At 68.8% G+C, this 113,520-nt stretch carries 109 protein-coding genes, 1 tRNA gene and 1 pseudogene (1 of these 111 running past the window's edge); 36 read left to right on the forward strand and 75 right to left on the reverse strand.

Features of this window, described 5'->3' with window-relative positions:
* Positions 1 to 286 precede the first annotated feature (286 nt).
* The 5 genes and pseudogenes from holA to leuS form a co-directional block, all read right to left on the reverse strand.
* On the reverse strand, positions 287 to 1,303 hold the full coding sequence (gene holA / locus HD599_RS08805; protein WP_184236137.1) for a DNA polymerase III subunit delta: 1,017 nt from the start codon (positions 1,301 to 1,303) through the stop codon (positions 287 to 289).
* 84 nt (positions 1,304 to 1,387) lie between these two features.
* Entirely contained in the window at positions 1,388 to 2,200 is an 813-nt protein-coding gene (locus HD599_RS08810) for a ComEC/Rec2 family competence protein (RefSeq protein ID WP_221420468.1), read from the reverse strand.
* Between the two features lie 130 nt (positions 2,201 to 2,330).
* A pseudogene (locus tag HD599_RS18390) lies at positions 2,331 to 3,008 on the reverse strand (ComEC/Rec2 family competence protein); the annotation flags it as partial.
* A gap of 752 nt (positions 3,009 to 3,760) precedes the next feature.
* Positions 3,761 to 4,396, reverse strand: a complete 636-nt coding sequence (locus HD599_RS08820) for a ComEA family DNA-binding protein (protein WP_184236143.1) — start codon at positions 4,394 to 4,396, stop codon at positions 3,761 to 3,763.
* A gap of 140 nt (positions 4,397 to 4,536) precedes the next feature.
* Entirely contained in the window at positions 4,537 to 7,098 is a 2,562-nt protein-coding gene (gene leuS / locus HD599_RS08825; RefSeq protein WP_184236146.1) for a leucine--tRNA ligase, read from the reverse strand.
* Between the two features lie 172 nt (positions 7,099 to 7,270).
* On the opposite strand from leuS, the gene HD599_RS08830 reads away from it, so the two are divergent.
* Together HD599_RS08830 and HD599_RS08835 are read left to right on the forward strand one after the other, a co-directional pair.
* Positions 7,271 to 7,735, forward strand: coding sequence for an SRPBCC domain-containing protein (locus HD599_RS08830; protein WP_184236149.1), 465 nt, complete (start codon positions 7,271 to 7,273; stop codon positions 7,733 to 7,735).
* Positions 7,732 to 8,040 carry a metalloregulator ArsR/SmtB family transcription factor gene (locus tag HD599_RS08835; RefSeq protein ID WP_184236152.1) on the forward strand — a complete coding sequence of 103 codons (309 nt, stop codon included), beginning with the start codon at positions 7,732 to 7,734 and terminating at the stop codon, positions 8,038 to 8,040. The genes HD599_RS08830 and HD599_RS08835 overlap by 4 nt, the downstream gene beginning before the upstream one ends.
* 161 nt (positions 8,041 to 8,201) lie before the next feature.
* Here HD599_RS08835 and HD599_RS08840 read toward each other — a convergent pair whose 3' ends face one another.
* Positions 8,202 to 9,614 carry an anthranilate synthase component I family protein gene (locus HD599_RS08840; protein ID WP_184236154.1) on the reverse strand — a complete coding sequence of 471 codons (1,413 nt, stop codon included), beginning with the start codon at positions 9,612 to 9,614 and terminating at the stop codon, positions 8,202 to 8,204.
* 11 nt (positions 9,615 to 9,625) lie between these two features.
* On the opposite strand from HD599_RS08840, the gene HD599_RS08845 reads away from it, so the two are divergent.
* A complete protein-coding gene (locus HD599_RS08845; protein ID WP_184236158.1) occupies positions 9,626 to 10,414 on the forward strand; it encodes an aminotransferase class IV in 789 nt (262 codons plus the stop codon).
* Positions 10,415 to 10,899: 485 nt separating this feature from the next.
* Here HD599_RS08845 and cydC read toward each other — a convergent pair whose 3' ends face one another.
* Genes cydC through HD599_RS08865 form a run of 4 tightly spaced genes read right to left on the reverse strand, consistent with a single transcriptional unit; the run spans position 10,900 to position 16,678 of the window.
* Positions 10,900 to 12,585, reverse strand: a complete 1,686-nt coding sequence (gene cydC, locus HD599_RS08850; RefSeq protein ID WP_343061984.1) for a thiol reductant ABC exporter subunit CydC — start codon at positions 12,583 to 12,585, stop codon at positions 10,900 to 10,902.
* A complete protein-coding gene (cydD, locus tag HD599_RS08855) occupies positions 12,582 to 14,231 on the reverse strand; it encodes a thiol reductant ABC exporter subunit CydD (protein WP_184236161.1) in 1,650 nt (549 codons plus the stop codon). The genes cydC and cydD overlap by 4 nt, the downstream gene beginning before the upstream one ends.
* A gap of 12 nt (positions 14,232 to 14,243) precedes the next feature.
* Positions 14,244 to 15,260 carry a cytochrome d ubiquinol oxidase subunit II gene (cydB, locus tag HD599_RS08860; RefSeq protein WP_184236165.1) on the reverse strand — a complete coding sequence of 339 codons (1,017 nt, stop codon included), beginning with the start codon at positions 15,258 to 15,260 and terminating at the stop codon, positions 14,244 to 14,246.
* A gap of 11 nt (positions 15,261 to 15,271) precedes the next feature.
* Positions 15,272 to 16,678, reverse strand: coding sequence for a cytochrome ubiquinol oxidase subunit I (locus tag HD599_RS08865; RefSeq protein WP_184236169.1), 1,407 nt, complete (start codon positions 16,676 to 16,678; stop codon positions 15,272 to 15,274).
* 149 nt (positions 16,679 to 16,827) lie between these two features.
* On the opposite strand from HD599_RS08865, the gene HD599_RS08870 reads away from it, so the two are divergent.
* Positions 16,828 to 17,502 (forward strand): VTT domain-containing protein, encoded by a 675-nt coding sequence (locus HD599_RS08870; protein ID WP_184236171.1) that lies wholly within the window; start codon positions 16,828 to 16,830, stop codon positions 17,500 to 17,502.
* A 55-nt stretch (positions 17,503 to 17,557) separates the two neighbouring features.
* Here the strand turns inward: HD599_RS08870 and HD599_RS08875 are convergent, their stop codons facing one another.
* The 6 genes from HD599_RS08875 to HD599_RS08900 form a co-directional block, all read right to left on the reverse strand.
* Positions 17,558 to 18,487 carry an ABC transporter substrate-binding protein gene (locus HD599_RS08875; protein WP_184236174.1) on the reverse strand — a complete coding sequence of 310 codons (930 nt, stop codon included), beginning with the start codon at positions 18,485 to 18,487 and terminating at the stop codon, positions 17,558 to 17,560.
* A gap of 130 nt (positions 18,488 to 18,617) precedes the next feature.
* Positions 18,618 to 19,532, reverse strand: coding sequence for an ABC transporter substrate-binding protein (locus tag HD599_RS08880; RefSeq protein WP_184236177.1), 915 nt, complete (start codon positions 19,530 to 19,532; stop codon positions 18,618 to 18,620).
* Between the two features lie 25 nt (positions 19,533 to 19,557).
* The gene (locus HD599_RS08885; RefSeq protein WP_184236180.1) at positions 19,558 to 20,295 is read right to left on the reverse strand and encodes an ABC transporter permease; all 738 of its coding nucleotides are present in this window, start codon (positions 20,293 to 20,295) and stop codon (positions 19,558 to 19,560) included.
* Positions 20,292 to 20,990 (reverse strand): ABC transporter permease, encoded by a 699-nt coding sequence (locus HD599_RS08890; protein WP_184236183.1) that lies wholly within the window; start codon positions 20,988 to 20,990, stop codon positions 20,292 to 20,294. Before HD599_RS08890 ends, HD599_RS08885 begins: the two co-directional genes overlap by 4 nt.
* Positions 20,991 to 21,830, reverse strand: coding sequence for an ABC transporter ATP-binding protein (locus HD599_RS08895; protein ID WP_184236186.1), 840 nt, complete (start codon positions 21,828 to 21,830; stop codon positions 20,991 to 20,993).
* Between the two features lie 216 nt (positions 21,831 to 22,046).
* Entirely contained in the window at positions 22,047 to 22,706 is a 660-nt protein-coding gene (locus HD599_RS08900; RefSeq protein WP_343061985.1) for a TetR/AcrR family transcriptional regulator, read from the reverse strand.
* A 204-nt stretch (positions 22,707 to 22,910) separates the two neighbouring features.
* On the opposite strand from HD599_RS08900, the gene HD599_RS08905 reads away from it, so the two are divergent.
* From HD599_RS08905 to HD599_RS08930, 6 genes are read left to right on the forward strand one after another with little or no spacing between them, the layout of a single operon-like run.
* Positions 22,911 to 23,984 (forward strand): App1 family protein phosphatidate phosphatase, encoded by a 1,074-nt coding sequence (locus tag HD599_RS08905; RefSeq protein ID WP_184236189.1) that lies wholly within the window; start codon positions 22,911 to 22,913, stop codon positions 23,982 to 23,984.
* Between the two features lie 51 nt (positions 23,985 to 24,035).
* A complete protein-coding gene (locus HD599_RS08910) occupies positions 24,036 to 25,838 on the forward strand; it encodes a glycoside hydrolase family 15 protein (RefSeq protein WP_184236192.1) in 1,803 nt (600 codons plus the stop codon).
* A 39-nt stretch (positions 25,839 to 25,877) separates the two neighbouring features.
* Entirely contained in the window at positions 25,878 to 27,017 is a 1,140-nt protein-coding gene (locus HD599_RS08915) for a winged helix DNA-binding domain-containing protein (protein WP_184236195.1), read from the forward strand.
* 57 nt (positions 27,018 to 27,074) lie between these two features.
* Positions 27,075 to 27,797: an ABC transporter ATP-binding protein gene (locus HD599_RS08920; RefSeq protein WP_184236198.1), complete on the forward strand. Its 723-nt coding sequence runs from the start codon at positions 27,075 to 27,077 to the stop codon at positions 27,795 to 27,797.
* Positions 27,794 to 29,086: an ABC transporter permease gene (locus tag HD599_RS08925; RefSeq protein WP_184236202.1), complete on the forward strand. Its 1,293-nt coding sequence runs from the start codon at positions 27,794 to 27,796 to the stop codon at positions 29,084 to 29,086. Before HD599_RS08920 ends, HD599_RS08925 begins: the two co-directional genes overlap by 4 nt.
* A 20-nt stretch (positions 29,087 to 29,106) precedes the next feature.
* A complete protein-coding gene (locus tag HD599_RS08930; protein ID WP_184236205.1) occupies positions 29,107 to 30,057 on the forward strand; it encodes an alpha/beta hydrolase in 951 nt (316 codons plus the stop codon).
* Between the two features lie 33 nt (positions 30,058 to 30,090).
* On the opposite strand, the gene HD599_RS08935 is transcribed toward HD599_RS08930, so the two are convergent.
* The 3 genes from HD599_RS08935 to HD599_RS08945 are packed head-to-tail and all read right to left on the reverse strand — an operon-like array spanning position 30,091 to position 33,034.
* Complete coding sequence (locus tag HD599_RS08935; RefSeq protein WP_221420470.1) at positions 30,091 to 30,906, reverse strand: ABC transporter ATP-binding protein; 816 nt, start codon at positions 30,904 to 30,906, stop codon at positions 30,091 to 30,093.
* Positions 30,903 to 31,973, reverse strand: a complete 1,071-nt coding sequence (locus tag HD599_RS08940; RefSeq protein WP_184236208.1) for an iron chelate uptake ABC transporter family permease subunit — start codon at positions 31,971 to 31,973, stop codon at positions 30,903 to 30,905. The genes HD599_RS08935 and HD599_RS08940 overlap by 4 nt, the downstream gene beginning before the upstream one ends.
* Positions 31,970 to 33,034: a FecCD family ABC transporter permease gene (locus HD599_RS08945; RefSeq protein ID WP_343061986.1), complete on the reverse strand. Its 1,065-nt coding sequence runs from the start codon at positions 33,032 to 33,034 to the stop codon at positions 31,970 to 31,972. Before HD599_RS08945 ends, HD599_RS08940 begins: the two co-directional genes overlap by 4 nt.
* A gap of 98 nt (positions 33,035 to 33,132) precedes the next feature.
* On the opposite strand from HD599_RS08945, the gene HD599_RS08950 reads away from it, so the two are divergent.
* Positions 33,133 to 34,131 carry an iron-siderophore ABC transporter substrate-binding protein gene (locus HD599_RS08950; RefSeq protein ID WP_184236211.1) on the forward strand — a complete coding sequence of 333 codons (999 nt, stop codon included), beginning with the start codon at positions 33,133 to 33,135 and terminating at the stop codon, positions 34,129 to 34,131.
* 50 nt (positions 34,132 to 34,181) lie between these two features.
* On the opposite strand, the gene HD599_RS08955 is transcribed toward HD599_RS08950, so the two are convergent.
* The gene (locus HD599_RS08955; protein ID WP_184236214.1) at positions 34,182 to 34,664 is read right to left on the reverse strand and encodes a hypothetical protein; all 483 of its coding nucleotides are present in this window, start codon (positions 34,662 to 34,664) and stop codon (positions 34,182 to 34,184) included.
* 79 nt (positions 34,665 to 34,743) lie between these two features.
* On the opposite strand from HD599_RS08955, the gene HD599_RS08960 reads away from it, so the two are divergent.
* Entirely contained in the window at positions 34,744 to 35,568 is an 825-nt protein-coding gene (locus HD599_RS08960; protein WP_184236218.1) for a UbiA family prenyltransferase, read from the forward strand.
* Here the strand turns inward: HD599_RS08960 and HD599_RS08965 are convergent.
* Positions 35,552 to 36,916: an MFS transporter gene (locus HD599_RS08965; protein WP_184236221.1), complete on the reverse strand. Its 1,365-nt coding sequence runs from the start codon at positions 36,914 to 36,916 to the stop codon at positions 35,552 to 35,554. The genes HD599_RS08960 and HD599_RS08965 overlap by 17 nt on opposite strands.
* Positions 36,917 to 36,943: 27 nt before the next feature.
* Positions 36,944 to 37,654, reverse strand: a complete 711-nt coding sequence (locus tag HD599_RS08970; protein ID WP_184236223.1) for a PGAP1-like alpha/beta domain-containing protein — start codon at positions 37,652 to 37,654, stop codon at positions 36,944 to 36,946.
* A 46-nt stretch (positions 37,655 to 37,700) separates the two neighbouring features.
* Between HD599_RS08970 and HD599_RS08975 the strand changes: the two genes are divergently transcribed.
* Entirely contained in the window at positions 37,701 to 38,951 is a 1,251-nt protein-coding gene (locus HD599_RS08975) for an FAD-binding protein (protein WP_184236226.1), read from the forward strand.
* An 89-nt stretch (positions 38,952 to 39,040) separates the two neighbouring features.
* Here HD599_RS08975 and HD599_RS08980 read toward each other — a convergent pair whose 3' ends face one another.
* Entirely contained in the window at positions 39,041 to 41,695 is a 2,655-nt protein-coding gene (locus tag HD599_RS08980) for a DEAD/DEAH box helicase (protein ID WP_184236229.1), read from the reverse strand.
* A 125-nt stretch (positions 41,696 to 41,820) separates the two neighbouring features.
* Here HD599_RS08980 and HD599_RS08985 point away from each other — a divergent pair, with 125 nt between their 5' ends.
* The 5 genes from HD599_RS08985 to HD599_RS09005 all read left to right on the forward strand — a co-directional run bounded on the left by HD599_RS08985 (position 41,821) and on the right by HD599_RS09005 (position 46,321).
* Positions 41,821 to 42,198, forward strand: a complete 378-nt coding sequence (locus tag HD599_RS08985) for a hypothetical protein (RefSeq protein ID WP_184236232.1) — start codon at positions 41,821 to 41,823, stop codon at positions 42,196 to 42,198.
* Positions 42,199 to 42,235: 37 nt separating this feature from the next.
* Positions 42,236 to 43,720: an SDR family NAD(P)-dependent oxidoreductase gene (locus tag HD599_RS08990; RefSeq protein WP_343061988.1), complete on the forward strand. Its 1,485-nt coding sequence runs from the start codon at positions 42,236 to 42,238 to the stop codon at positions 43,718 to 43,720.
* Positions 43,714 to 43,947 carry a putative acetyltransferase gene (locus HD599_RS08995; protein WP_184236235.1) on the forward strand — a complete coding sequence of 78 codons (234 nt, stop codon included), beginning with the start codon at positions 43,714 to 43,716 and terminating at the stop codon, positions 43,945 to 43,947. The genes HD599_RS08990 and HD599_RS08995 overlap by 7 nt, the downstream gene beginning before the upstream one ends.
* 105 nt (positions 43,948 to 44,052) lie before the next feature.
* Complete coding sequence (locus tag HD599_RS09000) at positions 44,053 to 45,084, forward strand: LLM class flavin-dependent oxidoreductase (RefSeq protein ID WP_184236238.1); 1,032 nt, start codon at positions 44,053 to 44,055, stop codon at positions 45,082 to 45,084.
* Between the two features lie 136 nt (positions 45,085 to 45,220).
* Positions 45,221 to 46,321 carry an AI-2E family transporter gene (locus tag HD599_RS09005; protein WP_246376137.1) on the forward strand — a complete coding sequence of 367 codons (1,101 nt, stop codon included), beginning with the start codon at positions 45,221 to 45,223 and terminating at the stop codon, positions 46,319 to 46,321.
* Here HD599_RS09005 and HD599_RS09010 read toward each other — a convergent pair.
* The 3 genes from HD599_RS09010 to HD599_RS09020 are packed head-to-tail and all read right to left on the reverse strand — an operon-like array spanning position 46,304 to position 49,254.
* Entirely contained in the window at positions 46,304 to 47,014 is a 711-nt protein-coding gene (locus tag HD599_RS09010; protein WP_184236244.1) for a GAP family protein, read from the reverse strand. The genes HD599_RS09005 and HD599_RS09010 overlap by 18 nt on opposite strands.
* Positions 47,007 to 48,596 carry a SulP family inorganic anion transporter gene (locus tag HD599_RS09015; protein ID WP_246376139.1) on the reverse strand — a complete coding sequence of 530 codons (1,590 nt, stop codon included), beginning with the start codon at positions 48,594 to 48,596 and terminating at the stop codon, positions 47,007 to 47,009. Before HD599_RS09015 ends, HD599_RS09010 begins: the two co-directional genes overlap by 8 nt.
* The gene (locus HD599_RS09020; RefSeq protein WP_184236248.1) at positions 48,583 to 49,254 is read right to left on the reverse strand and encodes a GAP family protein; all 672 of its coding nucleotides are present in this window, start codon (positions 49,252 to 49,254) and stop codon (positions 48,583 to 48,585) included. Before HD599_RS09020 ends, HD599_RS09015 begins: the two co-directional genes overlap by 14 nt.
* Positions 49,255 to 49,357: 103 nt before the next feature.
* Here HD599_RS09020 and HD599_RS09025 point away from each other — a divergent pair, with 103 nt between their 5' ends.
* Positions 49,358 to 50,296 carry a formylglycine-generating enzyme family protein gene (locus tag HD599_RS09025; protein WP_184236251.1) on the forward strand — a complete coding sequence of 313 codons (939 nt, stop codon included), beginning with the start codon at positions 49,358 to 49,360 and terminating at the stop codon, positions 50,294 to 50,296.
* Positions 50,297 to 50,302: 6 nt separating this feature from the next.
* On the opposite strand, the gene HD599_RS09030 is transcribed toward HD599_RS09025, so the two are convergent.
* Complete coding sequence (locus HD599_RS09030; RefSeq protein WP_184236255.1) at positions 50,303 to 51,946, reverse strand: SulP family inorganic anion transporter; 1,644 nt, start codon at positions 51,944 to 51,946, stop codon at positions 50,303 to 50,305.
* An 86-nt stretch (positions 51,947 to 52,032) separates the two neighbouring features.
* On the opposite strand from HD599_RS09030, the gene HD599_RS09035 reads away from it, so the two are divergent.
* From HD599_RS09035 to HD599_RS09065, 7 genes are all read left to right on the forward strand, one after another.
* Positions 52,033 to 52,851 carry a mechanosensitive ion channel domain-containing protein gene (locus tag HD599_RS09035; protein ID WP_184236258.1) on the forward strand — a complete coding sequence of 273 codons (819 nt, stop codon included), beginning with the start codon at positions 52,033 to 52,035 and terminating at the stop codon, positions 52,849 to 52,851.
* 89 nt (positions 52,852 to 52,940) lie between these two features.
* The gene (locus HD599_RS09040; protein ID WP_184236261.1) at positions 52,941 to 53,345 is read left to right on the forward strand and encodes a DUF6325 family protein; all 405 of its coding nucleotides are present in this window, start codon (positions 52,941 to 52,943) and stop codon (positions 53,343 to 53,345) included.
* Between the two features lie 11 nt (positions 53,346 to 53,356).
* On the forward strand, positions 53,357 to 53,650 hold the full coding sequence (locus tag HD599_RS09045; RefSeq protein WP_184236264.1) for an SHOCT domain-containing protein: 294 nt from the start codon (positions 53,357 to 53,359) through the stop codon (positions 53,648 to 53,650).
* 188 nt (positions 53,651 to 53,838) lie between these two features.
* Positions 53,839 to 56,499 carry a winged helix-turn-helix domain-containing protein gene (locus tag HD599_RS09050; protein WP_184236267.1) on the forward strand — a complete coding sequence of 887 codons (2,661 nt, stop codon included), beginning with the start codon at positions 53,839 to 53,841 and terminating at the stop codon, positions 56,497 to 56,499.
* A gap of 101 nt (positions 56,500 to 56,600) precedes the next feature.
* A complete protein-coding gene (locus HD599_RS09055) occupies positions 56,601 to 57,089 on the forward strand; it encodes a DUF1269 domain-containing protein (protein ID WP_184236270.1) in 489 nt (162 codons plus the stop codon).
* 111 nt (positions 57,090 to 57,200) lie between these two features.
* Positions 57,201 to 58,280: a glycosyltransferase gene (locus HD599_RS09060; RefSeq protein ID WP_184236274.1), complete on the forward strand. Its 1,080-nt coding sequence runs from the start codon at positions 57,201 to 57,203 to the stop codon at positions 58,278 to 58,280.
* 1 nt (position 58,281) lies between these two features.
* The gene (locus tag HD599_RS09065; protein WP_184236277.1) at positions 58,282 to 59,160 is read left to right on the forward strand and encodes a hypothetical protein; all 879 of its coding nucleotides are present in this window, start codon (positions 58,282 to 58,284) and stop codon (positions 59,158 to 59,160) included.
* On the opposite strand, the gene HD599_RS09070 is transcribed toward HD599_RS09065, so the two are convergent.
* Entirely contained in the window at positions 59,157 to 59,498 is a 342-nt protein-coding gene (locus HD599_RS09070) for a winged helix-turn-helix transcriptional regulator (protein WP_184236280.1), read from the reverse strand. The two genes, HD599_RS09065 and HD599_RS09070, sit on opposite strands and share 4 nt — an antisense overlap.
* A gap of 71 nt (positions 59,499 to 59,569) precedes the next feature.
* On the opposite strand from HD599_RS09070, the gene HD599_RS09075 reads away from it, so the two are divergent.
* The gene (locus tag HD599_RS09075; protein WP_184236283.1) at positions 59,570 to 60,184 is read left to right on the forward strand and encodes a malonic semialdehyde reductase; all 615 of its coding nucleotides are present in this window, start codon (positions 59,570 to 59,572) and stop codon (positions 60,182 to 60,184) included.
* A gap of 504 nt (positions 60,185 to 60,688) precedes the next feature.
* Here the strand turns inward: HD599_RS09075 and HD599_RS09080 are convergent.
* From HD599_RS09080 to HD599_RS09140, 13 genes are all read right to left on the reverse strand, one after another.
* Positions 60,689 to 62,020, reverse strand: a complete 1,332-nt coding sequence (locus HD599_RS09080) for an HNH endonuclease signature motif containing protein (protein WP_184236286.1) — start codon at positions 62,018 to 62,020, stop codon at positions 60,689 to 60,691.
* 212 nt (positions 62,021 to 62,232) lie between these two features.
* Positions 62,233 to 62,892, reverse strand: a complete 660-nt coding sequence (locus HD599_RS09085) for an FMN-dependent NADH-azoreductase (protein ID WP_184236289.1) — start codon at positions 62,890 to 62,892, stop codon at positions 62,233 to 62,235.
* A gap of 4 nt (positions 62,893 to 62,896) precedes the next feature.
* Positions 62,897 to 64,198: an MFS transporter gene (locus tag HD599_RS09090; protein ID WP_184236293.1), complete on the reverse strand. Its 1,302-nt coding sequence runs from the start codon at positions 64,196 to 64,198 to the stop codon at positions 62,897 to 62,899.
* Positions 64,195 to 65,556: an NtaA/DmoA family FMN-dependent monooxygenase gene (locus HD599_RS09095; RefSeq protein WP_184236296.1), complete on the reverse strand. Its 1,362-nt coding sequence runs from the start codon at positions 65,554 to 65,556 to the stop codon at positions 64,195 to 64,197. The genes HD599_RS09090 and HD599_RS09095 overlap by 4 nt, the downstream gene beginning before the upstream one ends.
* A complete protein-coding gene (locus HD599_RS09100) occupies positions 65,553 to 66,248 on the reverse strand; it encodes a cysteine hydrolase family protein (RefSeq protein WP_184236299.1) in 696 nt (231 codons plus the stop codon). The genes HD599_RS09095 and HD599_RS09100 overlap by 4 nt, the downstream gene beginning before the upstream one ends.
* Positions 66,245 to 67,309: an LLM class flavin-dependent oxidoreductase gene (locus HD599_RS09105; RefSeq protein WP_184236302.1), complete on the reverse strand. Its 1,065-nt coding sequence runs from the start codon at positions 67,307 to 67,309 to the stop codon at positions 66,245 to 66,247. The genes HD599_RS09100 and HD599_RS09105 overlap by 4 nt, the downstream gene beginning before the upstream one ends.
* A 95-nt stretch (positions 67,310 to 67,404) precedes the next feature.
* A complete protein-coding gene (locus HD599_RS09110; RefSeq protein WP_184236305.1) occupies positions 67,405 to 68,502 on the reverse strand; it encodes an ABC transporter substrate-binding protein in 1,098 nt (365 codons plus the stop codon).
* 78 nt (positions 68,503 to 68,580) lie between these two features.
* Positions 68,581 to 69,441, reverse strand: coding sequence for an ABC transporter permease (locus HD599_RS09115; RefSeq protein WP_221420472.1), 861 nt, complete (start codon positions 69,439 to 69,441; stop codon positions 68,581 to 68,583).
* Between the two features lie 20 nt (positions 69,442 to 69,461).
* Positions 69,462 to 70,310 (reverse strand): ABC transporter ATP-binding protein, encoded by an 849-nt coding sequence (locus HD599_RS09120; RefSeq protein ID WP_184236308.1) that lies wholly within the window; start codon positions 70,308 to 70,310, stop codon positions 69,462 to 69,464.
* A 4-nt stretch (positions 70,311 to 70,314) separates the two neighbouring features.
* On the reverse strand, positions 70,315 to 70,839 hold the full coding sequence (locus tag HD599_RS09125) for a flavin reductase (RefSeq protein ID WP_184236311.1): 525 nt from the start codon (positions 70,837 to 70,839) through the stop codon (positions 70,315 to 70,317).
* Entirely contained in the window at positions 70,836 to 71,360 is a 525-nt protein-coding gene (locus HD599_RS09130; protein ID WP_221420473.1) for an NAD(P)H-dependent oxidoreductase, read from the reverse strand. The genes HD599_RS09125 and HD599_RS09130 overlap by 4 nt, the downstream gene beginning before the upstream one ends.
* Before the next feature lie 189 nt (positions 71,361 to 71,549).
* Positions 71,550 to 71,966, reverse strand: coding sequence for a hypothetical protein (locus tag HD599_RS09135; RefSeq protein ID WP_184236315.1), 417 nt, complete (start codon positions 71,964 to 71,966; stop codon positions 71,550 to 71,552).
* 525 nt (positions 71,967 to 72,491) lie between these two features.
* Positions 72,492 to 72,821: a putative antibiotic biosynthesis monooxygenase gene (locus tag HD599_RS09140; protein ID WP_221420959.1), complete on the reverse strand. Its 330-nt coding sequence runs from the start codon at positions 72,819 to 72,821 to the stop codon at positions 72,492 to 72,494.
* Between the two features lie 324 nt (positions 72,822 to 73,145).
* On the opposite strand from HD599_RS09140, the gene HD599_RS09145 reads away from it, so the two are divergent.
* Positions 73,146 to 73,769 carry a TetR/AcrR family transcriptional regulator gene (locus HD599_RS09145; RefSeq protein WP_184236320.1) on the forward strand — a complete coding sequence of 208 codons (624 nt, stop codon included), beginning with the start codon at positions 73,146 to 73,148 and terminating at the stop codon, positions 73,767 to 73,769.
* Positions 73,766 to 74,164 carry an ACT domain-containing protein gene (locus HD599_RS09150; RefSeq protein WP_184236323.1) on the forward strand — a complete coding sequence of 133 codons (399 nt, stop codon included), beginning with the start codon at positions 73,766 to 73,768 and terminating at the stop codon, positions 74,162 to 74,164. Before HD599_RS09145 ends, HD599_RS09150 begins: the two co-directional genes overlap by 4 nt.
* Here the strand turns inward: HD599_RS09150 and HD599_RS09155 are convergent.
* The 3 genes from HD599_RS09155 to HD599_RS09165 form a co-directional block, all read right to left on the reverse strand.
* The gene (locus tag HD599_RS09155) at positions 74,096 to 74,809 is read right to left on the reverse strand and encodes a phosphatase PAP2 family protein (protein ID WP_184236326.1); all 714 of its coding nucleotides are present in this window, start codon (positions 74,807 to 74,809) and stop codon (positions 74,096 to 74,098) included. The genes HD599_RS09150 and HD599_RS09155 overlap by 69 nt on opposite strands.
* Positions 74,806 to 75,609, reverse strand: coding sequence for a hypothetical protein (locus HD599_RS09160; RefSeq protein ID WP_184236329.1), 804 nt, complete (start codon positions 75,607 to 75,609; stop codon positions 74,806 to 74,808). The genes HD599_RS09155 and HD599_RS09160 overlap by 4 nt, the downstream gene beginning before the upstream one ends.
* A 109-nt stretch (positions 75,610 to 75,718) precedes the next feature.
* On the reverse strand, positions 75,719 to 76,396 hold the full coding sequence (locus tag HD599_RS09165) for a GNAT family N-acetyltransferase (protein ID WP_184236333.1): 678 nt from the start codon (positions 76,394 to 76,396) through the stop codon (positions 75,719 to 75,721).
* A gap of 377 nt (positions 76,397 to 76,773) precedes the next feature.
* Here HD599_RS09165 and HD599_RS09170 point away from each other — a divergent pair, with 377 nt between their 5' ends.
* Both HD599_RS09170 and HD599_RS09175 read left to right on the forward strand, forming a co-directional pair.
* Positions 76,774 to 78,348, forward strand: a complete 1,575-nt coding sequence (locus HD599_RS09170; RefSeq protein ID WP_184236336.1) for a GMC family oxidoreductase — start codon at positions 76,774 to 76,776, stop codon at positions 78,346 to 78,348.
* Positions 78,348 to 79,520: a flavin-containing monooxygenase gene (locus HD599_RS09175; protein ID WP_184236338.1), complete on the forward strand. Its 1,173-nt coding sequence runs from the start codon at positions 78,348 to 78,350 to the stop codon at positions 79,518 to 79,520. The genes HD599_RS09170 and HD599_RS09175 overlap by 1 nt, the downstream gene beginning before the upstream one ends.
* Here HD599_RS09175 and HD599_RS09180 read toward each other — a convergent pair.
* From HD599_RS09180 to HD599_RS09190, 3 genes are all read right to left on the reverse strand, one after another.
* Entirely contained in the window at positions 79,504 to 82,215 is a 2,712-nt protein-coding gene (locus HD599_RS09180; RefSeq protein WP_184236343.1) for an AAA family ATPase, read from the reverse strand. The genes HD599_RS09175 and HD599_RS09180 overlap by 17 nt on opposite strands.
* A gap of 79 nt (positions 82,216 to 82,294) precedes the next feature.
* The gene (locus tag HD599_RS09185) at positions 82,295 to 83,008 is read right to left on the reverse strand and encodes an alpha/beta fold hydrolase (protein WP_184236346.1); all 714 of its coding nucleotides are present in this window, start codon (positions 83,006 to 83,008) and stop codon (positions 82,295 to 82,297) included.
* Between the two features lie 55 nt (positions 83,009 to 83,063).
* Entirely contained in the window at positions 83,064 to 83,921 is an 858-nt protein-coding gene (locus HD599_RS09190) for an alpha/beta fold hydrolase (RefSeq protein WP_246376141.1), read from the reverse strand.
* A 259-nt stretch (positions 83,922 to 84,180) separates the two neighbouring features.
* Here HD599_RS09190 and HD599_RS09195 point away from each other — a divergent pair, with 259 nt between their 5' ends.
* Positions 84,181 to 84,567 (forward strand): hypothetical protein, encoded by a 387-nt coding sequence (locus HD599_RS09195; RefSeq protein WP_184236349.1) that lies wholly within the window; start codon positions 84,181 to 84,183, stop codon positions 84,565 to 84,567.
* Here HD599_RS09195 and HD599_RS09200 read toward each other — a convergent pair.
* From HD599_RS09200 to HD599_RS09295, 20 genes are all read right to left on the reverse strand, one after another.
* Positions 84,551 to 85,567: an SDR family NAD(P)-dependent oxidoreductase gene (locus HD599_RS09200; RefSeq protein ID WP_184236352.1), complete on the reverse strand. Its 1,017-nt coding sequence runs from the start codon at positions 85,565 to 85,567 to the stop codon at positions 84,551 to 84,553. The two genes, HD599_RS09195 and HD599_RS09200, sit on opposite strands and share 17 nt — an antisense overlap.
* Before the next feature lie 3 nt (positions 85,568 to 85,570).
* A complete protein-coding gene (locus tag HD599_RS09205; RefSeq protein ID WP_184236355.1) occupies positions 85,571 to 86,686 on the reverse strand; it encodes a Gfo/Idh/MocA family protein in 1,116 nt (371 codons plus the stop codon).
* Positions 86,683 to 86,991 (reverse strand): DUF4286 family protein, encoded by a 309-nt coding sequence (locus tag HD599_RS09210; protein WP_184236358.1) that lies wholly within the window; start codon positions 86,989 to 86,991, stop codon positions 86,683 to 86,685. Before HD599_RS09210 ends, HD599_RS09205 begins: the two co-directional genes overlap by 4 nt.
* A 190-nt stretch (positions 86,992 to 87,181) precedes the next feature.
* Positions 87,182 to 87,793 carry a TetR/AcrR family transcriptional regulator gene (locus tag HD599_RS09215; protein WP_184236360.1) on the reverse strand — a complete coding sequence of 204 codons (612 nt, stop codon included), beginning with the start codon at positions 87,791 to 87,793 and terminating at the stop codon, positions 87,182 to 87,184.
* 216 nt (positions 87,794 to 88,009) lie between these two features.
* Positions 88,010 to 88,594: a DUF6518 family protein gene (locus HD599_RS09220; RefSeq protein WP_184236363.1), complete on the reverse strand. Its 585-nt coding sequence runs from the start codon at positions 88,592 to 88,594 to the stop codon at positions 88,010 to 88,012.
* Positions 88,595 to 89,030: 436 nt separating this feature from the next.
* Positions 89,031 to 89,104: transfer RNA gene (locus HD599_RS09225), tRNA-Ala, on the reverse strand.
* Between the two features lie 343 nt (positions 89,105 to 89,447).
* Positions 89,448 to 90,284: a MetQ/NlpA family ABC transporter substrate-binding protein gene (locus HD599_RS09230; RefSeq protein ID WP_184236366.1), complete on the reverse strand. Its 837-nt coding sequence runs from the start codon at positions 90,282 to 90,284 to the stop codon at positions 89,448 to 89,450.
* A gap of 72 nt (positions 90,285 to 90,356) precedes the next feature.
* Positions 90,357 to 91,124, reverse strand: coding sequence for a methionine ABC transporter permease (locus HD599_RS09235; protein WP_184236369.1), 768 nt, complete (start codon positions 91,122 to 91,124; stop codon positions 90,357 to 90,359).
* Entirely contained in the window at positions 91,121 to 92,131 is a 1,011-nt protein-coding gene (locus HD599_RS09240) for a methionine ABC transporter ATP-binding protein (RefSeq protein ID WP_184236372.1), read from the reverse strand. The genes HD599_RS09235 and HD599_RS09240 overlap by 4 nt, the downstream gene beginning before the upstream one ends.
* 152 nt (positions 92,132 to 92,283) lie before the next feature.
* Positions 92,284 to 92,691, reverse strand: coding sequence for a ribosome silencing factor (rsfS, locus tag HD599_RS09245; protein ID WP_184236376.1), 408 nt, complete (start codon positions 92,689 to 92,691; stop codon positions 92,284 to 92,286).
* Between the two features lie 37 nt (positions 92,692 to 92,728).
* The gene (locus HD599_RS09250; protein ID WP_184236380.1) at positions 92,729 to 94,777 is read right to left on the reverse strand and encodes a hypothetical protein; all 2,049 of its coding nucleotides are present in this window, start codon (positions 94,775 to 94,777) and stop codon (positions 92,729 to 92,731) included.
* The gene (nadD, locus tag HD599_RS09255; protein WP_343061989.1) at positions 94,774 to 95,376 is read right to left on the reverse strand and encodes a nicotinate-nucleotide adenylyltransferase; all 603 of its coding nucleotides are present in this window, start codon (positions 95,374 to 95,376) and stop codon (positions 94,774 to 94,776) included. Before nadD ends, HD599_RS09250 begins: the two co-directional genes overlap by 4 nt.
* Positions 95,377 to 95,385: 9 nt before the next feature.
* Positions 95,386 to 95,595, reverse strand: a complete 210-nt coding sequence (locus HD599_RS09260) for a hypothetical protein (RefSeq protein ID WP_184236383.1) — start codon at positions 95,593 to 95,595, stop codon at positions 95,386 to 95,388.
* Between the two features lie 29 nt (positions 95,596 to 95,624).
* A complete protein-coding gene (locus HD599_RS09265; RefSeq protein ID WP_184236386.1) occupies positions 95,625 to 96,893 on the reverse strand; it encodes a glutamate-5-semialdehyde dehydrogenase in 1,269 nt (422 codons plus the stop codon).
* Between the two features lie 29 nt (positions 96,894 to 96,922).
* On the reverse strand, positions 96,923 to 97,714 hold the full coding sequence (gene proB, locus HD599_RS09270) for a glutamate 5-kinase (RefSeq protein WP_184236389.1): 792 nt from the start codon (positions 97,712 to 97,714) through the stop codon (positions 96,923 to 96,925).
* Entirely contained in the window at positions 97,707 to 99,248 is a 1,542-nt protein-coding gene (gene obgE, locus HD599_RS09275; RefSeq protein ID WP_184236392.1) for a GTPase ObgE, read from the reverse strand. The genes proB and obgE overlap by 8 nt, the downstream gene beginning before the upstream one ends.
* Positions 99,249 to 99,356: 108 nt before the next feature.
* Complete coding sequence (gene rpmA / locus HD599_RS09280; protein ID WP_184236395.1) at positions 99,357 to 99,611, reverse strand: 50S ribosomal protein L27; 255 nt, start codon at positions 99,609 to 99,611, stop codon at positions 99,357 to 99,359.
* Between the two features lie 14 nt (positions 99,612 to 99,625).
* Complete coding sequence (gene rplU / locus HD599_RS09285; RefSeq protein ID WP_184236398.1) at positions 99,626 to 99,934, reverse strand: 50S ribosomal protein L21; 309 nt, start codon at positions 99,932 to 99,934, stop codon at positions 99,626 to 99,628.
* Positions 99,935 to 100,191: 257 nt separating this feature from the next.
* Positions 100,192 to 100,707 carry a hypothetical protein gene (locus HD599_RS09290; RefSeq protein ID WP_184236401.1) on the reverse strand — a complete coding sequence of 172 codons (516 nt, stop codon included), beginning with the start codon at positions 100,705 to 100,707 and terminating at the stop codon, positions 100,192 to 100,194.
* A 9-nt stretch (positions 100,708 to 100,716) separates the two neighbouring features.
* A complete protein-coding gene (locus HD599_RS09295) occupies positions 100,717 to 101,268 on the reverse strand; it encodes an RlmE family RNA methyltransferase (RefSeq protein ID WP_184236404.1) in 552 nt (183 codons plus the stop codon).
* Positions 101,269 to 101,300: 32 nt separating this feature from the next.
* Here HD599_RS09295 and HD599_RS09300 point away from each other — a divergent pair, with 32 nt between their 5' ends.
* Both HD599_RS09300 and HD599_RS09305 read left to right on the forward strand, forming a co-directional pair.
* Positions 101,301 to 101,573, forward strand: coding sequence for a DUF4031 domain-containing protein (locus tag HD599_RS09300; RefSeq protein ID WP_184236408.1), 273 nt, complete (start codon positions 101,301 to 101,303; stop codon positions 101,571 to 101,573).
* A gap of 38 nt (positions 101,574 to 101,611) precedes the next feature.
* The gene (locus HD599_RS09305) at positions 101,612 to 102,355 is read left to right on the forward strand and encodes an SOS response-associated peptidase (protein WP_184236411.1); all 744 of its coding nucleotides are present in this window, start codon (positions 101,612 to 101,614) and stop codon (positions 102,353 to 102,355) included.
* A gap of 23 nt (positions 102,356 to 102,378) precedes the next feature.
* Here the strand turns inward: HD599_RS09305 and HD599_RS09310 are convergent, their stop codons facing one another.
* The 4 genes from HD599_RS09310 to HD599_RS09325 all read right to left on the reverse strand — a co-directional run bounded on the left by HD599_RS09310 (position 102,379) and on the right by HD599_RS09325 (position 108,413).
* A complete protein-coding gene (locus HD599_RS09310; protein ID WP_184236414.1) occupies positions 102,379 to 103,689 on the reverse strand; it encodes a hypothetical protein in 1,311 nt (436 codons plus the stop codon).
* 40 nt (positions 103,690 to 103,729) lie between these two features.
* On the reverse strand, positions 103,730 to 104,467 hold the full coding sequence (locus HD599_RS09315; RefSeq protein WP_343061991.1) for a TIGR03943 family putative permease subunit: 738 nt from the start codon (positions 104,465 to 104,467) through the stop codon (positions 103,730 to 103,732).
* A gap of 13 nt (positions 104,468 to 104,480) precedes the next feature.
* Positions 104,481 to 105,539: a permease gene (locus tag HD599_RS09320; protein WP_184236417.1), complete on the reverse strand. Its 1,059-nt coding sequence runs from the start codon at positions 105,537 to 105,539 to the stop codon at positions 104,481 to 104,483.
* A gap of 126 nt (positions 105,540 to 105,665) precedes the next feature.
* Positions 105,666 to 108,413, reverse strand: coding sequence for an Rne/Rng family ribonuclease (locus HD599_RS09325; RefSeq protein WP_343061992.1), 2,748 nt, complete (start codon positions 108,411 to 108,413; stop codon positions 105,666 to 105,668).
* A 394-nt stretch (positions 108,414 to 108,807) separates the two neighbouring features.
* Here HD599_RS09325 and HD599_RS09330 point away from each other — a divergent pair, with 394 nt between their 5' ends.
* Entirely contained in the window at positions 108,808 to 109,407 is a 600-nt protein-coding gene (locus tag HD599_RS09330) for a vitamin K epoxide reductase family protein (protein ID WP_184236420.1), read from the forward strand.
* Positions 109,408 to 109,503: 96 nt separating this feature from the next.
* Positions 109,504 to 110,361: a DsbA family protein gene (locus HD599_RS09335; protein ID WP_184236423.1), complete on the forward strand. Its 858-nt coding sequence runs from the start codon at positions 109,504 to 109,506 to the stop codon at positions 110,359 to 110,361.
* 174 nt (positions 110,362 to 110,535) lie between these two features.
* Here HD599_RS09335 and ndk read toward each other — a convergent pair whose 3' ends face one another.
* The 4 genes in view from ndk to ileS are tightly spaced (each overlapping or abutting the next) and all read right to left on the reverse strand, a layout consistent with a single transcriptional unit that may run on beyond the window.
* Positions 110,536 to 110,949 carry a nucleoside-diphosphate kinase gene (ndk, locus tag HD599_RS09340; RefSeq protein WP_184236426.1) on the reverse strand — a complete coding sequence of 138 codons (414 nt, stop codon included), beginning with the start codon at positions 110,947 to 110,949 and terminating at the stop codon, positions 110,536 to 110,538.
* Positions 110,946 to 111,338: a DUF4233 domain-containing protein gene (locus HD599_RS09345; RefSeq protein WP_184236429.1), complete on the reverse strand. Its 393-nt coding sequence runs from the start codon at positions 111,336 to 111,338 to the stop codon at positions 110,946 to 110,948. Before HD599_RS09345 ends, ndk begins: the two co-directional genes overlap by 4 nt.
* Positions 111,335 to 112,828: a bifunctional folylpolyglutamate synthase/dihydrofolate synthase gene (locus HD599_RS09350; protein ID WP_184236432.1), complete on the reverse strand. Its 1,494-nt coding sequence runs from the start codon at positions 112,826 to 112,828 to the stop codon at positions 111,335 to 111,337. The genes HD599_RS09345 and HD599_RS09350 overlap by 4 nt, the downstream gene beginning before the upstream one ends.
* On the reverse strand, positions 112,821 to 113,520 hold the 3' end of the coding sequence (gene ileS / locus HD599_RS09355) for an isoleucine--tRNA ligase (RefSeq protein WP_184236435.1). 2,606 nt of this gene lie beyond the right edge of the window; only the last 700 of its 3,306 coding nucleotides appear in the window; its start codon lies off the right edge, out of view; the stop codon is at positions 112,821 to 112,823. Before ileS ends, HD599_RS09350 begins: the two co-directional genes overlap by 8 nt.

The following is a 113,520-nucleotide window of genomic DNA, read 5'->3' on the forward strand; positions in this document are numbered from 1 at the left end:
CCCGGTTCGCGCGCTCGACAGGACGCATCGGCGCTTTCGGCAGGACGCGTCCTGTCGTTCGTGTGTGCCGGGGCGGATGACGCTGGGTGCGACAGGGTTTCGACGGCTCAAACCCGCGGTCGCGATTCGGGCAGATCGCGCCTGTCGAAGTCTCTGGTCGGCGAAGGGTTTCGACAGGCTCGACCAGCGGGGCGGCATCGTCCCGAGCCGCGAAGGGTTTCGACAGACTCAACCCGCTCGGACAGCCCGACCCGCGAGGGGTTTCGACAGGCTCGACCCGCTCGGGCTAGCGGGCGCCGCGGCCCGCGACGATGCCGACCATGCGCTCGAGGGCGTAGACGGGGTCGCGGCCGCCGCCCTTGATCTGGGCGTCGGTGTCGGCGAGGAGCTCGATCGAGCGGCCGAGACCGTCGTCGCTCCAGCCCTGGAGGTCTTTGCGGGCGCGGTTCACCTGCCACGGGGCGAGCGAGAACTGCTGCGCGAGCTGCGCGTCGCTGCCCCGCACGTTGTAGAGCTTCGCCATGGTGCGCAGCTTGGACGCGAACGCTGCCAGCATCGGAACGGGGTCGGCTCCCGAGGCCAGGGCGTGCCGGAGGAGGATGAGTGCTTCGCCGTGGCGGCCCGCGATCGCGGCATCCGCCACTTTGAATGCCGTGGTCTCGACCCGGCCGGAGTAGTACTTCTCGACCGTCACCTCGGTGATCTGCTCGCTCGCGTCGGCGAGCAGCTGCTGGCAGGCGCTGGCCAGCTCGGCGAGGTCGTCGGAGAACGCGGAGACGAGCGCGCGGAGGGCGCCGGGCGTGACGCGACGGCCCGCTGCCTGGAATTCGGCCGCGGCGAAGTCGAGCTTCTCGGTGTCCTTCTTGAGGTCGGCACAGACGATCTCGATGCCGTTGCCGAGTCCGCCGCGGATCGCGTCGAGCATGCGCTTACCGCGCACCCCGCCCGCGTGCCGGAGGACGACGTAACAGTCGTCGGCCGGGTTCTCGAGGTAGCGCAGCACGTCTTCCATAAACGCGTCGGTGCACTTCTCGACGCCGGTGACGCGGATGAACCGGGGCTCGGCGAAGAGCGACGGGCTGGCCAGGGTGATGAGCTCGCCGGGTGCGTAGTGGTCGGCTTCGAGGTCGCCGAGCTCGAGGCTGGGGTCTTCGATGCGCAGGGTGTCGCGCAGCAGGCGGATCGCGCGGTCGGCGAGGAAACCCTCGGTACCCGACACCAGAACGACGCGTGCCGGTCGGACCTTGTCCCACGCCAGTTGCGGAATGGCGACCTTGGCCTTGCTGGCTGGCTTGGTTGCCACGCTGTGCTCCCTCGATGCTTCGCCTCGTCGACCGACTCCGGCGGGTCAAGCCTAATCGCGACCGCCGACGCCGGGCGCCCGGCGTCACCGCTCGCTCCACACGCGAACGCCCTCGTCGGCCGCCGCGGGGCTGACCAGGATGAGCCCGTCGGTGTCGGTGCGCCACACGGTCGTGCCGACCCCGGCGAGCAGGTCGAGCAGCTCGTCGGTCGGGTGACCGTAGTCGTTGTCGGCGCCGACCCCGATCAGCCCGACGGTCGCCGACGCCCGCTCGTACAGCCGCGGCAGCTGGTCCGCGGACCCGTGATGGCTCACCTTGACGACGTCGACCGGTGAAACGGGACCCGCGGCGAGCATCAGCGCCTGCGACTGTTCGCCGAGATCGCCGAGGAACAGCGAGCCGAGGCAGCCGCTGGCGCAGTCCCCCGCCCCGGCGAACTCGAGCGCGACGCTCGCGTCGTTGCCCGGCTCCACCGTGCCGAGCCGGGCACGCGGCCAGAGCACGGTGAACCGCAGTTCGCCGAGCACTCCGCTGTCGCCCCGGCTGACCCGCTCGACCACCGCCCCGCCCGCGGCGAGGTCGGCGAGCAGCCGGTCGTCCGCGGCGTCGGAGGCCGGGCCGACGATGGCGCGGTCCACCCGGCCGATCACCGCCTCCGTGCCGCCGACGTGGTCCAGATCGAAGTGGCTGAGCACGAGCAGGTCGATGCGACCGATGCCGAGGGTGTCGAGACAGGCGCCGAGCGGTTCGGGCAGCGGACCGGTGTCGACGAGCGCCACCCGCCCCGCGCTGCGCACGAGCACGGCGTCGCCCTGGCCGATGTCGCACCGCGATCTGCCAATCGTCGGGCCGCGCGAGCTGCTGGGCGACCCGCCCGCCGACCGCGGAACCGGCACCGCAGGCGAGCGCGGTGAGGACGGCGCAGGCCGCGGCCAGGCGCGCCCGCCGCGGAACCCCGCCGAGCACCGCGACGAGGGCGGCGACCGTGACCCCGGCGAGCAGCAGCACGCCCGGGATGCCCGGCGGCCACGGCAGCTGCGAACCGGGCAGCCCCGCGAAGAACCCGGCGACGGCGGCGATCCAACTGGCGGGGAGCCAGGCGACGGCTGCGAGCAGGCCGCCGAGCCACGGGACGACGGGCAGCGTGACGCACGCCAGCAGTCCGACCACGGTCGCGAGCGGCGCCGCCGGCTCGGCCATGACGTTCGCGACGACCCCGTAGGTCGGGATCGACGGCTGGAGCATCAGCAGCACAGGCTGGCAGGCGAGTTGCGCCGCGACGGGGATCGCCAGCACCGCGGCGATGCCGCGCGGCAGCACGCGTGCGAACACCCGCGTGAGCGGCGTCGACAGAACGAGCAGGCCGCCGGTCGCGAGCACCGACAGCGCGAACCCGTAGCTGCGGCTGAGCCACGGGTCGCTCGCCAACAGCACGAGCACCGCCAGCGAGAGCACGGGCACCCCGCGCACCGGTCGTCCGCCGAGCATGGCGAGCAGCACGATGAGCGCCATCGCCGCCGCACGCACGACGCTCGCCTGCGGCGTCACCAGCACGACGAAGGCGACGAGCAGGCAGACGGATGCCGCGATCCTGCCGCCACGACCCAACCCGGCAGCGCCCCCGAGCACCATGACCAGCGCGACCACGATCGCGCAGTTGGCACCCGACACGGCCGTCAGATGGCTCAGCGAGCTCGACTTCATGGCGGTGTCGAGGCGCTCGCTCACCGCCGCGGTGTCTCCGATCGCGAGGCCGGGCAGCAGGTCACCGCCGTCACCGGGCAGGGCGGTCGCCGAGGCCGCGAACCGGGCGCGCAGCGTGTTCGCCCAGTCGAGGTACCACGGCGGCTCGGCGACGACCCGCGCGGACCCGGAGGCGAACACGAGGAACGCCGCGTCGTCGCCCGGCTCGGTCGCGGTCAGCGTACCGCTCAGGGCGAGTTCCGCTCCGACGCCCGTTCGCCCCGGCGGAGGCTCGCCGAAGACGAGCACCGGCACCGACAGTGCCGCCGCTCCCCCGTCGCCCACCGTCGCACTCGTGACGGTGGCGGCGAACGGTCCCGCCCGCGCTTCCGCCTCGTCGCGACCGATCCCAGAGTCGGCGCCGTCCGGTTCCGCAGGATCCGGCGAAGCCGCCCCCGGAAGCGCGCCGAGAGTCTCCCCCGTCACCACTGTCAGACTCACGAACCGCCCGCCGTGCGCGGCATCCACGAGCACCGGCGGTCGCCGCGCACCGCCCTGCGCCGCCGCGGCCGAGGCGACCAGCGCGGCGGCGACGAGGCACACCGCCCCGACCGCGATCACACCCCGGCGCAGCGCCAGCGCGACGGCGACCGCCACACCGCCGGCCGCCCACAGGACGAGCGCGACCGGGAGGGCTCCGTCGGGCAGCCCGACCACGACGAAGGCCGCCAGCCAGGCGCACGCGGCGGGAAGCGCGAGCCGCAGATCGACCCTCACGTGGTCACCAGGTCTTTCAGCCCCGCGAACGTCTTCTCGCCGATGCCGGTCACGCTCATCAGGTCTTCGACGGCGGTGAAACGCCCGTTCGTCTCTCGCCAGTCGATGATCCGCTCGGCCATCGCGGGGCCGACCCGGGGCAGGGTCTCGAGGGTCGCGGCATCCGCGGTGTTGAGATTGACCTTGCCCGGGACGACCGCGCCGCCGCCAGCCACACCCCCGCCCGCGGCCGGCGGCGCCTGCCCGATCTCGGGCACGACGATCTGCTCGCCGTCGGTGACGAAGCGCGCGAGGTTCAGTCCGGCCTGGTCGGCGTTCGGTCCGAACCCGCCGGCGGCCGCCACTGCGTCGACGGCGCGGTCGCCCTCGCGCAGTTCGTAGAGCCCCGGGGAGGCGACCTCGCCGAGGATATGCACGAAGATCGGGGCGCCCGAGCCCGCGTCGAGCGGGGTCCCGCTGTCGAGAGTCGCGGCCGGCGCCGACCCCGCCGTGACCGTGGCGCTCTGTCCCTTCGGCGCGAGGGCCGCGACCAGTACGGCGCAGCCGAGCGCCACGACGAGCAGCACGACAGCCGCCCCGAGACCGATGCGCAGGCGCGATCGTGGGGTCGCGGCATCCGCGGGTCTGGTCATTGGTCGAGGCTACGAAGCCCGTCGCGCACCGTGGGCGACGTGGCCCCATCTGGGGAGGGACCGCCTCGGCCGCGCCGTGGGGAGGAATGCGGAAGGGCCCCGCCGACGTATCGACGAGGCCCTGCGCGAACGAGCGACTGCTACTTGGTGGCGATCGAGACCACGCGCGGGGCGCGCACGATCACGTTGACGATCTCCTTGTCACCGAGCGAGCGGATGACGGCCTCCGAGGTGCGGGCGAGAGCCTCGAGCTCGTCGGCGCTGATCTTCGGCGAGACCTCGAACTTGTCACGCACCTTGCCGTCGATCTGCACGACGGCCATCACGGCGTCCTCGACCAGCAGCGCGGGGTCGGCCTTGCGCCAGCGCGCGAGCGCGACGGTCGGCTCGTAGCCGAGCAGCTCCCACATCTCCTCGGCCGTGTACGGCGCGAAGAGGCTGAGCGCGATCGCGATGACCTCGGTGGCCTCGCGCACGGCGGGGTCGGCGGGGCCGGCTCCGGTGTCGATCGTCTTGCGGGTGACGTTGACGAGCTCCATCAGGCGCGCGACGACGACGTTGAACTTGAACGACTCGAGCAGGCCGGGGCCGTCCTGGAGGAAGCGGTGCGTCTGCTTGCGCAGCGCTGCATCGCCGGTCTTCCACTCGACCTCGGGGTCGCTCGTGACGTCCTTGGCGAGGCGCCAGGCGCGCTTGAGGAACTTGGCCGAACCGGCAGGCGAGACGTCTTCCCAGTTGATGTCGTCTTCGGGCGGGCCGGCGAACACCATCGTGAGGCGGATCGCGTCGACGCCGAACTCGTCGATCACGTCGCCGAGGTTCACACCGCCCTTGCTCTTCGACATCTTGGATCCGCCGGAGAGCACCATGCCCTGGTTGAGCAGCGCGCTGAACGGCTCGGTGAACGAGACGTAGCCGAGGTCGAACAGCACCTTGGTGATGAAACGCGCGTAGAGCAGGTGAAGGATCGCGTGCTCGACACCGCCGACGTACTGGTCGACGGGTGCCCACTTCTCGGCGAGCTTCGGGTCGAACGCCTGGGTGTCGTCGTTGGGCGACAGGAAGCGCAACGGGTACCAGGAGCTGTCGACGAAGGTGTCCATCGTGTCGGCGTCGCGGAGCGCGGGGCTGCCGTCGCGCGGGTCGGGCACGTTGACCCAGTCCGTGGCGGCGGCGAGCGGCGACTGGCCCTTGGGCTGCAGGTCGAGTCCGTCGGTCGGGGGCAGCAGCACGGGCAGCTGGTCCTCGGGAACCGGGATCAGCTCGCCGTCGGCGCCGTGGATGATCGGGATCGGCGTGCCCCAGAAGCGCTGGCGGCTGATCAGCCAGTCGCGCAGACGGTAGGTCTTCGCGGCACGGCCGGAACCGGTGCTCTCGAGCAGCTCGATGACCTTCTTGATCGCGTTGCTCTTGCTCAGGCCGTCGAGCGGCCCGGAGTTGATCATGCGGCCCTCGCCGCCGAGTGCTGTGCCCGTTTCGGCGGGCGCGAGCGCGGGCGTGTCGTCGGGCAGGATCGCGACGCCGTTCTCGTCGAGGTCGAGCACGGGGATCGACGTCGTGACGGGCGCGTTCGTGTCGACGACGACCACGACGGGCAGGTCGAACTTGAGGGCGAAGTCGAGGTCGCGCTGGTCGTGCGCGGGCACGCCCATGACGGCGCCGTGGCCGTAGTCGGCGAGTACGTAGTCGGCCGCCCAGATCGGAATGCGTTCCTGGGTCACCGGGTTGACGGCGAAACGACGAAGCGGGATGCCGGTCTTTTCACGCGTCGCATCCTGGCGCTCGATCTCGGTGCTCTTCTGGATCTGCTGCAGGTACGCGGCGAACTCGGCCTGGACCTCGGGGGTCGAGCCGGCGGCGAGTTCCGCGGCGAGGTCGGAGTCGGGCGCGACCACCATGAACGTGGCACCGAACAGGGTGTCGGGGCGGGTGGTGAACACCGTGACCTTCTCGTCACGGCCGTCGATCGCGAAGTCGACGTCGGCGCCGATGGAGCGGCCGATCCAGTTGCGCTGCATGGCGAGGACCTTGCTCGGCCAGTGGCCCTCGAGCTGGTTCAGGTCGTCGAGCAGGCGGTCGGCGTAGTCGGTGATCTTGAAGTACCACTGCGTGAGCTTCTTCTTGACGACGACGGCGCCCGAGCGGTCGGACGTGCCGTCGGCGAGGACCTGCTCGTTCGCCAGGACGGTCTGGTCGATCGGGTCCCAGTTGACCCAGCTCTCCTTGCGGTAGGCGAGGCCCTTCTCGTGCAGCTTCAGGAACAGCCACTGGTTCCACTTGTAGTACTCGGGGTCGCTGGTGGCGAGCTCGCGGTCCCAGTCGACGCTGGTCGCGTAGCGGCGCATCGAGGCCTTCTGCTCGGCGATGTTGCCGTAGGTCCAGTCGCGCGGGTTGACGCCGCGCTTGATGGCCGCGTTCTCCGCGGGCAGGCCGAAGGAGTCCCAGCCGACGGGGTGCAGCACGTTGAAACCCTGCATGCGCCAGTAGCGTGCGACGACGTCGGCGAGGGCGTAGGCCTCGCCGTGGCCCATGTGCAGGTCGCCCGACGGGTAGGAGAACATGTCGAGGATGTACTTGCGCGGGCGCTTGTCGTCGACGCTGTCCGACGCGAACGGCTTGAGGTCGTCCCACACCGGGAGCCACTTCTCCTGAAGTGCTGCGATGTCGTACTCGGGAGCGTCGTCTGGGTACTCGTGTGCCACGTATTTCTCAATTCATTGCGGGGAGTGGCCGCGACAACTAGCGGGCGGCCCAACCAACAAGATTAGCTTGCCCTCACCTGCGCCGCGTCACTGCAACCGATGGGTTGCACTGCCGACATCCATCTGCAACTCTTGTGTTGCACTGCAGTCGGAGCCGACGAAAGGACACACCATGACCGACACCCCTCCCGCCGTCATCGACGAGGAGACCTGGAGCGTCACACGCACCGTGCGCATCGACGCGCCACGCTCGCGCGTCTGGGCGGCGATCACCGACCCCGCGCAGATCTCGCAGTGGTTCGGGCAGCGGACCGTCTTCGACCGCGTCGCCGTGGGCGGCAGCGGGCACTTCTTCTTCGACGGGTACGGCGAGAACCCCGTGGTCATCGTCGAATTCCAGCCCGAGAGCGCGTTCGGCTACCGGTGGGGCATCCGGGACGAGCCGATCCGCGACGACAACTCGACGCTCGTGCGGTTCACGCTCGACGACGAGGGCGAAGGCACGGTGCTCTCGGTCGTGGAGACCGGCTTCGGCGAGCTGGCCGGGGACGACGACGCCCGGCGCGCGCACCTCGACGAGCACCGCGGCGGCTGGGATTCCGAGATCGACGAGCTCCTCGCGCTGGTGGGCGCGTGAGCCTGGTCCCCGTGTTCGCGGCGCTCGGCGACGAGACGCGCTGGGGCATCCTCACGGAACTCGGCAACGAGGAGCTGTCGGCGTCGGCGCTCGCCACCCGGCTGCCGGTGAGCCGGCAGGCGATCGCGAAACACCTCGCGTCCCTCGTCGCCGTCGGGCTCGTGGAGCCGGTGCCGGCCGGGCGGGAGATCCGCTACCGCGCCGTCGGAGCGCGCCTCGGCGAGCTCGCCGTGCAGCTCGAGCGCATCGGCGCCGCCTGGGACGGCCGGCTCGCCGCGCTGAAGCGCCTGGCGGAGGGGCGGTAGACATCACCCCTGCGTGTGCGCCGGGTTCGGAAATTCAGGAAGAGTGGGATGGCGCGGCCGGCACGCCCTCGGATCACCGGGGCACCGCCGGCGGGCGGGGGCCGCTCTTCCTGAATTTCCGAAATGGGGCGGGGCGGGGCGGGAACCGCGGCGGGCGGTCGCTAGCCCGCGCCGAGCACCGTGAGCAGCGCCGCGGCCTTGAGCCGCGCCTCGGCGAGTTCCTCCTCCGGCACGGAGAGCGCGGTGATGCCGCCGCCCGCACCCACGGTGGCGCCCGCGCCGTCGAGCACGATCGACCGGATCACCATCGCCAAGTCGACGCGCCCGTCGAGGCCGAAGTAGCCGAAGGCTCCCGCGTAGATCCCGCGCGGACGCGCCTCGAGCCCCTCGAGAATGAGGGTCGCCGCGCGCTTCGGCGCACCCGTCATCGATCCCGCGGGAAAACACACCTCGACCGCGTCCACTCCCGTGCGCCCGCGGAGCAGTCGTCCGCGGACCGTGCTGACCAGCTGGTGCACGTGCCGGTACGTCTCCACCGCGAAGAGGCTCGAAACGACGACCGTTCCGAGCTCGCTCACTCGCCCGATGTCGTTGCGCATCAGGTCGACGATCATCAGGTTCTCGGCGCGCTCCTTGTCGCTCGCGAGCAACTCGGCACAGAACGCGTCGTCGGCCTCCACCGTCTCGCCGCGCGGCCGCGTGCCCTTGATCGGCTTGGATTCGACGACGCCGTCGGGGCTCACGCCGAGGAACTGTTCCGGCGACGCGCTCAGCAGCGCCACCCCGCCGATGCGGATCAGCCCGCCGTGGTGCGCCGGGCTCGATTCGCGCAGCGCGAGGTAGGTGCGGAACGGGTCGAACTCCCCCGCGACCCTCGCCTCCGTGGTGAGGCACAGCTGGTACGCGTCGCCGGCGCGGATCGCGGCCTGGCACTCGGCGATCATCCCGAGGTATTCCGCGTCGCTGTACGCCCACTCGGCCAGGGCGGGGGCCGGATGCCGCGGCAGGACTTTCTCTGGGAAAAATTGCCGCGGCGAAACTAGCCCCGGCACTTTTTCCCGCGGGAAGGTTTCCCCCGTCAAGAATTCCCCCGGCACAACAACCCGCGACGCGAGCGCCGCGATCGTCGACGCGCGCCACTCCGCGAGGTCGCCGGTCCACTCGCGCCCGAGCGCCAGCAGCGTGACCTCCCCGGTCGCGTGGTCGAAGGCGAGGGCGCGGTCGACGTACATGAGTGCGGCGTCCGGGTAGCGCGACGAGCGCGCGACGGGAGTGCCGAGCGTGACGGACCGTAGCTCGTACCCCAGCCAGCCGACCCAACCGAGGGCGAAGCCCTGCCCCGCGACATCCACCCGGTTCTCGGCCAGTTCTGACCGCAGGTCGTCGAAGACGCCGCTGCCGCCGATGACCCGGCCGCCCGCGCCGAGATAGCTGGTGCCCGCGCCCTGGCCGCTGTCGAGCCAGAAGCTGTTCGGCTCGTCCGCGAGCAGCGCGGCCCAGGCGTCGGCCGGGTCGATCCAGCGGCCGAGCGGGTGCCGCAGCACACGCGTGGGCGGAAGCTCGACCGGACACATACCCTGAGTGTATGAGTTCACTTCCGGCCGCGACGTCGGCCGTCTACCGCTGGCACGACGGAGAGCTCGATCTGCTCGACTACTGCGACATGGCGGCCACGGTCGTCGAGGCCGCGGATTCCTGGCTGGTGAGCGACGGGCGCACGCTCGCGCTCGGACTGCACCGCGCGCGGTTCGACGACGCCGTCGACGGGCGCATCGGCACGGACGCGTTCTGGGACGCGGCGATCGCACTGATCCCGTCCGACGGCGACTGGTTCCCGCGCGTCGAGCTGCAGTCACGGTCCGGCGCGCTACTGCTGGTGTTCCGGCTGCGCAGCGCGCCGACGCGCACGCGGTCCGTCGTCGTGGCGACGCACACCGGCCCCGACCCGCGCACCCGCCCGCTGGTGAAGGGGCCCGACCTCGACGCCCTGTCGCGCGTGCGCACCGCGGTTCAGCCGCTCGGTGCCGAGGAAGCGGTCATCCTCTCCCCCGACGGCTACGTCGTCGAGGGCGCCTACAGCGCGCTCGTCTGGTGGCGCGGCAGCATCCTCTGCGCCCCGTCGCTCGACCTCGACCGCATCGACAGTGTCACCGCGCGTTCGCTCCTCGGGCTCGCGACCGCGCTCGGCACCGAGATCTACTTCGAATCGGTGACGCCGGCCGAACTGGACGGCACCGAACTCTGGTCCCTCAGTGCCCTGCACGGGCCGCGCATCGTCACTGGCTGGGTCGACGGACCGGGAACGGCCGAGTTGCCCGGACGCCTCGAGACCTGGCGCACCCGGCTCGGCGCGCTGCGCAAACCGATCCGGTAGTCGGCCAGCTCGGTGCTCACGACCGGCGACCCGTTGTCGCCGCAGATGCGGCTGACGACCGAGATCGCCGCGGCGTAGCCGGGCGCCGCCGACCAGTCCGGCGGTCCGCCGAGACGCAGTGCGGTGGTCGCCGTGTCGCTCGTTCCGTCGGTGTTGCTCGGGGTGTTGCCTGCGGGCGGATGACGCGGGTGCCCGTCGCGCGCCGGGTTATGGAAATTCAGGAAGTCTGCCCCGTGCGCGATCGCAGGGCCGCGCGAAGTTGCGGGTGCGAGGCGGGGCGGGCGCGGGACTTCCTGAATTTCCGACAGGGGCGGGGCGGGGGCGCAGGCGCAGGCCGCGGCATCCACGCCCCTGAATTGGAAATTCAGGAAGTCTCGCCGCCGCAGCCGGGCACCGGCGCGATAAATCGCGGCGTGGCGACGGGCCGCAGCACAGACTTCCTGAATTTCCGAAGTGCGCTGGAAGCGGGAGGACGGCGCGGCCCCCTACGCCAGCCGCAGGGTGCCGGTGACCAGCGCGCTGTCGATCGCGGTGTGCGAGATCACGATCACGGCCCGCTGCGCGGACGCGGCGCCGTGCAGCAGGTCCGCCATCAGGGCGTCCGCGCGGTCGACGTCGACGTTCGCGGTCGGCTCGTCGAGGATCAGGATGGGGAACTCGGCCAACAGCGCCCGCGCGAGGGCGATCCGCTGCGCCTGCCCGCCCGACACGAGCGAGCCGCGCTCCCCCACGGGCGAGTCGAGGCCGCCGCGTTCGGCGACCCAGTCGTCGAGGCCCACGGACGCGAGTGCCGCGTGCAGGTCGTCGTCCGTCGCCGTCTCGCGCGCGAACAGCAGGTTCTGCCGGATGCTGTCGTCGAACAGGTGCGGCGACTGCTCGCAGAGTCCGACGACGGTGCGCACGGCGTCCGGGTCGAGGTCGTGCGCGTCGACACCGCCGAGCGTGTAGCCGCCCTCGTGGTCGAGGAAGCGCACGAGCACGTGCGCGAGCGTCGTCTTTCCGGCACCGCTCTCGCCGGTGACCAGCAGGCAGTCGCCCGGGGAGACCGTCACCGAGACGTTGCGCAGGGCGGGAGTCAGGGCCCCGGGCCAGCGCGCGGACACGCGGTCGAGCGCCAGGGTCAGCGGGCCCGACGGCACGGCGACGGGCGACGGGTGCGCGACGGGGATCTCCGCGGGGACCGTCGACGGCACGACCGTCGCGATCCGCCGCGCGCTCACCCGCACCTGCCGCCAGGCGCCGACGGCGAGCGGCACCGTGCCGAACGCCTCGAACACGGCGATCGGCACGAGCACGACGAGAGCGAGCGCGGGACCGGTCAGGTCGCCCGAGGCGTGGGCGGGACCGGCGACGAGCACCGCGCCGACCATCGCCGCGCCGCTCAGCACCGACATCGCGGCGGTGACGATTCCCGCGCCGAGTGCCTGCCGCAACTGGGCCCGGCGCAGCCGCGCGTCGGCGGCGGCGATGGCGGCCTCGCGCTGCTCCGTGACGCCGAAGGCGGTGAGCACGTCGAGCCGGGTGACGAAGTCGAGCACGAGCTGGGACAGTTCGGCGCGCAGTGGTGCGATGCTGCGGTCGGCGTTGCCGGTGATGGCGCTGTGTACGACCGTTCCGACGACCGCGGCGACGAGCAGTGCGATCAGCAGCGTGAGTCCGGCCCCCGGCAGGATGATCGCGACGGTCACGACGCTGGCGACGGCCACGACGAGCGAGGTCGCCAGCGGTTGGATGACGCGGAGTGGCAGATCCTGCAGCTGGTCGACATCGCTCACGAGCCGCGTCAGCAGGTCGCCGCGCCGCGTGCCGCCCAGGCCGTCGGGCGCGATGGGGATGAGCCGCCGGAAGATGCCGGTGCGCAGCGTCGCGAGCGACCGGAATGCCGCGTCGTGCGTGACGAGGCGCTCGACGTAGCGGAAGAACGCCCGCCCGAGCGCGAACGCCCGCACGCCAACGATCGCGAAACCGAGGAACAGGATCGGGGGCTGCTCGGAGGCGCGCGTGATCAGCCAGGCCGACGTGGCCAGCAGCGCGACGGCGCTGCCCGAGGCGAGGATGCCGAGGAGGAGTCCCGGGACGGATCGGCGCGCCGGCGGCTGGGCCAGACGCAGGATGTCGGCCGTGTCCGGGGCGTCCGTGCCGGTGACGGGGGTGGAGATGTCCGCGCTCACGAGGCCACCGCCACTCGCGGCCGCAATTCGATGACGCTGTCGGCGGCGTCGAGCAGCGCCGTGCGGTGGCTGACGACCACGACGGCGACGCCCCGCTCGACGAACTCGCGCAGTCCGTTGACCAGTTCGCCCTCGGTCGCCGCGTCGAGCGCCGAGCTGGGCTCGTCGAGGATCAGCACGGGGCACGACCGGTCGAGCGCGCGGTAGAAGGCGCGGGCGAGCGCGACGCGTTGCGCCTGTCCGCCCGACAGCCCGGCGCCGTTGACGCCGAGCACCTGGCGCGGGTCGATGAGTTCGGCGGCCGCGAGCCGCATGGCCGTGCGCAACGTCCGCTCGTCGGGCTCGGCCGCGCCGAGCGCGACGTTCTCGGCCACGGTCCCCGCCATGAGCCCCGGTCGCTGCCCGGCCCACGCCACGAGCGCGCGCGCGGCTCCCGGCTCGAGCACCCGGCCGCCGTAGGTAACGAGGCCGGTGGACGGAACGAAGCCGAGGACGGCGGCGATGAGACTCGACTTTCCGGCACCGCTCGGGCCGGCGATCGCGGTGAGCACGCCCGGCTCGAACCCGACGCTGAGGTCGTCGATCACGGTGCGGTCGCCGTACGCGACGCCGAGTCCGGCGACAGCGAGGGCGCCGCCCGCGCTGACAGGCATAGGAGCGTCGACGGATGCCGCCGGCCCGGCCCCGCCCGCCGCGTCGAGGATCTCGAACACCTCGTCGGCCGCGGCCACACCGTCGGCGGCGGCGTGGAACTGCGCCCCCACCTGCCGCAGCGGAAGATACGCCTCGGGCGTGAGCAACAGCACGAAGAGCCCGACCGTGAGGCCGAGCGTGCCGTCGACGAGCCGCAGCCCGATCGACACCGCGACGATCGCCACCGAGAGGCTGCCCGCGAGCTCGAGCACAAAACCCGAGATGAAGGAGACACGCAGTACGGCGATGGTGCGGGCGCGGTAGTCCTCGGTGACGGCGTCGATGCGCTCCACTTGGCGGTGCTGGCGGCCGAAGATCGTGAGCGTCGACAGGCCGTCCACCACGTCGAGGAAGCTGGACGCGAGTTTGGTCAGGGCCGCCCACTGCTGCTTCTGCACGGCCTGGGTCGCCCAGCCGATGAGCACCATGAACAGCGGGATGAGCGGCAGGGTGATGATGATGACGACGCCGGTCGCGACATCCTGCGTCAGCAAGACCAGGAGCAACAGCGGCGTGGCGATCGCGGTCAGGATGAGCTGCGGCAGGTACTTGGCGAAGTAGCCGTCGAGGGCGTCGAGACCCTGCGAGACCACGGTCGTGATGCGGGCGGAATTACGCTCGGCGAGCCAGGCCGGTCCGAGCTTCGTCAGCGCGCCGACGACCCGCACGCGCAGCTGGCTCTTCACCCGGGCCGCGCCGCGCACAGCGAGCACGTCCAGCGCCCAGATCAACACCGCGCGTGCGAGGATCACGCCGACGAACGCCCACAGCTCGGGCATCAGCTCGGCGACCGAGCGCCCGTCGATCAGTCCGACGATGAGCGCCGTGGCGAACCAGGCCGACGCCACGATGCTCGCCGTCTGGAGGAACCCGACGGCCGCCCCGGCGACGAGGAACCACCGTGAGGCGGATGCGTACCGTAGCAACCGCGGATCGATGGGGCCCGCGCTCATTGTGACACCGTATCAGTGGCTCGAGGCGGCGATCGTCGAGCGGGTGATGCGCTTGCGGAAGACCCAGTACGTCCACGCCTGGTAGGCGAGGATCAGCGGCAGGGCGATGGCTGCGAGCCAGGTCATCAGGTTCAGCGTGTACGGCGTGCTCGACGCGCTCTCGATGGTCAGGCCGTTCGCCGGGACGTTGCTGGCGGGCATGACGTTCGGGAACAGCGCGGCGAGGATCGTCGCGACCGCGAGCACGATGGTCACGGCCATGGCGGCGAACGCCTTGCCCTCGCGTCCGACGGCGTTGAACAGCCAGGCCGCGATCAGGCTGACCGCCGCCAGCACGGCGAGAGTCATGATGAGCCAGGCGTGCGCGACGTCGAGGTGCTGCAGCACCGTCCAACCGAGGAAGGATGCCGCGACGAGGATCGTCACCGCCCCCGCCCGACGGGCGAGCGCCTGAGCGCGCAGCCGCATGTCGTCGGTGGTCTTGAGCGACACGAAGATCACCCCGTGGGTGAAGAACAGCGTGAGCGTGGTGAGGCCGCCGAGCAGCGCGTACGGGTTGAGCAACGCGAAGAAGCCGCCGATGTAGTTGTGGTCGGCGTCCATCGCGACGCCCTGGATCAGGTTCGCGAACGCGACGCCCCAGAGGAACGCGGGCACGGCGGAGCCGATGACGATCATCCAGTCGAACTTGTCGGTCCAGGCGAGCCCCTTGTTCTGGTGCCGGTACTCGAACGAGACGCCGCGCAGGATCAGGGTGATGAGGATCAGCAGCAGGATCAGGTAGAAGCCGCTGAACATGCTCGCGTACCACTCGGGGAAAGCCGCGAACATCGCGGCACCGGCCACGATCAGCCAGGTCTCGTTCATGTCCCAGACGGGCCCGATGGTGTTGATCAGCACCCGCCGGTCCGTGTTGTCCTTGCCGAGGAACGGCAGGCTCATTCCGACGCCGAAGTCGAAGCCGTCGAGCACGAAGTAGCCGATGAAGAAGAAACCGACGATCAGAAACCAGATGTAGGGAAGGTCCATGTCAGCTCTCCTTAGTAGACGGTCGCGAGTTTGGCATGGTCGATGTTCTCGGGGTCGTCGTGGTTCTCCCACTCGTCGGGCCCGGTGATGGCGGCCTTCTTGATGAGCTTGAACTCGACCACCGCGAGGGCCCCGTAGACGATCGTGAAGGCGATGAGCGAGATCAGCACCGTGAGTCCCGTGACGTTCGGCGAGACGCCATCCTCGGTCTTCATCAACCCGAACACGATCCAGGGCTGGCGGCCCATCTCGGTGAAGATCCAGCCGGCCAAGGATGCCGCGAGCGGCAGTGGCGCGGACCAGATGGCGATCTTCCACGCCCACGGCTTCGGCTCCTTGCCCTTGCGGGTGAGCCAGAGTCCGACCAGCGAGATGAGCGCCGCGATGCCGCCCAGACCGATCATGTAGCGGAAGCCCCAGTAGGTGACCCAGATGATCGGCGAGTAGTCGCCGGGTCCGTACTCCTGCACGTACTGCGCCTGCAGGTCGTTGATGCCCTCGACCTCGCCGGTGAACGTGTGGGTGGAGAGGAACGACAGCAGATACGGGATGCGGATCGAGAAGATCTCGTGCGCTCCGTCGGGGGTACCCCAGGAGAAGATCGAGAAGCTCGCGGCCTCCGTGGTCTTGTACAGAGCCTCAGCGGCCGCCATTTTCATCGGCTGGGTCTCGACCATCACGAGGCCGAGCTGGTCGCCGCTGAGCGCGGCGCCGCCGAAGCCGAAGACGCTGGCGAAGGAGCCGAACTTGAGCGCGGTCCGCATCGTGTCGACGTGCTGCTTGCGCGACAGGTGGTACGCCGCGGTTGCGACCATGACGGCGGCGGCGAACATGATCGATGCGAAGATCGTGTGCGGGAACTGCCAGACGGCCACCGGGTTGGTGAGCACGGCGACGATGTCGGTGAGCTCGGCGCGGCCCTTCTCGGCGTTGAGCTCGTAGCCCACGGGGTTCTGCATAAACGCGTTGGCGGCGAGGATGAAGTACGCCGAGAGCACGCTGCCGAGCGCCGTGGCCCAGATGGTGGCGAGGTGGATTTTCGGGGGCAGCTTGTCCCAGCCGAAGATCCAGAGCCCGATGAAGGTGGCCTCGAAGAAGAAGGCGAGCAGACCCTCCATGGCGAGCGGGGCGCCGAAGACGTCGCCGACGAAACGCGAGTAGTCCGACCAGTTCATACCGAACTGGAACTCCTGCACGATGCCGGTGACGACGCCCATCGCGAAGTTGATGAGGAAGATCTTGCCGAACAGACGGGTCAGGTGCAGGTACTTGAGCTTGGCGGTGCGGACCCAGGCGGTCTGCAGGGTCGCGACGAGCAGCACCATACCGATCGTCAGGGGAATAAAGAGGAAGTGGTAGAGGGTCGTGAGACCGAACTGCCACCGAGAAAGCAGAAGCGGGTCGAGAATCTCCCCCACGTCTATCACCGCCCGATCACTAATGTTGCTAGAACTACTCACTACATTCTTGACGGCGCCGCTAAACAACACATGGGTCTAAAGTCCCGATCTCGGAATCAGGGTTTCCCCCGTTCCGACCACTCAGGGAGCACAACTAGTCTCGTGCTGTGAACGACATTCTGACGTGGATACTCGACGTTGTGCAGTCCGTCGATCCGGTCGTCCGCACCCTGATCGCGGGGGTCGGGATCCTGTTCGAGACCAGCATCCTCATCGGCCTCATCGTGCCGGGCGACACCATCGTGATCGTCGCGGCCACGGGCGTCGAGACCCCGCTGCAGTTCGTCGCGCTCTTCGTCGCCGTGCTGCTGGGCGCGATAGCCGGCGAGAGCATCGGGTTCGCCCTCGGGCGCTACTTCGGCCCGCGCATCCGCGCGTCACGGCTCGGAGCGCGCATCGGCGAGCACAACTGGGTGCGGGCGGAGAACTACCTGCGCAAACGCGGCGGCATCGCCGTCTTCATCTCGCGGTTCCTGCCCGTGCTGCACTCCCTCATCCCCCTCACCGTCGGCATGAGCACCATGCCGTACCGCCGGTTTATGAAGTGGACGATCCCCGCCTGCGTCATCTGGTCGCTGGCCTACATCTCGGTGGGCGCGCTGGCCGCCGGCAGCTACCGGGAACTCTCCGACCGGCTGCACTACGCCGGCTACGTCTTCGTCGGCATCTTCGTCGTGTTCGCCCTGGTCGTGCTCGTGGTGAAGAAGGTGCTGGCCCGGGTCGAGGCGCGGCACATGGACCATCCCACCGAGCACGGGCGGATCGAAGACCCGCTGGCCTGAGCCGACATCGCCGGACCCGTGGCGGGACCGGACGACAGAGCGAGCAATCGTCCGATCAGTCGTCGAGCAGGTCGTTCTCGGTCAGCCAGGTCGCGGCGACGCGTTCGGGCGACGGGTTGTCTCCGCCCGCGGCCTTCTCGTTGAGGTCGCGCAGCTCGTCGGTGGTGATGAGCGCGGAGACGGGGTCGAGCAACCGCTGCACGTCGGCGCGGTAGGCCGTGTCGTTGACGAGCGGGATGATGTTCTGCACCGCGATGATGCTCTTCGGGTCGCGCAGCACGACGAGCTGGTTCAGCGCGATCGACGGCGACGTCGACGGGATGACGCCGACCTGCACGACGCCGGTGAGCAGGTCGCCGACGGTCGCCGTGCCTCCCCCGTCGTCGATCGCCTTGGTCTCGAAGCCGCTGATGCCGTAGACCGACAGCAGCCCGGCGCTGCCGTAGCGCTGGCTGTCGAAGTCGGCGTTGGCCCCGATCGTGATCGAGTCGGCGTGGTAGGCGAGGTCGCCGATGCTGGTGACCTGATGGTCGTCGGAGTATTCGGCCGTCACGACGAAGGCCTCGGCGTTGTCGGCGGGGGCCGCCGCGAGCACGTGAAGTCCGCTCTCCTCGAGAGCGTCGGGCAGGGCGTCGAGGATCTCTTTCTGGGACCGTTCGAACGCGTCGGGGTCGGCGCCGTAGAGCAGCGCACCCGAGCTGTCGGGGATGAGGTCGATGCTGCCGGACTGCAGCGCGGCGACAAACGACGCGCGGTCGCCCACGCCCTCGTTGTAGTCGACGGAGTAGCCGTGAGCCGCGAGTACCTGGCCGTAGATCTGGGCGAGGATGCGGTTCTCGGTGGTGGCCTGCGCGCCGATCGTGATCTCGGCGCCGTCGCCGGTGTCGAGCGGATCGGGATCCGTGGATCCGCAGCCCGAGAGCAGTGCGACCAGTCCGATTGCGAGGGCTCCGGCCAGAATCCGGGGTCTCGCTGTGACGTGCATAGGGGTCATTCTTCCACGCCGACCTGTGACGAAACCCCAGATTGGCCGAGTGGCGGGGTGCCGTGGTAGGGGTAGGCAGCGACGAGGGGCGGATGCCGCGGCATCCGCCCCTCTAGTGCAACGGTGATCTCTAGAGGAGGTCGTTGTCCGTCAGCCACTTCTCGGCGATGACGTCCGACGACTCCTGGTCGACGGTGCTCTCGACGTTCAGAGCGACGAGTCCCTCGGGGGTGAGCTTGGCGCTGACCGCGTTGATGACGTCGGCGATCTCGTCGGCCACGTCGGCGCTCACGAGCGGCACGACGTTGGACGCGAGGAACAGGCCCTCGGGGTCTTCGAGCGTGACGAGGTTGTCGGTCTGGATGCGCGGGTCGGCGCTGTAGACGTTCGCGATGTTGACGGTACCGGCGAGGAGGTCTTCGACGGTGGTGTCGCCGGTCGCCGTGAACGAGACGTTCACGTTGTAGGTCGACGCGAGACCGGAGGGGCCGTAGGGGCGCTCCTCGAGCTCGGCGTTGCCGCCGAGGATCAGCGGGTCGGTGACGTTCGCGAGGTCGGCGATCGTGGTGAGGTCGTTGGCCTCGGCGAAGTCGCTCGTGACGTTGTACGAGTCCTGGTCGGTGGCCGGCGACTGGTCGAGAACCGTGAGGCCCTCGGGCAGTGCGTCGGCGAGGGCCGCGTACACGTCGTCGGAGGCGGTGGCCTCGGTGTCGGGCACGTAGTACTGGAGGAGGTTTCCGGTGTACTCGGGGAATAGGTTGACGCTGCCGGCTTCGAGCTCGGGCAGGTAGGCGTCGCGCTGTCCGATGTTGAACTGGCGCTCGACGGTGAAGTCGGCGTTCTCGAGGGCCTGCGCGTAGATCTCGGCGATGATCTCGTTGGAGTAGTACGCCTGCGAGCCGATCACGATGGTGTCGGAATCGGCGGTGTCCGATCCGGTGTCCGTGTCCAGGGGATCACTCGATGCGCACCCTGAGAGGGCCAATGACGCCCCGACCATGACTACGCCTGCGGCGAGCCAGCCCTTGTTCCTTGCTGTGAACATTGTGTTCTCTTTTCACTCTGCTGTGTTACTGGTTCGCGGAGATTTCCGCTCCCGCTCGCGGCCGGGTTGACCGTGTGCGGGTGTCCGAGGTTCGGCCGGCGGCGACGCCGCGCGGCACGATGATGCGCTGGAGCAGCGCGAAGAGGCCGTCGATGATCAGTGCGAGGGCGACGACCACGAGGGCCGCGCCGAGCATCTGGTCGAATTGGCGCAGTGCCAGGCCCTTGATGATGTAGAGCCCGAGTCCGCCGAGCCCGATGTAGGCGGCGAGGGTGACCGTGGCCACGATCTGCAGCGCCGCCGAGCGGATGCCGCCGATGAGGAGGGGAAGCCCGAGCGGGATCTCCACCTTCCAGAGGATCTGCCACTCGGTCATGCCGACCGCGCGGGCCGAGTCGATCACGCGTCGGTCGATCGCTTCGAGCCCGCTGTAGGCGCCGGCCAGGATGGACGGGATACCGAGCAGGACGAACGCGATGAATGCGGCGAGCGGCTTCTGCGTCACACCGATGAGCAGCACGAGCAGCAGGATGAGTCCGAACGACGGGAGCGCGCGGGCTGCGCCCGAGATGCCGATGGCGATCTCCCGGCCCTTTCCCGTGTGCCCGATGAAGTAGCCGAGCGGGATGGCGATGACGGCCGCGATCAGCACCGACAGGAACGTGTAGAAGAGGTGCTCGCCGATGCGGATCGGGATCGCGGACGGACCCGCGTACTGGTCGGGATCGGTGAGCCAGGCGATGGCTTCTGCGAAGAGGTTCATGCGACCGGTCCCCTCGTGACGTCCATCAGGGCGAGTCGTTCGAGAGGCGGGCGTACCGTCTTCTGCTTGCGCGTCCACGGCATCAACAGCCGGCCGAGCAGCACGAGCAGGTAGTCCACGACGAGCGCGATGACGACGACCATCACGACGCCGGCGAGGATCTCGACGATGATGCGGCGCTGGTACCCGTTGGTGAACAGGTAGCCGAGGCTCTCGATGCCGATGAGGATTCCCACGGTGACGAGGCTGATCGTACTGACGGCGGCGACGCGGAGGCCGGCGAGGATCACGGGGCCGGCGAGCGGGAACTCGACCGCCCAGAACCTGCGCCAGCTGCCGTAGCCGACCGCGGTCGCCGACTGGCGGATGGCCGGGTCGACCGAGCCGAGCGCGTCGGCCACCGAGCGTGCCATGATCGCCACCACGTAGATGGTGAGCGCGATCATCAGGTTGGTCTCGCTGATGAAGGGGATGCCGAGGAGCGGCGGGAGGATGACGAAGAGCGCGAGCGACGGGATGGTGAAGAGCAACCCGGCGAGCGTGAGCAGCAGGCCGCGCGTGAGCTTGAACCGGTAGGCGACCCAGCCGATCGGGATCGAGACGACGAAGCCGATCAGGATCGGGAGGATGCTCAACCGCACGTGCTCGACGGAGAGCCTCCCGATGAGGTCGAGGTTGTTCCAGACCCAGTTCATCTAGACGCCCGACTCGTCGCCCGCTGAGGAGGCGACGAGGACGCCGGCCGCGCGCCCGTCGCTGTCGACGAGGATGGAGCCGTTGGCGGTCTCGCGGATACTCAGGGCGCGCTTGCCCTTGTCGGCGCCGATGAAGGTGGCGACGAAATCGCTCGCGGGGTTCGCCAGGATCTCGGTCGGGCTGCCGATCTGCGCGATTCGGGCACCTTTTTCGAGGATGACGACCTGGTCGCCGAGCAGGAAGGCTTCGTCGATGTCGTGCGTGACGAAGACCACGGTCTTGTCGAGGTCTCGCTGCAGGCGGATGGTCTCCTGCTGCAGTTCGGCGCGCACGATCGGGTCGACGGCGCCGAAGGGCTCGTCCATGAGGAGGATGTTCGGGTTGGCCGCCAGCCCGCGGGCTACGCCGACGCGCTGCTGCTGGCCGCCGGAGAGCTGGCTGGGGTAGCGGTTCGCGAGGTCGCGGTTGAGGCCGACGGTGTCGAGCAGCTCGAGGGCCTGCGCACGGGCCTGCTTGCGGGGAACGCCGTTGAGTACGGGCACGGTCGCGACGTTGTCGATGACCTTGAAGTGCGGGAGCAATCCCGAGTTCTGCATCACGTAGCCGATGCTGCGGCGGAGTTTGACCGGTTCGATACCGGAGATGTCGTCGCCGTCGATCGACACCGTGCCGTCGCTCGGGTCGACCATGCGGTTGATCATGCGGAGCAGGGTGGTCTTTCCGCTGCCGGACGAGCCGACGAGGACCGTCGTCTTGCGCGACGGGATGACGAGGTTGAAGTCATCGACTGCGAGGGTACCATCGTCGAACCGCTTGGACACCGAACGGAATTCGATCATTCGCTAACACCCATGTTTTCGGCTCATTCCTCGTGATCATCACGAATCGACACGCGCCAGACAACTGCCCAGTCCAGACACAAAGCTAAACATCATTCGGAACGTCTGTCATTCCGGATTGCCAAGGATTGCACTTTATGTCGGGCCACCGACATCCTCGGATACGGAAATCCCCGGCGCCGTAGCGACGCCGGGGATCGGGACGACCGGGTGGAGCTAGACGGTCTCGGGAGCGCCGAAGTGCGGGGCGAGGAGCGAACCGACGATGTCGCGGCCGGCCTCGAGGAACGTCATGTCGCCCTGCGGGTTGCGGGCGAATGCGCGGGCGGCGAGGGCGTCGGAGATCTCGATGGACGTCTCGAAGGCGAACCGAACCTCGTCGTTGTCGGGAACGCCGAAACGCGAGACGAGTCCGTCGAGCAGGGCGGCGGCGAGCACCGACTTGAAGGGCTGCTCGTTGGGGGCCGGACGCAGGTCGATGACGTCACCGACTCGCAGGGAGCGGAAACCGGGCTCGTCACGGAAGGACTCCACCAGGACACCCATCGACGCGGACAGCGCCGACATCCAGTCGATGTGCTTCTCGTCGACGATCTCGGCGGTGATCTTGGCCATGGCGCGTTCGAGGTTGCGCGCTCCGAGTGCCTGCAGAACCGCGATGCGGTCGGGGAAGTATCGGTACACGGTGCCGATGGATGCACCGGCACGCTCGGCGACCATGGCGGTGGTGAGTCGTTCGTAGCCGATCTCGTCGACGACGGCGGCGGCAGCGTCCATCAGAGCGGCGAGACGGGCGGTACTCCGCGCCTGAACCGGCTCGTTTCGCAGTGAAACCTGTCCCGCGGTCGTGGCGTCAATGACGGATGGTGTAGACACTGTGTCTCCTCGAATCAACTTAGACCGTTATCGTAACCCCGCCCCCATACCGGGGGTAGGAACGAAACTCAACTTTTCCGTAAAAATTTTCACGAATTGAGTAGCGGGCTGCTGCCTACCCTAGAGGGGCACACCTGAGCGATCTCCGATTGTTGGCTGGGTGTTGCGGGCGGCGGCTCGCCCGTGCCGTGCCAGACTTGGGGAATGGCCCGCTCCCGAAAAGCCCTCGCCGACCTGAGCGACGCTTCCCAGAGTGCGAGCGCGCCCATTCTGCACTTCGCCGCGAGGCTCGAAGATTCGATGCACGCCTGGCGCGAGAAGCGTGGGCGCAAGCGCGGGCTCAAGACCACGATCATCCCCTACACCGGCTACGGCTCCCCCGGCTGGGTCCGCGTCCTCTGCCGCATCGTGCTCACCCGCGGCGACGTGGCGAGCCAGCGCGCCGCCAAGGTGCGCGGCTGGCGCAGCTTCTTCAGCATCCCCGTCGACGACGTCGAGGTGACGATCATCGCGGGCGGAGTCGAACAGAAGGTCCTCGCCGACCGCGGCGGCGTGGTCGACACCCGCATCGACGTGCAGCTCACTCCGGGGTGGCACACCATCACCATTAGAACGGATGACACGGAAGCGGTCTCCGCTCCGGTATTCATCATCGACCCGTCGGCCGAGTTCGGCATCGTGTCCGACGTCGACGACACGGTGATGGTCACCGCACTCCCCCGCCCCCTGCTCGCGGCGTGGAACACCTTCGTCCTCGACGAACACGCGCGCCGCCCCGTGCCCGGCATGGCGGTCATGTACGAGCGACTGCTGCGCGCGAACCCCAGCGCGCCCGTGATCTACCTCTCCACCGGGGCCTGGAACGTGGCCCCGACCCTCACGCGTTTCTTCGAACGCAACCTCTACCCCGCCGGTCCGCTGCTGCTCACCGACTGGGGACCCACGCACGACCGCTGGTTCCGCAGCGGACGCCAGCACAAGGTGTCCAGCCTCGACCGGCTGGCCGAAGAGCTGCCCGGAATGAAGTGGCTCCTCGTCGGCGACGACGGACAGCACGACGAGGAGATCTACGCGGACTTCGCCGCGAGGCACCCGACCAATGTCGCCGCCGTCGCGATCCGTCAGCTCTCCCCGAGCGAGGCCGTGCTCGCCGGCGGCCGCAGCCGCGCCGTCGACCAGGGCGCCGCGGACATCCCGTGGGTGTTCGCCCCCGACGGAGCCGGCCTCATCGAACAGCTCGCCAGCGATACGGAGATCGTCACCGGCCCACGCCGTTGACCGCGCTGCCCGCATCCCGGCTTCCCAGCAACGGGATGTCATGATGTGAAAATGGCTCTGCGCGTCGAAGATTATGCCCTCATCGGTGACTGTCACACCGGTGCTCTCGTGGGAACCGACGGCAGCATCGACTGGTTGTGCCTGCCGCGCTTCGATTCGGCCTCGACGTTCGGCGCCCTGCTCGGCACCGACGACCACGGCCGTTGGCTCGTCGCTCCCGCCGCGTCGGTCGCCGACGACGGTGCCGGAGTCTCGAGCAGCCGGCGCTACGTCGACGACACCTTCACGCTCGTCACCCGCTGGGTCACCCCCACCGGCGAGGTCGACGTCATCGACGTGATGCCGCACGGCGACCGCCGCGCCGACGTGATCCGCCGCGTCGTCGGCGTCTCGGGCTCGGTCGACATGCTGCAGGAGTTGCGGATCCGCTTCGACTACGGCGCTGCCATGCCGTGGATCCGCCAGATGCCGGACGCCGGCGGCCACGCGATCGTCGCCGTGGCCGGCCCCGACGCCCTCGTCGTCCGCGGGCCCGAGCTGACCGCCTCCGACCACGCCCACGTCGGCGAGTTCACGGTGACGGCCGGCGAGACCGTCGACATCACTCTGACCTGGTTCCCCGCCCACCGCGCGGCACCCGCTCCGCTCAACGTCGGCAGCCGCATCCGGGAGACGGAGAAATGGTGGAAATCGTGGGCCTCGGCGACCACGACCGCCGCGAAGTACTCCGACGCGGTACGCCGCTCGCTCCTCGTGCTCCGCGCTCTCAGCCACGAGGACACCGGCGGGATCGTCGCCGCCGCCACCACGAGCCTGCCCGAGGAATTCGGCGGATCGCGCAACTGGGACTACCGCTACGTCTGGCTGCGCGACGCGTCACTCACGCTGCACGTGCTGCTCGACCACGGCTTCGAGGGCGAGGCCGACCCGTGGCGTCGCTGGCTGCTGCGGGCGATCGCGGGCGACCCGGGCGACGTACAGATCATGTACGGCCTCTCGGGCGAGCGTCGGCTCACCGAGACGGTCATCGAGGGCATGCCCGGCTACAACGGCGCGGCCCCGGTGCGCGTCGGCAACGCCGCGTTCACGCAGTACCAGGGCGACGTCTTCGGCGAGGTCATGCTCGCGCTCGAGCGGGCCCGCGAGACCGGCGGCGAAGAGCGCGACTTCTCCTGGCCCCTGCAGCGTGCGCTCATGGGCTTCGTCGAGGAGAACTGGCAGCGCCCCGACAACGGCATCTGGGAGATCCGCGGCCCCCAGCGCCACTTCACCCACTCCCGCGTGATGCTCTGGGCGGCGTTCGACTGCGCCATCCGCGCGGTGCGCGACTTCGGCCTCGACGGCCCGGTCGAGCGCTGGGAGGAGATGCGCGCCCTCGTCGCCGACGAGATCGAGACCCAGGGCTTCGACCCCGTGCGGGGAACCTACACGCAGTACTACGGCGGCACCAGCGTCGACGCCTCGCTGCTGCAGCTCGTGCAGACGGGCTACATCGCCGCGGACGACCCCCGCATGCTCGGCACGGTCGCCGCGATCGAGGCGGACCTGCTCGAGGACGGCCTGCTGCTGCGCTACCGCACCGAGTCCGGCGTCGACGGGCTGCCCGAGGGCGAGAACCCTTTCCTCGCCTGCTCGTTCTGGCTGGTCGAGCAGTACGCGTCGAGCGGCCGGCTCGCCGACGCGACCGCGCTGATGGACCGCTTAGTCGGATTCTGCAACGACGTCGGCCTGCTCAGCGAGGAATACGACGTCGCGGGCGCCCGGCAGGCGGGCAACACCCCGCAGGCGTTCTCGCACCTCTCCCTGGTGCGGGCCGCCGACGCGATCTCGAAGGCCAGCGCGGCGGGCGAATAGGAGGCCCCCGATGTCGGCGGAAGGCGCGATACTGGCGTCATGACGCGCACGTACACCGCGAAACGCCGCGAGCTCGCGACACTGCGGCTCGGCGTGCAGCGGATCGCACCGTCGTCCGCCTCGTCGTCGTCTGCGTCTCTGTCTCCACAGACCGCTAGCGTCGCTGCCACCGTTCGGCACTCGCTCGCCATGCAGGCCCAGGACTTCGCCGGTGCCAAGTGGTCGGTCGGGCTTCGAACAGAGGGCAGTACGGATGCCGCGATCGAGGCCGCCTTGGCGACCGGCGACATCGTGCGCTCGTGGCCGATGCGCGGAACCCTGCACTTCGTGGCGCCCGACGACCTCGGCTGGATGCTCGGCCTGACCGCCGCGCGCACGATCCGGAGTTCGGCCGGCCGGCACCGCCAGCTCGAGCTCACCGAGCAGGACTGCGCCACGGCCCGTGACGCCGCTGTCGCCGCGCTGACCGGCGGTCGGGCGCTGCCGCGCGACGAGCTGCTCGCGTGCTTCGAGGCGGCCGGCGTCTCGACCGCCGGCCAGCGCGGCATCCATCTCATCAACCGCCTGAGCCTGTGGGGCGTGCTCGTCTTCGGACCGCTGCAGCCCGGGGTCGACGGCAAGGCCAAGAAGCAGACCTTCGTGCTGCTCGACGAGTGGGTGCCGGAACCGCGACGGCTCGACCGCGACGAGGCGCTCGGCGAGTTCGCGCTGCGCTACTTCCGCGGGCACGGCCCGGCCACGGTGCGCGACTTCGCCTGGTGGTCCTCGCTCACGCTGACCGACGCGCGGGCGGGTCTCGCCATCGCGCGGCCACACCTCGACGAACTGGTGGTCGACGGCACGAGCTACTTCCTCCCGGGCGACGCGGCGGCCGCGGCATCCGCTGTTTTCGCCCTTCCCGGCTTCGACGAGTACCTGCTCGGCTACCAGGACCGGTCGGCCGCCCTCGCGCCCGACCACTCCGAGCTCGTCGTGCCGGGCAAGAACGGGCTGTTCCTGCCGACCATCGTGGTGGACGGCGAGATCGTCGGCACCTGGCGGCGCACGACCACCGTGAAAGGCGTCAGCGTCGAGCCGCAGCCCTTCGGCAGGCTCGCGGCGAAGGACGCCGCCGCGTTCGACCGGGCCGTCGAGCGCTACGCGGCGTTCCTCGGCACGCCGCTACTCCCCCGGGCGTAGCCGGGAAGACACCGCGGAGAGGATTCGCGGCGGGAGCCGGGCTGCGAGTCTCGGAACATGCCCCAGACAGTCATCTCCGCGCGAGACCTCAGCAAGCACTACGGCAGCGGTTCCACCCGCTTCGATGCCCTCACGGGGGTGAATGTGGAGATCGTCGAGGGCGAGTCGGTGGCCATCGTCGGCAAGAGCGGATCCGGCAAGTCGACCCTGATGCACATCCTCGCCCTGCTCGACTCCCCGTCGAGCGGCGCGCTCGACATCGACGGCTCCGACGCGTCGAGCCTCAGCGGCTCGCAGCTCAACCGGCTGCGCAACCGCACGTTCGGGTTCGTCTTCCAGCAGTTCTTCCTCACCGCCGGCGCGAGCGTTCTGGAGAACGTCATGCTGCCGCTGAAGATCGCGCGCATCGGTTCGCGCGAGCGCAAGCGGCTCGCCCGCGAGGCCCTCGACCGCCTCGAACTCGGCGACAAGGCCGGCAACAAGGCCATGAACCTCTCCGGCGGACAGAAGCAGCGCGTCGTGATCGCGCGGGCTCTCGTCAACAACCCGCGGATCATCTTCGCCGACGAACCCACCGGCAACCTCGACACGGCCACCGGCGCCGTCGTGGAGGACATGCTGTTCTCGCTCAACCGCGACCAGGGCATCACCATCGTCGTCGTCACCCACGACGAAGACCTCGCCGCGCGTTGCGACCGACGCATCTACATCCGGGACGGGCGCATCGTCGAGTCGCTATCGTCCGAGCACACCCTCGACGGAAGCGAGGTCGCAGCATGAAGGCCACCGACATCCTGAGCACGGCCATCGGCAACTCGTTCCGCAGCCGGCTGCGCACCACCCTGACCGTGATCGCGATCTTCATCGGCGCCTTCACGCTCACCATCACCAACGGCCTGGGAACGGGCATCAACAACTACATCGACACCCAGCTCGGCTCGGTCGGCGCGCAGGGCGTGATGACCGTCACCAAGGCGTCGGCCGACACCGAGGTCACGACGGGACCCGCCGAGTACGACCCGGACGCGGCCTCCGAGATCGAGGCGAACGGACCTCCCGGCACCACGGTGCAGGCGCTCACCGAGACCGACCTCGAGGCGATCGGCGACGTCGACGGCATCACCGGGGTCGACCCCGTCGTGTCGGTGCGCCCCGACTTCGTCCGGTTCGACGACGGCACCCCCTTCGAGGTGTCGGTCAGCGAGTTCGGCGCCGGCATGGAGATGGACCTCGCCGCGGGCGACGGCTTCACCGACTCGTCTTCCGAGCTGGAGATCGTGCTGCCGACGACGTACGTGGAGCCCCTCGGCTTCGACAGCGACGCGGCCGCCGTGGGCGAGACCGTGCAGATCGCGGTCACGGACGCCGCCGGCGAGCAGCACATCGTCGACGCCACCGTCGTCGGGATCCAGGAGCCGACGCTGCTCGGCAGCACGACGAACATCAACCCCGCGCTCACCACCGAGCTCTACGACCTGCAGAGCACCGGCGTGCCCGCCAGCGCGAGCGGCCAGTACGCGAGCGCGTCGGTGTCGTTCGACCCGTCCGCCACGGACGACGAGATCGCCGACCTGAAGACCGCGCTCTCCGCGGCCGGGTACTCGGGCATCACCGTCGCCGACCAGATCGGCGTGTTCCAGACGGTGGTCGACGGGATCATTCTGGTGCTCAACGCCTTCGCGATCATCGCCCTTCTCGCCGCCGGGTTCGGCATCATCAACACCCTGCTGATGAGCGTGCAGGAGCGCACCCGCGAGATCGGCCTGATGAAGGCCATGGGCATGAGCGGCGGACGCATCTTCGCGCTGTTCAGCACCGAGGCGGTCTTCATCGGATTCCTCGGCAGCGCGATCGGCGCGGGCGTCGGCATCGTCACCGGTCTGGGAATCTCGAGCGTGCTGTCCAACGGCATCCTCGCCGACCTGGCCGGGCTGCAGATCCTCGCGTTCGACCCGCTCTCGGTCGCCGGTACCCTGCTGCTCGTGATGGGGATCGCGCTCGTCGCCGCGGTGCTGCCCGCGTCACGGGCCGCCCGGCAGAGCCCGATCGAGTCGCTGCGCTACGAATAGGGTTCGTTAGGCTGGCGCGGATGTCATCTCTCCGTGCCAGCCCGGCCCTGCCCTACGCCCCGTACGGTCTGTCGACGGATGACGCGGCTCTCGGTTTCTCGACGACGACCGTGAGCGTGCCGGTCGCCGGCGGTTCGGTACTCGCCGTCGCCCGCCACCTCCCGTCGCGCACGTCCGACCGCGCGACGGTGTTCCTGCACGGCGCGGCCGGCTCGTGGACCACGTGGACTCCCATGCTCGAGGCGGCGTCCGACGCGGGCATCGCGATCGAGAACCCCGTGCTGCTCGACCTCCCCGGTTGGGGTGACGCCACCCCCGAGCCGCACCTGCCGCCGCTGACGGTCGACATCGTGAGCGAGCTGGTGCGCGAGGCCGTGCTCGAACTCGGCTACACCGAGTGGCGGCTGGTCGGGCACTCGCTCGGCGGGTTCGTCGCGCTGCACCTCGCCGCGCGCTGGCCGCGCGAGGTCGTCTCGGTCGGACTCGTCTCGGGCACGACGTGGTCGGTGATCGCGGCCGTCGACGATCCGCGGGGCGGACTCCGCGTCATCCCGGGCTTCGTTCTTCTGCTGTTCTTTATGCGTCTGATGGCGCCGGTGCAGCCCGCCGTCCTGGCGGCCCTGCGGGTGCTGCGCGCGGTGGGGATTCTGCGGCTCGCGTCGTTCCCGCTGTTCCGGCACCTGTCGCGGATCGACGGCAGCGTCATCCGCGCACTCGCGACCGAGCTGCGGCCGCGGTCGTTCGTCACGGCAGCCGAGGTCGCGCGCGACTACGACGCGGACTCGAGCTGGGCGCGCATCGAATGCGCGGTGCGGGCGACGAAGGGCGACCGGGACGTGTTCGTCGCGCAGGCCGACCTCGACGCCCTCGCGCGGGTCGTCCCGGGAGCCGTCACCACCGTTATCGCTGACTGCGGACACTTCGGCAACGTGGAGCGGCCGCTGGAGACGTTGCGGGCACTGGGGTACTGAGCGCTCAAGCTCAGTCGCAGGCTCAGTCCACTCCTACGTCCAGCGACCGCTTCTCGGAATCACCAGCGGCGTGCCCGACACCGGGTCGGGGATCACGAGGCAGGGAAGGCCGAAGACCTCTTCCACGAGCTCGGCGGTGACGATGTCGCCCGGGGCACCGTTGGCGACGACCCGGCCGTCCTTCATCGCGATCAGGTGCGTCGCGTAGCGCGCGGCGTGGTTGAGGTCGTGCAGCACGGCGACGAGGGTGTTGCCCGCGCGGTGCAGCTCGCCGAACAGGTCGAGCAGCTCGATCTGATGCGAGATGTCGAGGAAGGTCGTCGGCTCGTCGAGCAGCAGGATCGGCGTCTGCTGGGCGAGGGCCATCGCGACCCAGACCCGCTGGCGCTGTCCGCCGGAGAGCTCGTCGACGAGCCGCGGTGCGAGAGCGGTCACGTCGGTGAGACGCATCGCCTCGGTCACCGCTTGCTCGTCGGCGCCGCTCCACTGGCGGATGAGCCTCTGGTGCGGGTAGCGCCCGCGCGAGACCAGATCGGCGACCGTGATGCCGTCGGGTGCGATCGAAGTCTGCGGCAGCAGCCCCACGGTGCGCGCGAGCTCCTTCGCCTTGTAGTCGGCGATCGCCTTGCCGTCGAGCACGACGCTGCCCGCGGCCGGCTTGAGCAGCCGCGACAGCGCACGCAGCAGCGTCGACTTGCCGCACGCGTTGGGGCCGACGACGACCGTGAACGACCCGTCGGGAATCGTGACGCTGAGGCCCTCGGCGATCACCCGCTGGTCGTAGGCGAGCGTGAGATCGGTGGTGGAGAGCCGGTCGGCGCTCATCGGGGTCCTTTCGGGGCTGGTCATGCCGCTTTCCTCGCCTCGTGCACGAGCAGCGCGATCAGGTAGAGCCCGCCGAGCACGATCGTGACGATACCGACCGGCACCCCCACCGGCACGACGTGCTGGGCGATGAAGTCGGCGACGAGCAGAAGCACCCCGCCGGTGATCGCGGCGGGCAGGAGGGGCACCCCGGCGCTGCGGGTGAGACGCTTGGCGATCTGCGGCGCGGCGAGGGCGACGAACGCGATCGGTCCGGTGCTCGCGGTGACGATCGCGGTGAGCGCGACGCCCACGATCAGGATCGTGAGCCGTGCGGGCTCCACGCGCACCCCGTGCGCGCGGGCGGCGTCGTCGCCGAGTTCGAGCTGGCGCAGCGGGCCGCTCGCGATCGCGACCACGGGCGTCAGGACGGCGAGGGCGACGAACGCGGGGACCGCCTCGTCCCAGCCCACGAGCGAGAGCGAACCGGCGCCCCAGATCGACGCCGCCATCGCGACCTCGGTCTGCGCGCGCAGCAGGAGCCAGGTGTTCACGCCGTGCAGAGCGGCGGTGACGGCGATGCCGACGATGATGAGGCGGAAGCCCTGCATGCCGCCTCGGTAGGCCAGCAGGTAGACGACGAGCGCCGTGACCAGACCGCCGGCGAGGGCCCCGACGGCGGTCGAGACGAACGAGGTGCCGAGCACGGTGATGACGATGAGCGCGCCCGTGTACGACCCGGTGGCGAACCCGATGATGTCGGGCGAGCCGAGCGGGTTGCGGGTGAGCGACTGGAACACGGCACCGGAGGCGCCGAGCGCCGCCCCGAACGCGAGCGCGGCGAGCACGCGCGGCAGCCGCCACTCGAGCACGATCCTGGTGGCGAATCCGCCGTCGGTGGCGAACGCGGCACGGACGACCTCGGGCACGGTGAGCGGGTAGTCGCCGGTACCGAGGGCGACGAGCGCCACGAGGACCGCCAGCGCGATAAGGAGCCCCGAGACGACGACCGTGCGACGGTCGACGACGATGGCGCCGCCCGGCAGCGGCAGCCGGATGGCGGCGCGGCCCGTGACGTGGTGCAGCGGCCTCTCGGCCGCGCGCACGCTCACAGTCCGCTCGCCCGCTGGCGGCGGACCAGCACTACGAGCACGGGTGCGCCGAGCACCGCCGTGACGATTCCGGCGGGAAGCTCGCCGGGGCGCAGGACGACGCGGCCGATCACGTCGGCGACGATGAGCAGGGTGGGCGCGAGGACGAGCGTGTAGGCGAGGATCCAGCGCTGGTCGGGCCCGACGATCCAGCGCGCGACGTGCGGCACCATGAGCCCGACGAATGCGATCGGTCCGGCGATCGCCGTGGCACCGCCGGCGAGCAGGGTGACGACGACGACGGCGAGCACCCGCGTGAGCACGACGTTGGCGCCGAGCGACGAGGCCAGGTCGTCGCCGAGGGCGATGGCGTTGAGCGCGCGGGCGATGACCGCGGCGAGGACGACGCCGAGCACGAGGAAGGGCAGGACGGGCAGGATGACGTCCCAGCCGCGGTCCTGCAGGGAGCCGGACTCCCAGGAGCGCATCGACTGGAAGGCGCGCGGATCGACGAGCACCATGGCCGACGTGATGCCGGCCAGCACCGCGCCGAGTGCGACGCCGGTGAGGGTGAGCCGCACCGGGCTCCCGCCGCCGCGTCCGGCAGAGCCGACGACGTAGACGACGGTCGCCGCCACGAGCGCTCCCCCGAACGCGAACCAGATGTACCCCGTCACGGCTGTGATGCCGAGTACCCCGACCGCCATCGCGACCGCGAACGAGGAGCCGGCGGTGACGCCGAGGATGCCCGGGTCGGCGAGCGGGTTGCGGGTGACGGCCTGGATGACGGCACCGGAGACGCCGAGCGCGAGGCCGGCCAGGAGCCCGAGGACCGTGCGCGGGATACGGAGGTCGATCACGGCGGCGACGTCGGCCGCGACATCCCGATTGCCGAAAAGGATCGCCCACACGGTGCCGAGGGAGATGTCCCGGGAACCCACGGCGAGACTGATCGCGATCGCCGCGGCCAACGCGACGACGGCCGCGATCCAGCCGACCAACCGGCGGGACCCCGGGGGTGCCGACGTCGGCGGGACCGCGATCGGGGCCGCCACCGTCTTCGGCGACGTCGAGGTATTCACGCAGGCAAGCCTAAGCTAACCTAACCACTGGCGTTCACACGGACGCCCTCTTCACCGCCGGCTCACAGCGCCGGTCGCATCGAAAGGCCCATCGCACCATGCGATCCACTCGAATCGGAATCGCCGCGGTCGTACTCGCGGCTCTCACACTTTCCGCCTGCTCTACGGGCGCCAGCAGCACCGAGGAGTCCGACGACTCCCCCACGACGACCACCGCCGGCACCTTCCCCGCGACCGTCGACACCAAGTTCGGCGAGGTCACCATCGACGAACAGCCGCTGCGCATCGTCGCACTCGGCTGGGGTGACGCCGAGACCGTCCTCGCGCTCGGCGGCCAGCCCGTCGGCGCCTCCGACTGGCTCGGCTTCGGCGGAGACGGCGTCGGCCCCTGGGCCGAGGGCATGTACGAGGAGAGCCCCGAGATCATCGCGACCCTCGAGCCCTCCTACGAGGCGATCGCGGCCCTCGAGCCCGACCTGATCCTCGACACCAAGAGCTCGGGCGACCAGGACCGTTACGACCGTCTCTCCGAGATCGCCACCACCGTGGGCGTGCCCGAGGGCGGCGACAGCTACCTGACCACGACCGAGCAGCAGGTCGAACTCATCGCCGGCGCGCTCGGCCTGCCCGACGAGGGCGACGCCCTGCTCGCCGACGTCGACGCGGCATTCGAGACCGTCGCCACCGAGCACCCCGAGTGGGACGGCCTGACCGTCGCCGCGGCGACCAAGACCAGCGAGGGCTGGGGCGCGTACATCGAGGGCAGCGGACGAGTCTCCTACCTCGAACACCTCGGCTTCGTGCAGAGCCCGGCCATCGCCGCCATCGAGACCAACGCCGGCGGATTCTCTGTCGACATCTCGAGCGAGAACCTCGACGTGATCGACGCCGACCTGATCGTCGCCTTCCCGATCTTCATCGACACCACCGAGATCACCGAGGACCCGCAGTGGCTCGCCGTGCCGGCCGTCGAAGCGGGCCACGCCGTCGTCATCGACGGCGACATCTCGTCGGCGTACTCGCTGGGCACCACGCTCGCCACGCAGTACTCGATCGACACCCTCGTGCCGCTGCTCGAAGAGGCGACCGCCGAGTAATACCCCGTTCCACCGGGTCGCCCGCGGATTCGTCCGTGGGCGATCCGTCGTCAAGCGGGCAGCGCGTCCAACCACGTCAGTGACGCGAAGTCTTCGGCGCTGAGGCCGAACTTCTCGGTGTTGCGGGCGATGAGGCTGCGCAGTTCCGGCACGTCCGCACCGTCGCGCACGATGATGTCGATGCCGGCCGGGGTGAACAGCGATTTCTGGAAGCGGATCGCGACGACCGTCTTGTCGTCGCTGATGCCGCTGATGGTCCACCGGCTGGTGACGAGCTTCAACAGACCCTTGCCGCGCCAGACGAACCCGTCGTGCGCCCACTTGTCGACGCCGAGGATGTGCTTCTCGCCCTTGTCGGCCGTCGTGTAGCTCACGTCATCGCGCAGCGTGAGCGGGTTCTCGCTCACGAGGTCGTAGCTGAATCGAGGCGAGAGACGCTCCCGGGTCAGCCACATGGGGAAGTTGGTCGACCGCACCGCCCAGGTTCCGGGCAGAATCGCGGCGAGATCGCTGTCGAGCGGTGCTGTTGGCATCAGGCCACGCTATCGGTTGGGCGAGTCCGATTCGGGCACCGCCACTCGGGGGAAGCAAAATGCCGCCTAGCATGGCGGAATGAGCCGCTCCCCCGTCGTCGCCCTCGCCCTGTCGACGCACCCGGGCCCGACGGTGCTGGTCAGCGCCGTCACCGCGTTGCTCGCGATCGGCGCCGGTCTCGACCCGGCACGCGCCGCGCTGGTGACCGCGGCGGTCTTCGTCGGCCAGGTCTCGGTCGGCCTGTCGAACGACTGGCTCGACGCGGCCCGGGATGCGGCAGTCGGCCGCACCGACAAGCCTGTCGCCCGCGGGCAGATCGGCGTCGGGACCGTGCGCGCCGTGTCCCTCGTCACCGCGGTGCTCGCCGTCGTGATGACGATCCCGCTCGGCTGGGCCGCCACCACGGCACACCTGGTGTTCGTCGCCTCGGCCTGGAGCTACAACTTCTGGCTCAAGCGCACACCGTTCTCGGTGCTGCCGTTCGTGGTCAGCTTCGGCCTGCTGCCCGCCGTGGTGACGCTGTCGGCGACGCCTCCGCAGTGGGCCAGCGGGTGGACGCTCGGTGCGGGCGCGCTGCTCGGCGTGGCCGCGCACTTCGCCAACGTGCTGCCCGATCTCGACGACGACCGTGTCACGGGCATCGCCGGCCTGCCGCACCGGCTCGGCCGGCGTGCGAGCGGCGCGGTCATCGCGGTGGTGCTCGCCGCGGCATCCGGCCTCGTGCTCGTCGGCAGCGGAGAACCGGGACCACTGCAGTGGGCGGGCTGCGCGGCAACCGTGCTGATCGCCGCGGTGTGCGGCTACCTCGCGGTGACCAGGCCGCCCACGCGGCTGCTCTTCCAGCTCATCATGCTCGCGGCGCTCCTCAACGTCACGCTGCTCGCGTTCAGTCCACGGGGGTAGCGACCCGCGCCGAGTTGCGGATACCGACGAGCGAGACGACGCCGCCCGCGATCAGCAGGGCCGCGGTCACGACCAGACCCCGGTGGAACGAGTCGACCGTGAGATTCGACCCGAGGATGACGCCGATGAACGCGATCGCGATGAGCCCGGCGATGCGCGAGACGGCGTTGTTGATCGCCGAGCCGATGCCCGACTGCTCGGGCGCGATCGAGCCGAGAATCGCCGCCGTCAGCGGGGCGACCGTCATCGTCAGACCGAACGCGAATACGACGACACCGGGCAGCACCTGCGTGAGGTAGTCCACGTCCTCGCCGATGCCGAGCATCAGCAGGTAGCCGATCCCGCCGATGATCGGCCCGAGCCCCATGAACAGGCGCGGCCCGTACTTGCCGGCCAGGGCACCGAACGTCGACGAGAGCACGATGCTGATGATGGTCATCGGCAGCAGCGCGAGCCCGGCCGCGGTCGCGCTGTACTCGCCCACCTCCTGTAGGAAAACCGTGATCAGGAAGCCGCCGAGCGAGAGCGCCGCGTAGACGAGCGTCGTGGCGACGTTGCCGACCGAGAAGTTGCGCACCGCGAACAGGCCGAGCGGGATCATCGGGTGCTTCGTGGTGCGCTGCCGAAGCACGAACCAGACGAACGCGACGATGCCGAGGGCGAACGGCAGGAAGATCACCGGGCTGCCCCAGCCGAAGTTCGCCTGCTCGATGAGCGCGAACACCGGCCCGCCGAGCCCGACGATGCCGAGAACCGCGCCGAACCAGTCGATGCCGCCGCCCTCGGGGCGCACGTTCTTCTGCCCGAGGCGCGCGATCAGCACGAGCGTCACGGCGATCGGGATGATGTTGATCGCGAAGACCAGCCGCCAGCTGAGGTAGTCGACGAACAGCCCGCCGAGCAACGGGCCGACGAGGAACGCGGCGCTGGTGAATCCGGTCCAGGTGCCGATGGCCTTGGCCTGCGCCGCGTCGCGGAAACTGGAGATGATCAGCGCGAGCGAGCTCGGCACCAGCAGCGCCCCGGCGACGCCCTGCAGGCCGCGCAGCACGATGAGGAACTCGGCCGACGGCGACACCGCGATGAGCAGGGACGTCACGGCGAAGCCGACGAGCCCGACCTTGAGCACGAGCATGCGGCCGAAGGTGTCGGAGAGCGACCCCGCGAGCAGGATCAGCGTGCCGAGCGTGATCAGGTAGGCGTCGACCACCCACTGCTGCACGGTGATGCCGCCGCCGAGCTCCCGGCTGATGGCGGGCAGCGCCACGTTGATGACCGACCCGTCGAGGAAGGTGACGAACGAGGCGAGGACGGCGATCGAGAGGACGAGGCGTTGGTCACGGGTCATGTGCCCAGTCAACACCCGACGGGCGGTTCAGTGCGGGTGGATGTCGCGGACGTCCGCCCCGGCCGCCTCGACGGCCGCCACCACCTCGTCGAGCACCTGCGGATCCGCGAGCAGCCGGAAGTGGCCGTACACCGGCAGCTGCACGTTGGTCGCCCCCGCGAGTTCGCTGCCGGCCGGGATGTGCGGGTCGAAGACGCCGTAGATCGAGACGATGCGCGCGTTCACCTCGGCGTTCGCGGCGAGCATCGCCAGCGTGCGTTCCTTGGGGTTGAAGGCGCGCAGGGGCTTCAACGGCATGTAGCGCGAGAAGCTCGAGCCCGAGAACGGCGACGCGATCGCGACCAGCCGGTCGATGCGCTGCGCCACGTCGTCGACGAGCATCATGTGCTTGCCGATCAGGCCGCCCTTGCTGTGGGCCACGACGACGACCCCCGTGAGGTCGCGCTCGTCGAGGTAGCGCTGGGCGAGAGCCGCGGCATCCGGCACCGGCGCCCTGTTGTAGCCCAACGGCTCGACGACGTGCACGGGGTGACCGGCCCGCGCGAGCCTGCCGCCGACGGCCCGGAGGAACTGCCACGGCTCGTACACGCCGGGGATGAGCAGCACGGGCGCCTTGTCGCCGCGGGGCCGGGGCGCGATGCGGTGCCGCGTGGTGAGCCCGAGCAGCACGCGCAGCGCGTAGGAATAGTCGCGCAGGTAGGCCACGAGCCGGGCGGCGAGCTCCCCGATGGTGCGCATGCGCCCAGTGTACGAGCCGACGCCGCCGATGGTGCACACTGGTGGAATGTCTGCCAACGTCGGTGAGAACTGGGCCCGCAATTACAGCTACGTCGCGCGATCGCTCGCGTCGCCGGAGACGGTCGAGGAGGTGCAGTCGCTCGTCGCCTCCGCCTCTCTCGTGCGGGCACTCGGCAGCCGGCACTCGTTCAACGACCTCGCCGACACGCGCGGGCAGCTGGTCTCGCTCGCCGCGATCGACCCGGCGATCGACATCGACAGCGATGCCCGCACGGTCACGGTCGGCGCCGGGGTCCGCTACGGCGACCTCGCCCCGGTGCTGCACGCCGCGGGCTGGGCGCTGCACAACCTCGCGTCGCTGCCGCACATCTCCATCGCCGGGGCCGTGGCGACCGGCACGCACGGCTCGGGCGACGGCAACGGCAACCTCGCGACCGCGGTCTCCGGCCTGCAGCTCGTCACCGCCGACGGCACGCTGCTCGAGCTGCACCGTGGCGACCCCGACTTCGACGGCGCGGTCGTCTCGCTCGGCGCCCTCGGAATCGTGACCCGCGTCACGCTCGACCTGCAGCCGACCTTCGAGGTGCGCCAGGACCTCTACGACGGACTCCCGTTCGACGACCTCCTCGCCGACTTCGACGCCGTCACGTCGAGCGCCTACAGCGTGAGCCTGTTCACGAACTGGCTCGGCGACGAGATCGGTACCACGTGGCTCAAGAGCAGGGCGGATGCCGCGGCTCCCCCCGCCCGCCTGTTCGGGGCCGTGCAGCAGCCCGTCGGCCGCCACATGCTGCCCGACCAGCCCGCGACCAATGTCACCCAGCAGGGCGGGGTGGCGGGCCCGTGGAGCGACCGGCTCGCGCACTTCAAGCTCGGCTTCACGCCCTCGAACGGCGACGAGATCCAGACGGAGTACCTCGTGCCGCGGCGTCACGCCGTCGAGGCGATCTCGGCGCTGCGGGCGCTCGGGCCGCGCATCGCCCCGCTGTTGCTCGTGACCGAGATCCGCACGATGGCGGCGGACTCGCTCTGGCTGAGCGGCGCGTACGGCGAGCCAGCGGTCGGGCTGCACTTCACCTGGAAGCCGCTCGGCGACGAGGTGCTCGCGCTGCTGCCCGCGATCGAGGAGCTGCTGTTGCCGCTCGGCGCGCGCCCGCACTGGGGCAAGGTCTTCACGGCCGGTCGGGAGCAGCTCGAGCCGCAGTACCCGCGGCTCGCCGACTTCCTCGCGCTGCGCGACCGCCTCGACCCCGGGCGCAAGTTCGGCAACGCGTACCTGGAGCGCACGCTCGGCTGACCCCCTAACGGTGGTTGAGTAGGCCGCGCGCGGCCGTATCGAAACACGGCACCGCGCCAGTGAGGCCTCGATACGCGCCGTAGACGGCGCTACTCGACCACCGGAGCGAACGCGTCCAGCCGCCCGACCGCGGTCACCTTCACGACGGCGACGCCCAGCTCGGCCGACTCCTCGAGGTCGACGGTCGCGCTGATGCCCCAGTCGTGGTCGCCCGACGGATCCGCGAAGATCTGCCGCACGGTCCACTGGGTCGCACCCTCGTCGACGATGAGCATCGCCGAGCTGCGCGCGTCGGCGTCCGTTCCGAGGGCGTCGTGCACGTCCCAGTAGGCGTCCATCGCGTCACCCCAGGCGTCCGCGGTGAAGCCGGACGCGGCATCCAGCTCGCCCAGTTCTTCGTACTTGTCGAGCGCGGCCAGCTGCACGCGGCGGAACAGCTCGTTGCGCACGAGCACCCGGAACGCCCGCGGGTTGCCCAGAATGGACGGGGGCGCCGGCGGGAGCACCGGGGCGGCGCCGGGAGCCGTCGGGTTGATCAGCTGCTCCCACTCGTCGACGAGGCTCGAGTCGACCTGCCGCACGAGCTCGCCGAGCCACTCGATCAGGTCGAGCAGTTCCTCGGTCTTCGCCTCGTCGGGCACGGTCTGCCGCACGGCCCGGTACGCGTCGGAGAGGTACCGCAGCACGAGCCCCTCGCTGCGCGCGAGCTTGTAGTAGCCCACGTAGTCGGCGAACGTCATGGCGCGCTCGTACATGTCGCGCACGACCGACTTCGGGCTGAGCTCGAAATCGCCGATCCACGGCTGCGTGGCGCTGTACTGCTCGAAGCTGGCGTCGAGCAGCTCCTCGAGCGGCTTCGGCCAGGTCACCTGTTCGAGCAGTTCCATGCGCTGGTCGTACTCGATGCCCTCGGCTTTCATCGACGCGACGGCCTCGCCGCGGGCGAGGAACTGCTGCTGCGACAGGATCGGACGCGGGTCGTCGAGCGTCGACTCGAGGATCGAGATCATGTCGAGCGCGTAGCTCGGCGACTCGGGGTCGAGCAGTTCGAAGACGGCGAGGGCGAACGGCGAGAGCGGCTGGTTGAGAGCGAAGTTCGGCTGCAGGTCGACCGTGAGCCTGATGTCGTAGTGGATGTCGGCGGCCTTCGGCTCGTCATCCCAGTCCTCGTATTCGCCGCTGTCGAACCCGTCCACGCCGACGAGCGCCGACGTCAGGGCGGGCGACGTCGCGGCGGGTTCGACCCGCGCGACCTGAGTGACGACGTCGGCCGTGCGCAGGGTGCGGTAGATCGCGAGAGCCTGCCGCGCCATCGCGAGCTGCTTGTGCCACGGGTCGTGACTGCCGAAGATGAGGTCGCGCATCTCCTGGAACGCGTCGCCCTCGCGCGCGATCACGTTGAGGATCATCGAGTGGCTCACCTGCATGCTCGAGGTCAGCACCTCGGGCTCGGCGGAAATCAGCCGGTTGAAGCTCGGCTCGCCCCACGACACGAAGCCGTCGGGCGCCTTCTTGCGCACGATCTTCTTGATCTTCTTCGGGTCGTCGCCGGCCTTGGCGACGAGCCGGGCGTTCTCGCTCTCGTGCTCGGGCGCCTGTGCGACGACGGTGCCTGCCGTGTCGTAGCCGGCCCGCCCGGCGCGGCCGGCGATCTGGTGGAACTCGCGGGCGGTCAGCTGGCGGGTGCGGATGCCGTCGTACTTGGTGAGCGCGGTGAACAGCACCGTGCGGATCGGCACATTGATGCCGACGCCGAGCGTGTCGGTGCCGCAGATGACCCGCATGAGCCCCTGCTGCGCGAGCTGCTCGACGAGCCGCCGATACTTCGGCAGCATGCCGGCGTGGTGGACGCCGATTCCCGAGCGGATGAGGCGGCTCAGGGTCTGCCCGAACACGGTCGTGAAACGGAAGTCGCCGATCGCCTCGGCGATCTCGTCGCGCTGCTCCCGGGTGACGACCTTGATGCTCGTCATCGCCTGGGCGCGCTCGAGCGCGGCGAGCTGGGAGAAGTGCACGATGTAGATGGGGGCCTGCCCGGTGCCGAGCAGGTCTTCGATCGTCTCGTGCACCGGAGTGGTGGCGTAGGAGTAGCTGAGTGGCACGGGGCGCTCGACGCCGGTCACGACCGCGGTCTCGCGGCCGGTGCGCACGGTGAGGTCGTCGGCGATGCGGCTCACGTCGCCGAGCGTCGCCGACATCAGGATGAACTGCACACGCGGCAGGGTGAGCAGCGGCACCTGCCAGGCCCAGCCTCGGTCGGGGTCGGCGTAGAAGTGGAACTCGTCCATCACGACCTGGTCGACGTCGGAGTCCGCTCCCCCGCGCAGCGCCACGTTGGCGAGGATCTCGGCGGTGCAGCAGATGATCGGGGCGTCGGGGTTCACCGACGAGTCGCCCGTCACCATGCCGACGTTCTCGGCGCCGAAGATGTCGACCAGCGCGAAGAACTTCTCCGACACGAGCGCCTTGATCGGGGCCGTGTAGTAGCTGCGCTTGCCCTGCGCGAGGGCGGCGAAGTGCGCGCCGATCGCGACGAGGGACTTGCCGGTGCCGGTGGGCGTGGAGAGGATCAGGTTCGCGCCCGAGACGATCTCGATGAGCGCTTCCTCCTGGGCGGGATACAACCGCAGGCCGCGCGAGTCGGCCCACTCGGAGAAGTTCTCGAACGCGGCATCCGCGTCGTACGGGCTGGGTGCGCGCTCGAGGAGCGTCGCGGGGGCGGTGGTGGCGACATCCTCAGGCATGATGCTTCGATCATCCCCTACTCCGAGGCGCGCGGCTGCGCGGTTGTCCACAGATGTGCGCTCCCGAGCCGTCGAGACCGGCGAAACGCCTAGCGTTGCCGGCTCATCGATTCGACAATGGAGGCATGGGATTGACCGAGCCACAGATCTGGGTGCTGATAGCGGTCTTCAGCACGGTCACGGTCGGGCTCGTCACGATCGTGTCGACGACGTTCACGCGTTCGCTCGAGCGCGGTTTCGATGCCATGGGGTCGCGCATCGATGCGACGGTCGAGCGGATCGACGCCATGGGCGAGCGGATCGACGCCATGGGCGAGCGGATCGACGGTCTCCGCGTCGAGATGAACGTGCGGTTCGAGGGGCTGGAGCGGCGCATGGACGGGTTCGAGCGGGAACTCGGGAAAATCGACCGACGGCTCGAGAAGACGGAGGCAAAGATCGATTCGCTCGACCGCGACGTCCAGGCGCTCACCCGCAAGGTCTTCGGCACCGATCCGCTCTGATCGGACGGCACGTTCGCCGCGTCGTTTAGAATTGCGTGTGCCTTCCGAGTCTGATTTCCCCGCCTCCGATCCCGCGACGCCGGCGATCGACCCCGCCGACCTCGCCGTCACCCTCCGGGTGCTGGAGAGCATGGCGGCGATCGACGAGGAACACCCCGACTTCGTCACGGTGCGCCGGGCGACCGCGAAGATGTTCAAGTCGGTCAAGAAGGAGCGCCGCCTCGAGAAGCGCGCCACCGTCGCCGACGCCGACCGCGCCGTGGTCGCGGCGACCGCGACCGGTGCCCCCGATCGCATCGACGACGAGACCCGCGGCGTGCCGATCTCGACCAGCACCACCGCGCCCACCGCCGGAACCCTGATCAAGCCGCGCAACTGCTACATCTGCAAGCAGTCGTACACGCAGGTCGACGCGTTCTACCACCAGCTCTGCCCCGACTGCGCGGCGATGAGCCACGCCAAGCGCGACGCCAGCACCGACCTCACCGGCAAGCGCGCGCTGCTCACCGGCGGCCGCGCCAAGATCGGTATGTACATCGCCCTGCGGCTGCTGCGCGACGGCGCGCACACCACGATCACGACCCGGTTCCCACGCGACGCCGTGCGTCGCTTCACCTCGCTGCCGGACTCGTCGGAGTGGATCCACCGGCTCCGCGTCGTCGGCATCGACCTGCGCGACCCCGCCCAGGTGATCGGTTTGGCCGATTCTGTCGCGGAGCAGGGTCCCCTCGACATCCTGATCAACAACGCCACGCAGACGGTTCGCCGGTCGCCCGGCGCCTACCAGCCGCTCGTCGACGGGGAGCTCGCGCCGCTGCCCGACGGTCCGCTGCCCGAGCTGGTGACGTTCGGCCACACGAACGACCCGCACCCGCAGGCGCTCGCCCAGTCGGTGTCGGCGCACCCGATCCTCGCCGCCGCGGCGGCCAAGGCCGAGCAGCTCACCGAGCAGGCGATGAGCGCGGGTTCGTCGTCCCTCGAGCGCCTCGCCGCCGGCACCGCGATCGACGCGGGCGGCCTGCTGCCCGACCTGCACGACGCCAACTCGTGGACGCAGCACGTCGACGAGGTCGACCCGCTCGAGATGCTCGAGGTGCAGCTGGCCAACACGACGGCGCCGTTCATCCTCATCTCGAAGCTGCGCCCGTCGATGGCGTCCTCCCCCGCGCGTCGCAAGTACATCGTCAACGTCTCGGCGATGGAGGGCGTGTTCGGACGCGGCTACAAGGGCCCCGGCCATCCGCACACCAACATGGCGAAGGCCGCCGTCAACATGCTCACGCGCACGAGTTCGCGTGAGATGCTCGAGACCGACGGCATCCTGATGACCAGCGTCGACACCGGCTGGATCACCGACGAGCGACCGCACCCCACCAAGGTGCGCTTGGCCGAGGAGGGCTTCCACGCGCCGCTCGACCTGGTCGACGGCGCCGCCCGGGTGTACGACCCGGTGGTGCGCGGCGAGGCCGGCGAAGACCTGTTCGGGGTCTTCCTCAAGGACTACAAGCCGAGCTCGTGGTGAACCCGGTCGAGTTCCTGAAGGCGGCGGGCGACGGCACGCGCGTCGTCATCCGCTACGCGCTGCACGACGATCCAGCGGGGTCGGCGACGGACGCGCTCGGCTACCTCTCCGGCACCGACGAGACGCACTGCGTGATCGCGACCGTGCGCGGGCTGACGACGATCGCCTTCGCCGACGTGATCGCCGCCAAGGAGGTCCCGCCGCCGCCCGCACCGCGGCCGCGCTGACGCGCGCCGCCGGTCCGACACCGCCCGACCGGGTCTCCGGAATACCGGACGCCGTGCCGGAGTTCTAAACTCCATACATCTGCATTGATTAGTCAGGAGACCACCATGGCCGACATCGAACTCGGACTCGACACATTCGGAGACGTCACCCACGACGCCGCGGGGGTCCCGCTGCCGCACGCGCAGGTGCTGCGCAACCTCGTCGAGCAGGGTGTGCTCGCCGACCAGGTCGGTATCGACTTCATCGGCATCGGCGAACACCACCGCGAGGACTTCGCCGTCTCCGCCCCCGAGGTCGTGCTCGCCGCGATCGCCGCCCGCACCGAGCGCATCCGCCTCGGCTCCGCGGTGACGGTCCTGAGCTCCGACGACCCGATCCGGGTCTTCCAGCGCTTCGCCACCCTCGACGGCATCTCCGACGGCCGCGCGGAGGTCATCCTCGGCCGCGGCTCGTTCACCGAGTCCTTCCCGCTGTTCGGCTTCGACCTCTCCCAGTACGAAGAGCTCTTCGACGAGAAGCTCGACCTGTTCGCCCACGTGCGCGAGCAGGAACCGGTCACCTGGGCCGGCAGCACCCGCCCGGCCCTGAACAACCAGTCCGTCTTCCCGCCCGTCGAGCACGGCAAGCTGAAGACGTGGGTCGGCGTCGGCGGCAGCCCCGAGTCCGTCATCCGCGCCGCACGCTACGGCCTGCCGCTCATGCTCGCGATCATCGGCGGCGAACCGCTGCGCTTCGCCCCGCTCGTCGACCTGTACCACCGTGCGCTCGAGCAGCTCGAACAGCCCACCCAGCCGATCGGCGAGCACTCCCCCGGCCACGTCGCCGAGACCGACGAGCAGGCCCGTGAGGAACTCTGGCCGCACTACCAGGCTCTGATGGCGCGCATCGGCGCCGAACGTGGCTGGCCGCCCATGTCGCGCGCACAGTTCGACGCCGCCGCGAGCCCCGAGGGCGCGCTGTTCGTCGGCTCGCCCGAGACAGTCGCCACCAAGATCGCCTACGCCGCGAAGGGCCTCGGTCTCTCGCGCTTCGATCTGAAGTACGGCAACGGCGGACTCAGCCACGACAAGCTGATGAAGAGCATCGAGCTGTACGGCACGCAGGTCATCCCGCGGGTGCGCGAGCTGCTCGCGTAACCGGCGACACCGGCCCATCCCTTCGGGGTGATGGCCCCACACGGCAGCCCGAGCACCCTGTGGGGTCATGGGCCTATGGAGACGGAGACAGAACCGGCGGCCGGCCCCGGCCCCGGTGCCGACGCCCGCACCGGCGATGCCCCGCGGCACTGCCATCCTGCTCGGTCTCGCCGGCGCCGCGGTCGTCGCCGCCGGCATCGCGAGCGTGCGGTCGATCGCCGCGCCGGTCGTGCTCTCGCTGGTACTGACGATCTGCGCCTACCCGGTGCGGCGGGCCCTCGAGCAGCGCGGTGTGCCACGCGGGCTCGCCACCGGAGTCGTCGTCACCGTGGTGTTCGGCGCCCTCGCCGCCTTCGTCTCCGCGCTGGTGATCGCACTCGCCCAGTTCGCCACGCTGCTGCCCGAGTTCTCCGAGCAGATCGCCGCGCTCGGCGAGACGATCGGCGCCTGGCTGACGTCGATCGGGATCGGCCCGGGGCAGGTGCGCGCGATCATCGAGGGATTCGACCCGGCACGCCTGGTCGACGTGGTCGCCGGGCTTTTCGGCGGCGTCACGAGCCTCACCGCGAGCCTGGTCGTGGTGCTCACGACGCTCATCCTCATGGCGGTCGACGCCAGCTACCTGCGCGCCATCTTCGCCGAGCTACGCCCGCAGCGCCCGCGCGTCGTCACCTCGCTCGAGAGTCTGGCCAGCGGCATCCGTCGATACATGGTGGCGACCACGGTCCTCGGGATCGCCCAGGGCGGACTGAACGCGATCGCCCTCGCCCTGCTGGGCGTGCCGGGGGCGCTGCTGTGGGGGCTGCTCGCGTTCCTCTGCAGCTTCATCCCGAACGTGGGCTACTTCATCGCGATCATCCCGCCGGTGGTGTTCGGTTTCCTCGTCGGCGGCTGGCAGGTCGGAGTGCCGGTGATCGTCGTCTACGCGGTCATCAACGCGGTCGTGCAGACCGGCATCCAGCCGCGCGTCGTCGGCAACGCCGTGGCGCTCAGCCAGACGATCACCTTCGTCTCCGTGCTGTTCTGGGCGCTCATCCTCGGGCCGATCGGCGCGGTCCTCGCGATCCCGCTCACCCTAATGGTGCGCTTCCTGCTCATCGACACCGACCCGACCGCCGGGTGGTGGCGGCCGGTCATCGGCGACCTGACCCGCACGAAGGTGCTGATGAGCCAGCTCGACGCCGAGCGCAAGGCCGAGCGACGCGCGAAGAAGAGCCGCTCAGCCGACGAGCGCTGACAGCGCCTTCTGCAGCTGCATCGCGCCGATCAGCACGAGCAGCGCCGCGTTGAGCACGTTGGTGTGGCCGGCGATCCAGGTGCGGATGCGCTCCAAGAACGGATCCGCCTTCGCGCCGGCGACGAGCGTGTAGACCACCGGGATCGCGATCGGCGCGACGCCGACCACGGCGAAGACCACGAGCAGCCAGCCGCCGCCCACGTCGGCGATCCGCACGTCCAGCGCGGCGAGCACGGCACACGAGAGGTCCACCGGGTTGAGGATGAAGATGCCGAGACCCAGCAGCCCGCAGCGCACCGGGGTGAACTCGTCGACCGCCCGCAGCCAGCCGGGCAGCTGCGGGGCCGCAGCAACCACGTCGGAGACGCTCGCCGCGGCGGCCATTTTCCGCACCCGGTCACGGCCCCTCCGGTAGACGAAGACCGCGCTGACCAACAGCACGAGCGCCAGCAGCAACCGCACCAGCGCCACCCAGAGCGGCGGCGTCGCCCGCTCGTGCAGCTCGAGCGACCCGAACACGAGGTAGCTCACGGCGAGTGCCGCGGAGATCGCGACGATCCACCCGATGAGGAACGCGACACCGTTCGCCCGGGCCCGACGCGACACCAGCACGGCCACGAGCGCCATGATCGCCAGCGGGCTCATCACGATGCCCAGTGCCAGCGGCACCAGAGAGACGATCAACTCACCCATCGCGCGCCCTCCCTTGCTCGGCCAGCGTTCCCCACCACTCGGTCCGACGCGCGAGCGCGAGCGCGTCGCCCTCGAGACCGGCGACCTCGAGCCGAACACCCCGCTGCGCCAGCTCGTGGTCGTACCCGGCGAGCGCGTCGAGGACCGTGACCGAGGTCGCCTTGAGAACCGAGACGTCGAGATGCAGGGTGTGGATGTCGCCCGCCGACGCCAGGGCGTCCTCGACCGCGCGCTGGGTGGCGAACACGTTCGCCGTGTACAGCGGCACATCGAGTCGCACCGGCAGAACGCCTCCCTGCGCCGGCCCGACGGTGATGCGCGGCTGGTTGAGCCCGTGCAGCACGAGGCCCAGGGTGAACAGCACTCCCGCGGCCACGGCGGCGAGCAGACCGGCGGAGAGTCCGATCAGGGCGGCGGCGACGGCGACCCAGAACTCGATGCGGCTGAGACGGGCCAGCCGCACCAGCCCCCTCACGTCGATGAGCCCGACCACGGCGACGAGCACCATGGACGCGAGCACCGCCTGCGGCAGGTCGTCGAGCACCGGGGCGAGGAAGAGCGCGACGAGCACGGCGAGCGCCGCCGTGACGATGGACGCCAGTTGCGACCGAGCGCCCGCGCGCTGGTTGACGGCACTCTGCGAGAACCCGCCCGCCGCTGGCAGGGTGTGGAAGAACGCGCCGACGAGGTTCGCGGCCCCGGTGGCGAACAGTTCCCGGTTGCTGTCGACCTGGGGTTCGCTGGCCAGCCGGATGCCGCGGGCGACCGAGGCCGATTCGAGGAAGGCCATGACCGCGATGGCGAGCGCTCCCGGTATCAGGACCCCGACATCCGTCAGCGACGGGATCCCGGGCAAGGGCAGACCGGTGGGCACCGGCTCGATGACCCGGACGCCCGCGTCGGCGATACCGGTCAGCGCGACGAGCAGGATGCCGCCGACCACCACGACCAATTGCGCGGGTACCCGCGGCGCCAGCTGCCGCAGCGCCACCAACACGACGATAGACCCGGCCGACAGGAGGGCGGTGGCGAGGTTCGCCTCCGGTACAGACTCGAGGGTCGCCGCGAGAGTACGCACGAACCCGTGGCCGGTCACCTCGACGTCGACCCCCAGCAGCTTGGGCACCTGCCCGAGGGCGACGGTCGCCCCCAGCCCCACCTTGAGCCCGATGAGCGTGGGCTCGTTGATGTTCTCGACCAGTGCCCCGAGCCGGAACACCCGCGCCAGCACCAGGATCACCCCGACGAGCAGGGTGAGGGTGGCGAGGTCGCGCGCCTGGTCCTCGGCCGACGCCGCCACCCCGGCGGACACCAGCGTCGTCGCGGTCAGGGTCGCGATTGTCGACGTGGTCGACACGCTCATCGCGCGCGAGCCGCCGAGCAAGGCGTAGACCACCATCGGCGTGATGCAGGTGTACAGGCCGGCCTGCACCGGCAGGTCGGCGATCGTGGCGTACGCCATCGCCTGCGGGATGACCACCGCCCCCGCGGAGAGCCCCGCCACGATGTCGGCGGACAACCAGCGGCGCCGGTACCCCCGCAGGGTGGGCGCCAGCCAGCCGGAGGGCTCAGAAACTCGCAATGCCCTTGCCGATCATCACGACGCCGATCACGAGCAGCAGCACGCCCATCACTGTCGCGTTGTTCTGGACGAGCCAGACCCGCAGACTCTCGAGCGGGGCCGTCAGGCGGGCGGATGCCGCGAGGTAGCCGATCACGGGAATGGCCACGGTCGACGCCGCCAGCACCACGAAAACCGCGACCGCGACGGTCGCTTCGCCGGCGCCGAGCGACGCGCCGCCGATCGCCACCCCGGCCCCGACCGCCATGAGCAGGTTCTTCGGGTTGACCGCGGAGAGCAGGAAACCGAGCCCTAGACCGCGGCCCGGTGTCATCGAGTCGACGGCGCCCATCCACTTCGGCGTGGGTGCCGCCTCCCCCGGCTTCGGGCGCGACCGCCACTGGCGCAGGGCGAGCAACAGCAGGGCCACGCCGAGCAAGAGCTTGATGACTCCCCGTACCGGCTCCGTCTCGTCGGGGTCGCTCGCGGGGATCAGGCTCGACAGCAACGCGAACACGACGACGGCGACGAAGATGCCGGCCACCCACCCGACCAGGAAGGCCACACCGGTCGACCGCGCGCGCGGCGACAGCAGCATGAGGATCGCCGCGATGACGGGGATGGGGCTCACGGCGACGCCGACGGCGAGCGGCAGTACGTCCCCGATTACCTCGCCCATGCGGCACCCTCCTCTGAGCCAGACCGTAGCGACGCCGCACCCGCGGCGGCTCGCCTGTCAGGGGTGAGGACGTGTCCCGCCCCGCCCGCTGACACTGGCTGCCATGCCAGACACGACGACCGCCGTCCCCGTGACCACGCGGCGGCTGCCGGCCGCCCCGGTCACATCCGGGCCCGATGGACTCACTCCGCAGCGCGAACTGCCCGGCGGCACGTTCGCTATGGGGTCCGAGGCCTTCTACGCCGACGAGGGTCCCGTGCACGAGGCGACCGTCGGGCCGTTCGCCATCGACGAGCACCCGGTGACGACGCGGCAGTTCGCCCGGTTCGTCGACGCCACCGGGTACGTGACCACGGCCGAACGCGAACTGCCCGCGGACGATTTCCCGGAACTGTCCGCCGCCGAGCGCGCTCCCGGCGCCCTGACGTTCCGGGCGACCGCGGGCCCCGTTCCCCTCGCCGACTGGCGGGCCTGGTGGGACTGGGCGCCCGGAGCCGACTGGCGCCGGCCCTACGGGGTGGACGTCGACCCCGACACCCTGGCCGACCACCCCGTCGTGCAGGTCTCCTTCGAGGATGCCGCGGCCTACGCCGACTGGACCGGCCGACGCCTGCCCACCGAGGCCGAGTGGGAATACGCGGCGCGGGGCGGCCTCGACGGCGCGACCTACGCCTGGGGCGAGGACCCGCGTCCCGGCGGCATCCTGATGGCCAACAGCTGGCAGGGCGCTTTCCCGTACCGCAACGACGGGGCCGACGGGTGGCGGGGCACGTCGCCGGTCGGGAGCTTCCCGCGCAACGGCTTCGGGCTCTCCGACATGATCGGCAACGTCTGGGAGTGGACGACAACCGTCTACGCGCCGCGGCACTCCGGTCTCGACGAATGCTGCGTGGTGGGCGGGACGGGTCCCGTGCGTCGCGCGCTCAAGGGAGGCTCGCACCTGTGTGCGCCGGAGTACTGCCTGCGCTACCGCCCGGCGGCGCGGTCCCCGCAGTCCGACGACACGTCGACGACGCACATCGGTTTCCGCTGTGTGAGCTGACTGCACCTACCCCCGCCGCGCCAACGCCTCGAGCGCCTGCCGGTTCGTGCCGAACACCTCGACGCCCGCCCCCAGCCCGAAGTCGTGCAGCACGGCGGCGAAGTCCGGCCGCACCCTGCTGAAGTGCAGCGTCACCCTCTGCTCGCGCAGCCACGCCGCCGTCTCGCGGAACGCGGCGGCTCCCGTCACGTCGATGTCGGTCATCGCCTCGCAGTCGAGCACGAGGTGCCGCAACCCCAGGGGCTGCCCGCCCGCGACCGCCTTGCGGATCGCGTCGTCGAACACCGACGCGTTGGCGAAGAACAGCGGCGCCGCGAACCGCACCACGACCACCCCGGGCGCGGTCAGGAATTCCCCCGGCGAGAGCGGCAGCAGCGAGCCGTTCGGCAGGTCGCTGCTGCTGAGCAGGTCCACCGGCGGCCGGGACGCGCGCATCGCGAGGTTGATCAACGACAACACGAAGGCGAGCACGATGCCGGTGATCGGCCCGAGCAACAGAGCGCCGAGAAAACACACCGCCCCGACCCAGAACTCGAACGGACGCACCCGCCACAGCGCGGCGAGCTCGCGGAACCCCAACAACGGCAGGATGGCGATCGTCACGATCGCCCCGATGGCCGGGGACGGGATGTCGGCGAGCAGACCGGTCCCGAAGATCAACAGCAGCAGCGTGCCGACGGCCGCCACGATCGACGGCAGCTGCGTGCGCGAACCGAGCTGGTCCACGGCGGCCGTGCGCGACGTGGACGATCCGATGGTGAAGCCGCCGGTCAGCCCCGAGGCGAGGTTGGCGACTCCGAACGCCGCGAGGTCCCGGTTCGGGCTCGTGCTGTAGCCGCGCTTCTGCCCGTAGCTGCGGGAGACCAGCAGCCCCTCCGCCATCGCGACGAGGGTGAGGGCCACGGCCGACGGCACGAGCGCCCCCCACTGTCCCCACGACAGTGACGGCCAGGTGAGGACCGGCGCTCCCGCCTGGACGGGGCCGAGTACCCCGACGCCGTCGTCCTCGAGCGACGCCGCCACGGTCACCACGGTGGCGAGCACGAGCACCACGAGCGCCCACGGCACCTGCCGAGCGAGTCTCCGTCCGGCGACGAGCACCACCACCGAGCCCACGGCGAGCGCGAGCGACCACGGGTTCGTGGTTCCCAGCCCGGTCACCAGCTGGCCGATCTTCGTGACGAACTCCGCCCCGCTGTCGATCGACACCCCGAGCATCTTGGCGATCTGGCTGACCAGGATGTCGAGTGCGAGCCCGCCCACGAAACCGACGAGGATCGGCTCGGAGAGGAAGTTGGCGAGGAACCCCAGCTTGAGCACGGCGCAGACGAGGAACAGCACCCCGCCGATCAGGGCCTGGGCGAGCGCCATGGTGAGGTAGTCGTCGCTTCCGGCGGCCGCGAGACCGCCGAGCGACGACGCTACGAGGGCGGCGGCCGCGGCATCCGGCGACACGACCAACTGCCGGCTCGACGCGAGCAGGGCGAACGCGACCATCGGCAGCACCAGCGAATAGAGGCCGGCGGTGGGCGGCAGCCCGGCGATCTGGGCGTACCCGATGTTGAGCGGCACGGCGATCGCGAGCAGCGTCACCCCGGACGCCGACTCGCGCAGCAGGTTGCCCCTGGTCAGTCCGGGAAGAACGCGCATGCCCCATTCGCCCCCGCGACGGCAGGGACTCTCTTCACCCCGACGGTGCGATGGATGCCGCGGCGGGCAGCCCTAGCGTCGGGGCGGTGAACCTCGCCGACCTCTTCGCCCCGACCTCGATCAGCGCGTGGGACGCGGTGCTGGCACTCGTCATCGTGGTGGCGGGGTGGATCGTCTCGAGCCTTGCGAAGCGCGGCACGCTGACCCTGATGCACCGGGTGAAGGGGCTGGGCGAGTCCGTCGCCGTGCTCGTCGCGCGCGTCGTGCGGTACGGCCTGCTGCTGTTGACCGTCGGTATCGCGCTCACCGTGCTCGGGGCACCGCTGCAGCCGGTGCTCGCGGCGGTGATCATCGTCGCGGCCGTCGCCTACCTGGCACTGCGCGGCATCGCCACGAACTTCGGCGCCGGTCTCGTGATCCAGGCCCGACGCCTCGTGCAGCTCGGCGACGAGATCAGCGTGCTCGGGTTCTCCGGGGTCGTCACCGACCTCAACGGCCGGTCCGTCATCCTGCACACGGTCGACGGCCGCGTCGTGCACATCCCGAACGCGTCGCTGCTCGACACCCCCGTGATCAGCAACAGCGGCGCTCAGCCGCACCGTAGCGAGATCGAGGTGCGCGCCCGCACTGCGGCACCGTACGCCGACGTGCGGCGCACGGTCGTGGATGCTGTGCGGTCGACCCCGCACGTGCGCGACGAACCGGCGGCGACCGCGCTGGTCGTGAGCCGGTCGCCCGAGACGCTGACGCTCCGGGTGCGCTTCTGGCACGACGCCCACCACCACGGCGCCATCCGGTCGGCGGCGGTGTGCGCAGTGCTCGACGCGTTCGACGCCGCCGGCACCGAGGTCGTCGTCAGCTCGGACGTGCCGCCCGCGCCGCTGACCCCGGCGGGGCCGTTCTGAGGCTTCCGCTGTCACCTCGCTTGGGTGATGGGTGTGCGGCAATGCTCGCCGACAATTCTGCGGACGATACGTGTGAATGGAGGACAGCCGTGGGGCCCGTCGAAGTCGTGGTGATCTCGTTCCCCGACGGGCGGCCGATGTCGGCGATCGTGCCGCTGCTGGCCGAGCTCACCGCGGGCGGAGCCATCCGCATCGCCGATGCCGTCATCGCGAGGAAGGGCCCCGGCGACGACGTGATGGTGACCGACATCGAAGACGACATCATGCCCCTGTGGTCGTCGCTCAACCCGTCGCCGCGTCCGCTGCTGAGCGGATCGGACGCGGCGCTGGTCGCGGGCGGTCTGGATCCGTCGTCTTCGGCTCTCGTCCTCGCGATCGAGCAGGTCTGGGCCGAGTCGCTCGAGCGCGTGGCGGCGGACAGCGGCGGACAGCTCGAACTCCACGTCCGGGTCGGCGCCGACGTGGCGAACGCCGCCGCCCTGGTGGACAGCTGACGGGAAGCGCTATGCCCCTGTTCCGGCGTTTCGGCCGCCCCGGCCTTCTCGACACCGTCATCCCGACTGACGTCATCGGCGGCACCGCGACGATGACCGCCCAGGCGTTGTCCCGGGGAACGGGCGCCGGGTCCCGGGTCATGAACGCCCCGTCCGGGACACACGACCAGACGGGCCGCCCGCGTCTCCCGCAGACCGGCGAGACCGTCACCTCCCAGCTGTCCACCCTCACGTCGCTCCGCCAGGCCGGCGCGATCAGCGATGAGGAGTTCGCCGCGGCAAAAAGACGCGTGCTCGCGTCATGACCCGTCATCCCGCGGGTGTGCCGCGGCAGAGAGACGACTGCTCCCGTCATTACCCGGTCACCCCGCGAACTCGCCGCGGCAGAGACCCGGACAGCCCCGTCACCCCGCCGGGGTGACCGTCGCCCGTTTCGGGTGAGGGACCGTCACACCCTTCCCCTCCCCCGTGCGGCGGTCCTATTCTCGGTGCCATGGCGGCGGGGAGCGGCACAACACGGATTCGGCACACACCTGGGAACAAAATCAGGCCGCCGACCGGACTCGCCCGTCTCGTCGACCGTCCCCGGCTGATCGACGCGCTCACCGCCGGCCTCACCGCACCGGGCCAGACCTTCATGCTGGTGTCCGCGCCCGCCGGCTACGGCAAGACGGCGCTGGTCAGCCAGTGGGCCGCACGCGCGACCGCCGACCGCGTCACGACAGCGTGGTGCACGCTCGACGCCGACGACCGCGATCCGTGCGTGTTCTGGGAGTCCGCCCTCGCCGCGGCGACGCGCGCCGCGGAGGGGACCGCCGAGGAATCCGCCCTACGCGAGCTCGAATCGAGCATGGAGCCGCGGCTGCACAGCGACTTCCTCGCCGGCTTCACGCGATCACTGGAGCGGCTCGGCGACCGGGTCGCCCTCGTCTTCGACGACACGCACGTGCTGGAAGGGTCACCCTCCGAGGACGAGTTCGTCCGGCTGCTGCGGCTCGTACCGCCCAACGTCTACGTGGTCGTCGTGACCCGGTCCACCCTGCTCGACCAGCGCACCCGGCTGACCAACCGGCTGCGCGAGCTGACCGCAGACTCGCTGTCCTTCACCCGCGCGGAGACCGACGAGCTGTTCGACGACGCGCGCCTCGACGGCGACCGGATGGAATCGCTGTTCGCCTCCACAGAGGGTTGGCCCGCCGCCCTCAGCCTCGCGCGCCTCTCGGTGGAGCGCACGGAGCCCACACCGCTCGACGAGCGCCTCGGACCGCTCGACCCGCGCGTGCTCTACGACTACCTGCAGCAGGAGGTCTACGGCGACCTGTGCCCGACCGACCAGGCCACCGTCCTCGCGGCGGCCGTCTGCCCGCTGATCACCGCCGACCTCGCCGACGCGGTCTGCGGCACGCACGACAGCGCCGCGTCCCTGCGGCGTCTCGCGCGCAGCAACCCCATGCTGCACCGGGTGTCGACCGACCGGGTCGGGCGCACCTGGTACCGCACCCTGCCCCTGTTCGCCGCTTTCCTGCGCGAGAAGGCCGCCGAGCTCCCCGACGACTCCCTGCAGGCGATGGTCGAACGCGCTGTGGAGTGGCACTCCGAACACGGCGACCCGCTGATCGCCGTGGGTCTCGCGCTCGACGCCGAAGATTCGGATCTCGTCGACCGCGTCATCCGCCGCACGGGGTATCGGTTGGTGGGAGACGGCTACGCGACGGACTTGCTCGCCCTGGTCGCCTCGTCGAGCGGCAGTTCCGTCGGCGGACCGTTCTCCAACCTCGTGCTGGCGTGGGCGTCGAGCGTCACCGGCGACCTGGGGCGGGCGGATGACGCGGTCGCACGCGCGCGTCCGGCGGGCCTGAGCGTCGACGACCTCTTCGAATGGGACTGGCTGCTCTACCTCGTGCAGGTGCACATCGCCCTCGCGCGCGGCGAACGCATCGACGGCCTGTCGTCCGGCTGGGCGGACGACACCCTGCTGGGCCTGCCCGACCCGTTGCGCATCGCCGTGCACCTGGCCCGGGGCCTCGCCGAGACGCGCGTCGGCGTGTTCGCGCGTGCCCGCGAGGAGCTCGACGCCTCCCGCGCCATCGCCGAGAACCTCGGCGACCACCGCGCGCAGGCGATGAGCGCGGTCGGACTCGCCGTGACGGCTCTGGCCTCGTCCGACCTGCGGGGGTCGCTCCGTCACGCGGAGACCGCGATCGCGGCGGCACGTCGCTCCCCCAGCCAGAACACCACGGAGGCGCTCGCGATCGCCCACATCCTCGCAGGCTGGAGCGACTACCAGCTGCTCGACGTGACCGCGGCGAACGAGCACGCGACGGACGCCGCCCGCCTCACCGCCGGACAACCCACCGACCAGTTCTCGCTGGAGGCGCGGCACACCCTGATCGGTGTGACCTTCGACTCGCTGCCCGACAAACGCCGCGCGGCACAGGAGTACGCGACGAACTGGCCGCCGCACTACGTGCTGAACGCGCCGACGTCGGTCGTCGTGTCGTCGTTGCAGTTGGGGATCCGGATGTCGCTCACGCTCGGCGAGCACCGCTGGAGCGAACGGCTGCTCGACCGGGCGCGCCACCTGATCGGCGAGGGACACGACTGGAACGTGGCGTACGCGCAGCTGCTGTACGCCACCGGACGCACGGCGGCTGCCCGCGGCATCCTGACCCCGCTCGTGCACGACGGGCACACGCCCCGTACCGCGGTGTCGGACGTGATCGGCTGGTCGCTCGAGGCGGTGCTCGAGCACGAGAGCGGCAACCCGTACCGGGCGCACTCGGCGATGTGCCGGGCGCTCGAACGGGCGGACGACACGGGATTCCTCGCGGAGATCGAGCGCCCCGGGGCCGCCACGGTGCGCGCGATCCTCGCCGCTGGCCTGCACCGCTTCGGCAGCGACGACGAGGCCGCGTTCGCGATCGTGGCCCGCGGCCGGGGTGCGTCGACGCAGTTCCCGTCGGGGCACCTGACGACCCGCGAACGCGAGTTGCTCGCCGAACTCCGCACGCTGCGCACGATCGGCGAGATCTCGGCGGACATGCTGCTCTCCATCAACACGGTGAAGACGCACATGCGGGGCATCTACCGCAAGCTCGGGGTCAATTCGCGTCGGAGCGCCGTGGCCGAGGCGGAACGTCTCGGGCTGATGTAGTCGCGCCACCCGGGTCACCCGGCCGAGGCGAGGTCGGCCGGCGCGGCTGAGGCGAGGGTGGTGGCGGCGCCCGACCCCCGGGCGCACAGAAGGAGGAGACCATGGCAAGCACGCTCACGGTGTGGAAATTCGACACCCCCGATGGCGCGGAAGAGGCCGAGCGCATCCTGCTCGACCTGCAGACGGAGAACATCATCACCGTCGACGACGCCGCGGTGGTGTCCTGGGCGCACGGCGCGAGGAAGCCGAAGACACGCCAGCTGAACACGACGGCCGGCGCGGGTGCGCTCGGCGGAAGTTTCTGGGGCCTCCTGTTCGGGCTCATCTTCTTCGTGCCGCTGCTCGGTGCGGCGATCGGCGCGGTCACCGGCGGTCTGGCCGGCGCGCTCACCGACGTGGGGATCGACGACGACTTCATCAAGCGGCTGCGCGACAAGGTGACGCCCGGCACCTCCGCACTGTTCGTGCTGACTGACGGAGAGGTAGTCGACCGGGTCGCGGACGCGTTCTCCGGCAAGCACATGGAGCTCATCGATACCAACCTCGGGCACGAGGAAGAGTCCAAGCTGCGGGAGGTGTTCGGGGCGTAACGCGGCGTTGCGACGCGCGGCGGTCCCGGGGCGGGCGGGCCCGGCCGCGTCATCCGCCGAATGGTAACGTGGGCGCACCCGTGCTTGAGTTTGGACCTAGGGGGCGCACCGGTGAAGCTTCTCTTCGATTGCAGGGCCGTGCGCTGGGGAACCCACGACGGGATCAGCCGGTATTCCGCCAATCTGGTGCGCGAGCTGTCGAAGCTCACCCCCGTGACGATGATCATCAACGACGAGCGGCAGCTGGACATGCTGCCCGACCTGCCGTGGATCAAGGCGCCGGCGATGACGAGTCCGAAAGACTCGCTGATGAGCCGCTACCTCAACAAGCACCACCCCGACGTCGTGTTCTCCCCCATGCAGACGATGGGTTCGCTCGGCCGCGACTACAAGCTCGTGCTCACGGTGCACGACCTGATCTACTACACGCACCGCACACCGCCGCGGAACCTGCCGCAGGCCGTGCGGGTGCTCTGGCGCCTGTACCACCTGGTCTGGTGGCCGCAGCGGATGCTGCTCAACCGCGCCGACGCCGTCGCTGCCGTGTCCCGCACGACGATGAAGCTCATCACGGACAAGAAGCTGACGACGAAACCGTTGATCCTCGCGCCGAACGCGAGTTCGCTCGACGCTGGCTCGCGCGATGGTGGCGAGGCCGCGCCGATCGTCCTGCCTCGCGGCAAGGACCTCGTCTACATGGGCTCGTTTATGCCCTACAAGAACGTCGAGACGCTGGTAGTCGCGGCGAACTCGTTGCCCGACTACCGGCTACATCTGATGAGCCCCGTCTCGGCGGAGACGCGCGCCCGGTTCGCCGAGCTCAACACGGCCGACAATCTGGTGTTCCACAACGGTGCGACGGACGCCGAGTACATCGAGCTGCTGCAGTCGTCGACCGCCCTCGTCACCGCGTCGCTCGACGAGGGCTTCGGCATCCCGCTGGTCGAGGCGATGGCGCTCGGTGTGCCCGTCGTGGTCAGCGACATCCCGATTTTCCACGAGATCGCGGGCGAGGCCGGCATTTTCTTCACGCCGACGGATGCGGCGGCGCTCGTCTCCGCGGTGCGCGAGCTCGAGGCGGCCGACGTGTGGAGCGCGCGCTCCGCAGCGTCCGTGGCGCAGGCCGGAGAGTGGAGCTGGGAGCGCTCGGCCGAGCAGCTCTGGGCCGGTCTGCAGGCCGTGGCCGAGTGACATGAGGCTGAACCCGTTCGCGTCCCGATCCGACGCGTCCCGTTTCCCCGAGTCCCGGGGCAAGTCGTCTGGTGCCGACTCTTCTTGTTCGGCTGCCGACGTCGTGACCGAGCGGGCGCGTGCCGCGCAGGCGAAGGAATCCGCCGACGGTCGCAAGGCAGCGAAACGCGCCGGTGCTGCAGCGCGGGCGTCGCAGCTGCGTACTCTCGCCGAGAACGAAGCGGATCTCGACCGGGCACTCGCCGCACTCGCCGGTTTCTCCCCCGAGGTCAGCGCCCAGCTGCTCGCCGAGCTCGACGGACCCGACCCGGTCACGCAGTACTCGGTCGCCGGACGAGCAGCCGGCTCGGTCTCGGGCCTTCCGGGGTGGCTGCGAGAACGCTGCCTGCAGCCGGACGCGGAGCGGCTCGTGCGCGACTGGCTGGTTTTCCGCGACCTCCTCGTGGCGCACAAGGAGTTCTCGATGGCGGAGAACCCGCTCCCGCAGGTGTACGAGGCGCTCGGCTACTCCGACGGGCAGAGTCTCGCCGTCGACGGGGTGGCGGCGCACGGCCGGGACGCGTGCGACCGGTTGCTCGGAGTGGCGTTCGCGCTGCGCACCGCCCAGCGCGCGCTCGTCACCCGGCGCATCGGAACGACGACCGGGTACGCGGCGTCGGACCAGTGGCGGACGTTCGACCTGACCAACCGGTTCCTGACCGCGGAACTGGCGCGGTGGGTGCTGGACGATGCGCCATCCGACCCCCTTATCGTGTCGGAGATCGTCGGCGGCCGGTTCAGCAGCGTCGAGACCGACCCGCTGGCCGGACGGCACTCGGGGATCTCGCCGAACGAGGTCGATGAAGCCCTCTTCGTCGCGGAACTGAAGCGCGGGCGCTAGTTCCGCGGTAGGTGGTCTTTCGCCCAGGCGGAGAGGGCGCGCATCGCCGGGAGGAACGCCACACCGCTCTCGGCGAGGCTGTACTCGACGGTCACCGGGGGTCCGTCGGTCACCGTGCGCTGCACGAGTCCGGTCGCGGCGAGTTCGGTGAGCCGCTCGGAGAGGACGGAATCGCTGATGCCGCCGACCGCCCGGCGGAGCTCGGCGAAACCGGCGGGACCGGAGCTGAGGGTGCCGAGGATGACGCCGTTCCAGCGTTTGCCGATGACATCGAAGGCACGGGAGAGTGCCGCGTCGCACATGCGGGGCTCGTGGGTGTCCGATGTCGTCGTTGCCATTCCTGAAGTCTAGCGTGCTAGGTTGATATGAGTTACTTCGTTTTTACTAGCGACTTCACAGAAGGAAGCACATGTCCGACCTCGCCCTCCACCTTCCCCAGCGACTCGACGACGAGGCCAGAGCACAGCTGTTCACCGACGCACGAACCGCCAACACGTTCGCCGAGACCCCGGTCACGGACGACGAGCTCAGCGAGATCTGGGAACTCGCGCGCTGGGCGCCGACCGCCGCCAACTTCCAGCCGTTGCGCGTCGTCTACGTGAAGACCCCGGAGGCCCGCGAGCGTCTCGCCGCGCTCATGAGCGAGGGTAACCGCGAGAAGACTCTGGCTGCGCCTGCTGTGGCGCTGCTCGCTTTCGACAGCCGTTTCCACGAGCACATCCCGACGATCGCGCCGTTCCGTGCGGGGATCGTGCCGACGCTCGAGGAGGACGAGGGCATGCGCACCGGTATGGCGAGCTTCAACTCGGCGATCCAGGCCGGCTACTTCGTACTCGCCGTCCGTTCGCTCGGTTTCGCCGCCGGTCCCATGGGTGGCTTCGACAAGGCCGGTGTCGACGCCGAGTTCTTCGCGGACGGTCGCCTGCACTCGACCCTCGTCGTGACGATCGGGCACCCGACCGAGAACTCCTACCGCGACCGCATGCCGCGTCTCGAGCACTCCGACGTCGTGCAGTGGGTCTAGGCCGGGGCTAAGAGACGTCGTGCAGTGGGTTTAGCCAAGAGCCAAGAGCCAAGAGCCAAGAGCCAAGAGCCAAGAGCCAAGAGCCAAGAGCCAAGAAAAGCAGGAATCTATCGATTCGTGTCGTCTTGCCGTCGTAAGGCTGGCGATGACGAGTCCGCTCGGTTGCGTTTATTCGACTGTTCCGAGGCTGAGTCCAGGTTGGCTCAGTCAGATTCGCTCATTCCGGGCTTACTGAGCCGGAGCTGGCTCTGTCGGCGCTGGCTCAGTCCGGGTGGCTCTGTCGGAGCGGACTCAGCCCGGGTAGCTCAGCCGGAGCGGACTCAGCCCAGGCGGCTCAGCCGCAGCGGACTCAGCCCGGGTAGCTCAGCCGGAGCGGACTCAGCCCGGGTAGCTCAGCCGGAGCGGACTCAGCCCGGGTAGCTCAGCCGCAGCGGACTCAGCCCGGGTAGCTCAGTCCGAGTGGCTCAGTCGGGGTGGCTCAGCCGGAGCGGGCTCAGTGGTGCATCATGGATTCATCGTCAACTTCTCCAATGCGAGCCTGGGCTGCGATGTCAGTTCTCGTTGGAGGTCGCGCATTGCGGCGCTCTTAGACGGCATCAGGATGCGGCGCTGCTGTGCGTCGATGTCGAGTGGCGGAATCAGGTAATAGTCGGACCCCTCCCGTTCGATCTCCCACCCGTTGTTGTGCATCAGCAGGTGGTGGAACTTGCACAGCAGGATCCCGTCTTTGATGTCGGTCCGTCCTCCGTCTCTGGCCCAGTGGTTGATGTGGTGCGCCTCGGCCATCGACGGCGACCGGTCGCAGGCCCCGAACCGGCAGCCGCCGTCCCTGACAGTGAGGGCGATGCGTTGTTTCCGGGTGAAGAACCGTTGTTCGCGGCCGACGTCGAGGGCCTGCCCGGTGTCGTCGAAGACCACCTCCGTGGTGGTCCCGGTGCAGACCAGACGTTCCACTGTTTCGATCGAGACCGGGTCGGGTGAGCCTTCGATGCGCCCGTGACCGGTGCGGGAATCCAGAGTGGGAGCGGTGACGAGGACCCGGATCGCCGCACCGCCGTCTCCCAACAGCTCGGTCGGGTCGGCGGTGGCGCCGGCCTGCAGCAGGCCGAGCATCGTGTCGGAGGCGAGCTGCTCGATACTGCGCGGATCGTTGAGGATGCGGTCGGCGGTCTCCTGATGCGGCCCGCTCACGAACCGGACGCCCCGTTTCGGCGACGTCGCCCGGTCGTAGAGCTCGGTGACTACCGCGTAGGACTCGGGGTCGAGGTCCCAGACCAGACGGCCCATGCCGTTCGACAGGCGGTAGTGCTTGAGCGACCGTTTCTCGAACCGCTCCCGTTCCCGGTCGGCGATCCCCGCCTCGTCCAGATCGTCGCGCAGTTCGCGGGCGCGTCGTTGCAGACGGTCCGGGTCGAGAGTTGCCGCCTCCGCGACGAGAGTGGAAGCGGCCTCGGAGAGGGCCGTGGAAGGCACGTTCTCGGTCGGCACCCCGAGCCCCGCCCGGACAGCATCCGCTGCAGCAACCGACAGCGCGCCGCCGGCGACCGCGGTAGCCACGGGCGCGAGCGACGGTTCCGACGCTTCGAAGAGCGAGCCGGTAGCCGGGTCGGGCGTCCCGTCCAGCGCCGCCTCCCGCACCATGCGCCCCACCCGCACCGCGGTCACGGCCTCCCGCCCGGTGGCTCCGGTGGTCGCTTTGACGAACTCTTCCGGTGACCGGTACCCCTCCCGCTGCGCGAGCCCGTCGTGCCCATGCGAGCGCGTCGACCGCGCGGCGATCTCCCCGGCGATCAGCGCGAGGTGGGCGTCGGCCAGCTGCTTCTCCTGCGCGGCCATGCGACCGAGCGAAACGAGAGCCGCGTCATCCAGCACACTAAAAGAACCGACGTCAGTCGACACCGCAGACAACGCCGCCACCGCGGTGGCGAACTGGGTTGCAAGGCTCGAGGACATGCGTCAATTTTCTCAAGCAGAACATACATTCGATAGCAGTCACGCGAGTTGGTGCAGAACCCCCGGCTATGAGGGGCATGTGAAGGACAGGAGCGCTACTCCAGCCGCGTCATCCCACCCAGGTGCAAAGCGGAGGCGGCCGCCTCCTCGTGGGCGAGGGCGAGCTCCTCACGGCTACGTTCGGCCTGGTCGGCGAGGGCGGGCAACACCTCGGCGAGCGTCAGGCTCGTGGTTATGACCGTGACCGGCATACCGAGGGCCGTGCCAAGGATGAGTTGCAGAGCGGGCGCGGCGTGATCCCAACCCTCGGTCGGGGTGCCCGCGTCGTAGACTCCCCCGCGGCTGGTGATGATGACCGCGGGGCGCCCTGCCATCGGCTGGGTCGCGAGATCGCCGGGAGCGGTCGTGCCGGGCACGTGGATGTAGTCGATCCAGGCCTTCAGGGTCGACGGCATCGAGTAGTTGTATAGCGGCGCGCCCACCAGCAGCACGTCGGCGGCGAAGAGTTCTTCGATGAGCCGGGTCTGCAGCGCTTCTGCCGCGACCGGCGGGTTCGCGTCATCCGATCGCACCCGGGCCGGCCAGTGCAGCGAGGCATCCGGGAGGTGCGGCAGCGGGTCCCGATGCAGGTCGCGGTAGGTGACGGTGTTCTCGGGGTCGGCGGCGAGCCAGGAAGCGACGAAGGTCCCGCCGATGGCACGAGACCGCGAGGTCTCGAGGTCGGCGGACGAGTCGAGGTGTAGGAGATGGGCCATCCGTTCAGGGTATCGGCAGCGTCCTGCTCGAGCGCGCGACGCGGATCAGGAACGCGTTTGCAACCACGAGCACCGCTGCGATGGCGGCAACCGCTGACCAGGCGCCGAACGAGTCGTACACGGCGAACGCGACGAGTGGCCCGGCTACGGCGCCGATGTCGCCCGCCGTACGGGTCACCCCGACGACGAAACCGCTGAGGTGCTTCGGCACCGACTCGCTCATGATGACCGACGGCACGACACCCGCGGCGCTGGAGGCGACCCCGTACAGCACGACGATCGCGGCAAACTGCCACGGGCCGTTCGCCGCGGGGTAGAGCAGCAGCGCGACAGCCGCGAGGAGCGTGCCGGGGATCAGTACGGACAGCCGGTAACCGCGGTCGATGAGCCTCCCGACGACCGGCATCGCGGCGAGGGAGACCATCGTCGCCGCGGCGAGGGCGAACCCGAGGGTGAGCGGGGTCAGGCCTCCCCGGTCGTACCCGAGCACTGGAGTGAGACCCTGTTCCCCGCCGAAACGCGCGAAGAATGCTGCGAAGGATGCGACGGCCAGAGCGACGACGGTGGAGGCGAGTGCCGCGGATCGCAGACGGAAGGTACCCGACGGAGAGTCGCGCGACCAGGGCGTGTCCGCTCGGACGGCGACCGAGGGTGCGGGATCCGACGGGCGCAGAGACTGCCAGTAGTGGGTGGCGGGGCGCACGGCGTCCCACAGCAGACAGAGCAGCAACGGGACGACCGCCACAGCGAACGCCACCTCGAGCGTGAAGCAGGTCAGTGCGAGGCCGCCGACAAGAGCGCCTATCGCTCCGGCGGACATCTGCACGGCGGTCGCCGTCGCCATCACCCGGCCGCGCCGGTCCGCGGAAGCCCGTGCCACGAGCGCCGCGAATCCCACGGTCACCGCGGCACCGCCGAAGAGCCCTGCGAACACACGGGCGACGATGAGCACGCCCGGGTCGGGGCTGAAACCCGTCACCGACGTGACGAGGGCGAGTAGCAGGCACACCGCCCACAGGTACGGCCGCGGGTGCCACCAGCGCAATGCCAGCCCCGCCGGGATGTTAGCGATCACCCGCCCCACCCCGAACGCCGCGATGATCGGACCGAGGATGAGCGCCGAAGCGCCGAAGCGGTCGGCATACAGCGGAAGAGCGGGGACCACGCTGCCCCACGTCATCTGAGTCGCGCCGATCAGACAGCAGAGCAGGATCGTCTGTTCCGAGATACCCGACCGCGACGGTACCGACGGAGATGGTTCGACCGGGGCGTGGGCGCCCGATACGCTCACGCCCCGGCGAGTCATGACGCGAGGTTTTCGCGCAGGGTGCGGCCGGGATAGGCCGGCCCCATGGTGCCGCGTCGACGCAGTTCGGGAACGAGCAGCTCGATGATGTCGATGTACGAGCTCGGCATGCTCAGCGGGTTGCCGATCATGTACCCGCCCCTCGACCCTGTTGCGGCGAAGTTTTCCTCCAGCTGGTCGGCGAGCTGTGCGGCAGTTCCCGCCATCGTGGTGTCGTAGCCCACCGCGTGCTTCCAGCCGCGCTCGAAGAACTCCTCGCGCGACATCGAGTGGTCGACACCGAGCTCTGCGACCAACTGGCCGACGAGTCCCGACGGCGAGGCTCCCGAGGCGACGATCTCGTCGTTCAGCTCGCCGAGGATAATGGTCTCTCCCACCGTCGAGAAGTCGTAGCCCGAGTTGTACGACAGGTACGCGCCCACGGCCTCGTGCCCCCAGTACGCGAGCATCTCCTGCTTGCGCGCTCTGGCCTCGTCCTCGGTGCGGCCGATCACAAGCTGTGTCGCCCAGAGGATGCCGACCGCGCGCGGGTCCCGCCCGTTCGCCATGAGCTCGGCGTCGAGCATGGTGCGGTGCCGCACCTGCGACGCGACACTGCCGCCGAACCCGAAGACGAGGTCGGCGAACTTCGCGCTGGTCGCGATGCCGCGCGGCGAGTTTCCGGCCTGCACGAGAACCGGGTGGCCCTGCGGGCTGGGCACGCTGGTGAGTGGCCCCTTGACATCGAAGAACGCACCGTGGTGGTCGATGGCATGCACCTTCGACGGGTCGGCGAAGCGTCCGGTCTCGCGGTCCATGACGATGGCGTCCGGTTCGACCGAGTTCCACAGCCGCTGGCACACGTCGATGAACTCGTCCATCCGCTCGTAGCGCTGGCCGTGCTCCGGCAGCCGCTCATAGCCGAAGTTGGCGGCATCAGACAGGCGTGTCGACGCCACGACGTTGAACGCGATGCGTCCGTTCGTCACATGGTCGAGGGAGTTGAGCAGGCGGGCGACGTAGAACGGGTGCATAAACGTCGACGAGTATGTGAGCCCGAAGCCGATGTGTTCGGTCACGGCCGACATCGCGGCGATGAACGGGCTCATGTCGTGACGCGGCCACTGCACGCCCCATTCCACTGCCGCGTCGGTCGAGCCACGCCAGGTGTCGGGCAAACCGGAGCCGTCGCCGAAGAAGAGCATGTCGATGCCGCCGCGCTCGGCGGTGACCGCGAGCTCTTGGAACAGGCGCACGTCGGGGAAGGTGCGGCCCGTCCACGAGCCGGGGCGAGCCCACCGCCCCTCCGAGTGGGTGAACGACAGGTCGAATGCGAGATGCAGGTGGGCGGGGTCAGTGTCGATATCGGGGTGGTTCATGCGTGCACGTGCTTTCCAGAGAGTGCCTCATTCGCCGCTGCCGAGGCGGGGGCGGATGTCGCGAAGAGGGTGGTCAGTTCCGAGCTGTCGACGATCTGTCCGACGTTGAGGCCGAGCTGCTCGAGGGCGTTCTCGTTGATGCGCACGTCATACGCGGCGGTCGCGTCGCGAGGGATCACGACCGGGAAGTCGAGCTGCACGGCGTCCGTCGCGGTAGCGGCGACACAGCACTCGCTCGTGAGGCCGGTGACGGCGACCCACTCCACGCCGGCGGCGCGCAGAGTGGCGCCGAGTCCGGTCTCGAAAAACCCGCTGTAGACGCGTTTGACGACCCGGGTCTCCCCCGCTGCCGGCTCGACGCCGTACCATTCGGCACCGGGGGTGCCGACGATGCACGGCTCGTCAGGGGACATCGCCGCATCGAGGGTCGCCCCGCGGAGCCAGCCGCTCGACCGCCAGACCCGGTCGGGCTCTGATCCGAGCTCGATCCAGACGACGGGCACTCCGACCGCGCGGGCGGAGTCGACGAGGGCCGAGATAGTCGCGATCGCGTCGACAATCGAGGCGGATGCCGCGACGTCCAGCCCGTATCCGCCCAGGTAGGCAGGGTCGGCGAACGAGCGTTGAACGTCGACCACGAGCAGGGCGCCCGGCAGCGACTCGAGCGCCGCGAGCTCGGTAGGCCAGGTCATGCGCCGGCCGCCTTCGCCGCGTCCTGCGCCCGGAGCACCGGCATCACGAGCTCGCCGAAGGCCGGCAGATCTTCGAGGTAGTCGGGGAAGATGATCATCAGCCCGTCGAGCTCGGCGCCCTCGACAACGGTGTTGATGTGGCCCACGACGGTGTCCGGCGATCCGAAGACGTAGGGCGTCTGGAAGGCGTCATGCCCGGTCGCCGACTCCGTCCAGGAGCTGACGCGGTCGCGTGGCATCCCCCACGACACCCGCATGTTGGCGAGCGCCTCGCGGTCGACGCCGACGCCGATCTCGTCCACCCGCTTCTCGGCTGCGGCATCCGTCTCCGCCATCACGACGGTGAGCATGCCGTAGGTCTTCACCTCGCGGCCGAGGGCGGCCGCGCGCTCGTGCACGTCCCGCGACGAGTCGCGCAGCTCCTCCATGGTCGCCCCGGAGAGGAAAGCACCGTTGCTGCGGCGGGCTTGAAAGTCCCGGCCGGCCGCCGAGTTACCCGCGCTGATGATCGTCGGCGGAACGACCGGATGCGGGCGCGACTCGGCGTCCGTGAGGGTGAAGAACTCGCCGTCCATCGTTACCGAGTCCTCCGTCCACAGGCGCGTCACGGCCTCGGTCCACTCATCCACCATGCGGTAGCGCGCCTCCTTCGACAGTGACGCGTCCCAGTGGCCCATCTGGATGAACTCGTCGGCGTAGGCGCCGGACACGATGTTCATACCGGCGCGGCCATGCGAGATCTGGTCGATCGTGGTGAACATCTTCGCGGCGACCACGGGGTTGTGCACGTTCGCGTGCACGGTGGCCCAGATCTTGACGCGCGAGGTGGCCTCGGCGATGCCGGCCATCATCGTCATGGACTCCAGCGTGCGGCCCCAATGGTCGGTCGAACCGCCGAAGCCCTTCCATTTGCCCATCGACATCACGAAGTCCATGTCGGCGTCCTCAGCCATGACGGCCGCCTTCTTGTTGTAGTCGTAGCTGCCGTCGGGGTGCGGGGCGGTCTCGGAGACCAGCCAACCGCCGTTCGCGATCGGGAGGAAGATGCCGTATTCGGACATGTACGCGCTTTCTGTTTCGGGTACTGCGGATGGTGCCCTGCGACGGGCTCGAGGACTGTGCGGCCCCGAGCCCGTCGACGGGACGGAGGCGGTGACTACGGGGCCGGCCAGATGAGCGTCGTGCCGTCGTAGATGTTCTCGACGAAGCTGTTGTCGAAGTAGGACTGCACGTCGGCCGGGGCCTCGGAGATCTGGTCGGTGTCGACGAGGAACTCGCTGATGGCGTCGACGTTCGCGGTGTCGACGAGTCCGATCGGCCGGTCGGCCGGCTGGTTCTCCGCGATGATGCCCGACTCGGTGTCCCAGATCTTCACGTTGTGGGCGACGTCGTAGCCCTCTCCGGAAAGCACCGACGCGAACTCGACGCACTCTTCGGTGTTGTCGTCGCAGTACTCGATCGCGTGCAGGCTCGCCCGCATGAAGTCCTCGACGGCGGTCGGGTTGGCTTCGGCGAAGGCCGGGTTGACCGCGACGGATCCGAGCGAGCTCGGCACGCCGTAGTCGAACGGGCGCCACACGGTCACGTCGAAGTCCTGCGCCTCGAGCAGGTTCGGCTCGTTCGATATGAAGCCGGTGAGGGAGTCGACCTGGCCGCGCGGCAAAATCGTCGGGTCGTATCCCACGACGACCTGCTGGATCGACGAGACATCGGCACCGGCGTTGGTGAGCATCGCCTCGACGGCGGGCGGCATGTTGCCCTTCTGTCCGAGGATCGTGCCGTCGAGGTCGGCGAGGTCCTTCACGTCGGTGTTCGTCATCAGGATCTCGAGTCCCACGTTCGACAGGGTCGAGATACCGAGGATGTCGATGCCGTTGTCCTGCGCCTGGATCAGGTTCTGCTCGCCGACGCCGGTGAACGTGACCTGGCCGGAGGCGAGCAGCTGCGCGTTTTCCCCGGTGTCGCCCGTGCCGGGCTTGATCTCGACGTCGAGGCACAAGGCGTCGAAGTAACCGAGTTCGTCGGCGGCGATCGTGTTCAAGATCGACGCGCTGGCCTGGTAGAAGTAACCGGTCAGGAAGCTGATTTTGCCGGCGTCCTTGTTGGCTTCGCAGCGCTCGTCGGAGATGGCGCTGCCCGCGGCGGCGGCATCCGTCGACGGCTCTGGGGCGGTATCGGTGCTGCAGGCGGTCATACCGATCGCGAACGCTGCGAGCAGCGCCGCGGTGACGGCTGTGGTGGTGCGTGTGGGCATGGCTGTCTCCTGGTTGGGTGGTGCGGGATACGAGCGGTGGTGCGGAATGGAATCGTGGGCGGCCTCGGCCGGGCGGGTCTAGCTCTTCTCGCCGATCATCGACTCGTGCCAGTGCAGAACCCGGCGCTCGACGGCGGTGATGACGGCCAGCAGCACGGAGCCGAGGATCGCGAGGCAGAGGATCGCCGCGTAGACGACCGGCAGCCGGTTGTTCGACGACGCGATGCTGATCACGGTGCCGAGTCCTTCGGCCGCTCCCGGTGCCGCGAGTTCCGCGACGACGGCGCCGATGATCGACAGCGGGAAGACGATGCGCAGAGCCGTGAACAGGAACGGCAGCGCACTGGGCATGCGCACGTGCCAGAGCATCTCGACCCGGGAGGCATGGATGGTGGTGAATACCTGGACGACCGACTGCGGCACCGAGCGCAGACCGGTCGAGACGTTGATGAGGATCGGGAAGAAGCAGATCAGCGCGGTCACGATGAGCTTAGGCTCCGGACCGAACCCGAAGGCGACCACCAGCGCGGGCGCTATCGCCACGAGCGGCGTCACGTTGAGCACGACTGCCACCGGCATGATGGCGCGGCGGGCGATCGGCAGCTCGGAGATGAGGATCGCGAGGATGTACGAGGTGACGAACCCGATCGCCAGACCGACGAGCGCCACCGACAGGGTCACCCAGGCGTTGTGGATGTAGAAGCCGGGGTTGCTGGCCAGCGCCTCCCCCACCTTTGCAAGCGGCGGCAGCAGGTACGGATTGTCCTTGGCTACGACATTCCAGGCGAAACCGAGGGCGCCGACGAGCACCACTACGGGCAGCCAGATGGCGGGTCGGATGAAGGCGAGACGCTTCGGGAGTGCGCCGCGCTTCTTCACCGGGAGCGCGGGCGCCGAAGCGGCGGTGTCGGCTGCCGCTGTGGGTGTCATTAGTGCCATATCTGGTCTCTCCTCGTGGCTCAGGCTGCGCTCGCGGCGGGCGACTTGCGCCAGGCGGACTGCAGGTGGTCGCGGATGACGTCTTCGTAGTGGTGGAACTCGGCGGTCTTCAGCATCGCCTCGCTGCGTGGGCGCGGGAGGTCGATGTCGACCGAAGCGGTGACCCGGCCCGGGCCGGCGGACATGACCAGCACCTTGTCGGAGAGTCGCACGGCCTCTGTCACGGAGTGGGTCACGAACACGACGGTGGTGTTCATCTGGTCCCAGATATCGAGCAGCTGCCCCTGGATCGACTCGCGGGTGAATTCGTCGAGCGCCGAGAACGGCTCGTCCATCAGCAGCACGTCCGGCTGCATGCCGAACGCGCGCACGATGGCCGTACGCTGCTGCATCCCGCCGCTGAGCTGTGCCGGCAGCTTGTGCGCGGCGTCGGCGAGACCGGCCTTCTCGAGCAGGTCGCGCATGTCGGGCGCGGACTTCTGCTGGTGTCCTCCGATGCGTTGGCGGCGTCGCTCGGCTCCCGTATTGATCTTCCCGGGCAGACTGACGTTCTTCAGCACGTTGAGCCAGGGAAGCAACGCGGGGGTCTGCGGCACGAGACCGATCATCTTGGCGGCGCATGCCCGTTCCGGGGTCACTCCGAACACGCTGACGTCACCGGCGTCCGGTTCTTCCAGACCGGCGATCAGCCGCAGAAGGGTGGACTTTCCACAGCCGGAGGGGCCGATGATGCTGACGAACTGGCCGCGCTCGATCGTCACGTCGACGCCGTTGAGCGCGACGAACTGCGAAGGACCGCCGCCATAGATCTTGACGGCCTGGGAGATGCTGATCGTGTCCGATTCCACACCGGCGGGAGCGACTGACATGCGGCTATACCAACTTCCTGAACTGGCGGTTCTGATAGACGAGGGGTTCGACGTCGGAGCGGGTGACGTCGTCGACGTGCACGATGATCATGAGGTGGTCTCCCACGGTCCAGCGCTCGTGCACGCGGCCGACGATCGATGCCATCGCCCCTGTGACGACCGGCACGTGGTCGAACTCGTGGTGCAGTTCCACGGCGGCGAACTTGTCGACGCCCTTCGTCGCGAAGTGCTTGGCGATGTCTCCCTGGCCGTCGGCGAGGATGTTGACCGCGACGTGGGAGGTGCGGGAGAACGCGGGATAGCTGTCGGCCGTCTCCGCGAGGAAGACGGCGACGAGCGGCGGGCTCACCGACACACTGGTGAAGCTGTTGGCGGTGAAGCCGAACGGGGTGCCGTCGACGCTGGTCGTCACGAGCGTCACCGAAGTGCCCATCATGGCGAGCGCGCGGCGCAGCTCCGCGGGATCGAACTCGGGCGGCGAGGTGAGGTATCGACCCGTCGCGGTGTTCATGGCGACCTCGGCGCTCACGCTGCCACCCCCGTGAGCCGGGCGAGGCGTGGCAGCCGGCTGTCGATCCAGGCGGCGAGGTGGATGTCGCGTTCCTCCGGCTCCGCGACGACCGAGTCGCGCAGGAAGAGGCCGCCCATCGGGCTGATGGCACCGAGCTCGTCGAGGAGGGGCTGGAGGTGGGTGGCGCCGGCGAGCGAGTGCTCGGGCGACGCGGCGACGGTGAACGGGATCGTGAGGGTGTCGGCGAGGGCGCCGGGACCGTAGCCGTCGAGGAACGCCTTGAGCAGCCCCGTGTACGAGCCCTTGTAAACGGGGGTCGCCACGACGAGGACCTGCGCGCCCGTGAGCGTGGAGCGGAGCGCGGCCGCGGCCGGGTCTGCGTAGTCCAGCACCCGGCTGCCGAAGGCCGCCAGATCGTGTACGTGCGTGGAGTCTGCTCCGATTCGTGTCGCGAGCAGCTCGACGAACGCGGTGGTCGCGGCGAGGGTCTTCGAACCCTGACGCGGATTACCCACGACGCCGTCAATGGTGAGAGTCACTTGTGCCTCCAGGGCTCAGATCGCATCTGTCAATAAGAGAGAAGGAGAGCAGACGGGTGAAGGGCTTCGATTCCGAGAAGGAAGCGAAGACAATGGCCCGCGGAGGTCCGTTGAGAAGAACTGTATAAGCAGCGTGTTACGTGAAAGTTGCCGTGGCTGTTTCTAGCGTGTTAACTCATCGGCCGGTGTTCACGGGCCGGTGAGCAGCTCGAGCGTGCCATCCGAGCGGAACGAGTAGACGTCGACGCCCGCGTCCCTGGCCGCGCTCAGCGGCCACGAAGACGACGTGAAGAATCGCGCCTGCGGCTCGGCCACGCAAACCACGAGTCGGGGCCGCGTCGGCAGTACGCCCCGCAACCAGACCAGCTTGAACATGTCGGCGAGAGCGCCCATTCGATGCGTCGAGCGCGGCACACCGAGATACGGCACGAGCTGCACGAGCACGCTCTCCGCCTGGTCGATGCCCTCGACCTCAACGCGCAGGTTGCCCGGCAGGTGCAGGGTACGCGGCTCGAGCTCCGACTTGTACAGGGCCCCGAGAGCGCGGAGCATGGCGTGCTCGGTCGATTCTTCTTCGATGCGGCCGGTGGTTCCGATGTGGACCACGAGAACCACCCCCTCCGACGTCGACTGAACAGGACGAGCCTACGCGTCGCGTATTTCGAGGATGTTTCTCTGGCCACCGGAGGGTGCCGGAAACGAACGAAGCCCCGCTCGAGAGCGGGGCTTCGTTCGGGCTTTTTCAAGCCATTGTGTGGATCCAAGGGGATTCGAACCCCTGACCCCCTGTTGCCTCAACCAGGTCTAGGACTCACCTAGGTTGGGTTGACGACTCGAGTTTTCTCGAACAAAGTGCTGGTCCCTCGGGTTTATCCAAAACCGAATTACTGCGTTGCGATTCCCGATTTTATCCTCATCGGGCAATTTCGACCACTCTCGACGGCGCTGAAGTGTCGAATAAGTGTCGACGGCCCATAAGCGCGTCACGCTCGCAATTCGCGATCAATAGCCCAGCCTCACGCATCTCGCACGCTGAGACGACGATCGCTTCGCCCGAACGTCGAACTCGGCACCGCCCAACTCACCCGCCCAGAGGGCGCAGGTGTCGCTCAGGGTAAGTCACCGCTACAGCTACCGAGTGGCGTTGCGGACGCGACTTTTCCCGCGGACACGGGCGGTCCAGTTGTAGACATCAAGCAGCCGCGGAACGCCGATGTAAACAGCTGTCGGCACCACGACGAGGGTCAGCGTCAACGCACGCAGAACAGGGTTCCAATGTTCGATGAGCGGACCGGTCACGGTCATCCCGATCGCGACCAGCGGGAAGATCACCATCCAGGTGATCAGTGCTCGCACATGAACGGACGGAGCCGTAGTGAGTCGGTGACTTGTCACGTCAGTCTCGACCTCTTCGAGCGGCTTGCAGTCTTTCTCCATCGTCATTCCGTCCTTCGGTCTCATCGACGCAGTCAGGTTCACCCCGTAGTCGGAGAACGATTCAGTCCGAGGCGCGGGATACCCCGGCGCTATCCGCAGCCAGCGCACATGGGATTCGTGGAGCCACGGAGATTTCGCTCTCTAACCCTTCGCGGTTCGCTAGCTACGCCACATGCAGAAGTCTCTAGGCCGGCGTTAAACGGCATGCAACGGTCCTAGGATTCACGATCCGACGATTCCCATCGTCAATGAACACGGTTGTGGAATTGGCACGACGTTGACCGAGCTAATGCAACGATCACCGCACATTCCCCAGCGCAAGTAGACGAACCAGTTACTATTGCATTTATGACGAAGGAAAATTCAGATCCGAATCCGGCGACCGCGCCCGCTGACCCGCCTCAGCCGCTCGGACGGGGGGCGGCGACGAAAGAACGCATTGTGGATGCGGCGGCAGACCTCTTTTACGCTCAAGGGCTCCGCGCAGTCAGCGCTGACAAGATCATCGAGCGGGCCGGGATCACGAAGGTGACGTTCTACCGTCATTTCCCAGCGAAAGACGACCTTATTGTCGCCTACCTCGAGCGCCGGGCGGCTTGGGAGCGGATGGTCATCCTCGCAGCAAGTGAGACCGCCCATGGCGACGTCGATGAGACACTCCGGCTCGTTTCCTACGGGATCGGACAGGAGGCCTGCTCCCCCGGCTTCCGCGGGTGCCCGTTCATCAACGCCGCGGCGGAATACGCGGACGCGGAACACCCGGTGCGGAAGGTCGTCGACGCCCACCGCACCTGGTTCCTATCGATGCTCAACAAGCTCACCGCCTCAATCGGTATTCACGATCCCGCGGTGGCCGACGAGTTGATGATGCTGCGCGACGGAGCCATGGTGACCGGCTATCTCGGCGATGCGAAAAAGGTCGGCGCAGCGCTGCTTTCTGCCAGCCGAGCTGTGGTGGGCTTGGAACGATGACCACCGGATCAACCGATCTGCGCGCGATGCTAGCCACGCTCGAGGCGACAAAACGGCCCGACGAGTACGTTTATGCCGTCGTCGACCGGGACCATCCGGTCGTGCCACTGTCCGCGGCGACTGTCGCTGAGGATGAAGGGCTGACGGTGGTGCTCCGCCGTCCGGATGCCGATACTCACGGAGTCCGCTACGAGTTCGTGGCGGCGTGGTTGACCCTTACGGTGCACTCCTCGCTTGAGGCCGTCGGCCTCACCGCTGCATTCTCCACCGCGCTAGGAGAGGCCGGCATCAGCTGCAACGTCATGGCCGGTTTCCACCATGATCATCTACTCGTCCCGGCCACCGATGCCGGTCGGGCGCTGGAGGTGCTCAGCGGCCTCCGCACCCAGAATTAGCTCGGGCTTTTCACTAACTTTGAGCATTCGGCGCCTTGCGTGTCCACGTGCGATCGCGGATCTGGCCGAGTACACCACCACGGCGAGGGCCGACCCCCACAGCGCACCGGCTATGGTGTCCGAGAGCCAGTGAGCGCTGAGGTAGGTGCGCGACCAAGCCATCACGAGGATGTACCCGACGGCGAGAACCCACACCCACAGCCTCCGGTAGATGAGCGCGGCGAACACGCCGAGCGTCGCGACGTTTGTCACGTGTCCCGAGGGGAACGACCCGGCATCGCTGATCGTGAGCATGTCGTCGGGTCGAGCACGGGCGAGGATAGGTTTGAGCGCCTGGACCAGCACGAGCGAAACTACGCCGGCGACCAGGAAGCCGGGTACAGCCCTCGCGCGTCGGGTCAGCAGCAGCGTCCCGGCGATTAGCGCGGGAATGACCCCGAATCCCAGTCCGTCCGCACCCCACACGTCGAGAACGTAGGCAAGTTGGGTTAGCGGGTCCGTGCGGCTCGCCACCATCACCGCACGCCACCAGAGGTCGATCACGGGTGGGCCGACCACCACCGAGAGCACCGCCCCCGCCGCAGGAACCGCCAAGACGACGGATGCGGATATCGCGTGAACAAGTCGAGACGACACAGGCCTCATGTTGTGAGTGTCCGTTGGATTCGCGAGTCCGACACTGTGGCAAGTACGGACGTCACGCTGGCGGCGGCAAGCGGCTCCTCCACGATACCCAGCAGTTTGTCGACTGCTGGGCCCACATCGCGGAGCTCGTGTGCGGGCTGCGAGGGGCTCGTCACCGTTGGACTCTTTCTCCGGATGAGGCCGTGACGGTGGATGAGTATGCCTGATAGCACGGCTGCGCCGAGCACCAGATTGATCGTCCCGTTGATCAGCACGGCGAGGTCGGAGAGGAGGAAGCCGTACAAGCCCCAGATCGCGCCGTACCCACCTGCGAGAACCCATGTCGCGACCGCATTTCCGCTCAGGTCGGACGCGGTGAAAATGGCCAGGATGCTCGGTCCGAATGCCCAGACCGTAGTAGTGGCGAGGACCACCGTCACGAGCTCTGGAACCCCGATAGCGAGGACCCCGCCGAGTAGGGCGAGGAACAAGAAGGGGGTCGCCAGCAGGTGGCGGTCTCCTCCCCAGACAGTGCTGAGGACGAATACCGCTGCAGTCAAGAGGGCCGGCAACAGCAGCGCCAGCGCCGTGAAGGGCGAGCCATTGATGTAACTCGAGACCACCCACGCCGTGTTCGATGCGGTTCCGGTGGCCCACCCCGCTATGGAGACGCCCTTTGCGTTGTGGGAGCGGACGAGGAGTGCCAGTTGCGGTATCGCGCCGGCCACCGCTATCGCGGACGCAGCAACAGGAAGTACGAGCAGAAGCGCTTCGGTGGCGCTCAGGCCCTGCAGGGATGAGAAAAAGGCGTGCACGGACATGCTGCTGAGGATCCTTTGGTGAAGTGTCTCGACGGTGGGATTCCACGCTACGAATCCCCCAGACCCCGGACATCCGCGCCCCTACTGACTTATCACCGGCGCCCCTCGACTAGACCTGTGGATTGTTCCAGATCCAGTTGACCCGGTCGTACAGCGGCGAGAGCCCTGCCCGCAGCAGATTGTCGAGCGACTGGTTGGTGCCGCCGGGCGCCGGCCGGCCGGTCTCCGCGATCAGCCGGTCGATTCCCGCCCGGCGTGCCGCCTCGGCGCGGATGGCAATGAGCGCCCGTTGGGCGCCGCGCCCTCGATGCTCGGGGAGTGTCGCCGCGCCGAGGAGCGCCCCGACACCTCCGACGATCGCGAGCGACGCTCCGGCGATGAGCGACTGATCTGCCCAGACTCCGAACGGTTGGATGAATCCTCGCCGCGCGGACTCGGCGGCGAGGGAGGCCAAGTGCTCGGGCGGCATTCCGAAACCGCGGAACACGGTGTCAGCCCATTCGTCAAGGTCTTCCGGGCCGACCGCTTCGACCCGGAGCCCGTGCGGGTATTCGCCCGCGACGTCGCTCGACCCGGAGAGTTTGACCCAGCTTGAGCCGGCGGTCAGCCCGAACTCTGCACAGAGCAGATCCCAGTCGGGGGGAAACAGCTCGGGTGCGATCTGGATCGTTGCCGAGGGTGTGCCCTGGGCGAGGTAGAAGTCGACCATCTCGACGATCGCGGCACGGTCGATCGGGCGGAAGAAACCTAGTGCCTTGCTCCAGTAATTCACCGGATCGTTCGCCATCGAAGTCGCGATACCGCCTGACGCCAAGTGCACTGCGCGCGTTCGAAGAACGTCTTTCGCGGGTTCGGGCGCGCCGTTAAGCCAGTCGAAGAACCACGCGGCCTCGGCTCGCTCGGACGCGAAGAATGGGAGACCGTCGGCGGGTCTGTGGTCTGGGGTGAACTCGGGCATGCGCGCTCTCTCCGTGATGTCGAGAGGCACAGCGCGTCTCCCTGCCGACGTTACGTGCCGTCGAGGCGTCGTTCATCCGTGGTTATACGGAGGTCCTTCCCTCGCCTCCGGGTACCTCCGTGCCCGCACGGATGAGCCGCGGAATGCGCCTCCGTACCGTCAAACGCATGGATGTTTTCCATCCAGTTTCCAGAGACGAGGACACAATGACTGACCCCATCAACCCCACCGCCGGCGTACACCGCTTGGAGCCCGAACCCGTTGTGCGGACGTACGACTACATCGTCGTCGGCGGCGGAACGGCCGGCAGTGTGATTGCCTCCCGGCTCAGCGAGGACCCGGAAATCGAGGTGCTGCTCATCGAGGCGGGATCGGCGACGGCACTTCCCGAGATGGAGTTCCCGGGCTACTGGCCCGCGCTGCTCGGCACGTCGGCGAACTGGGGGGAGTCGACCGTCGAGCAGGGCTTCCTCGGTGCCCCGCTCGCCGCACCGCGCGGGAAGGCGCTCGGCGGTTCGTCGAGCATCAACGGACTGAACTTCCTCCGCGGCCACAGCTCCAGCTACGACGCCTGGGTCGACCAGGGCGCTACAGGGTGGGGCTTCGATGACCTCCTCCCCTACTTCCGCAAGAGCGAGACCACGGTCGGACGCGATCCGCTCTTGCGCGGCACCGACGGACCCCTGTTCGTCGGCCCGACGCTCGACCCCAGTCCTGTGGTAGTCGCGGGCCTCGCCGCCGCGGCGGAAATGGGATACCGGACTGCGGACGACATCTCCTCTGGCGTCGAGACCGGCTTCGGCCTCTCCGACGCGAACGTGCGCGACGGACAGCGGATGAGCGCCGCCGACGCCTATCTGCGCCCCTTCGCCGGGCGGCCGAACCTTCACATCATCACCGATTCGACGGCCAGGCGCCTCCTCATCCATGACGGCGTGTGCACGGGTGTGGAATACGGTGACGGCGTCGTGTTCGGAACCGTCGCGACTGCGCGTCGAGAGGTCATCCTGACTGCCGGCGCGATCGGCTCTGCCCAGCTATTGATGCTCTCCGGTGTCGGCCCCGCGGACCACCTCACCGAACTCGGAATCGACGTGGAACTCGACCTGCCCGGTGTCGGCGCGAACCTGCACGACCACCCCATGTCGACCGTGGTGTTCGAGCACGCGACACCGCTGGCGACCAACCCGGAGAACATCTTCGGACAAGGAGTCGGACTCGTCAACACGAACGGGAGCGACGACGCGCCGAACCTGCAGATCCTGTTGATCAGCCAGCCCTACCGTAACCAGGCGCTCGACGGCCCGGCACCGGGCGAGGGCTACGCCATCGCGTTCTCGGCGATGCTGCCCCGCAGCCGCGGAACCGTGCGCCTGTCCAGCCGCGACCACCTGGCCTCGCCGCTCATCGACCCGGACTACCTCGGCGACACCCACGACCAGCAGGTCATGATGGCCGGACTCCGCATCGCGAGAGAGATCGGCTCCGCGGACGCCCTTGCCGACTGGCGCGGGGCGGAAGCGCAGCCCGGGCGCCCGCTCGACGGGGAGGACGCCATGCTCGCTTACCTCCGGGAGAGCCTGACGGTCTACTTCCACTACGCGGGCACCTGCCGTGTGGGCACCGACGACCTGGCCGTCGTCGACCCGGAGCTCCGTGTGCGCGGCATCTCACGGCTGCGCGTCGCCGATGCATCCATCATGCCTTCGCCCGTGTCGGCGAATACCAACGCGACCGTCTTCGCCATCGCCGAGCGAGCCGCCCAGCTCATCGCCGGCTGATGAGCGGCCGAGGGGACGGTGTCGATGTCATCGTCATCGGCGCCGGCCCCGCCGGCCTCGCCGCAGCCCACGAGCTGATGCGTGTGGGCCGGCGGGTACTGGTACTCGATCGGGGCACTTCGGTGGCCTCGAGTTGGCGCGCGCACCGTACGGGCTTCCGCCTGCACACGGTGCGGCGCCTCTCGGGGCTACCCGGCATGGTCATCCCCCGCGAGTACGGACGATACGTCACCAGTTCGGATCTGGTGCGGTACCTCGAGCAGTATGCCGAGGGCATCGACGTGCGGTTTGATTCTCGGGTCACCGAGGTAGAGCGGGTCCGGGATGCCCCTGACAGCGCTCGTTGGTCGGTTACCACGACCGGCGGCGTTGCCCATCGCGCCGCGTCGGTGGTCATGGCGACCGGATACAACCGGCTCCCCCACATTCCCGAGTTGCCGGGGCTCGACGGTTTCACCGGCTCGGCGTTGCACGTGTCCGACTATGCGGGCGGTGGCCAGTTCGCCGGCATGGATGTGCTCGTCGTGGGTTCGGGCAACGCGGCGGCGGAGGCCGCCACCGAGCTGGTGGCAACGGGAGCCCGACGGGTGACCATGGCGGTGCGTACGACGCCGCATATTGTCCGGAGACGTGTAGGAGGCGTCTCGATGCAGGCGATCGCCATCGCCATGAGCCTCCTCCCGGTCGGGCTGGCCGATCGGCTGGCGTCCGCGCTCGCGCACTTCACGGTCCCCGACCTGTCTGCCAGGAACCTGGGACGCCCACGACCGGACCTCTTCACGCGGGTGCGGCGGGACCGCTCGGTGCCGGTGCACGACACGGGCATTCTGCGCTTGCTCGAGGCGGGGACGGTGATCCCGGTCGCGGCCGTCGCCGGCTTCGAGCGGGAAGCGGTTCTCCTGGCTGACGGGCAGCAGCTCCACCCCGATGTGGTGGTGTTCGCCACCGGATACCGCCGCGGGCTCGAGCGCCTGCTGGGAGGACTGGGTTTGCTCGACGAGCACGGCGATCCGCGAGCGGCGTCGGGATCGCGGGCCGCTCCCGGCTTCTCGTTCGTGGGTTTCACCGTTTCGGCGACAGGCGCCCTCAGGCAGATGGCCGGGGACGCCCGCCGGGTCGCGAATGAGGAACGGCGAGCGGCGAAGCGCGGTCCGCTCAGTCGCGGGCGATGAGCTTGGCCCGGCTGGCTGAGCCCGTCTTCCGCAGGATCGCCGAGACGTGCGACTCAACGGTCCGCACGCTCACGAACAGCGCCGCCGCTATCTCCCCGTTGCTCTGTCCATCGCGAACCAGCCCGTCGACCCGGCGCTCCGCCGCCGTCAGCTGGGCCGGGGAGACCACTTTCCGTTTCTCCGTGGAGGCGGCTTCCAGATGGTGGCGCAGCCCCTCGATGCCGGCCGCCTCGAAGAGCAGTTCGGCGCCGCTGATGTCGTCTCGCGCCTGAGTCACCCGCCGCAGCCGCCGCAGGATCCGGGTGCGCTGCAGCAGTGCCAGCATCTCGTCGCCCGGTCTACGGTGATCGGCTGCTAGGTCGACGGCCGCAGTGGATTCGGCCAGCGCAGCCGAGAGATCGCCCGTCGCTGCCAGGTACAGCGCCGTCATCCGGTGCAGGCCGATCTGCGAGATCGGCCGATCCCTCGTCTCCACGAAAGCGCGGATGCGGGCGAGGCGGACGCCGGCCTCCTCGATGTCGCCTACCTGCAGCAGTGCCTCCACGAGGGGGAGGTCGACGCGGAAGCGGCTTCCGGGTTCGACGAGTTCGAGGTCGTCCGCCGTCTTCGCTGCGACCCGCAGGTGTCGTATCGCTTCGTGCCAGTCGCGCCGTCCGAGGGCGGACATTCCGAGCAGCCCTTCGATTTCCAGCGCAGTGTCGGTGGTCGAGGCGCGCCAGGCGGGGATGATCCGGCGGAGGTCGTCGTGACGGCCTGTGGCGACCATGAGCAGCCCTGCCATCGTCTGGAGACCTGCCGGCAGGTCGCCGGAGGTGATGTCGAAACCGGAGCGGCTGGCGAGCACTTCCGCCGCGCCTACGTTGCCGGCGATAGTCTCGACGAGAGCGGCGTGCGCGAGGAAGACGCGTTCGATCCCTTCTTTGCCTTCCGCCCTCGCCCAGTCGACTAGACCGGCCAAGGACCGGCGGGACAGGTGGACGTCGTCGGCCAGGTGGGCGAGGAAGCCCTCTGTGGCGAGGCCCGAGTCATCGAGTCCGACCACGAGTCGCACCGCCTGTCGGCGGTTCATGTCGGCGATGATCTCGTGGTCGAGTCCGTCGCCGGCGTCTACGTGCGACCGCGCGAGCCCGCGCAGTGCCCGATGGGTGGCGTTGGGGGTGTCAGCGGCGGACAAGTCGGAAAGCGCTGCGGCCGAGCGACGGGCGCGTTGCGACACCCGCAGGCCCGCAGCGGATACGGAGTTGGCGTGGAGGATCGCCTTTCGGACAGCCTCCGGCGCGGCGGCCGTCGCGAGGAAGCCGCGGGCCCGCGCCGGGTCGGCGCTGGTTGTCAGGGCGACCCACGTGTCGTATTGGGGTATGTCGAGGCGCGAGGGTGCGACGCGGCCGAGCGCGAGGAGGCAGGCGTTGTCGTCGCCGGCGGAGAAGAGGTGCTGGGCTTGGGTGAGAAGACGGTCCTGGTATGCGGCCGTCGAAGGGTCGGTCCGTTCGACCGCTTGCGCGTCGAAGTGGGCGGATCGGAGTCGTGCGCCACGCTGGCGCATGATGACGGCGGCGGCCGTGAGCGCCAGCGCGATTGTCTCGTCGGGCCCGGGCGGCTGGGACTGCTGGAGGTGCTGCGCCTTGATTACGGGATCGGTGATCGCCCGGGCGATGAATGCGTGCAGCTCCCGTCGCCGGGATTGTCCGAGGCTGGCCGTGGCGGCGGAGGCGTGCAGGGGATGCCGGGTGGTGGCGGTCCCCGTTGTCATTTCGAGGAAGCCGGCGTCGTCTGCCTCGTCGATGGCGTTCTCCGGGATCCCGGAGAAGCGGAGGACGTCGCCCAGAAGGGCGAGGGAGGGGCGTCCGAGGAGGGCGACGATCGCGACGACGTCGGAGGCCGGGCGGCTGAGCGCCTGTAGCCGGTCCGCGACGGCGACGGCGAGTGGCGGCGGGGCGTCGAGTGTGCCGACTTGGAGCGCGCCGAGGTCGCCGGTGGCGCCGCGTCGGATGAGTTCGAACGCCCACATCGGGTTGCCACCGGTGTGCTCGCGGAGCGCTACGACCTGTGAGCGGGTTGGAGTGGATGGCCACGCCGGGCGAGTGAGGCGTTCGAGTTCGTCGACCGTCAGGCCGTCGAGGTCGTGGACCTGGTTGGGATCGAAGGTGAGTCCCGAGGTGTGGGCGGATCGGCGCCCGTATTCGCGGGTGGTTGCGACGAGACGGATGGGGCTGTCTGAGAGGTGTCTGAGGGCGCGTTCCATGACCGCGATCGACTCCGGGTCGGACCAGTGCAGGTCGTCGACTAATAGCACTACAGGCATGTTGGCGGAGATCTGACGCAGGATGCTCTCGAATGAGAGGGCCGTGGCCAGTGCTGGTATCTCGGTCTCGGCTGGGCGCCGGCCGAGGGCGATCTCGAGGATGGTGCGGTGTTCACCTGCGGTGCTTCCGAGCAGCTCGAGGTCGAGGTCGCCCAGGAGGTCCCAGAGCATGCTGTAGGAGGTGTGCCTTTCGGCGAATGACGGGCTCGCGCGCAGTACGAGTGAGCCGGACAAGGAGAACCGGGTGGCGGCGGCTGCGATGAGGGTGGACTTGCCGATCCCTGGCTCCCCCACGAGCAACAGGCGCTGATCCGTCGAAGCGGGCAGAGCGGCGATGAGAGCAGCCGCCGTCGTCCGATCCAGTGCAGCGAGGTTGGAGTCGATCTTCGTCATGGTTCAGCTTTCGTCGGTCACGCAATAAAAGGGAGCGCGCGACCGGTGGTGGCCGCACGCTCCCTCGCTGGTGAGGTGGCTATTTGGAGAAGGACGCGGCCTCGGTGATCACGCGCGCGACGGTCTCGGGATCGGCGGCCATCGACAGGTGTCCCGAGGTGACGACGGTCAGGCGCGAAGCGGCGCGCTCGGCCATCCACGACTGGGTCTCGAACGGGATGCTGTGGTCGTCGGTACCGGCGACGTACCAGGACGGCAGCGTCTTCCACGCCTGGTCGGCGCGGGCCGGCTCGGAGAGGGCCTGGAAGGTGATCGGGCGTTGTTTGGCGAACAGGGGTGCCGCGAGTTCCTCGGGGAGGCCGTTGACGAAGCCACCGGCGAAAGCGCCCGGCTGCAGGTAGAGGTCGACGTTGTGGTCGCCGGGGAACGGCGCCATGTCGAACAGGGCGCCGGGGTCGACCGGGCCGGCGTGGCCGGCGAGGTCGAGGATGGTCTCGCCCTCCTCGGGTACGAAGGCGTTGAGGTAGACGAGTGCCTGCACGTCGGGGTGGGTGAGCGCTGCTCCCCCGATGACTGCTCCGCCGTAGGAATGTCCGACGAGCACGACCGGTCCTGTGGTGCGTGTCTTCAGGAACGCGGCGAGGTAGTCGGTGTCGTTGTCGAGGGAGCGGAGCGGGTTGGCGAAGTGGGTGACGGTGTAGCCGTCTGCGGCGAGCAGGGCGTCAACCGCGGCGAAGGGGCTGGAGTCGCTCCAGGCGCCGTGGACGATGACGATGGTGGGCTGGGTGGTCATGATGACTTCCTTCTTCTTTGTTTGGGATGGTGGGGTGATCGGGTGGAGGTGGGTGCTACTTGGCTGCTGCGGCGGACTCGATGGCCTTGGTCACGGCCTCGGGGTCGGCGACCATCGAGAGGTGTCCGGCCTTGACCTCGATGAGGGTGGAGCCGGCGCGCTCGGCCATGAAGCGCTGAGTGGAGATGTCGATGCTGTGGTCCTCGGTTCCGGCGATGTACCAGGACGGGAGGGTCTTCCATGCCGGGTTCGCGGCGGCGGGCTCGATGAGTGCGGCGTAGGCGATCGGGCGCTGGCTGGCGAGGTAGGTCGCGGTCTGCGCGTCGGTGAGGCCGTTGGAGAATCCGCCGGCGAATGCTTCGGGCTTCAGGTAGAGGTCGACGTTGTGGTCGCCGGGGAACGGCGCCATGTCGAACAGCGCGGCCGGGTCGACCGGGCCGGCCTTGCTGGAGAGGTCGAGAATAGTCTCGCCCTCCTCCGGCACGAAGCCGTTGACGTAGACCAGCGACTGCACGTCGGTGTCGCTCAGCGCGGCACCGCTGATGAGCGCTCCGCCGTAGGAGTGTCCGACGAGAACGACGGGACCCTCGGTGCGGGTCTCGAGGAACGAGGCGAGGTACGCAGTGTCCGCGCCGAGGGCGCGGAGGGGGTTCGCGAAGTTGACCACGGCGTAACCGTCGGCGCGTAGTTCCTTGCTCACGGCGTCGAACGGGCTGGCGTCGCTCCATGCGCCGTGCACCATGACGATGGTGGGCTTGGACGGGTCGACCGGCACCTCGCTGGACGAGCCGGCGGCGGCGTCCACCGGTGCGGGGGCGCAGCCGGCGAGGGCGACCAGAGCGACCGCGGATGCGGCGACTACGACGCCGATACGGCCGCGCTTTGACGAGGAGAGTGACGAGAAGATGTTCATGATGGGCTGCTTTCGTTGAGGTGATGCAGGATGTGTGGTCCGGATGGACCGGGAGGAGATCTGGAGAACAACCCATGTAGACGAACTGGTTACTCTACGTAGGCACAACTATGGGGGGTCGGTCGGAAAAGCACAACTCGAAATTGAAAATAGGTAGACGAACTGGTCACATATTCGGAAAAATCAGATCCCAGCACCGTGCTGGAAGACCCGTGGATGCACGGATGACCGGCAGTTGCACGCGTTTTATCGTTTATGCGTGACCTCCCCGAATTCCCCGACGACTACGCCGCCCGGCCCACAACCCGCGACCGGGACCGGTGCACGCGCGGAAGCAGAGGTCTACGTGACTGCGTTCGAAGAAGCGCTCCAACAACGCGTGCCGGCGCCGCTGAGATTCAGTTCCGTAGACGACCTGAAGGAGGAGTTGTCGTGGCTCGATTCGCGAGGTACCGCGATGCTGTTCGCGGACTTGGGAAGCCCCCAGGAGGCTGCGAGAAGAATCATCCTGAAGTGGATAGTCTCCGAACACCTCCGCCGGCGGAGGCGCGGGTTTCGCATCCTCGCTGCCGGTGCAGGGGTTCTCGGGTTGACGCTGCTGGTCGCCTCCAACGTCAACAATCCTCGCGTCAGGTGTTCGCCTTAGTGCCCGGCGGTCGCTCCCCCCACTCGACACCGGCAAGGTCGGCCGTGGCGTCCCAGGTCGCGCGGGCGAGCGTGTCGTCGTCGAGTAGACCGATCCGGCGGATCACCGTGGTCGGTCCCTCCACGCGCGGCTGGCCGATCGACGACCACAGTCTCGGCCCCCAGATCTGACCGCCGTCGGCTACGGGATCCAGAGCGGCGCGGACGATGGGCCACGCCCCGCGGTCCTTGCCCTGTGCGACCGCGAATAGCGGTGCCGTGGCGATCCGCCGAAGCACTGTCGGTTCCATCACGCCGGCCCGGCGTGGGCTCAGACCGTCGTGAGCTCCGCCAGGGTGCGCGAGAACGCTCGTCACCTGGCTGGCGCTGCCGCGGAGCCGACGGTCGAGTTCGAGGGCGATGAGCATCTGGGCGGCCTTCGACCGCGCGTAGGTCGGGAAGCTCTGATACGCACCCGTCGTGCTGTTCAGGTTCGCCATGTCGAGGGTACGGAGCCGCGCCAGCCACGGTGCAATGCTCGCGAGGGTGATCAGGCGGCTGCCCGCCGTGCGTTCCAGCACAGCCATCGCCTGCGCGGCGAGAGCGAAGTTGCCTACGACGTTCACGCCGAAGACGGTCTCGTTGCCGTCGGCCGTCTCTGTGCGTGCTTTTGTGAGAATGGCTGCGGCATTGAGCACGAGCGCGTCGACTCGAGGCAGGTCGCGCAGGGCAGTGGCCGTCTCGGCGACCGACGAGAGACTCGACAGATCGAGGTGAAGATAAGAGACTCTCGCACCGGGTACCCGAGCGCGGATCGATGCAATCGCGTTCTGCGCCTTGGCCTGGCTGCGCGACGCCATCACCACCGTGGCGCCGGCGTGGGCGAGTTGTTCGCTGATGAAGTAGCCGATACCGGCGTGCCCGCCGGTGATGACGAAGACCTTTCCTTCGGCGCGAGGCAGGCGTCGCGGATTCCACCCGGCAGCGACGCCGGTCGTGTCCCGCTCGATTTTGACAGACATGCGCTAGATCGCCTTCGGGAGAAAGACGCGGGCGCCGGAGATGGCTGCGTTCTCGACGGCGTCGATCACACGGAAAGTGCGAAGCGCCTCGGCGAAGTCGGGCGCGTTGCGCGAGCCCTCCCGCAAGTCAGCGGCGAAGGTGTCGTACATCCGGGCCACGCTGTAGGCGGTCGTATTCACCAGCAGCTCAAGACCGGGGGTCTGGTCGGTGAAGCGCTCGGGGATGGTGAGCGCCGTGAGGCGGTCGCTGCCTTGCGAACCGGAGATGGTCGGCGCGAACATACCCGGGTGACCTCCTTCGGCGCGGAGCTGCAGGGTGCCCTCGGTCCCGTTGATCTCCCACAGGAACATCTCCCCGCCTTGGTGTCCTTCGCGGAAGTGGAGGCTTGCGGTGGTTCCCGACTCGAGCCGGCCGATAACCGCGACCTGGTCCGGCGCCGTCTTGACGATCCGGTCGCCGGTTTCGAGGACGACCATGTCGGGGCGGCGGGTGTCGAGAACGGCCGAGAGTTCACTGAAATCGCCGAGGACGTGGTTGAGCACGTCGATGCTGTGGGCGGCTACAAGGCGCAGCAAGCTCGCGCCGTTTTCCTTCTTGACGATGTACGAGTTGCCCTGGTCGATGATCCCACCGAGACCGGCCGAGCCGATCAGGGTGGTGGACAGGACGGTTCCGACATAACCCTCGGCGACGAGCTCGCTGGCATACATTACGGCGGGATTGCTGCGGGACTGCAATCCGACGAGTGTTCGAGCCTTCTTCTGCTGCGCGAGCCCGACCATCGCCTGGACCTCGTCGATATCCAAGCCGAGAGGCCACTCGCTGTAGACGGACTTGCCTGCATTGAGGGCCGCATCGACGATCTCGCGGTGATGCGCAACCTTGACAGTGACGACCACGAGGTCGACCTCGGGACTTGTGACGAGGTCATGGTGATTGCTGAATGCCAGCTTCACGCCGAACGCCGCTGCCGCAGCATCCGCCGAATCTTGACGTGTGCTGCTCAAAGCCGTGATCTCGTACGACGGCAGCGATCGAAGCGCCGGGATATGCGCTTCCGCCGCCCACCCTCGCTGCGCATTGACGCCGACGATGCCGACTCTGATCGGCGCGCTCATACGAGTGCCGCCCCGAAGAACTCGACGCGTGTCGCAGGAACATCCATCGCTGGGCTCGGCACCGTCAGAGCGCCTGCCGCGACCATGGCCGCCTGCACCGCAGGGAGGTCCGAGGTCTCGATCGTATAGATACAAAGGAACTCCGCGGGCGCGTCGACCGGTGCGAGCATACGGCGGAAGTCGGCCGAGACGAAGCCTGGAAGCGCGAGCAGCTCCGGTATGTGCGTCGCTAGGTACCAGTCACGGTATTCGGCTTCGCGGCCGTCGAGGGCCCTGCTGCGCACTGTCTGGATGTACTTGGTCAATGGGTCCACTCTCGTCGATGGTCAAATCGGAATTGTTCGTTCCGGTTTGAAACATAGCAGAAACGGAATGGGTGTGTCCGTTTTTCGAGAGATTAGTTTTTGGCGCTTCGGTGCGCACCGAAGTTTGGTGTTCGGTGCATGTTGCTCGGGTCGCCGGCGATGGACCTGCTGCGTTGCGCGGCCTCAGGGGCTAGCGCGGCGCCCGGAGCCCGTTGAGGATGACTGCGCAGGTGCGCTCCCACTGGTCAGATGGGGCATGGAAACCGAGACAATCGCCAGCATCGACCGATGCACGACTAAGGACGATGAAATCTTGCCAGGTGACATCCGCGCGCAGTACCCCGGCGTCGTGGGCTCGACGCACAATCTGCTGGACGAGCTCTCGTAGAGGACGGGAGTCATCTCTGATTGCCTCACCCGGGAGGTCAGAATTTGCGGCGAGAAACTCCGCAATGCCCTGGTTCCCTACCTGGGTCTGGCTGAAGAACCTGAAGAAGGCCACAAGACCGTTCCACGCGTCTGGATCCTCTAGTGAGAGCAGCGCGACGGCCTCGACCTCATCGAGGCCGTCGGCGAGGATGTCGTCGAGTAGGGCCTCTTTCGATCCGAAACGTCGATATAACGTACCGACGCCCACTTCGGCGCGGGCGGCAATCTCGGCCGCCGTGACGTCGAGGCCCTTCTCCGCGACCAGTTCCCTCGCGGCAGCCACCAGACGAACTCGGTTTCGCCGGGAGTCGGCCCGCATGTCCGGCTGGCTAATGGCGGTTGTTGTTGCGTCGGGAGCTGGAGCGTCGGTCATGCCTTCACCCTAGGCGAGATCGGACGAACGCATTCCGGTCCAGCTGGCTTCTCCGTGCTCGCACGGAGGTCGCGACATCCAATGGGTACATCACCGGGAGCACAGCCGTATTAGGTAACGCGAAATGTGAACAGCTTGGTGCCCGCACGGATGTGTGCACCGGCAAATAGGTCTAAGCCAAGACCCGTCCACGCATTTCAGTTCACAAGGCTTTCTCTAGCGACTGATCTGTCCGGCGGCCAGGTAAGCGAAGAAGAACGCGACGCCGACCGCGAGCACAACCAGCGCTAGAAGAACACGGCCGCGCGCGTTGTGGATGCGGTATCTGGCTGTCAGGATCAACAGCACAAGGCCAATGACGGCGATAATCGTCCAGTAAAACCAACCCGTTGTGTCAGAAATCAAAACGAGACCATAAACACCTTCGCCCACGGCTATTCCCGACAAAATGCCGGACCCGAGAAGTGCCCGCCAGCCATCGCGGTGGAACCAAGACGCGGCGACGCCAACAAATGGCCCGACCACAATGCCGATGATGAGGAACAGTGTTTGCTCGTCGGCAGACCCACGTAACCCGGACACAATCTGATAGCCCAGGACGAGGGCGACGAAGCTGACCGCTCCGAAAACGGCCGACGGTACCGTCCTTGCCCGGCATTCCGCTACGACCATGGCGGTCAACAGCGTCCAGCCCGATGCCGAGTTCGCGAACGGGCGGAGAACATCTGGCAGGAACGTCTGCGCAAATGACGTCGCTCCCCCAAACAGCGCGCTAGCGGCCGCCACCGCAATGAGTTGCACTGCAAGCCTCCCCATTGAGGCACTACGGTTGCTGCTCTCATCACCGTGCGACGTGTCAGTCTTCGTCGATTGCGAAATCGACGCACGACTACCGCTCATTCCGGCTCAAACTGATTCTTCCGTACCCGCACGGACCTCGTGGGCGCCGGGAGTTCTTGCCGTCGAAGCTATGGGACAAGGCTGCCGGATCGGGTTCGGTGCGACACCCCGATGGTGCGAGGTGACTCAGCCGCGCGTGTGCTCAGCCGCGAGGCGGATGGGAAACAGTGATCGTCTCCACGATTCAAGACGCCTCGGAACCCACTAGTTTCGAGACAGGCTACGGCGCTTAGCCGCGCGCATCTACGATGCGCCAAACTGTCGATCCCCACAGAAAAACGGCCATTCCGTCATCCTCGCGGATTCTGAAATGGCCGTTTGACCTGCTATTTTTCTGTGGATCCAAGGGGATTCGAACCCCTGACCCCCTGCATGCCATGCAGGTGCGCTACCGGGCTGCGCCATGGACCCATGTTTTCTTTCCGATCGCTCGAAAAGGCAACTTGTAAAGATTACTACATCAATTCGGGCCCGTGGACCGCTTTCGACCGCCCATCACGAAAATCCCCGGCAAATCGCCGAAAAAATCATGGAGAACGAATATCCAGCGGATGCCGCGACGACCCTCCCCCGGCGGAACACGCGTGAGCCTGGCTGCCACCCTGTGCGCCACGGTACGACCCCGAGCCGCCCGTCTCCCGATCCGTCCCCGCAGGCGGGCGCCTGCCGGCGTACACGGACCGACGAGAACGGGGTCCTAACGACGGATGCCCGCCCTGCCGAAGCAGGACGGGCATCCGTGTGTCTGGAGAGACTACGAGACGGGGACGACGAGGCCGCCCCAGGTGTCGTTGATGTACTCGGCCGTCTCATCCGAGGTCAGCAGCTCGAAGAGCTTCTCGACGCGGGGGTCGCTCTCGAGTTCCTCGGTCGTGGCGAGCACGTTGACGTACGGGCTGTCGCTGCCCTCGATGAGGATCGCGTCGTCGGAGGTGAGGCCGGCGGGGAGTGCGAACGAGATAGTGACGAACGCGGTGTCGACGTCGGGGACCGACTGCGCGAGGGTCGCGTTCTCGATCTCGACGAACTCGTAGTCGTTCGGGTTCTCGGTGATGTCGGCGAGCGTGGTCGGCTCGTCGGTGGTCTCGATCAGGCCCTCGGCCGCGAGGATCTTGAGCGCGCGGCCCTCGTTCGTCGGGTCGTTCGGGATGGCGATCTTCGCGCCGTCGTCGAGGTCGTCGAGGCTGTCGATCTTGTCGCTGTAGAACGCGGCGCTCGGCAGGTAGACTTCGCCGACGCTCACGAGCGAGTCGTTGGACGCCTCGTTGTAGGTGGCGAGGAAGTTCGCGTTCTGGAAGAGGTTGGCGTCGGTCGACCCGTCGCTCACCGACAGGTTGGGGGTGTTGTAGTCGGTGAAGGGGACGAACTCGATGGTGAGTCCGGCATCCTCGGCGAGGTTCTCCTGAACCCAGGTCAGGATGTCGCCGGCCGGGGTCTGCAGAGCGCCGACCTTGATCGTGCCGAGGTCCGTGCTGTCGGAGTCGGTCGTCGCGGCGGGCTCGCTCGAGGCGCAGGCCGAGAGGCCGACGGTGAGGGCGGCGACGGCAACGGCGGCACCAGCAAGGCGCGCGCTGCGGAGGTTGATACGCATGATTTCTCTTCTCTTGGGGGTGGGGTGATGCAAATAGCGGCCGTGATGCTGACTTCGGCCGCCCGGGTGAAACTAGCGGGCTTCGGCGGCGGCCTTCAGCTCGAGCGACTCGACCGCTTTGACGCGGCCGGTGTCGGAGGACGTGCGGGCGAAACGCCTCGCGAAGTGCGTGGCGATGGCGGCGAGCGACTGCACGATGATGAAGATGATGATGATCACGGCGACGATGTGGATCGTCGAGTAGCGCTGGTAGCCGTAGCGGAACGCCACGTCGCCGAGGCCGCCGCCCGCGACGGTCCCGACCATCGCCGAGAAGTTGATGATGGATGTCACGGTCGTCGCGAGTCCGAGCAGCATGCTGGGCAGCGCCTCGGGCACGAGCACCTTGCGCACGATCTGCCACCGGCTCGCACCCAGCGAGTTCGCCGCCTCGGTGAGCCCCGGGTCGATCTCCTTGAGCGCGATCTCGACCATGCGGGCGAAGAACGGGATGGCGACCAGCGACAGTGGCACGATCGCGGCCGTGGATCCGATGAACGTGCCGATGATCAGCCGCGTGAACGGGATCACCGCGATCATCAGAATGATGAACGGGATGGAGCGGCCGAGGTTGACGATGAAATCGAGCAACCGGTTCACGACCCGGCCGAGCGCACGCGAGCCGAACGGGCTCTCGAACAGTCCGCCCTTCTCCGTGCCGACGAGCAGGATGCCGAGGGGAAGACCGACGACGATCGTGACGAGCAGCGCGATCGAGACCATGTAGAGCGTCTGCCCGGTGCCGACGATCAAGACGTCGACGAGGTCGCTCCAGAACTTGGGGTCCGAGGTGTCGTTCATGCTGCGGCTCCCGCGGTCGTGGTGGGCGTCACGGTCTCGACGAGGAGACCCTGGCGGCGAAGGTCGGCGATGGCGGCGGCGATCGTCTCCGGCGAGCCGGGAAGCTCGAGCCGGGTGCGGCCGGCCTGGCTGCCCGCGATCGTCTCGATCGTGGCGCCGAGGATACTGACGTCGATCGCGTACTCGCGGGCGAGCTGTGCGATCACCGGCCGGTCGGCGAGTCCGCCGCTGAAGGTGATGTCGATGACCGTGCCGGTCGTGCCGGCCGGCACCTCGCCGAGCGGGAAGAGTTCGTGGGCGAGACGCGAACCGGGCTTCGAGATGAGCTCGACGAGCTTGCCCTGTTCGGCGATGCGGCCGCCCTCGATGAGCGCAGCGGAGTCGCAGATGGCCTTGACCACGTCCATCTCGTGGGTGATGAGCAGTACGGTGAGGCCGAGCTCCCGGTTGATGGTCTTGAGCAGGTCGAGGATCGAGCGTGTGGTCTCGGGGTCGAGCGCGCTCGTCGCCTCGTCGGAGAGCAGCACGCTCGGGCGGGTGGCGAGCGACCGGGCGATGCCGATCCGCTGCTTCTGACCGCCGGAGAGCTGCGCCGGGTACGCGTTCGCCTTGTCGGAGAGGCCGACGAGCTCGAGGATCTCCCCCGCGCGACTGCGTCGCTCTTTGCCGTCGACGCCCACGACCTCGAGCGCGAGCTCGACATTGCCCTGCACGGTGCGGCTGGAGAGCAGGTTGAAGTGCTGGAAGATCATGCCGATGCCCTGGCGCGCGATCCGGAGATCCTTCGCCCCCAGGGAGGTCAACTCTCTGCCGTCGACAGTGATGCGGCCGGAGTCGGGACGCTCCAGCAGGTTGACCGTGCGGATGAGCGTACTCTTGCCCGCGCCGCTCTGGCCGACGACACCGTAGATCTCGCCGCGGCCCACCTCGAGGCTGACGTCGTCGAGGGCGAGGGTGTGGCTGGCGGCAGTCCCGAAGGACTTGCTGACGTGATCGATCGAAATCATGCTCTACCCGGGTTCGTGCGTGCTACGGAACGTCACGCGACGGCGGGCGACGGAATGGCTCAGTGTGACCGGAACGACTCCGGCAGAACAAATCGGTGTTACCGATTGTTACGGTACGCGTCATCCGCCGTTATGTAGACGACGTATGTCAACTACTCGGCGGCCTCGGTGGCCGGTTCCGTCTCGACGGACTCGGCAGCGCTCGCGACGTTGAGGGTTATCGTCGGGCAGTCCTTCCAGAGGCGCTCGAGCGAGTAGTACATGCGGTCGTCCTCATGGAAGACGTGGACGATGACGTCGCCGAAGTCGAGGAGGATCCAGCGACCCTCCGCGCGGCCTTCACGGCGCAGCGTCTTGGCACCGGCCTCGAGCATCTTGTCCTCGATCTCGCCGGCGATGGCGACGACGTTACGTTCGTTACGGCCGGTGGCGATCAGGAAGACATCGGTGAGGGGAAGCGGGCCGGACACGTCGAGGGCGACGAGGTCTTCGGCCTGCTTGGAGTCGGCGGCGAGAGCCGCCACGTTGACGAGTTCGCGCGCGCGAGGAGAAGCAGTCACTGGGTCCTTTTGGAGTGGGGTGAAGAGAAGTTCACGATTAGAAGATATTGAAGACGAAGCCGGCGACGAGCAGGCCGAGGACGCTGACGGCCATGACACCCGCCGTCACCAGGAGGACCGTGAGCATGCGGTTGCTCTGCGATCGGCCCATTTCGATGCCACCGCGCGTTGCGGTGTGGCTACTGACCGCGGTGATGGCACGCACGGGAGCAGAGTCTGTATTCGCGACCTCGTTGTCGAAGGCGTCGAAGAGGTGGTCGACCTCGGGGTCGTCGTAGTGACGCGAGTCGCGACCGGTGGTGCCGACGCTGCCGGGGAGGTTGATCGTGCCGGTGACCATGATCTCGCCGGTGGCGTTGAGCACCGAGGAGAAGTCGTCGCGCTGCGGGATCATCGGCAGGACGAGGGCGTTGGTCGTCGTAGCGACGTTTCCGCCTCCGACGTCGCGGCTGAGGGTGTTCTCGAACGGCTGGCTCTCGTCGTCCATCTCGGCCTGGCGCGACCAGTGGCCGACCGGCGGCTGGTACGACGACACGGAACCCGTGGTCGGCTGAGCCTCGGATGACGGCTCGCCAGCGGGCTGGGCGGTCGTCGACGGGGCGGATGGCGGCGGGAATCCGGTCAGCGCGGGCGCGACGGGGGCATCGGCGGGCGGAGCCGCGGCGGGCGGCGGGCTCAGCAGGAAGGAGAACGGTGCGCTCGACGCGGGCGGCGGCACGGTGTCGGCGGACGGTGTGAAGTCGACCTTCTCGGCCGCGGGCTCCGCGGGGGCGGAGTCGGGTGCCGCTTCGTCCGTGGAAGACTCACCGTGCTCGTCGGACGACGGGGTCGGCTGGTCGGTGACGGGCTCTGCCACCACGGGTTCCGCGAACAGTCCGGCGGGGAAGGCGGCATCGCCGGGCGCGGGCTCGGTGTGGACGCCACGAGTGAGGGCTTCGAACTCGGCCATCGCGTCGGAGAGGTCCGTGTGCGGCTCGGTCGAGGGCTCGACCAGCGGCGGGATGGACGCGGGGTCGAACTCGGCCGCGGGTGCGTCCGGAGTGCGGGTGTCGTCTGCCGGCTCGGCGACGGGAGCCTGGAAGAAGACGTCGACACCGCTCGGGGCGGCCTCGGCGGGCGTGTCAGTGTGCTCGGGCTCGGCGTGCTCGGCCGCGCCCTCCGCGGGCGCGTCGACAGCGGCCGCATCCTCGCTGTCGGTCTCGGCGGGCTCGGCCTCGGCGACGACTCCCCCGGCTGCGGCAGCGGCAGCGGCCTCTGCTTCGGCCTTGGCGCGCATGGCACGCCACTCGCGACGGCTGAGGGTGCGCTCTTCGGGCTGGACGACGAGCGGCTCCACGAGGGCGACGGGTTCCGAAACCACGATGGGCTCGGCGACAGGGACGGGCGCGGGCTCGGGCGCGGGCTCGACCGAGTCGGCGGGCGCGACGGCGTCGTCAGCGACATCCGTCTCGCTCTCGGACTCCTGCGCGTCCAGAGTCAGGTCGGCGAACAGCGAGTCGAACGAGGGCTCCTCGACCGGTGCGGCCTCGGGCGCGACGGCGGGTGCTTCGGCGCGCATGGCGCGGCGCGAGTACGGGGAGACGTAGGCGGCTCCGGCCGGGCCACCCTGCGTGTGGTAGTCGAGCGGTACGGATTCTTCGCTGCCGGCGGGTGCCCAGTCGGCGGCGGACGTGGACTCGGCGCGTGCGGTGCCGAGTTCGGGGCTGAAGTCGCGGAGGCGGAACCCGGGGTGCCCGGCGTCGTCGCTCGTCGCTTCGACCTGCTCGGCGAAGGGGAAGGCGGTGGGTATGGCGGATTCGCGGACCGGCTCGGCCGGTTCTGCGGCGGCGTCAGCCGTAGACAGTGCGCTCGACGCGGAATCGCCGGACGCGGCATCCGCATCGCTGTCGGAGACGGTGGGAATCGCCGTCGTCGTGGGCACCTCGACCAGCTGGTCGCTGGAGGCGGCGCGGGCACGGCGGCCGGACGGGGCGGGACGGTCGGTCTCGGCAGCGTCGTCGATCTCCTCCGCGGCAGCGCGCGATTCGAGCTCTGCCTGACGGAGCGCTCGCCTCGAGAGAGGGGGCTGATCGTGGACGTTGGTCATTGAATACTCCGATACAAGTGGTGTTTGGAGATGTACTGAACTACACCATCGGGAACCAAATACCAGACCGGGAATCCCCGGCTCACCCGGCTTCTGCAATCGGTCGATGAGATCGCTAGCGCCGGCACTTCCAGCAAGCTTACGCCCTGCTCAGGTAAACCGGAAATGGTCAGCGGGTGTCCCGGCCGGGTCACAGCGACGAAGTGCGCGAGGGGCCAGACCTGCTCGACGTCTTTCCACTCGACGATCTGTGCGATCGCGTCGGCGCCGCTGATGAAGAAGATGTCGGCGTTGGGACGTGCGGTGTGGATGTCGCGCAGGGTGTCGATCGTGTACGTGGGGCCCTTGCGGTCGATGTCGACCCGGCTCACGGTGAACCTCGGGTTGGCGGCGGTCGCAATGACCGTCATCAGGTAGCGGTGCTCGCCCTCGGTGACGCCGGACTTCATCCACGGCATGCCGGTGGGCACGAAGATGACTTCGTCGAGGTCGAACTTCTGCTGGACCTCGCTCGCAGCGACGAGGTGGCCGTTGTGAATGGGGTCGAACGTCCCGCCCATCACGCCGACGCGGGCTCGGCGCTGTGCAACCTCGACCACGCGCGGCCCCTAGTGGCCCGGCGTGTGGTGGTCGTCGTGTCCCTGGGAGACCTTGTCACTGTGACGGTTGGCGACGTCGCGGTAGCTCCACGTGACGATACCGAAGATGACGAAACCGGCGACGGCGATGGCCGCGTAGGCGTACGGGCTCATGGGCAGCTCGTTGACGGTGTGCTCCGCCTCGGCGGCAACGGTAATCAGGCTGGTGATCAGCGACATGTGGTTCTCCATTCAGGGCGATCTAAAGCTTAGCCGCGCACCTGGCCCGAGCCGCGCACAACCCACTTCGTGCTGGTCAATTCGCCCAGACCCATCGGGCCGCGCGCGTGCAGCTTCTGCGTCGAGATCCCCACCTCGGCGCCGAACCCGAACTCGCCGCCGTCGGTGAACCGGGTGGACGCGTTCACCATCACCACGGCCGAGTCGACCTCGGAGAGGAAGCGCTCGGCGTTCGCGACGTCGTTCGTGATGATCGACTCGGTGTGGTGGGTCGAGTACGCGCGGATGTGGTCCATCGCCGCGTCGAGGTCGTCGACGACGCGTACGGCGAGGTCGAGCGACATGTACTCGGTCGACCAGTCGTCCTCCGTCGCCGCGACGGTGTCGGCGAACAGCGCCGCGGTGCGTTCGTCGGCGTGGATGGTGACGCCCGAGGCGCGCAGGCGTGCGAGCACGGGCGGCAACAGGCGGGGGGCGGATGACGCGTTGACGAGCAACGTCTCGAGCGCATTGCACACGCTGGGCCGCTGCACCTTCGCGTTGTGCACGATCTCGACGGCCATGGCCTCGTCGGCCGACTCGTCGAGGTAGACGTGCACGACGCCGGCACCGGTCTCGATCACCGGAACCTTCGATTCCTGCACGACCGTATTGATCAGGTCGGCGCTGCCGCGGGGAATGAGCACGTCGACGAGGCCGCGCGCCTGCATCAACTGCTTCGCCCCGTCGCGGCCGAACTCGTCGATGGTCTGCACGGCCTCGACGGGGAGTCCAACGCTCGCGAGCGCGTCCTGGATGACGTCGACGAGCACGCGGTTGGTGTTCTGGGCGGCCGAACCGCCGCGTAGCACGACGGCGTTGCCGCTCTTCAGAGCGAGAGCCGCGATGTCGATGGTGACGTTGGGACGCGCCTCGTAGATGGTGCCGATGACGCCGAACGGCACACGCACCTGCGTGAGGCCCACGCCGTTGGGCAGCGTGCTGCCGCGCACGACCTGGCCCACGGGGTCGGTGAGGGCGACGATCTCGTTGACCGCGTCGGCGAGCGAGACGAGTCGCGCGTCGGTGAGGGTGAGCCGGTCCTGCAGGCCGGTCGACAGGCCGTTGTCGCGGCCGTTGGCGAGGTCGAGCTCGTTGGCCTCGAGAATGCGGGCGGTGTTGTCGACGACGGCCACGGCGATCGCCTGCAGCGCGGCGTTCTTCAGGTCGGCTTTCGCGGTGGCGAGGGTGACGGAAGCGCGGCGGGCTGCCTCGAGCTTCTCGACGAACGACGTGGTGGCGACGGCGGTATCGGTCATGTCCCCAGTGTACTTTCCGCGCCGGATTGTTACGGGGTCGCTGCCTCGAACCAGGTGCCGACCTGCTCGCCCGAGAGCGCGGCGGCGACGTCGCCGGTAGAGGCGAGAAGGACCGAGATGCCGGATGCCGCGGCGAGCTTGGCCGCAGCCACCTTGGTGCCCGCTCCCCCGGTACCGACGCCGGCCGCGCCGATGTCGCCGAACTTCACGTTCGCGAGGTCGTCGGAGAACGGCACCTCGGTGATGCGCACGGCGCCGGGCTCGCTCGGCGGCAGGGTGTACAGCGCGTCGATGTCGGAGAGCAGGATCAGCACGTCGGCCTGCACCAGCTGCGACACGAGCGCGGCGAGGCGGTCGTTGTCGCCGAACCGGATCTCGTGGGTCGCGACCGTGTCGTTCTCGTTGACGATCGGCAGGATACGCAGGTCGAGCAGGCGCTCCATGGCGCGCTGGGCGTTGCCGCGGTGCGTGGGGTTCTCGAGGTCGCCCGCGGTGAGCAGCACCTGGCCGGCCACGATCTTGTAGCGGCGCAGGCTGTCCTGGTACCGGTAGATCAGCAGGTTCTGGCCGACGGCGGCCGCGGCCTGCTGGGTCGCGAGGTCGGTGGGCCGGGCGTCGAGATTCAGAAACGGGATGCCGGTGGCGATAGCACCGGACGACACGAGGATCACCTCGGTGCCCCGGCCGTGCGCTGCCGCGAGGGCATCGACGAGCGGGGCGATCTGGCCGACGTTCTCGCCGCTGATCGACGAGGATCCCACCTTCACGACGATGCGCCTGGCGGTGGGGACCTCTGAACGGGAACGGACCTCGTTAGTCACGCGCGTCCGTGGAGTCACGCTCGACGGCGAATCCCTCGTCGTCGTTCCACACGCCGCCGGCGCGCTCGCGCTCGAGCTCGGCACGGGCCGCGGTCTTCGCGTCCATGCGCTCGAGGTAGTTCGCGCGACGGGTCTTGCTCGTCAGGCGACGGCCCTCTTCGAGGCGTGCGTCGGTTCCACGCGGGCTGGCCACGAGCTCGGCGGCGGAGGCCACGGTGGGCTCCCAGTCGAACACGACACCGCCCTCGGGGCCGATCATGACGGTCGAGCCGGGAACGGCGCCCGACTTGAAGAGTTCGGTCTCGACGCCCAGCTTCGCGAGGCGGTCGGCGAGGTAGCCCACGGCCTCGTCGTTGGTGAAGTCGGTCTGGTGCACCCAGCGCTCGGGCTTGGCACCGATGACGCGGTACACGTTGCCGAACGAGCCGCCCTCGATCTTGATGACGAAGTCGACCTCGTTGACGGCGCGGGGGCGGATGACGATGCGCGGCTTCGCGACCTCCTTCGCCTTCTCGACGCGGTCGGCTTCGACCAGCTCGGCGAGGGCGAAGGAGAGCTCGCGGAGACCGGCACGCGACACGGCCGACACCTCGAACACGCGGTAGCCGCGGGCCTCGAGGTCGGGGCGCACGAGGTCCGCGAGCTCCTTGCCCTCTGGAACGTCGGTCTTGTTGAGCGCGATGAACTGGGGGCGGTCGAGCAGCGGGATCTGGCCCTCGGGCACGGGGTACGCGGCAAGCTCGCCGAGGATGATGTCGAGGTCGCTGAGCGGGTCGCGGCCCGGGTCGAGCGTTCCGCAGTCGAGAACGTGCAGCAGCGCCGAGCAGCGCTCGACGTGGCGCAGGAACTCGAGTCCGAGGCCCTTGCCCTCGCTCGCGCCCTCGATGAGGCCGGGGACGTCGGCGACCGTGTAGCGGGTCTCGCCAGATTCCACGACACCGAGGTTGGGGTGCAGGGTGGTGAACGGGTAGTCGGCGATCTTCGGCTTGGCCGCGGACATGGCCGCTACCAGGCTGGACTTGCCGGCCGACGGGTAGCCGACGAATGCGACATCCGCCACGACCTTGAGCTCGAGACGCACGTCGCCCTCGAAGCCGGGGGTTCCGAGCAGTGCGAAGCCGGGGGCCTTGCGCTTGGTGGTGGCCAGCGAGGCGTTGCCGAGTCCGCCGATACCGCCGGCGGCCACGACGTGGCGCATGCCGTGCTCGTTCATGTCGAGGATCTCGTTGCCCTCGCGGTCCTTGACCACGGTGCCCACGGGCACGAGGAGGACCATCTCCTCGCCGGAGACACCCGCCTTGTGGTCGCCCTGGCCGGGCTGTCCGTGGTCGGACTTACGGTGCGGAGAGCGGTGGTAGTTCAACAGCGTCGTGGTCTGCACGTCGCTGACGAGGACGATGTCGCCGCCGTTGCCGCCGTTGCCGCCGTCGGGGCCGGCGAGAGGCTTGAATTTCTCGCGCTTGACCGAGACACAGCCGTTTCCGCCGTGGCCGGCGCGGAGGTGAAGGGTTACCTGGTCAACGAACGATGCCATGGTTCCTTTTCCTTTCTGCGCCTGGTGACCAAGCGATAAAACTACCGGTGAAAAACAACGGAGGGGCGAGCCGAAGCCCGCCCCTCCGTGAAGTACAAGTCGTTCTGACTACGCAGCCGTCACGATGTTGATGACCTTGCGGCCACCCTTCGCACCAAACTCGACCGAGCCAGCGGCGAGTGCGAACAGCGTGTCGTCGCCGCCACGGCCGACGTTGACGCCGGGGTGGAAGTGCGTGCCGCGCTGGCGGACGATGATCTCGCCGGACTTGACGACCTGGCCACCGAAGCGCTTGACGCCGAGGTACTGCGCGTTCGAGTCGCGGCCGTTACGGGAGGAGCTTGCGCCCTTTTTGTGTGCCATTAGTTGTCAGCCCCTTAGTTGATGGAAGTGATCTTGATACGGGTCTGCTCCTGGCGGTGGCCCTGGCGCTTCTTGTATCCGGTCTTGTTCTTGAACTTCTGGATGACGATCTTCGGTCCGCGGAGGTCGTTCAGGACCTCAGCGACGACCTTGACGTCCGCAAGCGCTTTCGCGTCGTGCGTGATCTTGTCGCCATCAACGAGCAGCACCGGGGCGAGCTCGACATTGCCGTCTTTGTCGGCCTGGATGCGGTCGAGGACGACAATCGTGCCGACCTCTACCTTTTCCTGCCGCCCACCGGCGCGCACAACTGCGTAAACCACTTGGTAACCCTTACTTTCGGAAGCTTATGGCGATCTTTCGCGGCCTCAGGCCAGCGCACACCAAGGGCCAAGACTACTCGAACAACCGGCCCGCGGTCAAACCGTGGGCGTATCGGCGTGTGAACGCCGGTTGCGATCGAGCAATTCGTGACCGTAATTGGTTGTCAGCCTACCCGCCGCTCCCCCGACGCGGTGTGAAACGCGGGAGTGTCGCGAAAATTCTTGTCATTCGAGACGGGCAGGGCGGGATGCCGCGACTACTCCGCTGCGGCGGGCGCGGGCTTCGACAGCCAGAGCCAGACCAGCACGCCGACGAGCAGCACGAGCGGCGTCACGGAGATGAACGCGTAGAAGGTGGTCTGCACGGTGCCGAACACCGCGTAGAAGAAGTCGCCGCCGCGCAGGATCGCATCGCCGAACGCGTAGACGCCCGTGAACAGGCAGGTGAGAACCGCGGCGGCGGCCGCCGCGACGAGCGACCTCAGCACGACCCGGCCGATACGCAGGTCGGCGGTGAGCGGTACGAGCACCCAGAAGGCGAGGAAGACGCCGAGCGCCGAGGGCACGACCGAGGTGGCGAACGAGATGACGCCCTCGCCGAGCGGATTGAGCGAGTACTGGACGTTGCCGGCGATGCCGCCGGCGGCGAGGTTGCTGATCGCTCCGACGATCGCCCGAAGGACGGACTGGGCGACGAGCACCGCGGCGACGATCGCCGCCGCGGCTCCGGCGGTACGCGCGTTGGCCCGTGTGGTGTTGTCGGTCAGTGCCATGGCGATTCCTCAGGTGGTGGGCGCGAGGCGCTTGCCGAGCCAGAGCCAGGTGAGCACGGCGGCGAGGGCGACGAGCGGCGCGAGCGAGATGAAGCTGGAGACGGCGCTCTGGAATCCGTAGACAAATCCGGAGAAGCCGTTTCCGAGGTCGACGGACGGGAAACTCCCGCCGAACATCGGGCCGGCGGAGGCGAGGGCGCTGAAGAAGCCGAACACGACGGTCGCGACGAGTGCCAGCGCGGCGCCGATCGCAGCGGCGATCACCGCGCGCACGAGCACGGTGGTCCAAGCGAGTTCCGGGGTCAGCGGCACGAGCACCCAGAAGGCGAGGAAGACACCGACGGCGAACGGCAGGACGGTCACGAAGAGCGCGCCGAAGAAATCGACGAAGGGGTTGAAGCCGCCGTAGCCGTTGAAGGCCGCGTAGGCGAGATTACTGACGCCGTTGAGGATCGAGTTGAGGATCTGCTGCGCGAGGGTCACCGCGAGCACGAGCCCCGCCGCGATCAGCGCGGTGCGCGCGTGCGCTCTCGTCGCGTTATCCGTAATCGACGGTGCCATCGGTGCTCCCCCTGCGTGTCTAGAATCGGCCCATGACCGTTCTGATAGACCAACCTATCTGGCCGGCCCACGAGACTCTATGGGCGCACCTCGTCAGCGACCACTCCCTTGACGAGCTGCACGCCTTCGCCCAGCGCGCGGGAATTCCCCGGCGGGGCTTCGACGGCGACCACTACGACGTCCCCGAGAACAAGTGGCACGAGCTCGTCGCGCTCGGCGCCCTGCCGGTGACGGTGCGAGAGATGGTGACCCGGCTGCGCGACAGCGGCCTGCGCATCACCCAGAAGGAGAAACGCGGGCTCTAGACTCCGGTCGCGTCGGTGGCGTCCCGCAGAATGGGAGCATGCCCGGCCGTTTCGTCTTCACCACTGACCCCGACTACATCGTCGAGATGCTCGACGTCGACAAGCCCGCGACGAACCTGCCGCCCGCGTCGTACAACATCGCTCCGGGCAACCGGGTGACGGTCGTCATCGACGCGGTGAACAAGGACGCCTCGACCGACGGCTACGACCCCGAGAACCCCGAGGTGCTGCGACGCCTCGAGTCGGCCAGCTGGGGCCTCGTGCCCGGCGGCGCACCCGACGCGAGCGTCGGCGGCACGCTGTTCAACGCGCCGGTCGAGGAGGTGCGGCAGAACCCCGCCTTCCAGGCCGCGGTGGAATCGCGACGCGCGGCCATCCCCGCCACGGGCTACTACGTCTGGCACAAGGGCGACGACGGATCCACGTCCGCCCAGTTCGTACACTCCCCCGACGGCGAGCCGCTGCTGCTCGCCGCGCTCTACGAGTGGTGGAAGAACCCGGCCGCCGCGCCGGCCGATCCCGCCCGCTGGCTGCTCTCCACCACGATCCTCACCCGCGCCTCGGCGGGTCCGCTCGCCCTCATCCACCCGCGCATGCCCGTGCTGCTCGAACCCGGTCTGATGGAAGACTGGCTCGATCCACGCACGCCCGGCTCGGCCGAGCTGCTCGGCGCGGTCTCCGACGCCGCCGCGGATCTCGCCGACGAGGTGGAGTTCTACGAGGTGAGCAAAGACGTCGCGTCGGTCGGCAACAACTCGGAAGCGCTGATCCAACCCGTCTAGGGAACGGCCGGTCTCGCGCGCCGCTACCACTCCAGCCCGAACCCGGCGACGGTCTTCACCACGGCCCCGGTCGAGATATCGACGATGATCGTGGTGATGCTCGTCGCCCGCGGGTCGACGGGCGACCCGTCGCTCACCGCCGTCTCGACCACGGGCACCACCTCGATGGCGACGTACTGGTCGTTCGACGAGACCTCGAAGTCGCCGATGCTGCCGCGGTCCTCGACCGTGCGGTAGAGCTCGCGCGACACGGTGCCGTTGTCGTAGACGAGCATGTTGGTGAAGTCGTTCGACTCGTAGCTCACCGTCACGACGTGCTGCACGAGCCCGTCGCGCATCAGCTGGAACTCGCCCGGGAACGGGGTGACGCCCTCGACGGGCGAGGCCGCGAACTCGGTCTCCTCGAGGTCGGCGATCGTCAGCGCGACCGGTCCGAACGGGTTGGTCACGCCGACACGGGTCCCGTCGGTCGAGAGCGACTCGAGGCTGGTGAAGGTGCCGAGCGGCGTGGTGATGCCGCTGGCGGTGTCGACGAGAAGCACGCGTTCGTCGGTGGTGTGGGCGACCAGCGACACTCCGCCGGGCACGAAGAACCAGTCGGTCACGGCGAGGGGCGAGCCGTCGAGGCCGGCGACGGCGACGAAGGTCCGGCCGGCATCCAGATCGAGAGTGGTGAGGATGCCGCTGCCGCTGCCGTCCGAGGCCGAGAACTGGAACCCGACCGTGACGCCGTCGTCCGCCGCCCGCAGGTTCTCGATGGTGCCGGCCGCGGGCAGCGTGAGCGGTTCCACTCCCCCGTCGTCGAAGCTGACCAGGCTCAGGGCGCTCGTGCCGTCGGCGACCGAGGTGGTCACGGCGGCCGAGCGGTCGCCGATCAGGGCGAAGTCCTGGATGCCGGTCGCCGAATAGACCACCGTGCGGTCGGCGCCGCGCACGCCGGTCCGCACGATCTCGTCGGGCTGCTCGGCCGAATCGGCCCGGTCGAGATAGTAGAGCGGCGGCGACCCGGTGCGGAACTCGTAGCGCAGCGTCGAGGGCTGGCCGCCCGACGCGTTGCGCACGCCGGCGACCTCGACCGTGTAGGTCGCGTCGTAGCGCAGCGGCGCCCCGAACTGCATGGCCACGATCGCCGCGGAGGTCGAGACCGTGAAGTCGACCGCGGGCGTGATCGTGACGTCGGCGGCGTCCACCTCGGCGAGCTGCTGGTTCGCGAAGAGGCGCAGCTGTTGGCCGCTGCGGGTCACCGCGAGGTCGCCGTCGACCTGCCCGGCGGTGAGCTTCGGTCCTTGAAAGTACCCGAGCGCGGCGAAGGCGGCGCAGAGCAGCGCGAGCACGACGACCGTGCCGGCGAACGTGCGGCGGAAGCGCGAGGTATCAGTAGAGATAGGGCTCTCCCGGCTGCTCGACCACGGTGGTCTCGTCGGGCAGGAGGGCGATCGACTCCGTGCTCTGCTCGCTCGGGTTGGCGTCGAAGCCTCCGGTGACGCGCACCCAGTCGTCGATCTCGAGGGTCTGCTGCCAGTCGGGCGAGTAGACGGGAACGCCCACCGGCTGGGCGTCGACCGCGCAGCAGGTGATGATGAAGCGGGAGACGTAGAACATGTTCTGTGGGTCGTCCGGGTCGGCGCTCACGAAACCGACCACGTCGACCGGCTTTCCCTCGTAGAGCGACAGCTCGCTCGACTGCCGGAGCAGCGACGACCAGTCCAGCACGGTGAATCTAGCGAACGCGGCATCCGACGTCGTCGCCGCTTGGCCGACCGTCTGGCCCTGGCCCTCGCTCAGACCTGTGGCGTTCATCGCGCGCTGGTCGAGTGTGGCGCTCGACAGCGTGGCCGGGGGCACCACGATGATGCCGACGGCGATCGCGAGCGAGAGGGCCGCGGCGGTGACAGAGAGGGTGTTCTGCCAGCGGGTCGGCGGTTCGTCGTGGTCGTGCGGCTCGCGCAGGAACGCGCTCGCGACCACGAAGACCAACCCCACGGCCGCCATGATCACGGTGAACACGACGTAGCGCGGGTGGATGTAGAGGATCAGCTGGTTGGTGAGCGCGAGCCAGACGGTCGCGACGACGACGACCGTCATCAGCACGACACCCCGCCAGCGCTGCACTGCGCGGAGCAGCCTAGGCGACATAGTTCACCACCAGTCCGACCAGCGCGGCCAGCAACGCGACGACGGCCGTGAGCTGCACGAGGGTGCGCACCGTGAAGGTCGTGCGCAGCAGGGCGAGCATCTTAATGTCGATGATCGGCCCGAAGACGAGGAAGGTGACGATCGACCCCGGCATAAACGTGGAGGCGAACGGGAGGATGAAGAACGCGTCGACGTTCGAGCAGACCGAGATGACGAATGCGAGCACCATCATCGCGAGGATCGACCAGAGCGGGTTGCTGCCGAGGCTGACGAGCACCTGACGGGGAACGAGCGACTGGATGGCGCCCGCCGCGACCGCGCCGATGAACAGGGCGGGCAGGATAACGCTCGACTCGCGGCGGAACAGGGCGACGCTCTGCTGCCAGCGGGAGTCGCCGTGTCCGTGGTTCTCAGGAACCCGGCACTCCGCCGCGAATCTATCGGTCAGCAGCGAGTCCTGGTCGGGGTGCCTGCTGAACAGCCAGCCGATCAGGTTCGCGATCACGAAGCCGCCGACGATCCGGCCCACGAGGATGCCGTTGTCCCAGCCGAACGCCTGGTGCGTGGTGATGATCGTGATCGGGTTGATGATCGGTGCGGCGAGGAGGAAGGTCATCGACTCCGAGACGGTGAATCCTTTGACCATGAGCCCGCGCGCGAGGGGCACGTTGCCGCACTCGCAGACCGGAAGGAAAACTCCGATGAACGAGATGGCGGCGCGGCGCAGAAACGGGTTCTTCGGCAGTACGCGCATGATCCAGGTGTCGGGAACCCAGACCTGCACGGCGATCGAGAGCACGATGCCGAGGATCACGAACGGCATCGACTCGACGATGACGCTGATGCTGAGCGTGAGGAAGTCCTGCGCCTGGCCGGGCAGGCTCAGTCCCGACTGCTCGGCGGTGATCGCGCGCACCACGAACAGGGCGGTGATGCCGACGAGGCCGACGGCGAGCCAGGCGAACTGGCGGGTGCGGGAACGGCGTTCGGGATGCCCGTGGCCGGCCTCGGTGTCAGGGTCGCGTCGATCCTGGAGCTGGCTGGTCACCACGGAAGCCTAACCAGTCGCGGCTGGCAGCATTCTGCGCCGCCCCGGGGACGGGAAAACCCCGCCGGCTGTCGCCGACGGGGTTCCGCGTCAGGGGCCTGTCGATGGGCCCCGAGGTGGTTCTGCCTAGTCGTCGCTCACCGGAGCGCTCACGACGGCACCGGCGCTGCCGGCACGACGCGAGGTGCGCGAGCGGCCCTGGCCCGGCTGCTTGGGCTCGGGAAGAGCCTCCAGCACCGAATCGAGGATCTGCTCGGCGTCGCGGTTGTTCATCCGGCGGCCGGCGCGGGGCGCCTTGGTGACCGGGATGTCGAGGATCGCGACGGTCTCGGTCGACTCGGCGGGTGCCGCCGCCTCGACCTCGGGAAGCGGGACGACGACGGGCTCACGCACGACGACACGACGGCTCGCGCTCTTGCGGGCGGCGGGGGCTTTCGTCTCGGCGACCGGCTCGGCCGCGACGTCGGCCGCGGGGACCTCGGCCGGAGCGGCATCCGGGGTCTCGGACGTGGGGGTCTCCGACTTCGCGGTCTCGGACGTGGGGGTCTCCGACTTCGCGGTCTCGGACGTCGGGGTCTCCGCCGCCGTCTCGGGGGCTGCGGGGGCATCCGTCTTCGGGGCGTCGGTCTTGGCAGCGTCGGCGGGCTGGGTCACGGTGCGGGCCGCGATCTGGGCGAGCGCATTGCGGGCGTCGTCCGTGATCGCGTGCGTCCCGGTGCTCACCTTGGGGGTGCTCGCCTGCGGCTGCTGCTGGGCGGCCTGCTGGCCGCCGGTGTTCTGTCCGCCGCCGTTTCCGTTGCCGTTCTGGCCGCCGTTGTTCTGGCCGCCGTTCTGGCCGTTGCCGGAACCGTTGCCCGAGCCGCCGCCCTTGCCGCCGCGACCGCGACGGCTGCTGCCGGCGATCTCGGGCTGGGGCGCCTGCTGGATGCGGTGCTTGGTGACGGGGTCGTGGTGCACGATGACGCCGCGGCCCGCGCACTGCTCGCACGGCTCGCTGAACGTCTCGAGCAGGCCGAGGCCCAGCTTCTTGCGCGTCATCTGTACGAGACCGAGGCTCGTGACTTCGGCGACCTGGTGCTTGGTGCGGTCGCGGCTGAGGCACTCGACGAGTCGGCGCAGCACGAGGTCACGGTTCGACTCGAGCACCATGTCGATGAAGTCGACCACGATGATGCCGCCGATGTCGCGCAGACGCAGCTGCCGCACGATCTCTTCGGCCGCTTCGAGGTTGTTCTTGGTGACGGTCTCTTCGAGGTTGCCGCCCGAGCCGACGAACTTGCCAGTGTTGACGTCGACGACGGTCATGGCCTCGGTGCGGTCGATGACGAGCGAACCACCGGAGGGCAGCCAGACCTTGCGGTCGAGCGCCTTCTCGATCTGCTCGTTGACGCGGTAGACGTCGAACGGGTCGTTGGTTCCCTCGAAGCGCTCGACGCGGTCGATCAGGTCGGGGGCGACACCGTTGAGGTAGCTCTGGATGATCTCCTGGGCGTCGTCACCGTCGATGACGAGCTTGTGGAAGTCCTCGTTGAAGACGTCGCGGATGATCTTGACCAGCAGGTCGGGCTCGCTGTGCAGCAGGGCCGGAGCGTTCGCGGTCTCGATGAGGCGGCTGATCTCGGCCCACTGGTTGGTGAGACGGCTGACGTCGAGGGTCAGCTGCTCCTCGGTCGCACCCTCGGCCGCCGTGCGCACGATGACGCCGACGTTCTCGGGCAGGACCTCTTTGAGGATCTTCTTGAGGCGTGCGCGCTCGGTGTCGGGCAGCTTGCGGCTGATTCCGCTCATCGAGCCGTTGGGCACGTAGACGAGGTAGCGGCCGGGCAGCGATACCTGGCTGGTGAGGCGGGCGCCCTTGTGGCCGATCGGGTCCTTCGTGACCTGCACGAGCACCTTGTCGCCGGGCTTGAGCGCGAGCTCGATGCGGCGGGCCTGGTGGGCGTTGCCGCTCTCGGCATTGGCGGCATCCCAGTCGACCTCGCCCGAGTACAGCACGGCGTTGCGGCCGCGTCCGATGTCGACGAAGGCGGCTTCCATGCTCGGCAGCACGTTCTGCACGCGGCCGAGGTAGACGTTGCCGATGAGCGACATGTCCTGGCTCTTGGCGACGTAGTGCTCGACGAGCACGCCGTCTTCGAGAACGGCGATCTGGATGCGCCCGAACTTGGAACGCACCACCATCACGCGGTCGACGCTCTCGCGGCGGGCGAGGAACTCGCTCTCGGTGATCACGGGGCGACGGCGTCCGGCATCGCGGCCGTCACGGCGGCGCTGCTTCTTCGCCTCGAGGCGGGTGGAACCCTTGACGCGGGTCGGCTCGTTGCTGAGAACGGGCTCGGGACGCGGCTGGCGTACGCGGACGACGGTGCCGGGAGCATCGTCGCCGTCACGCGCCTCTTCGCCGGGGCGGCGGCGCGAGCGGCGGCGGACGGTGCCCGTCTCGTCGCCGAGGTCGGCGGCCGACGGGTCGGCCGGACCCTGCTCGGCGTTCGCACGCGACTGGCGCGGCTGGCGGGCCGGGGCGCGCTCGGGCAGCGGCTCGATGGCCGGGGGTGCCTGGAACAGGAGCGAGGTGGTCGGGCGCTTGGCGGCGACCGTGGTCGGCGCTGCGCTGTCGGCGGCGTCCGTGACGTCTGCCGCGGCATCCGGCTCACTGACGACGGGCTTGCGGGTGCGGGTGCGGGGTGCCGCCTTCACGACCACGTCATCGACGATGACGTCGTCGACGACGATGGTCGGTTCGACGGGCGGGGCGGTCGGCTCCGGCTGTGCGGCCACGACGGGCTCGGTGACCGGGGGCGTCACGACGGCTGCCTTACGGCTGCCGAACAGTCCCTTGCGTCTTTTGGGTTCGATATTGTCTTTGTCATTCACCACGTGCGGTGTACTCCTAGGCCCGGATCGGCGACCGCGCCGCCTATCCGGGTACTCTCTCGTTCGCGTTACGCCTCAGCGATTACGCTGCAAATTCTTCAGGTCTCCGTCTGGCATGGTGGGAGATGTCAATGTGAACACTCACCTGTCTGCTCTGGACGTTTGCACTTGTTGAAGCTCGTACTCATCGGCTCTCGCCGAGTGGGGTACCGCGCTGTCTGTCACTCCAGCGCTTTCGGAACTCGCTATCCGACAACTCGTAATTCGATGTTGGCCCGGATTGTCGCCCGGTAAGCCTTCTTTGGCGCCAGGTCGAGCGCGGCTCGGCTGGCTAGCTTCGATTATCGCACGCATTCTCAGTTAGCCGTGATTCGACGCGTGCCATAATCCGAGAGTGCCAGACACCCAGCCGTACAAGCGTCCCGTCGCCCTCGCGATTTTCCTCATCGTCGCGGGCATCGTCGGCTGGCTGGCGGCGTTCGCGCTGACGATCGAGAAGTTCGTCGCGCTCACCTCGCCCGGTACCGCGCTCACCTGCGACTTCAGCGTCGTGGTGCAGTGCACCGCGAATCTCGAGTCGTGGCAGGGCTCGCTGTTCGGGTTCCCCAACCCGATCATCGGCCTCGCGGCGTGGATCGCCCCGCTCGTGGTCGGGGTCGCGCTGCTCGCCGGCGCCCGGTTCGCGCGCTGGTTCTGGATCCTGTTCAACATCGGCGTGCTCGCCGCGATGGTATTCGTCGTCTGGCTCATCAGCCAGAGCATCTTCGTGCTCTCCACGCTCTGCATCTACTGCATGATCACCTGGGCGGTCACCATCCCGCTCTTCTTGGCGCTCAGCCTGTTCAACCTGAAGACCGGGAACATCCCCGCTCCTCCCCGCCTGCGGTCCGTCGCGGGCGCGCTCCTCACCTGGGTGCCGGCGATCTCGCTCGGCTGCTACCTCGTCATCGCGGTGCTCGCGCAGGTGCGGCTCGACTTCCTCGCCACTCTCTAAACGCACTCCCAGCCCGCGCACAGCGGGGCCCAAGTTTGCGAATAGGCAACGGGAGCATGCTGTCGTCGGAGCGCCCGCTCCCGGCGAGAGGATTTCATGACCAACCCGGCTGACGGCAAAAAAGCACGACGCGAACACGCTCGCGAACTAGCGCGGCAGGAGCGCGAGGCGGAGAAGCGCCGCAGAAAGCGCAACAGGCTGTTCCTGCAGAGCGGCATCATCGTCGCGGTGCTCGCCGTCGTGGCGATCGTGACCGTCGTCATCGTCACCTCGACCACCTCGTCGGCGGTCAACCCGAAGAACATGGCGAGCAACGGCATCCTGTTCACCGGCGACGGCACCACGGTATCCCCCGTCTCCACCGCCGCGCTCGAGGTCGGCAGCGACCCCGTCGCCACGGACACGGCGAGCCTCGCCAGCACGGTGAACATCGTCACCTACATCGACTACGCCTGCCCGTACTGCCAGCAGTTCGAGACCACCAACTCCGAGCAGATCCAGACCTGGGTCGCCTCGGGCGAAGCCTCGCTCGAGATCCACCCGATCTCGATCCTCGACCGGGCCTCGCTCGGCACCAAGTACTCGTCGCGTGCCGCGAACGCCGCGGTCTGCGTCGCCAACTACGAGCCCGACCAGTACCTCGCGGTCAACGACGCGCTCTTCGCCCAGCAGCCCGAGGAGAACACGAGCGGCCTCGACACCGCCGCCCTGAAGACGCTGGTCTCCGACGCGGGCGCCTCGAGCGACGAGGTCGCGTCCTGCATCTCGGACAAGACCTTCGGCGACTGGGTGACCTCGGCCACCGAGCTCGCCTCCGACGGAAACCTCGCGAGCGACACCGTGACCGAGTTCACCGGAACCCCGCTGATCCTCGTCAACGGGCAGCAGTACGAAGGTGCTCTGGATGACGCGGACGCCTTCTCCGCGTTCGTGGCGACGGTCGCGGCCAGCTAGCGGGTTGAGCTTCCGCGGTGGAGCCATGGGAATCGCGCCAGCGATTCCGCGACCCCAGCGCCGAGGGAGCCCGCGACCGAGGTTCAGAACCCCGGATTTTCACAGGCTCAATCCCCCTCCGACGACGAAGGCCCGCACCCCGATCGGGGTGCGGGCCTTCGTCGTTCGCGAAACCTAGAACCAGAGAGCGAGCTCCCGCTGCGCCGACTCGACCGAGTCGCTGCCGTGCACGAGGTTCTGCTGCACCTTGAGGCCCCAGTCACGGCCGAGGTCGCCGCGGATGGTCCCGGGCGCCGCGGTCGTCGGGTTGGTGGTGCCGGCGAGGGAACGGAATCCCTCGATCACGCTGTTGCCGGCGACGCGGATCGCGACGATCGGGCCGCTCTCCATGAACTCGACGAGGGGCTCGTAGAACGGCTTGCCCTCGTGCTCGGCGTAGTGCGCTCCGAGCAGCTCGCGGCTGGCCTCGACGAACTTGATGTCGACGAGCTGGTAGCCCTTCGCTTCGATGCGGCGGAGGATCTCGCCGGTGAGGTTGCGGGCAACGCCGTCGGGCTTGACGAGTACGAGTGTTTCTTCGACGCTCACGGTTCTTCTCCTGGGTTGTTGGCGGCTGCGAACGCAGCCTTCTGGTGGTCGATCTGGCGGCCCTTGACGAAACAGTAGATCCAGATCGCAAGGAATCCGCCGGCGATGAGGTACATCAGCGGAATCAGCAGGCCGGAGGCGAGCAGCACGAGCTGCAGAACCCAGCCCAGCCAGACGCCCCACGGGTACTTGAGCAGTCGCCCGGCGAGCAGCAGCACCACGATGAGCGCGATACCGCCGCCGAACGCGAGTGCCGGCTCCAGCGACTTCAGCCCGTAGACGACGAGCATCACGAAGAAGACGAGCACGGCTTCGAGCCCGAGCACGATCGAGAGCAGCATCTCGGTGACCGAGCGCTGGCGGCGCACGCGGGGCGCTGGCGTGGTCATCGCTTCCACTTCGAAATGACGCCGAGGCGGATGGCGTCGCCGACGAGCGTGATCGATCCGGTCACGAGCACGGCGCGCTTCTCGCCCTGGTCCGCCCACTCGCGCGCCGCCTCGAGCGCGGCCTCGGCCGACTCGTCGGTGTAGACCTCGTCCGTGTGCGTGCGCACGATGTAGGCGAGGTCGTCGGCGTCGACGGCGCGGTCGGATTCCGACTGGGTGACGTAGAACCGGGTGGCGATCGGGGCGAGGGCCGCGACGATTCCGTCGGCGTCCTTGTCCTGCAGCACGCCGATGACCACGGCGACCTCGTCGAAGGTGAAGTAGCTGCCGATCGCCGAGGCGAGGGCTTCGGCGCCGTGCGGGTTGTGCGCGGCGTCGACGAGCACGGTCGGCTCGGTGCCGATGATCTGCAGGCGGCCGGGCGAGGTGGCCTCGGCCAGTCCCTCGGCGAGCACGTCGGTGACGAGCGGGTTGCTGCCGCCGCCGAGGAACGACTCGACCGCGGCGATCGCGAGCGTGGCGTTCTGCGCCTGGTGGTCGCCGAACATCGGCAGGAACAGGTCGGGGTAGCTGGCCGCGAGGCCCTTGACCGAGATGACCTGGCCGCCGACGGCGACGGTCGTCGACTCGAGCGCGAAGTCGGCGCCCTGCACCGAGAACGAGCTCTCGGTGAGCTCGGCCGCCCGCTGCAGCTCGGCGAGGGCCTCCGGGGTCTGCGTCGCAGACACGACGTTGGCGACGGGCTTGATGATGCCCGACTTGGTGCGTGCGATCTCGGCGACGGTGTTGCCGAGGCGCTGCGTGTGGTCGAGGGCGATCGGCGTGAATACCGCGACCTGGCCGTCGGCGACGTTGGTGGAATCCCACTCGCCGCCCATGCCGACCTCGATGACGGCGACGTCGACGGGCGCGTCGGCGAAGCTCGCGAACGCGAGGACAGTGAGCGCCTCGAAGAACGTGAGCTCGGGCTCGCCCTCCTTCGCGAGGTCGGCGTCGATGATCTGCAGGAACGGGCGGATGTCGGCCCAGTTCTCGACGAGCGCGCGGTTCGAGATGGGCTGCCCGTCGATGACGATGCGCTCGTTCACCCGCGTCAGGTGCGGGCTGGTGAGCAGACCCGTCTTCAGTCCGTAGGCGCGCAGGATGCTCTCGGTGATGCGGCTGGTCGACGTCTTGCCGTTCGTTCCGGCGATGTGGATGACCGGGTAGGCGCGGTGCGGGTCGCCGAGCAGTTCGACGGCGCGACGCGTCGGTTCGAGGCGTGGCTGCGGTGCTCCCTCGCCGATGCGGGCGAGCAGCTCGGCGTAGACGTCGTCGGCACCGGTCTGGAACTCGTTGTCGTCGAAGTCGTAGTCGGAGTCCTCGTCGAGGTTGGTCCCCTCGTTGCCGCCCTGCAGGAAGTCGGGCAGACCGGAACCGTCGTCGACGAAGTCGGGCTCGTCGGGTTCGCCGTCGTAGCCCTGGTAGTCGTTGTCGTTGTCTTTAGACATCTACCGATGCCGCCTTCCAGAGATCGATGACCAGCACGCCGGTGTTCGCGTACTGGCCGGGAGCCAGAGTGGTGCGCTGCGAACCGGCGGCCGATCCGGTGGCCGCGTCGAGTGCCGGGTCGTCGCTGAGCGCGAAGCGCAGCTGCGTGGCGAGGGTGTCGCCGGCGATGGTCGGCTCGAACGTGGTGAGGGCTTCGAGGTCGGATGCCGCGTCGCCACGGATCGTCATGGAGATGCGGTCGCTCACGTCGAGGCCGGCCGCCTTCCGGGTGTCCTGCACGGCGCGGATGAGGTCGCGGGCGAGTCCCTCGGCCTCGAGTTCGGGCGTCGTCTCGGTGTCGAGGATCACGAAGCCGCCGTCGGCGAGGAACGCGATCGCGTTGGACTCGTCGGACGACTGCAGTTCGAGGTCGAACTCGGCGGGCAGCAGCTCGACGCCGCCGACGACGACGGTCTCGCCGGTGGCGGTCCAGTCCCCCTCGCGCGCGGCCTTGATAACGGCCTGCACCTGCTTGCCGATGCGCGGGCCGGCGGCCCGCGAGTTGACGGTGAGCTTCTGCGTGATGCCGAAGCGCTCGAAGCTGTCGGTCTCGAGGGCGCTGAACACGACGTCCTTCACGTTGAGCTCCTGCAGCAGGATGCTGGCGAACTCGCCGAGCTGCGCACCGTCGTCGCTCACGATGGTGAGCGTG

It is taken from the genome of Conyzicola lurida, from assembly GCF_014204935.1.
Classification (GTDB): domain Bacteria; phylum Actinomycetota; class Actinomycetes; order Actinomycetales; family Microbacteriaceae; genus Conyzicola; species Conyzicola lurida.

Bases quoted from the DNA above. Each gene is read 5' to 3' on its own strand.
- HD599_RS09045 (WP_184236264.1), top strand. From the start codon at position 53,357: ATGCCCCTGTTCCGGCGTTTCGGCCGCCCCGGCCTTCTCGACACCGTC.
- HD599_RS09085 (WP_184236289.1), bottom strand. From the start codon at position 62,892: ATGGCCCATCTCCTACACCTCGACTCGTCCGCCGACCTCGAGACCTCG.
- obgE (WP_184236392.1), bottom strand. From the start codon at position 99,248: ATGGCATCGTTCGTTGACCAGGTAACCCTTCACCTCCGCGCCGGCCAC.
- HD599_RS09260 (WP_184236383.1), bottom strand. From the start codon at position 95,595: ATGTCGCTGATCACCAGCCTGATTACCGTTGCCGCCGAGGCGGAGCAC.
- HD599_RS08840 (WP_184236154.1), bottom strand. From the start codon at position 9,614: ATGTGTCCGGTCGAGCTTCCGCCCACGCGTGTGCTGCGGCACCCGCTC.
- HD599_RS09170 (WP_184236336.1), top strand. From the start codon at position 76,774: ATGACTGACCCCATCAACCCCACCGCCGGCGTACACCGCTTGGAGCCC.
- HD599_RS09350 (WP_184236432.1), bottom strand. From the start codon at position 112,828: ATGTCTAAAGACAACGACAACGACTACCAGGGCTACGACGGCGAACCC.
- HD599_RS09205 (WP_184236355.1), bottom strand. From the start codon at position 86,686: ATGAGCGCGCCGATCAGAGTCGGCATCGTCGGCGTCAATGCGCAGCGA.
- HD599_RS08915 (WP_184236195.1), top strand. From the start codon at position 25,878: ATGACGCGCACGTACACCGCGAAACGCCGCGAGCTCGCGACACTGCGG.
- HD599_RS09155 (WP_184236326.1), bottom strand. From the start codon at position 74,809: ATGAGGCCTGTGTCGTCTCGACTTGTTCACGCGATATCCGCATCCGTC.
- HD599_RS09230 (WP_184236366.1), bottom strand. From the start codon at position 90,284: ATGCGTATCAACCTCCGCAGCGCGCGCCTTGCTGGTGCCGCCGTTGCC.
- HD599_RS09175 (WP_184236338.1), top strand. From the start codon at position 78,348: ATGAGCGGCCGAGGGGACGGTGTCGATGTCATCGTCATCGGCGCCGGC.
- HD599_RS09180 (WP_184236343.1), bottom strand. From the start codon at position 82,215: ATGACGAAGATCGACTCCAACCTCGCTGCACTGGATCGGACGACGGCG.
- HD599_RS08935 (WP_221420470.1), bottom strand. From the start codon at position 30,906: ATGACCAGCCCCGAAAGGACCCCGATGAGCGCCGACCGGCTCTCCACC.
- HD599_RS09020 (WP_184236248.1), bottom strand. From the start codon at position 49,254: ATGGGCGAGGTAATCGGGGACGTACTGCCGCTCGCCGTCGGCGTCGCC.
- HD599_RS08895 (WP_184236186.1), bottom strand. From the start codon at position 21,830: ATGATCGAATTCCGTTCGGTGTCCAAGCGGTTCGACGATGGTACCCTC.
- HD599_RS08975 (WP_184236226.1), top strand. From the start codon at position 37,701: ATGTCTGCCAACGTCGGTGAGAACTGGGCCCGCAATTACAGCTACGTC.
- HD599_RS08920 (WP_184236198.1), top strand. From the start codon at position 27,075: ATGCCCCAGACAGTCATCTCCGCGCGAGACCTCAGCAAGCACTACGGC.
- HD599_RS09240 (WP_184236372.1), bottom strand. From the start codon at position 92,131: ATGATTTCGATCGATCACGTCAGCAAGTCCTTCGGGACTGCCGCCAGC.
- HD599_RS09105 (WP_184236302.1), bottom strand. From the start codon at position 67,309: ATGTCCGAATACGGCATCTTCCTCCCGATCGCGAACGGCGGTTGGCTG.
- HD599_RS09265 (WP_184236386.1), bottom strand. From the start codon at position 96,893: ATGACCGATACCGCCGTCGCCACCACGTCGTTCGTCGAGAAGCTCGAG.
- HD599_RS08880 (WP_184236177.1), bottom strand. From the start codon at position 19,532: ATGTTCACAGCAAGGAACAAGGGCTGGCTCGCCGCAGGCGTAGTCATG.
- HD599_RS09100 (WP_184236299.1), bottom strand. From the start codon at position 66,248: ATGACCTGGCCTACCGAGCTCGCGGCGCTCGAGTCGCTGCCGGGCGCC.
- HD599_RS09215 (WP_184236360.1), bottom strand. From the start codon at position 87,793: ATGACCGACGCTCCAGCTCCCGACGCAACAACAACCGCCATTAGCCAG.
- HD599_RS09250 (WP_184236380.1), bottom strand. From the start codon at position 94,777: ATGACCAACGTCCACGATCAGCCCCCTCTCTCGAGGCGAGCGCTCCGT.
- HD599_RS08875 (WP_184236174.1), bottom strand. From the start codon at position 18,487: ATGCACGTCACAGCGAGACCCCGGATTCTGGCCGGAGCCCTCGCAATC.
- HD599_RS09000 (WP_184236238.1), top strand. From the start codon at position 44,053: ATGGCCGACATCGAACTCGGACTCGACACATTCGGAGACGTCACCCAC.
- HD599_RS09055 (WP_184236270.1), top strand. From the start codon at position 56,601: ATGGCAAGCACGCTCACGGTGTGGAAATTCGACACCCCCGATGGCGCG.
- rpmA (WP_184236395.1), bottom strand. From the start codon at position 99,611: ATGGCACACAAAAAGGGCGCAAGCTCCTCCCGTAACGGCCGCGACTCG.
- HD599_RS09090 (WP_184236293.1), bottom strand. From the start codon at position 64,198: ATGACTCGCCGGGGCGTGAGCGTATCGGGCGCCCACGCCCCGGTCGAA.
- HD599_RS09095 (WP_184236296.1), bottom strand. From the start codon at position 65,556: ATGAACCACCCCGATATCGACACTGACCCCGCCCACCTGCATCTCGCA.
- HD599_RS09200 (WP_184236352.1), bottom strand. From the start codon at position 85,567: ATGTCTGTCAAAATCGAGCGGGACACGACCGGCGTCGCTGCCGGGTGG.
- HD599_RS09145 (WP_184236320.1), top strand. From the start codon at position 73,146: ATGACGAAGGAAAATTCAGATCCGAATCCGGCGACCGCGCCCGCTGAC.
- HD599_RS09345 (WP_184236429.1), bottom strand. From the start codon at position 111,338: ATGACCACGCCAGCGCCCCGCGTGCGCCGCCAGCGCTCGGTCACCGAG.
- HD599_RS09030 (WP_184236255.1), bottom strand. From the start codon at position 51,946: ATGCGCGTTCTTCCCGGACTGACCAGGGGCAACCTGCTGCGCGAGTCG.
- HD599_RS09190 (WP_246376141.1), bottom strand. From the start codon at position 83,921: ATGAACATCTTCTCGTCACTCTCCTCGTCAAAGCGCGGCCGTATCGGC.
- HD599_RS09120 (WP_184236308.1), bottom strand. From the start codon at position 70,310: ATGTCAGTCGCTCCCGCCGGTGTGGAATCGGACACGATCAGCATCTCC.
- HD599_RS09165 (WP_184236333.1), bottom strand. From the start codon at position 76,396: ATGGCGAACGATCCGGTGAATTACTGGAGCAAGGCACTAGGTTTCTTC.
- HD599_RS09115 (WP_221420472.1), bottom strand. From the start codon at position 69,441: ATGGCACTAATGACACCCACAGCGGCAGCCGACACCGCCGCTTCGGCG.
- HD599_RS09150 (WP_184236323.1), top strand. From the start codon at position 73,766: ATGACCACCGGATCAACCGATCTGCGCGCGATGCTAGCCACGCTCGAG.
- HD599_RS08830 (WP_184236149.1), top strand. From the start codon at position 7,271: ATGACCGACACCCCTCCCGCCGTCATCGACGAGGAGACCTGGAGCGTC.
- HD599_RS09335 (WP_184236423.1), top strand. From the start codon at position 109,504: ATGACCAACCCGGCTGACGGCAAAAAAGCACGACGCGAACACGCTCGC.
- HD599_RS09025 (WP_184236251.1), top strand. From the start codon at position 49,358: ATGCCAGACACGACGACCGCCGTCCCCGTGACCACGCGGCGGCTGCCG.
- HD599_RS08955 (WP_184236214.1), bottom strand. From the start codon at position 34,664: ATGCCAACAGCACCGCTCGACAGCGATCTCGCCGCGATTCTGCCCGGA.
- HD599_RS09295 (WP_184236404.1), bottom strand. From the start codon at position 101,268: ATGGCACCGTCGATTACGGATAACGCGACGAGAGCGCACGCGCGCACC.
- HD599_RS08985 (WP_184236232.1), top strand. From the start codon at position 41,821: ATGGGATTGACCGAGCCACAGATCTGGGTGCTGATAGCGGTCTTCAGC.
- HD599_RS08905 (WP_184236189.1), top strand. From the start codon at position 22,911: ATGGCCCGCTCCCGAAAAGCCCTCGCCGACCTGAGCGACGCTTCCCAG.
- HD599_RS08845 (WP_184236158.1), top strand. From the start codon at position 9,626: ATGAGTTCACTTCCGGCCGCGACGTCGGCCGTCTACCGCTGGCACGAC.
- HD599_RS09080 (WP_184236286.1), bottom strand. From the start codon at position 62,020: ATGGCCGCGCAGGAGAAGCAGCTGGCCGACGCCCACCTCGCGCTGATC.
- HD599_RS09290 (WP_184236401.1), bottom strand. From the start codon at position 100,707: ATGGCACTGACCGACAACACCACACGGGCCAACGCGCGTACCGCCGGA.
- HD599_RS09185 (WP_184236346.1), bottom strand. From the start codon at position 83,008: ATGACCACCCAGCCCACCATCGTCATCGTCCACGGCGCCTGGAGCGAC.
- HD599_RS09065 (WP_184236277.1), top strand. From the start codon at position 58,282: ATGAGGCTGAACCCGTTCGCGTCCCGATCCGACGCGTCCCGTTTCCCC.
- HD599_RS09110 (WP_184236305.1), bottom strand. From the start codon at position 68,502: ATGCCCACACGCACCACCACAGCCGTCACCGCGGCGCTGCTCGCAGCG.
- HD599_RS09140 (WP_221420959.1), bottom strand. From the start codon at position 72,821: ATGAGACCGAAGGACGGAATGACGATGGAGAAAGACTGCAAGCCGCTC.
- HD599_RS09235 (WP_184236369.1), bottom strand. From the start codon at position 91,124: ATGAACGACACCTCGGACCCCAAGTTCTGGAGCGACCTCGTCGACGTC.
- HD599_RS08890 (WP_184236183.1), bottom strand. From the start codon at position 20,990: ATGAACTGGGTCTGGAACAACCTCGACCTCATCGGGAGGCTCTCCGTC.
- HD599_RS08910 (WP_184236192.1), top strand. From the start codon at position 24,036: ATGGCTCTGCGCGTCGAAGATTATGCCCTCATCGGTGACTGTCACACC.
- HD599_RS08820 (WP_184236143.1), bottom strand. From the start codon at position 4,396: ATGACCAGACCCGCGGATGCCGCGACCCCACGATCGCGCCTGCGCATC.
- HD599_RS08970 (WP_184236223.1), bottom strand. From the start codon at position 37,654: ATGCGCACCATCGGGGAGCTCGCCGCCCGGCTCGTGGCCTACCTGCGC.
- HD599_RS08930 (WP_184236205.1), top strand. From the start codon at position 29,107: ATGTCATCTCTCCGTGCCAGCCCGGCCCTGCCCTACGCCCCGTACGGT.
- HD599_RS09300 (WP_184236408.1), top strand. From the start codon at position 101,301: ATGACCGTTCTGATAGACCAACCTATCTGGCCGGCCCACGAGACTCTA.
- HD599_RS09075 (WP_184236283.1), top strand. From the start codon at position 59,570: ATGTCCGACCTCGCCCTCCACCTTCCCCAGCGACTCGACGACGAGGCC.
- HD599_RS09005 (WP_246376137.1), top strand. From the start codon at position 45,221: ATGCCCCGCGGCACTGCCATCCTGCTCGGTCTCGCCGGCGCCGCGGTC.
- HD599_RS08960 (WP_184236218.1), top strand. From the start codon at position 34,744: ATGAGCCGCTCCCCCGTCGTCGCCCTCGCCCTGTCGACGCACCCGGGC.
- HD599_RS08980 (WP_184236229.1), bottom strand. From the start codon at position 41,695: ATGCCTGAGGATGTCGCCACCACCGCCCCCGCGACGCTCCTCGAGCGC.
- HD599_RS08885 (WP_184236180.1), bottom strand. From the start codon at position 20,295: ATGAACCTCTTCGCAGAAGCCATCGCCTGGCTCACCGATCCCGACCAG.
- cydD (WP_184236161.1), bottom strand. From the start codon at position 14,231: ATGAGCGCGGGCCCCATCGATCCGCGGTTGCTACGGTACGCATCCGCC.
- cydB (WP_184236165.1), bottom strand. From the start codon at position 15,260: ATGGACCTTCCCTACATCTGGTTTCTGATCGTCGGTTTCTTCTTCATC.
- HD599_RS09010 (WP_184236244.1), bottom strand. From the start codon at position 47,014: ATGGGTGAGTTGATCGTCTCTCTGGTGCCGCTGGCACTGGGCATCGTG.
- HD599_RS09160 (WP_184236329.1), bottom strand. From the start codon at position 75,609: ATGTCCGTGCACGCCTTTTTCTCATCCCTGCAGGGCCTGAGCGCCACC.
- HD599_RS09305 (WP_184236411.1), top strand. From the start codon at position 101,612: ATGCCCGGCCGTTTCGTCTTCACCACTGACCCCGACTACATCGTCGAG.
- HD599_RS08925 (WP_184236202.1), top strand. From the start codon at position 27,794: ATGAAGGCCACCGACATCCTGAGCACGGCCATCGGCAACTCGTTCCGC.
- HD599_RS08965 (WP_184236221.1), bottom strand. From the start codon at position 36,916: ATGACCCGTGACCAACGCCTCGTCCTCTCGATCGCCGTCCTCGCCTCG.
- HD599_RS09070 (WP_184236280.1), bottom strand. From the start codon at position 59,498: ATGGCAACGACGACATCGGACACCCACGAGCCCCGCATGTGCGACGCG.
- HD599_RS09050 (WP_184236267.1), top strand. From the start codon at position 53,839: ATGGCGGCGGGGAGCGGCACAACACGGATTCGGCACACACCTGGGAAC.
- HD599_RS08950 (WP_184236211.1), top strand. From the start codon at position 33,133: ATGCGATCCACTCGAATCGGAATCGCCGCGGTCGTACTCGCGGCTCTC.